Below are 115,343 nucleotides of genomic sequence, written 5' to 3' on the forward strand. Positions count from 1 at the left end.
GCTTATTATGAGAACCTCCTCAGCAAATACGGCAAGGGCCGCGAGCGCAAAACGGAAATAAAACTGTTCGAAGCCATCCAGGCCAAGCAGGTGGCCATCGCCAATATCAAGTTGTACGTGAACCGCGCGGATGGATTCGTAGGTTCAGGCTTGAAGAAAGACGAGTTTGTAGCCGACGTATCTAACCTCGACGATATCATCGTATTCACCAAGAGCGGAAAGATGAAGATCGTGAAGGTGGCCGACAAAACATTCATAGGAAAGGATATCATCCATGTCGATGTATTCCAGAAGAACGATGAGCGCACCACCTACAACATGATCTATGTGGATAGCAAGTCAAACATCGTATTCGCCAAACGCTTCAATGTAACTGGCATTACCCGCGATAAGGAATACGATCTTACCAAGGGCGGAGAAAAGAGCAAAGTGCTTTATTTCTCAGCCAACCTGAACGGAGAAGCAGAAATCGTACGGGTGGTCCTCAATCCCAACGCCACGGCACGCAACAAAGAGTTCGATTTCGCCTTTGAGGAACTCGAGATCAAGAACCGTAGCAGCATGGGCAACCAGGTCACCAAGTACGCTGTCAAGAACGTTAAGTTCAAGGAGGCGGGGCGTTCTACACTCGGAGGCCGCAAATTGTGGTTTGATGACCAGTTTGGTCGTCTCTCTACAGAAGCCAAGGGTGAATACCTCGGCAGCTTCCAAACCGAAGACAGGCTGCTTGTGATGTTCCAGGACGGCACCTACCAGATCGCCGATCAGGAATTAACCAGGAAATACGACCCCGAACAAGTGGTGGAGATCGAGAAGTTCAATCCGGATAAGATCGTAACGGCTATTTATCTCGACAACGATAAGCAGCAGTTCAACATCAAACGCTTCAAGATCGAAACGACCACGCTCAACAATAGGTTTACCTTCATCAAGGAAGGAGAAGGCAATTACCTCGAAGCAGTAACTACCCATCCTGAGCCTATTGTGATCATCAAATCGGGCCGCGGCACACAGGCACGCACCCAGAAGGTCAAGATCAATGGATTCGTAGAGGTCATGGGCTGGAAAGCGGTCGGTAACAAACTCGCCGATTTCACCAAGAGCACCGAATTCGAATGGACCATGAAGGAGATCAAGGAGTCGGAATCAGACCAGCCTGAACTCTTCTAACGGTACCTATTATACAATTGAACCATATTTAAGGGCTATCCATACAGGTTGGATAGCCCTTTCAGTTGGTAGGCGGCAATATTGAGTAAGGGTAAACGTTATTTCCTGTAATTTCGATGCCTACATACCTCAATCACTAAATCGCATGAAAAAAGTTTTACTTGGATTAATAGTCCTCACGGCGCTTGCCACCAGTTGTAAGAAGGAAAAAAGTACAGAACCCAACCTGCCGGGTAGTGGTGCCGACGGCGGCGGCAATTTCCAGCCAAAGAGCAAAAACAGTTATTGGAAGTATAAGACAACAGGGTCGCTGAATTATGAAGCTACCAATACATCAACGGGGCAGGCGCGTACTGTCAATGGTATTACAGGTATAGTCTATACGAGTACCAGTACCGCTCAGGCTGGAACAACCGAAGGGGTGTTTGGTATCAAAGACCACAACTATTACATGATCCAAAAGGGCGATTTGCCCAATAGTGGCGCAACGTTTGATCTTTCTTTCCTATATCTCAACGATACAGCTTCGATAGGTTATGCCTGGAGGCACGATGCTGGTCAGGCGAATGGTATCCAGGCTATCTTCGAAGGCCGCATCGTCGAAAAGGGTATTACCGTCACCGTGGAGGGGAAAACCTTTAAGGATGTCATTCATAGCGAAGTGGAACTGCTGTACAACATGCCCGGATTTGGGGAGGTCTCATTTACCATCTACGATTTCTATGTAGCAAAGAATGTGGGCATCGTTCAGATCATTACAACAGGCGATCCTCTATTGATGCAGGGACTAAAAACATCCACCAATCTTATCGACTATCACATAAAATAACGGGTAGTCCGGGCAATCTTAATAACGACAAAGGCCGCTTCCCCGAAGCGGCCTTTGCTATAATGGATAGGCATTGTCATTTCTTCTTCTTCCGTAACCGCACCGTAGCGTTTTGCGAAAGGCTGCTGGAGAGATACATCTCGTACCGGTGCAGGCCATCGGTCACCACCATCAGCGCCGTATTGGGCGGATATTTGCCCAGGTTGTCGGCAAACATGCCGATCTCGCTCACGGGGTGCCTATCGCTCAGCGCAACATACACCGTGATGGCGCGTGAGCTAAGTTCCTGTTTCATCAGGATGGGGGTCTTGTTCAGCAGCACACTGATCGTATCGTGGTCGATATCGCCGTTATCGTAAAAGCTGATGCGGATCGAATCACCTTCGATTTCCAGCTCCTGCAGCATGATGTTCTGCCGGCTGTCGAACTTCTTCACCAGCTTCGCACTATCCGTTTGTTTGAAGTCGATCGGCTTCAACGCAATAGAGTCGGCCACCAGCACGGCGGTAGAAGCTACCGGCACCGGTTTTGAATCGCCCCCGGCAGCCGCCACTGGTGCGTTGGAAACGATGACGTCTTCCTGCTGTGGCTGCCAGAACTTACGGCCCGGGCTTATACTGGCCAGCTGGCCCAGGTCGGCATCTATGTCGAGCGTAAAGCTGGTACGCAGTTCAGGACAGGTGTATTTGTATTTCGGTTCGGTAATAAAAGAGCCGCTTAACGTGCTTTTGGCCTGGCTCACCATCAATTTGCCGTGGAAGTTCATCGGGCATTCAATACCATTCCTCGTGGAGGCGCTATAATGGAACATCGAGAGGTTGGGGATATACACTTCGCGCGTATTCTTGTCATAAGTACCGCGCACAAAGAAGCTCTGGTAGCTATCTTTAAAATAATAACCGAAAATGCCCTCTACCTCATCTCCCTTTTGCTTCAGGATAAACTCTGTCAGGTAATTGTTCTGAGTACCCTGGTTAACAACATCCGCCCGGCCAAACCAGGCGCCGGTTAAAGTTTGCGCGCCCGCATATTGGGCAGCGAACAGCGGGAAGAGGAGGAGTGCTTTTTTCAACATACGTGAATTTAAGGAGAAAAAATCAAGCCAAAACCATAAGCGGACGATTAGCAATGTTATACGGCAGTCATCAATGAACAGTTGCACATGGGCAGATCAGTTGTTGGCAGGCGCCGCGGCCGCTCCTGGCATTGGTTTATCGGTTGCCTTTAAGGCGTTGGGGAGAGGATAGGGGAATGGTATAAAGGGAACAGCCTGCCAGCTTTATTTCATAAATCTTTTCAGCTCACGGGCATTGTCTCGTTGCTTGATGGTCTCGCGCTTGTCATACAATTTCTTGCCTTTGCCCAGCCCGATCTCCATTTTCGCCAAACCGCCCTCATTGAAAAAGATCCTTAAAGGAATGATCGTATAGCCTTTTTCCTTCATCTTAGCCTCGATCTTCCGTAATTCTTTTTTCTGCAACAGCAGCTTTCTTTCCCGTACAGGGTTGTGGTTGTTACCGATGCCGTGCGAATACTCGGCAATGTGCAGGCTCTTCACCCACAATTCACCTCTATGGAAAAAGCAATAGCTGTCGTTGAAGCTGGCTCGGCCGCCACGAAGCGATTTAACCTCCGTGCCCAGCAATACAAGGCCTGCATCGTATTTGTCTTCGATGAAATACTCGTGGTAGGCAGCCTTGTTGCGTATATCAGCCATGTAAATACAAACGTTCTAAAACTATATTGCAAAGCCAGCACCCGTATGCCCGAATGCTGGCTTTACAGAATATTACAGTTCTTAATTCTTAAATAAGGAAAGTACCGTAGCCAGCTTTTCTTTCAGCTCCTTCCGGGGTACGATGAAATCGAGGAAGCCGTGCTCCAGCAAAAATTCGCTGCGCTGGAATCCTTCTGGCAGGTCCTTCTTGATTGTTTCCTTGATAACCCGCGGACCCGCAAAGCCGATCAGCGCACCCGGCTCGGCAATGTTGAGGTCACCCAGCATACCGAAAGAAGCGGAGATACCACCAAAGGATGGGTCGGTCAACAAAGAAATATAAGGAATACCTGCGTCGGTCAATTGAGACAACTTACCCGATACCTTGGCCAGCTGCATCAGCGAGAAAGCACTTTCCATCATCCGCGCACCGCCCGATTTACAAATGATCATCAGCGGAATGCGTTTTTCCAGGCACAGCGTGGCGGCCCGCGCAATACGCTCACCCATCACACTTCCCAACGATCCACCGATGAACTCGAAGTCCATACAGGCAATCACCAGGTCATTCGACTTGACAGTACCCTTGGCAACCCGTACAGAATCGGTAATATCGGTTTTGGCCCAGGTTTCCTGCAGGCGTTTCTCGTATGATTTAAGATCGGTAAAATGCAGGAAGTCCTTACTGCGGATGTTCTCGTACAGGATCTCGTATTGATCGTCATCAAAGATGATATCGAAATACTCCGAACTGCCAATACGGTGATGATAGGCACATTTTGGACACACAAACATATTCTCCCGGAGCTCCGTTACGGTACATATATAACCGCATTCCGGACACTTGCTCCAGAGACCCTCAGGAGTTTCTTTTTTTTCGGCGGTACTGGTGAGAATCCCCTTCTTGATCCTTTTGAACCAACTGGTTTTCGTCTCTTCACTCTGTCCCTCTTCCCCTGCCAGATTGGCCTCAAAATCCTCTTCTTGCTTCATTAGGTCGATTTTAAGGGGGCTAAGATATGAATTTTACAATAAGTGGAAGAAGTACAATGAAAAGTGAAGGAAGAATTGCACAATTAGGGCGCACGCGAACAACCTGCCTCAGGTGTCATAATTACAGTGCAGAAATGCAGATTCATTGAATATGAAAACAGAACCTCCCGGTATAACGAAATGTTGCCACGAATTGTATATAAAGCAGGAAATTTTTTACCGAAATATGATATTTCACCTTGCTGCGTTATTTTTGCGTCGAAATCAGTAGAATAGATCAATGTGCCTCAAGATGGATCCTCTTTTAATCATCCTGAGACTTTCGCCCAGACAAATCAATATTTACGGATGGAACGGCTGTTCCTCCTGGCAAAAAAGGAAATACATAAACGATGAAATGGTCTGCCCTCTTTACGTCCTCCATTGGTAAGAAACTGGTAATGAGCTTAACGGGTCTTTTTCTCATCTCTTTTTTAGTTGTGCATGTTGGTATCAATGCCTGCATCTTTTACGACCTGTTTAACACCCAGGACGATGGTCAAATGTTTAACATTGCAGCCCACTTCATGGGTTCCAACTGGGTGCCCCGCTTTTTGGAAGTAGGTTTATTTGCCGGCTTCCTGCTGCACATCGTGCAGGGATTTATGGTGGAATTTCAAAACCGCAGCCGCCGTGGGGTAGGGTATGCAAAGCAAATGGGCAACAAGGGCAGCAAATGGTATAGTCGTTCGATGGGCCTGCTCGGCACATTGCTCCTCCTGTTTTTGATTATGCACATATCACAGTTCTGGGTGCCTTCCCGCATCACTGGTTTGCCCGAAGCTTCTTACAATCCCGAGCACCACGACATGTTCATCAAAATGGTGGAAACGTTCACCGATAACCCACTTATGGTGATCCTGTATCTCCTGGGCGTTATCTCCCTCTATTATCACCTGATACACGGGTTCCAAAGTGCTTTCAGAACACTTGGTGTTTACAATAAACGTTACCTGATCATGATCAGGAGCATCGGGATCGGATTTTCAGTCCTCGTATGCCTGTTATTTGCCCTGATGCCTGTCAGCATCTATTTCGGATGGATAGGTTACTCAAACTAATGGCATCAAACACCACAACAATAGCGACAGCGCCGATGTTGTAGTACACCCGGCGCAACACACATAACTACAAACAAAAAACCATAAACTGGTTATATGTTGAACTCAAGAATTCCAGCAGGTCCTTTAGAAAACAAGTGGACAGATTATAAAGGCCATTGCAAGCTGGTAAACCCGGCGAATAAGCGTCATATCGAGATCATTATTATCGGAACAGGGTTGGCTGGAGCTTCTGCAGCGGCGGCACTGGGCGAACTGGGGTATAAGGTAAAGACCTTCTGCTTCCAGGATTCTCCCCGCAGGGCGCACTCCATAGCCGCTCAGGGTGGTATTAATGCCGCCAAGAACTATCAGAACGATGGTGACTCCGTGTTCCGGTTGTTTTACGATACGGTAAAAGGTGGCGACTACCGTGCCCGCGAAGGCAACGTACACCGCCTCGCCGAAGTGAGTGCCAACATCATCGACCAGTGCGTGGCGCAGGGTGTACCCTTTGCCCGTGAATATGGTGGCCTGCTCAGCAACCGTTCATTCGGTGGCACACAGGTACAAAGAACATTTTATGCGGCCGGCCAAACCGGTCAGCAGTTATTGATAGGTGCCTACCAGGCCCTCGAGCGCCAGATAGCGCTGGGTAACGTAATACAATATTCCCGCCACGAAATGCTGGATATTGTAAAGATCGACGGAAAGGCCCGCGGCATCATTGCCCGTAACCTGGTTACCGGCGAGCTCGAGCGTCACTTCGGTCACGCCGTATTACTTTGCACCGGTGGTTATGGCAACGTATTCTACCTCTCTACCAATGCGATGGGTAGCAACGTAACCGCGGCCTGGAAAGCACACGTAAAAGGAGCCTACTTCGGCAACCCCTGCTACACGCAGATCCACCCCACCTGCATCCCCGTTAGCGGCGATCACCAGTCGAAGCTCACCCTCATGTCCGAGAGCTTACGGAACGACGGTCGCATCTGGGTGCCTAAAAAACAAGGCGATGCCCGCAAAGCCAGCGAGATCCCCGAAGAAGAAAGAGACTATTACCTCGAAAGAAGATATCCCGCCTTCGGTAACCTGGTACCCCGCGACGTGGCATCCCGGGCAGCCAAGGAACGTTGCGATGCCGGTTTTGGCGTAGGTACTTCCAAACAGGCGGTGTACCTCGACTATGCCGATGCCATCCAACGTTATGGAAAGATCGAATGCCGCAAACTCGGCATCAACAATCCCGATGCAGAAACCATCCGCAAACAGGGGGTGGCAGTAGTAAAGGCGAAATACGGTAACCTCTTCGATATGTACGAAAAGATCACCGGCGAAAACCCTTACGAAGTGCCGATGCGCATATACCCCGCGGTACACTATACCATGGGCGGTCTTTGGGTCGATTATGAGCTGATGACAACCGTGCCTGGTCTCTATTGCCTCGGTGAAGCCAACTTCAGCGATCACGGAGCCAACCGCCTCGGCGCCTCTGCACTGATGCAGGGCCTGGCAGATGGATACTTCGTAATTCCTTACACCATTGGTAACTACCTGGCCGATGATATCCGCACCAAGCCCATCCCAACCACCGATCCTGCCTTCGAAGCAGCGGAGAAAGAAGTAAGGGCCCGCATCGAAAGATTGATGGGAATCAAAGGAAAACAAACCGTTGAAAGCTTCCACAAGCGCCTCGGAAAGATCATGTGGGATAAATGCGGCATGGCCCGTAACGAAAAAGGCCTGCAGGAAGCGATCGTTGAGATACAACAACTAAAGAAAGAATTCTGGAGCGATGTACGTATACCTGGTGGCGTATTGGAAATGAACCCCGAGCTGGACAAAGCCAACCGCGTAGCCGACTTTATCGAACTGGGTGAACTCATGTGTAAGGATGCCCTCAACCGCAGGGAAAGCTGTGGTGGTCACTTCCGTGAAGAGTCACAAACCGAAGAAGGCGAAGCCATGCGCGACGACAACAACTTCCAGTATGTAGCCGCCTGGGAATTCAAAAGCGACAGCAGCTGGGAACTCCACAAGGAAACACTGGAATTTGAAGTGGTAAAACCTTCCCAACGTTCTTACAAATAACAGAAACAAAAGACAATCATACCCGGCATTTAATAATATACTATGGAGCATTACAATATGAATCTGACCCTCAAGGTCTGGAGACAAAAGAATAAAGATGACAGGGGACAATTTGAAACCTACCAGGTAAAGAATATCTCTTCGGAAATGTCTTTCCTCGAAATGTTCGACGTATTGAATGAAGAACTGATCCGCGACGGAAAAGACCCCATCACTTTTGACCATGATTGCCGGGAAGGTATCTGCGGAGCCTGCTCCATGTACATCGACGGCCGCCCCCACGGCCCCTGGCAAGCCAACACAACCTGCCAGCTCCACATGCGGGCATACAAAGACGGCGATACCATCGTCGTAGAACCTTGGAGAGCACAGGCTTTCCCGGTTATCAAAGACCTCATGGTAGACCGTACAGCGTTCGACCGTATCATCCAGGCCGGCGGTTATATCTCCATAAATACCGGTAACCCCGTTGATGCTAATGCTATACCTATCGAAAAGGATAAGGCTGATCTCGCGTTCGCCAATGCCGCCTGTATCGGTTGCGGAGCCTGCGTAGCTTCCTGCAAGAACAGCTCGGCCATGCTCTTCGTTTCAGCGAAAGTGAGCCACCTCGCGTTGCTGCCCCAGGGTGATCCCGAGCGCAAGGATCGTGCACTGAATATGATCGCTCAGATGGACAAAGAAGGCTTTGGCGGATGTACCAATACCGGTGCCTGCGAAGCAGTTTGCCCCAAAGAGATCTCCATCAGCAACATCGCCCGTCTCAACAGCGAATACCTGAGAGCCGGATTTACAGTCGACAAATAGATCGTCCAATACAGTTCGTTAAACCGGCCACCTGGCCGGTTTTTTTGTGCCATCAAAGTGTTTGCCCCATCATTGGCCTGTTGTCCCGACGCATGTCGCGATTGCCTTGCTTCCCCCCCCAACTTTCCAACCCCAATATTGTTATTTTAGCTAATGGAATACAAAGTACCTCAGCATACACGCATCGGCCACGTACACCTTAAGGTGGCCGACCTCGACCGTTCACTCGCCTTCTACCAGGGCATCCTGGGCTTTGAGATCATGCAACGATATGGCACTCAGGCAGTCTTTATTTCTGCCGGTGGCTACCACCACCACATCGGGCTCAATACCTGGTACAGCAAAAACGGCCCGCCCGCACCCCGTAATACGGCCGGTCTCTTCCATACCGCCATACTATACCCCACGCGTAAAGACCTCGCCAACATCCTCAAAAGATTGGTCGACGCAAAGTATCCGCTCACGGGTATGTCAGATCATGGCGTATCGGAAGCTATATACCTGGACGATCCGGATGGCAATGGCGTAGAACTGTATTGGGATAAACCGCACGACCAATGGCCGCTCGATGCCCAGGGCAATCTGCTAATGGTCACGGAGCACCTCGATGTACAGGGTCTGCTCGCCGAAGCTGACTAAAATCAAACCCGGCAGCTACCCATTTTCCCTGAATTTTGCCGCATTACACAAAAGGTAGTACAACCTGCCTTAGTAATGAGTACATTCAGTACAAATAACTGCTGCATGAAAAATCAATGGCTATATCTCATGGCTGTAATCTGCACAGCCTGTAATCAAAGTTCAACAACTATGCAATCGTACCAATGGCCCGAAGGCATCAAGCCTCCGGTAGCCGCGAAGAATTCCAAAGAATTTACAGCACATGGAGATGTTCGTAAAGACGAATACTACTGGCTCAATGAACGCGAAAACACCAAAGTACTCGACTACCTGAAAGCCGAGAACGCGTACCTCGATACCATGATGAGTGGCACCAAAGCGCTGCAGGAAAAACTGTTTGCCGAAATGAAGGGCCGCATCAAGGAGAAAGATGAATCGCTTCCTTTCAAGAACAACGGCTACTGGTATTATACCCGTTTCGAAGAGGGCAAACAGTACCCTATATTCTGCCGCAAAAAGGAAACACTCGAAGCGCCCGAAGAGATCATGCTCGACCAGAACAGGATGGCCGAAGGGTTCAAATATTATTCCGTAGGCGGCAGGGCAGTAAGTGACAACAACGAACTGCTGGCCTTCACCGTCGATTCTGTAAGCCGCCGCCTCTATGGCCTGCGCTTCAAGAACCTGGTAACAGGTGAAGTGTATCCCGAAAACATTCCCAACGTAGAGGGAGGTGATCTTGCCTGGGCCGCAGACAACAAGACCTTCTTTTACATCAAGAAAGACATAACCACCCTTCTGGGCTACCAGGTATGGCGCCACGTGCTCGGTACCGATCCTAAACAGGATGTATTGGTATATGAAGAAAAGGACAATCGGTTCTACATCGGCGTGTTCCGCAGCAAATCGAAGAAGTATGTCGGCATCGTGTCCGATATGAACCAGGTATCGTCCGAGTACCGTTTGCTCGAAGCAGCCAATCCCACAGGCAATTTTACAGTGTTCCAGCCCCGCCAGGAAAACCTGCAATATTCGGTGGAGCATTTTAACGATAAGTTCTATGTGCTCACCGATTGGGATGCGCCTAATTTCCGCCTGATGGAAACCCCCGAAGGCAAAACCACCAAGGAGAACTGGAAAGAAGTGATACCGCATCGCAAAGATGTATACATCTCATCCATCACGGTGTTCAAAGATCACCTGGTATTGGGCGAGGTAAAAGACGCACTGAACCAGATCAGGGTCATCAACCAAAAAGATAAAAAGGACTATTACATCCCTTACGATGAAGCCGTGTACACCTCCTTCGTAAACGTAAATCCTGAGTACAATACGAATGTCCTTCGCTTTGCCTATGCATCGATGACCACCCCCAGCTCCATATACGATTTCAATATGGACACGCAACAAAGGGAGCTTAAAAAGCAAACCGAAGTACTGGGTGGATTCAAGAAAGAGGAGTATGCATCGGAGAGAGTATGGGCCACAGCGCGCGACGGCGCAAAAGTGCCCGTATCGCTGGTGTATAAAAAGGGAATGAACAAAGATGGCAGCAATCCCTTGCTGCTCTATGCCTACGGTTCTTATGGATCCAGCACCAGTCCGGGCTTCAACAGCAACGTGGTCAGTCTGCTCGATCGTGGGTTCATTTATGCCATCGCACACGTACGCGGCGGACAGGAACTGGGCCGCCAGTGGTACGACGACGGACACCTCTTCAAAAAGAAGAATACCTTCTTCGATTTCATCGATTGTGCAGAGTTCCTGATCAAGGAAAAATACACAGTCAAGGAACACCTCTATGCCAATGGAGGCAGTGCGGGTGGCTTGCTAATGGGCGCCATCACCAACCTGCGGCCCGATCTCTGGCGCGGCGTAGTGGCCGACGTACCATTTGTCGATGTCATCACCACCATGAGCGACCCCACCATCCCCCTCACCACCGGCGAATACGAAGAGTGGGGCAATCCGGCCGATAGTGCGGAGTATTTCTACATCAAATCCTACTCGCCTTACGATAACGTAGAAAAGAGGGCATATCCCAACCTGCTGGTTACTACAGGCTTGCACGATTCGCAGGTGCAATACTTCGAGCCGGCCAAATGGGTAGCCCGGATACGCGAGTTGCGCACCGACAACAACGTGCTGCTTTTTAAGATCAACATGGAAGCAGGCCATGGCGGCGCCTCCGGCCGGTTCGATTACCTGAAGGATATAGCCCTGCGCTACGCATTCTACCTGGCGCTGGAAGGCAAAGTGGAATAGGCGGCTTGCCCCAAAAACGGCGACAACGGAAGTTTAAAACAGATCGATAAAGCGTGGCGGACCGCAAGGCCCGCCACCATTCTTTTTGATCCATTCGTACCGGGCTGATTCTCAGTATGCTGAAGCGCATTGTTCGGCCGCGTCCGCCGGACCCGAAAGAGACCTGAAATCGCTTATCGGGAACTTATTTTATCGTACCTTTGCGCCCTGAAATTCAGTCAAGAATATGATATCGGTAAATAACGTAACACTCTCTTTTGGCAAGCGCGTTTTGTTTGATGAGGTAAACCTGTCCTTCACAAAAGGCAATTGCTATGGAGTTATTGGCGCCAATGGAGCCGGTAAGTCCACATTTCTGAAGATACTCTCCGGCGAGATCGAACCCAACAAGGGAACGGTCGATATTACGCCCGGCGAGCGTATGGCTGTGCTCCAGCAAAACCATTTCGAGTTCGACGAGGTTACGGTGCTTAACACCGTGATGATGGGCCACACCAAGTTGTGGAAAGTAATGCATGAGAGAGATGCGATCTACGCCAAAGCCGATTTCACAGAAGAAGATGGCATCCGTGCCGGTGAGCTCGAAGGTGAGTTTGGTGAAATGGGAGGCTATACCGCCGAAAGTGATGCCGCCACCCTGCTCAGCGAACTCGGTGTAGCAGAAGAGACCCACCAAACGCTGATGAAAGACATCAGCGGTGCTATGAAAGTACGTGTACTGTTGGCGCAGGCACTTTTCGGTAACCCCGATATCCTCATCCTCGATGAGCCTACCAACAACCTCGACGTAGTAACCATCTCCTGGCTCGAAAACTTCCTGGCAGAATACGAGAACGTCGTGATCGTAGTATCGCACGACCGTCACTTCCTCGATACAGTTTGTACGCACGTAGCCGACGTAGACCGTCAAAAGATCAAGATCTACACCGGTAACTATACCTTCTGGTACGAAAGTAGCCAGCTGGCAGCCCGTCAGCAAGGCGACAAGAACAAGAAGATGGAAGAGAAGCGTAAGGACCTCATGGACTTTATCGCCCGTTTCAGTGCCAACGCATCCAAGTCTAAACAAGCAACCTCGCGTAAGAAGGCCCTCGAAAAACTGGTTATCGAAGATATCACAGCTTCTAACCGTAAATACCCCGGCATTATCTTCAAGCAACTGCGTGAAGTGGGTAACCAGATATTGAACGTAGAGCAGTTAGGTGCTAAGACCATCGATGGCCGTGTATTGTTTGGCAATGCCAGCTTCACCGTGAATAAAGGCGACAAGATCGCGATCGTGGCCGATGACCAGATGGCGGTAACTGCCTTCTTTGAGATCATCAATGGCAACCAGAAAGCCGATAAAGGAAAGTTTGAGTGGGGAACAACCGTATCGAAGGCATACCTGCCCAACGACAACTCCGAATTCTTTACCGGAAGCTTCAACCTCATGGATTGGTTGCGTCAATACGTGCCCGGGCACGTAACCGACGTAGATGAGCCATTCCTGCGTGGGTTCCTGGGTAAGATGCTGTTCAGCGGCGATGAGATCATGAAGAAGACTTCGGTGCTGAGTGGTGGTGAAAAAGTGCGTTGTATGATCAGCCGGATGATGCTCCAGGACCCCAATGTGGTGATCCTCGATGAGCCTACCAACCACCTCGATCTGGAATCGATCCAGGCATTCAACGAAAGCATGGAGAACTTCAAGGGAATCGTATTGATCACCTCTCATGACCATACCTTCCTGCAAACGGTGGCCAACCGCATTATCGAGTTGACACCGAACGGCGTGCTCGATAAGCTCATGACCTTCGACGAATACCTCGAAGAAAAGCAGGCCCGCAAGCTGAAAGTAGCGTAAGCAATAAACGATAAATCATTACAGGCCGGCAGCTTTGCCGGCCTTTTTTGTGCTGCCCAGCCGCAAGAGCACACCCCCTTGCAGGGAGGAAGCATAAGAGCCAAAGTTCGCTTGTCCATACATCGTCATCTTGTGTAAGGTTACTTGTGCGGTGGCCGATAAAAAACGGGGCGTAAATTCATGGTAGGGTCTGCCAGATCCATCCCTTTCGAGTGTAGTAACCTTTGTGGCAGCGTTGGTCCAGGCCAGTTTGAAGCCCATGGTATTTCCATCTCCTACGGTATTCACCAGCTCGGTAAAAAATCCGTAGGTAAAGTATTGGTTGTGCGGATCGACGCTGTTTGCGTAGTAGACAGGAAGTTTTCGCCGGAAATTAAGGTAATTGCCAAACTCATTGGTGTACGATAATTCAGTACCCAATATCCGCCATTCTCCGATATCGGTTTTCATCACTGCATTGAAGCTGCCGTTAATACCCCAGGCGCCAAAGAACTTATTACCGGTGTGGTCATTGATAAAAGCAGGGTCGAAACCAAGACCATCATAGCGGCTTGTCGATGAGTCGGGTGAGAAGCGCCTCACCCGGTAATTACCCAGCATAAAGTTGGCACCATAGGTGGCCTGAAAACCTTCAAAATTGTGGCTCCGGTGATAGGTGCCGCTAAGATTCAGCGTGTAATCGTGACCGCGGTGGTTGGCGTTGCCTGCCGATATATGCAACCCTGCATAACTCGCACTGGCAATCCCCTCGTTTTGCAGCGGAATGGTCTTATAAGTGCTGGAATTAGTATGGACCGGACTTTGATAGATGGCCATTTGGGAACAGCTGGCCAATACGGTTAGCAGCAGGCAATAGAGAACGCATTGTTTCATTTGATAGCGGTATAGGGTGATAGGAGCATGACAACCTGGATCTTCCGATCGCTGCCCCGCCATCTCAGTTTCCCACGCTTTCCTTCCCGAATACCCTTAGCGAAGCCATAAAAGCCCCTCCGGAAGGCAATAAAATCCTAATTTTAAACGCTATAATCCAACGCCCTGCTGATCGATGCAAAAGGATGTAAATCAGTTGGCTAAGAAACCATAGCCTTCGGGAAGCCTTAGGGAGCCTCCACTTCTGCGAAGGAATTCAGAAAAACGAAATCGCACATTGTTGATCGGGAGGATCCTGATACTTGCTTTGTTGAGCCTACCAATACTGCTGCAGCCGGCATTCGCGCAGGCCCCGCGGACAGGTCAGCCATTGTCCAACCTGCGCAAAAAGACGGTCTATGCCCATCAAACCTTCGTACAGCTCGACAGCCTCTCCATCATTCCAAAAACATTGTCCATACCCGGCGTACCCGATAGCCTGTATACCATCGACTATGTAAAAGCAGCACTCACCTGGAAAGCCAAACCTGCACTCGATACCCTCGTTGTCTATTACCGGGTCTTTCCGCGCCGGCTCGATGCCGTGCTGAACAGGATGCCCTACGACAGCATCATGAACAATTTTATCGGGCAGCCCTTTGTGCCCAATTATGCCGGCGTATCTCAATCGGAAGGCTTCTTCAATTTCGGCAACATCAACTACAATGGTAGCTTCGGCAGGGCCATCTCCTTTGGTAATAGCCAGGACGCAGTGGTTACCTCCAACCTCAACCTGCAGTTGAATGGCTTCCTGGCCGATAGCATCGAGATCGTAGCCGCCATCACCGACAACAACATACCTATACAGCCGGATGGCACTACCCAGGAGCTCAACGAATTTGACCGGATCTTCCTCCAGTTCAAAAAGAAGAACTGGGCACTCAGCCTGGGCGATATCGATATCCGCCAATCGCAAAGCTATTTCCTCAACTTCTATAAGCGCCTCCAGGGTATCTCCTTCGAGACCACATCAGCCATCAGTCCCACCATCAGCAACAACCTGCTGGTGAGCGGCTCTATTGCAAAGGGTAAGTTTACCCGCAACGTATTCAATGGCCAGGAGGGCAACCAGGGACCCTACCGCCTGCAGGGCGCCAATAGCGAGTTCTTCTTTGTAGTATTGGCCAATACCGAGCGTGTATTCATCGATGGCGAGTTATTGCAGCGCGGCGAAGACCAGGATTATGTCATCAACTACAATACCGCCGAGATCACCTTCACCCCCAAAAGGATGATCACCAAAGACCGGCGTATCCAGGTCGAGTTCGAATACGCCGACCGTAACTACCTCAACTCGAATATCTACCTCACCGATGAAGTGAAGTTTGGCCAAAAGGCCACGTTACGTGTAGGCTTTTTCAACAATGCCGATGCCAAGAGCTCACCCATTAACCAGTCGCTCGATCCCCGGCAAAAGCTCTTCCTCAATGGAATCGGCGATAGCATCAACCGGGCATTTTACCCTACCGCCGCCATCGACACATTCGCAGCTGGTAAGATCCTGTATAAAAAGATCGATACCACCTGGACAGGCGCCCCCGCCCGCGACTCGATCTACGTATACAGTACCCATCCCGATAGCGCCCGTTATAGCCTGTCATTTATCGATGTGGGCCCCGGCAACGGTAATTACCTGCCCGATCTCAATGGCGCCAACGGAAAAGTGTACCGTTGGGTGGAACCTGTCGACGGCAAAGCGCAGGGCCAGTATGAACCCGCCGTATTGCTGGTAACGCCCAAAAAGCAGCAGCTCGTAAGCCTGGGTATCGACTACAACATCACGAAGAATACCGTGGTGAACACCGAAGTGGCCATGAGCAATTACGATGTCAATACTTTTTCTTCGATCGATAAAGGCAACGACAAAGGTTATGCAGGTAAAATTCAATTGAAGAATACGCTCCCTTTCAAATCATCGCGGGCTGGCTTGCAGTTGATCACCGAAGGCGGACTGGAATATGTGGAAGCAAAGTTCAAGCCCCTGGAGCGCTTGCGCAATGTGGAGTTTACCCGCGATTGGGGATTGCCTTTACAGGTAACGCCCGAAGACGAAGCCATCGTCACCGGTGGCACTCAGTTGCAGGATGCACGTGGCACCTCGCTGAAATACCAGTTTACCCGCTATACCCGCGGCAGCAGCTTTACCGGCATCCGCAATACCATCTCGCATTTTCAAAACATCAAAGGCTGGAAATTGAACAATGTGTTCATGTACTCCAACATGAACGCTACGAACGATAAAGGTTTCTTCTTTCGACCAACGATCGATATCTCGCGTCAATTCCCGGCGCTGAAGAACTATACGCTCGGATTCAATTACTCTATCGAACACAACGAGGTGCGAAATAAATTGACCGATACCGTCGCGGTTCAAAGCTTTTCGTTCGAGAACTTCCAGGCCTCCATCAAGTCCGATGTCGCCAAACCCAATCGTTGGGGGGTGATCTATTTCACCCGTACGAACGCCTACCCGCTGGGCAGGGAACTCGCCACCTCCGACCGCAGCCATAATATCAACGTATTTACCGAACTCCTGAAGAACGAACGACACCAGTTCCGCTTTAATGGAACCTATAGAACCCTCACCATACTCAATGAAAAGGTAACCACCCAAAAAGCCGACAATAGCCTGCTGGGAAGGGCCGAGTACCTGGTGAACGAATGGGGCGGATTGGTAACCGGTAACGTGCTGTACGAAGTAGGAGCAGGGCAGGAGCAGAAGCGCGATTTCGCCTATCTCGAAGTACCGGCGGGGCAGGGCGAGTTCACCTGGATCGACTATAATAACGATGGCGTACAGCAGCTCAACGAGTTTGAAGTAGCCCTGTTTCAGGACCAGGCCAAGTATATCCGCATCTTCACACCGACCAACCAGTTTGTAAAGGCCAATTACAACACCTTCAATTATACGGTAGGGCTCAATCCAAGGTCGGTGATCAATATGTCTGCCGCAAAGAAATTTATGAAGCTGCTGGCCAATGTAAATCTGCAGTCATCATTACAACTTAACAAGAAGGAGCTGGCCAAAGGCCTCGTTCAATTCAATCCCTTCAAATCGCCGCTGAACGATACCTCGCTCATTACCCTCAATTCCATATTCATCAATACCTTTTCCTACAACCGCTTCAGCCCTAAGTGGGGTCTGGATATCAACAATTCGCGCAACAGCAATAAGTCATTACTGACCTATGGGTATGAAAGCCGCAATGTGGATGAATGGAACCTGCGCGGGCGTTGGAATATCACCCGTTTGTTTATGCTCGAGCTAAGTGGTAAATCAGGCATCAATGAACTGGCCAGTTCGAACCCCAAATTCGATAACCGCAATTATAAGATCGACCTCTATGCCATCGAGCCCCGGCTTACCTTCACCAAGGGAGCCAATTTCCGGGCAATGGTAGGATATAAGTTTACCAATAAGGAAAACCAGATTGGAGGCCTGGAGCACTCCGAATCCAATGCCATCAGTTCGGAAGTGAAATACAATATCCTTCAAAGCACGTCGATACTCGGCCGCTTTACCTATAACAACATTACTTACAGTACACAGGATCCATCGGCCAATACAAGCTCACCAGCGGCCTATATCATACTCGATGGGTTGTTACCGGGCAAAAACTATCTCTGGAACCTCGACCTCACCAAGCGCCTCTCCAATAGCCTTGAGATCAATATTCAGTACGAAGGCCGCAAACCCGGTACCTCGAGAGTGGTACACATCGGCCGCGCAGCCATCAGGGCATTACTGTAGAACTATTGGTCTTATCTGGCGCGTTGTTTTTTGCTCGCTAGTTTTTTGTATTCGTCAGATTGAACGATCATTTCAAATGCAGGATCGGCTTCAATAGGTGGTAAGTTATCAATAGCCTCCATTTTCAACAGTTTGCCTAATACTTTTAAGCAACCGTCTGTATCTTGTATGAGCGCATATATTTTAGCAAGTTTCAGGAAGGTGGAATCGCTTGTATTATGGCATTTATTGATGGCATTCCTGTAGTGGCCAATTGCTTTTTCATACTGCTTCTTTGCTGCATAGATGTCCCCTAACCCTTCATAATTAGGGGCATAGGCATCATAAGACGCAATACCAGCCTCAAAGCAACGGATTGCAGCGTCGTCATCGCCTGTGGCGGTAAAAAGACTGCCTTTTATGTGCAGCGTATAAAACGTTGGTGGCGCTTTATCTATATAAAGCCTGGCTTCATCAAACCTCGCCAGTTTTAAAAGCGTATTGGCGATATTGGCGAAATGGAAGGTGTTGCCACTGAGACCAATACTTTTCTCGAATAGCTCAATGGCCCGGTGATCGCCTAAGTTCATGTACCCCAGTCCTGTTAACTCCATCAATTGTACGAGTTGATGAGGCGACAGTTTGATCTTCTCATCCTGGTGAAGCTCCAATGCCCGCTCGCCTATGAAAGCCTGCATCTCGTGCAAATGATTGGTAAACGCTCCATCCATCAATGACATATATCGCTGTTCAGTAATAAGCCGATGGATAACCAGTTCTTTTACCTGGCTGATGATAATTGCCTTTTTCTTTTTGTCATACAAATAAATGGACGCAAATTCACCGACAAGTTTTTCTATAGCCGGATCCTCGTTTTGGGCTGCATTGACACCGATACGCTGTGGTTGGTTGACGTCTAAATCACCATCTTCACCCGACTCTTTCTCATCATCAAAAAATGTAGTAGGGTTTCCCAGTTGCTCATCCAATTCTCCTTCCAGCCATTTCAAAAAAGAGTTGGCCAATAAAATATCTTCCTCGTTGCCCTGCGTATAAACACTGTAAACCTGGTTGGCGTATTCACCACTGATTTTCAAAACTGTATCATAGGGCCATTCAGTGTCCAGTAATAAGAAATCTGTTTCATCAAATTCATCTTTATAGAAATCACCTGGCACCAACTCGTCCCAAAACAGTCCGCCGCCATTTCCAAGATGAAGCAGGGATAAACGGAATTCGGACGGTAGAAGGATCCCGCAGTTTTGCTCGAAAGAGTTAATTTCTTCCTCTGTCATGCAAGGGTTTAATTCATAGGGATGATAGGGGACACTTACTTTCAGACCGTCGCTGTCAATTACTCTCGAATACCTGTTCTTCTTGCCGCTACTGTCGTAGGCAGCCTTCAGCTGGCTGAGTTTGTTTCTGCACCTGTTTATTTTCGACATGATTAGATCAGACATGAATAGGCGGTTTAACACCCAAACTACATATTGAAACTGGTAAGGAGAAAGCAACGTGAATGAAATGCCTATCCGATGGAGTGATGCAGAAAGTTGTGCAGTTGAAACGGTTTCCCTGGGGACAATAAAAAAAGCGCCCCGGCAATTTGCCGGGGCGCTTTTACTAAATATCCTATAGAGAAATATTATCCGAAGATGCCACCTTTTTTCAGTTCACGAACGCTTTCGCCGATCTTGAAACCATTGTGATAAACTTCGATCTTGTAATTACCTTTCTTGAAACCGCTGTTTTGTTTCCAGGGATATTCTACATGGCTCTTCTTGCCGGCTTCGTAGTTAACAGGCATTTTGAAGGTGTAGAACTTGTCGCCTTCTTCACGGGTAGTGAAGGTACCGGAACCCAGGGCCTCAACAGTTACAGGCTTTCCTTCGGGATCAGTTACAGAAACATAAACTTCAGTGTTAGCTGATTGAGCAATGCGGTTGTCAACATCGAAAGAGATAACCAGCTTGTCAACGCGTTTTGCGGTAGTGGTTACTTTTTCTTTACCACCACTTCTTTCATCGATAGGAGTGATGTTGATGTTAGTTGCATTGAAGGTAGAAGCAACGTCTACTTTCTTTTCCAGCTCTTGCTTGGCAGTATTCGTAGTTGCCAGGTCGGTAGTGAGCTTTTCCTTGTCAGCAGTCAAAGCTGTTTTCTCAGTGGTCAGCACTTGATTTTCCTGAGTCAAACGGGCAACTTCCTGTTCGAGGTTGGCGATCTTTGAGTTCAGTTCAGTGATCTGTCCTGCCAGCTCTTTCTTCTCTCTTTCAGTGAGTCTTTCTTTTTTCAGCTTGGCTGCAATGTTATTCTTGAGCTTGGAGATTTCGCTGTTGCGCTCGCTCAACTTGCCTTCCAGTTCATTGTTGTAACCGGTCAGAGAATCGAGGCGGATAACAGCTGCATCAAAACTCTTCTGTAATTCATTCTTGGAAGAGTCTACTGCAACATATTGCGTTTGCAGAGATGTGATCTGTTGGTCAGATTTGTTCTTGTCCCACAGGAAATAACCCCAGGTACCCAGGATACCAACGGCTAATAAACCGATGATAAGATTTTTAGAATCTTTCTTAGGCGGTTGATTTTGGGGACTGGCTGATGGATAATTGGTTGTGCTCATAATTAATATGTGTTTTCAAAAGTTTAAAATTTGGGTGCTAAACCCTATCATTTAGCTTTCGTTAGAGGGTTAGTCCAAAACCATGCCAGAATTTCCCGGAGGGGGGTGCATGGCACCGCCCAAAACGTTGAAACCCCTTATTCTATTGTGTTTTAGCGGTGTATATTTGAGCCTTTAGCAAGCCTTTTTTTGGTGTAATATTGCACCAATTTTAACTATAGAACGTCCCATGTCTGCGGAAAAAATATTATCTGATTGGAAAAAGAAGCAATTCAAACCCATTTACTGGCTCGAAGGAGAAGAAGATTACTTTATAGACAAGGTCGTTAATTACGCCGAACATCATATCCTCACGGAAGCCGAAGCCGGCTTCAACCTCACTATATTTTACGGAAAAGATGCCAACTGGCCCGATGTCATCAACGCATGCCGCCGTTATCCCATGTTTTCCGATAAGCAGGTAGTACTATTGAAAGAAGCACAGCAGATGCGCGATATCGATAAGCTGGAGCCCTATATAGACAACCCCCTGAAGTCGACCATCTTTGTAGTCTCCTACAAGGAAAAGAAAGTGGATGGCCGCAGCAAGCTGGCCAAAACCCTGAAAGAAAAGGGCGAGATGCTCACCACCAAGAAAATGTACGAAAATCAGTTGCCCGACTGGACCAACGAACTCGTACAATCCAAGGGATATACCATTTCTCAGAAAGCATTGCTGTTACTGGTAGATCATATCGGCAACGATCTTAGCCGCATCAATAACGAGATCGACAAGATACTCGTAAATCTTGCACAGCGCAAGAACATCACCGAAGATGATATCGAGCGATATGTAGGTGTCAGTAAGGAGTACAACCCATTCGAACTCCAGAGCGCCGTGGCAGCCCGCGACCTCGCCAAGGCCATGAAGATCATTCAATACTTCGAGGCAAATCCCAAGGCGGCACCCATCCAACTGGTATTGCCTTCGCTGTATAACCTGTTCAGCAAAACGTATATGATATTCGGCCAGTCGGCCAAAGACGATAAAACGATAGCCCTCAACATTGGCGTCAACGCCTGGTTCGTGAAAGATTATGTGCTCACGGCTAAGAACTACGGGTACCAGGGTACGGAAAGCGCCCTCCTGCTATTGCATCAATACAACCTCAAAAGCATAGGTATAGGCGACGCCGGCACGGCCGATGGGTCGTTGCTCAAAGAAATGGTGGCTAAAATGATGAGTTAAAGACCAAAGAAGCGCAGGGAATCCAGCTTGTCCTGTGCAAGCTGGGCCATCAATGGCTCCAGTCCTTCAAACTTTACTTCCGGCCGCAGGTAATGCTTTACATATACCCGCAAAGTACGCCCGTAAATGTCTTTATTGAAGTCGAACAGGTTCACCTCGATGGTGCGGCGGTTATCGGCAATAGTGGGTCTGATGCCAATACTCATCATGCCTTTCAGCAAGGGCGTATCAGTAGCGATCGAAGAAGGGCTGCCAGCCGGAGAAGCAGTCGGCGCATCGAAGAGGGCCGCCTCCACAACATAGATACCATTGCCAGGCACCAGCTTTTCAGCGTTCTCCACTCGTATATTGGCCGTTGGGTAGCCCAGTTCGCGACCCAGTTGGTTACCGGTCACAACAGTGCCTTCAAAGAAATAATCATACCCCAGTAAGCTATTGGCCTGGTCAACCTGGCTCTCGAGCAAAGCATGTCGTATGCGTGTAGAGCTTACCGTGTTTTCGTCGATCACATGGGGAGATATCTCCATCAGCTTAAAGCCCAGGCGCTCGCAGCAGTCTTCCAGGAGCTTGTAATTGCCGGTACGGCCCTGGCCAAAGCGGTGATCGTAACCAATGATGATGGTATGCGGGTGAAATTTCTCAATTAAGAAATGTTCTATATAAGCTTCAGGCGTTTGTTGGGAGAATTCGGGGGTAAAGGGAACGATCACCAGGTGGTCGATCCCATTGCGGTCAAACAGTTCGATCCGCTCCTCGATGGTATTGAGCAGGTGGAAGGCCGGCTGATCGGCCGAAACAACCTTTCGGGGATGCGGATGGAAAGTGATAATAACCGTTTCCCCGTCGATCCGGGCCGCTTCTTGCTTTAGTTGCTCCAGGATCTGGCGGTGACCCAGGTGCACCCCGTCAAATGTCCCAATCGTGAGTACCGCCCGCTTGAAGGCAGGGATCCCCGCTGTAGAATAGTAAACTTTCATAAATGCGGTGCGAAAATACATTATGGCGGGCGAAGTCAGAAGTTTGAGATTCAGGCATTTGGGAATGCCCCTGCAACCAGCAACGAAGTCCCCGGCAGTCAATGCCCGCCTGATCCCGGTATAACTCCCTGATTGTGAAAAAATAGTCAATAGGTTAAGGCTTAATGGATAATGTATTTCGAAGGCTAAATAGTAGTTTTGCGCCATGAGTTTATATTCCCAGCGGGGCGTTTCCGCTCAGAAAGAAGAAGTTCACAAGGCTACCGAGAAACTGGACAAGGGCTTATACCCCTTTGCGTTTTGTAAGATCTATCCCGATTACCTGACCGGCGACGCCAATTTCGTCAACCTCATGCACGCCGATGGCGCGGGCACCAAAAGCATCCTGGCCTACCTGTATTGGAAAGAGACCGGCGACATCAGCGTTTGGAAAGGCATCGCCCAGGACGCCATTGTGATGAACCTCGATGACCTGCTCTGCGTAGGCATCCACGATAACCTGCTGTTTTCTTCCACCATCGACCGCAACAAGAAACTGGTGCCGGGCGAAGTGCTGGAAGTGATCATCAACGGCACCCAACAGATATTTGATGAGCTGAAACAATACGGCGTAAATATCCATTTCCTCGGCGGCGAAACGGCCGATGTAGGTGATGTGGTACGCACCATCGCTGTCAATGGAACCATGACCGCCCGCTGGCCCAAGGATAAACTTGTTACCAACGAGAAGATACAGCCCGGTGATGTGATTGTGGGGTTCGCCAGCGCCGGACAGGCCAAATACGAAACCGAATACAATAGTGGCCTCGGTAGCAACGGACTCACCAGTGCCCGGCACGATGTTTTGAGTAAGTTCTATGCACAGCAATACAAAGAGTCATACGAGAACTCACTGAGCGATGAAGTGGTGTATATCGGGCCACACCGCATGACCGATAAGATCGCAGGCACCACACTCGATGTGGGACACCTGCTGTTAAGCCCCACCCGCACCTATGCGCCCTTGCTCAAGCAATTGTTCGAAAAGCAATTTGATGATATCCATGGCCTCATCCATTGCAGTGGCGGTGGCCAAACCAAATGCCTGAAGTACCTGCCCGGTGACTTTCGCATCATAAAGGACAACCTGTTCGAGCCTCCGGTGATCTTCCAGATCATTCAAAAGGCCTCGGGCAGCGACCTGCGTGAAATGTACCAGGTATTCAACATGGGTCATCGACTCGAAGTGTTCACTACCGAAAAGGCTGCTGCAGCCATGATCAAAGAATCAGAAGCGCTGGGCATCGAAGCGAAGATCGTAGGTAGGGTAGAAGCTGGCACTAAGAAAGAACTGATTATAAAAACAGCCGGACAGGAGATCGTGTTCTAACACCCGCCGGCCGCATTATATTTACTGGCAGCCTTGCTGCACGGACCGCAACGGTTAGTGTAGCAGCGCTGCCAGTTCTTTTTAAAGTTTGTACTACTCAGGTTACTGGCAACAATAATACAATGAGGGGCAAGTGAAAACCTGCCCCGTAGTTAACTACGTTAACTTGCGTATAGAAAAGCTATAAAAAATCTACTGCGAAAAGTATCTTCCAATAGTCAACACCTGTGCCAGTATGTTAGTGGTTGAAAATCACTACTTATTAAAATAATAAACATGACTATCCTGATCGGAAACGATACAGTTCGATCGAATTAGCGAACAATAACGATAGGATTACAACTTTGAAGGAGATCCCTTTTTTTCCTGGAGTTTAGGAAGACTGAAATTTGCTCCGGACATATTTTTCAGAACTGGAAGGCCACCAGGTTTTTGAGGTATTTCGTACAGCTTCACAGCAAAGCGGTCTGTTTCTTGTTTTGCTGGCGCACTGGTGGTGGTAGGCACTGGTGGGTTTGGCCTGTCAAGCCTGAAAGTGGCCTTAAAATAGTAACGTCCAGGTGCCACATTTCCACTGATACCATTACCTTTTTCTGCAATACGCCGCACCTCTGTCTTCATCAGGCCCGACTTATCCTCGGTCGTCAACGTTTTGGACGTAGCTTTGGAAGCATAACCTACGATCACAATTTCCTGAACCTGGCCGGCAGCCTGAGCTGGCGCTGATTCATATAGTTCAAAATCCGACAGCTTGCCGGATGCATCCAGTACAAACGAAAACCAGATAGAACCTTCCCCATCGTTATCGATCATGTCCTGTGGGTACCGGAAACTCCGGTTGAAATACCTGATCAGTTTAATGCTCGTGCTATCCTGTTTGGCAGCTTGTTGCAGTTTCAGGGCAAGGAGCGACTGCTGATAGGCGCCGGCAGACTGCTGGTTTTGATAGATCTTTTCAAGGATCACCTTTTCTTGTTGGTTCAGTTCGGAAGCCTTCTTTTGAACGAGGTCCAGCAGCTGTTTTTTGTAGGCCTGTTGTTCATCGTTCTGTGCTTTGAGCGTATTCTTCAGCAACTGCAACTGGTCAGCCTCTTTTTCCGCACTCCACTTGTAGTTATCATAGAACTTGTTGTAGTTGTCATAGTACTTGCTCAGCAGCGCAGTGTCCATGATCAACTGCTCCTGCTGTTTCAGTTTGATCAGTTCCTGTCTCGTAGCCGCTGCCACCGGATCATTGGGTTTGAGCTCCTGGCGCTTCAACGACTCTATCAGTATTTCTTGCTTCTTTTTCACGACCTCCAGCTCACTGCCTTTTAGCTGTGATTGATTGTAAAAGAAACTAAGCTGTTGTTGTTTCGTGGCTAATTCCTGATACTCCTGTATTTTTTTGATCAATTGTTCTTTGACCACCTTTTCTTTAAGGGGCGACAATTTTTGAAAACCCGATTGTGATTCCTGATAGAAGAGCTTTTGCTCCAGCTGGGCCTTTTCCAGTTGTGTTTTGATGGTCTTGAGCAATTGCTCTTTTTCGTTGGCTTCCAGCTGCTGCTGAGCAGCCCGGTCCATGACTGTCTTTTGCTTCAACTGAAACAATTGTTCTTTCAAAATCTTTAGGGGCACCGTGTCTGCTACCGGTACAGATAGTTCTGCAGCCTGTGCATGCTGAACAGCCTTATCGGCCGCCTTCTCCTGGGCATGCAGTGTTACGGAGAAGAACAGGATAATGGAAACAGGCAATATCATAACGCGGCTCCAATAGCCGTACGACGATTGATTGAGTTGTGTGATCATGGCAATGCGACGCTTTAATTGGTTTTGGAAAAAAGGAGAAGTGAGATCCGCAGCCCGTGACGACATCACCTGCTGCACCAACAACTCTGCATACTGGTACCGGTTGCTGTTGGAGATGGCATATTGATCCGCCAAAAACTCATGGATCGCTTTCAGTTCTTTCCGGATAAGGTGAAAGAACGGGTTAAACCAACCCAGGATAGTGACAGCTTCAGCCAATAGGGTATCCACCGTATGCCGCTGCTGTACATGGAATAATTCGTGGCGGAATATTTGCTGACCTTCCTCGCTGTTGAAGTTGAGCGCCTCGTTCCAGTAAATGGAACGGAAGAAAGAAAACGGAGTTCCGGGCTCATGGGTTTGGTAAAATCGCATGCGCTGCATCGGTTCATAGGGGTACTGCCTCGAAATATGGCGGATGTACAAAAGCCCCCGTATCACTCCCCACAACAGAAAACAAACACCGGCGGCATACAGCAGCCATAGCAAGTTCGCAACGGTGAAGTAATCAGCAGCCGTCGTTTCCACGACAGCAGCTTCCCCAGCAGGCGCCTGGAAGGTAACGGCCTTCATGGTCTGGTAAGCTACCTGGTTCATCATCCCCGCATCTTCAAATACCGGGATCCTGAACAACGGCACCACAATAGATAATACCAGGCAGGCCAGCAGATAAAACCGGTTATAATGGTGAAACCGCTTGTTGCGCAGGAACAGGTGGTAATATCCGAAAAGGATACCCGAACAAAGCGTCACTTTCAAACAGTACAACACGATACTCATAACTCAGATTTGCAAGGTGATGGTGGCTTGATTATTTGAACTCCGGACTATTCTCTGCGTACCTGAATTTGCTCACCAGGTCTTTCTGCTCGCCGGAAATATGGAAGTCAACTGCGAAATGTTTATGGGGCGCCTCGTATTCCCAGGTTTCCCGGTCACTGGTAACGTACATATTAGTTGGTTTACCGAATTGCGTCACAATCTCCTCGCGGGAGGTAACATTATCCCGGATCTCTTTCACACGCTCGTAAGTAAATGCCTGTTTGGACGGCTTACCCTGCTGAGCATAGTAAAAAGCTTCTATGACATCGGTTTCCTTGTTGAACTGGATGCGGAGTTGCTTGCCGCCCCCTACATAAACCCATACGCTCTCATCGGAAGAAAGCACCTTCTGGCCGGGGGCACCCATTTTTTCCTTTACCTGTTGCATGTTAACGATAGAGAGTTTTAGTTGTCTTACCAGCTCAAGATTAGGCTCCATACCATTGCGCGCCGGATCAACCGGCTTTTTACCCAGCGAATTCCTGGCAGCATTACCCGGCGGCTCAGGCGTATGAGGCCAGGTGTAATTATCAGGAACCGGGTAAATACCGCTAGGGGTAGTTTGTTTGGATGCCTTCGAGCTGTTCCGGGCAATTTGTCGGGTGCTTTTTTGAGCTTGCACAGCAATGGTACCGGCAAGCACCAGGAAAACCGGAAGGGCCATGATACGGCTCACATAGCCGTATTTGGTTGGGTTGGATGATAAGATCATGGTAATACGACGTTTTATAGGTGTGGTGGAAAAATAACGGGGCAGGGAATGATGGCTGGCTGCAGCAGCCTGCAGCACCAGTAGCTCGGCATAACTTTTCGCATCGCCGTCACTGGTCGCGTGGCGATCGGCCAGGAACTCGTGGATGGTGGTCAATTCCTTCTTCAGGATCCAAAAGAAAGGGTTGAACCAGCAAGCAATAAGCACCAGCTCTATCGCAATGGCATCGAGCGCGTGATATTGCCTTACATGGTAAAGCTCATGGCGGAAGATCCTTTTACCCGCAGCTGAGTCGAGGTCAATATTGCTGTTCCAGAAAACCGACTTGAAAAAAGAGAAAGGAGTACCGGGAGCGTCTGTCTGGTATAGGCGGATGTCTCCCGATCGTACCACCGGATACCTGCGCTTTAGCCGCGATAGCTGGATCAGGGCCCGGATAAAAGCCAGTGCAAGCCAAAGTACGCCTGCAGCATAGAAAACTCCGGCAACACGGGGCCAGGTAAACACAGGGGCTGTTTTCGTTACCACTGCGGGCGTTACCACTGCGGGAAGTATTTCTCCGGCCGAACCCGCAGGTGCCAGGGTCATAGCCTCCACAACCCGGTAGGCCGTGAATTGGGCTTGATCGGCCGTATCGAAAAGGATGGGAAGCGTGCACAAAGGCACCAGGAGCGACAGCAACAGGATGCCCAGCAGGTAAAACCGGTTGTACTGGTGAAAACGCTGGTTGCGGAGGAAAAGCCAGTAATAACCAAGCAAAACCCCCGAGCACAACACCATTTTGCCGAAATAGGATAGGAGGGTCATGATTATTTGTTTTGGGCGTCCTTGATGAGTTTAAGGAGATTTTCCAGTTCTTCCTGGCTCAGTTGGTTATCACTTACGAACTGCGAAACCAGCTTGGCCGGCGACCCCTCAAAATACCCCTTCACCAGCTGCTTGACGCTTTTGTTGCCGTAATCTGATTTGGAAATCAATGGTTTGTATAGATTGTTCCTGCCCTGCACTTCGTAGGTCACAAACTCTTTCTCTACCAATATCTTTAAGATCGTGGCCACCGTATTCGAATGGGGCCTGGGCTCCGGAATCTGCTCCATGATATCCTTCAAAAAGCCCTGTTCCAGTTCCCACACCACCAGCATCACTTGTTCTTCGGCCTTGGTAAGTACTTTCATAACTAGTTTTTTAGTTGTATCTCAAATCTATAACTATTTTCTTAGTTACAAAATATTTTTGCCCTAATTCACAATTTTTTTTAGAAAGGGTAAACCACCACAGGTATTTGATGGTTACATCGTCAATAGTAGTAGGAGTGCAGCTTACAGCCAATTGGACGGCTTTTCATTGACAGGTTTGGAGGAACATTCGGCCCGCAATATGCCCGCAGCAGCTTCGATTTTATCCACAGGAGCTATGAGATGTCGGGATTGCGTGTTATTTTTGCAGACGGTTCTGGACGGATCGGACACATTAACAGCTCATTTGCAGTTGATTTGCAACCTGCCCTGAACTTTCTCAGTCTATTCATTGTTGATACTGTACCCTGCCCTGAAACAGTCATTTTATTACCTAGAAATTTGATATGAGACAGCTCAAAATTGCTACCCAGATAACTAATCGCGACTCGCAGGCAGTAGAGAAATATCTGCAGGAAATCTCAAAAATTCCGATGATCACTCCCGAAGAGGAGACTGTACTGGCCCAGCGGATCAAGATGGGAGATCAGAAAGCATTGGATAAGTTAGTGCAGGCGAACCTTCGTTTCGTAGTATCAGTAGCCAAGCAATACCAACACCAGGGCTTGTCCCTCAGCGATTTGATCAACGAGGGTAACCTCGGTCTGATCAAGGCCGCCCAGCGTTTCGACGAAACCAAAGGTTTTAAATTCATCTCTTACGCAGTATGGTGGATTCGTCAGTCGATCCTGCAGGCTTTGGCCGAACAAGGTCGTCTCGTACGTCTGCCCCAAAATAAGATCGGTACTTATAATAAAGCCAACAAGGCTTATATGGCCTTCGAACAGGAGCATGAGCGTGAGCCCAGCACCGAAGAGCTGGCCGAGCTGTTGGAAATGAGCGAAACAGAGATCAACAATATATTCCAGAGCAATACCCGTCACACTTCCCTCGATGCACCTGTGCACGAAGCAGAAGATGTGGCCATGGGCGACCTCCTCGAAGGTGGTGATGACACCGATGATGATGTAATGAAAGATTCGCTCCGTAACGAGATCCGCCGCGTGCTGAAATCGCTCAGCCCCCGCGAAGCAGAGATCGTGAACGCTTACTTCGGCCTCGACGGCGAAAACGGCGTTACTATCGAGCAGATCGGTCAGAAATACGATCTTACCAAAGAGCGTATCCGCCAGATCAAGGAAAGAGCCATCAAACGCTTACAAAAAGCACGCTACAGCAACGCGTTGAAAGCATATTTAGGTTAGTAATAGTACGTTAATCAAATAAAAGCCCGGTACGGTCAAAGCCTGCCGGGTTTTTTATTAACGCTCATGTACCTTTATATCGTATGTATCCGCGCATCATACTTGTAATATTCCTCGGAGCTCTACTGGCCTCCTGCGAAAAAGCCATCTCCTTCAAGCCCGACTCGGCCGAACCGGCCGTCGTGATAGAAGCGACTATCGAAAACGGTCAGGCGCCGGTAGTGATTCTATCCCGCAGTCTGAACTACTTTAGCCAGCTCTCTGCCGATACCCTGGCCAAATCATTTATCCGCAATGCCGAGATATATGTTAGCAACGGCAGCCACACCCATCGCCTCAAAGAATACGCCTATCCCGCCAATAACGGCTATACGGTCTATTATTACTCTACCGACTCTTCAAATCTCGCCACTGCTTTCGTTGGCGAGTTCAACAAGGCATACACGCTCGAAGTAAAGGTGGATGGCAAAACCTATTCAGCGAATACCACCATCCCCGCACTCACCAAAACCATCGACTCGTTGTGGTGGTTACCGGCTCCCCAAAACACCGATCCCGCCCGCGTTATCATCATGGCCCGCACCACCGACCCGCCCGGCTTTGGCAACTATATCCGGTACTTCACCATGTCCAATACAGAACCATTTTATCCCGGACTCAATTCAGTCTTTGACGATCAGATCGTTGATGGCAAAACCTACGACATACAGGTAGAGCATGGAGTAGACCGCAACCAGCCGGTCGACCTCGAGGATTATGCATTTTTCTACCACGGCGACATAGTAACCGTCAAGCTCTGCAATATCGATAAGGCCACCTTCGATTTCTGGCGCACCATGGAATACAACTATTCCAGCATCGGCAATCCATTTGCAACACCCGTCAAAGTATTGAGCAATATCAAAGGTGGCGGCCTCGGTTATTTCGGCGGTTATGCTGTACAATACCTTACACTGGCCATTCCCCGCTGATCGCAGGAACACCACACAACGTGTCCCCATCACACTACCTTCCGCAGTATTCCCGCTGTCAACCACGCATTGAACCTATAGCCCTGTACGCTGTTATACATAGGTTATGCACAGTGCAGAACGGAATGTCAAGCGGTGCGCTTTGTAACTGTTTTGCCTTTATTTTTGTCAGATTTTATTCAAGAATCATAAGTTATGGAAAGCGAAAAAGTACACTGTTTAATCATTGGATCAGGACCGGCAGGATATACAGCAGCTATCTATGCGGCACGGGCTAATATGAAACCGGTATTGTACCAGGGCATTCAACCCGGCGGACAGCTCACCATTACTACCGAGGTAGAGAACTATCCCGGCTATGCCGATGGCGTACAGGGCCCCGAAATGATGATCCATTTCGAAAAGCAGGCAACACGCATGGGAGCCGATATCCGCTTCGGCCTCGCTACCAAAGTCGATTTCACGCAACAACCTTATAAAGTTTGGATCGATGAAGAAAAGCTCATCGAAGCCGATGCGGTGATCATCGCTACAGGCGCCTCCGCCAAATGGCTGGGCCTCGAAAGCGAACAACGCCTCAACGGCTTTGGCGTCAGCGCCTGCGCCGTCTGCGACGGGTTCTTCTTCCGTACCAAGGAAGTAGCCATTGTAGGCGCTGGTGATACCGCTGCTGAAGAAGCGTTGTATCTTTCCAAGCTGGCTTCCTCCGTGCACATGTTCATCCGCCGCGATGCCATGCGCGCTTCCAAAGTAATGCAGGACCGCGTACTGGCTACCCCCAATATCAAAGTATACTGGAATTCAGAGACCGATGAAATATTGGGCGAGAACAAAGTTGATGGCGTTCGGATCAGGAACATCAAAACCGGCGAAACACAAAACATTCCTATTCAGGGATTCTTCGTAGCCATTGGTCACCAACCCAATTCAGATATCTTCAAGGGTATCATCGATATGGATGAGGCTGGCTACATCAAGACCATCCCCGGAACCTCCAAAACCAATGTAGAAGGCGTATTTGCTGCAGGCGACGTACAGGATAAGATCTACCGCCAGGCGGTAACAGCTGCCGGTAGCGGTTGTATGGCTGCCCTCGATGCAGAACGCTACCTCTCCGCCAAAGGGTTGGTGTAAGAAGCCCAGGTAAGCCTTGATACCGAAAAAATAACATATCAAGTCAATACTTCTTTCTAATTTGGCCCCGTTCCGAAAAGACGGGGCCAATTTCTTGTATGGTATCAATCGAGTTACACAACATCCGGATGCACGCCTACCATGGACTTTATGAGGGTGAGCAGAAAACCGGCAGCCCTTACGAAGTAAACCTGAAAGTAACCTACGATGAAGGTCAGGTAGCCTTCGACGACCTGAAGAATACCATCAATTATGTCGATGTGTTCGAGATCGTGAAGCAACGCATGAAGGTAGCCACGCCCTTGCTGGAGAAAGTGGCAGAAGGCATCATCCGCAAACTGAAACACCAGTATCCCTACGCCATAGAGATCAGCATCTCCATCTACAAACTGGAAGCACCCATCGAAAACATACAGGGTAAACTGGGCATCACCATGCACAAGAAGTTTGAAAAGTAAGGAAGTGGTGATCAGATCTCTTTCTTCTTCCATTTGCCGCTCCGCATGTACCAGAAGGAAAGGGAGAACAACGTGGTCCAGTACAACCATTCCGACATCCAGCCCCATACGATCGACCATTTGAAAACTTCCAGCACCAGGTAAACGTACGCACAGTAAAATAGAATGGCCGCCGCTTCAATGGCGAGGTTGACGGTCGAGTTGCCGGTACCCGTCACTGCATTGAGCCAAACCGTGGAGAAGGACATCAGCACCAGCGCACTGGAAACCACCCGAACCACAGGAATGGCATCTTCAGTAAACGAAGCATCCTGACCATAAATGCCCAGCAATACTTCGGGAAAAAGGTTGAGCAGCAAGGCAACCACTACAGCAATGCAGAAGCTGATGCGGACGATCTTACGCACCATGGGTAAAACTTCTTCCTTCTTGCCCTGACCAATAACATTGCTCACCATCGTATTGGCGGTGGCGGCAAAAGCCCAGGTAAAGACCCCAAAGAAACCGAAGAGATTGCGCATCGTATTGGAAATGGCCAGGTCGCGGTTGCTGTGGCCGGCCGAATAACCATGGCGCTCTACGAGGATATAAAAGAAGATCCAGCTGATCACACTGATGGCATGCTGAAAGATCAGCGGAGACGACTGCACCAGTATCAGTTTGGAAATGTCTTTATGATAACCGAAGTGTTTATACAAGGAAAAACGCTGACTGATGCCTTTGCGATGGATCACCGCAAACACCACGAGCATACCGGTAGCTTCTGCAATGATCGAAGCGATGGCAGCGCCGTTGAAGCCCAGGGCAGGGAAGCCCAGCCGGCCATAGATGAGCGTATAATCAAAAAAGATATTGGCCACCGTTTCGGCCAGCGTACCGATCACCAGGTACTGGCTCTGGTTCGTACCCACCAGCAAGGCATTGCGCATCTGGTAGATGTACAGGAAAGGCAGGCCCCAAATGCGGATGTATAAGAAGTGAATGGATTGCTCCAGCACCTTTTCATCGTGCAGGGAGAAGCGCAGGATCACGGGCGCCACCAGAAAAGTGAGGACAATGCCGATGGCAGCAATGATAAGCGCAATCCGTACGCCTTGCGAGAACAGTTTACCGATCTCTTCTACGCGGTTTTCACCAGCCCGGCGCGCAATGAGCGCCTGTAGGCCATTGTTGAGCCCGAAGCCGATGGCGGCAAAGATGAGATAGTACACGCCGGTAAGGCCGGCCGTGCCTAACTCCTGTTCACCCAGGCCGCCCAGGAAAATATTGTTGGTGATGAAATTGATCTGCGGCACCAGCAGCGCGAAGCTGATGGGCATCGCAATCTTCAAGATCTGCCGGTACGACGATTCTACCCGTAGGTCATTCGGTACAACTGTGGCCATAACAAATTAAATCCCCTTTAAAAAACTACCCCTTGCGTGGTTGTGGTACATTGGGAGAGCCTGCAAAAGTAGCGCATTGCCCGCACATGGGGGTTCCCCAAAAGCGTGGATCGTTGAAATATTGGCATAATCCCTGCGTTAAAGGACACCGGCGGCAAAGGCCGGACCCAACAGGCTGCCAATGAGCCAATTCGCTTAATTCGTTCAATTCGTGTATTATTGCACCTCGAATTTAATATGCTGAAAGCAACATTTGATATCATTCCGGAAAATGCCCGGCAGGAAGAGATGCAGAACAGCCTGTTACTCATGGAAGTGGGTGAAAAGGTATTTAGCTATGTGTTGTACAACAAGCAACAGCAGCGTTTTATGGCGTTGCGCCAGTACAACCTCGATTTTCTGCCCGGCAAACCCGTAATGGAGGCCCTGCAGGAGGTACTGGCAGGTGACGAATTGTTGCAGTTGGCCTACCGCGAGGCGTTTGTGATCTATCATTATACCGATAGCAACCTGCTGCCCGAAAAGTTCTTTCATATCGAGCTCAACAAGCCCGTTACCGAACTCGTTTTTGGCAATGCCCACAAAGGCTTGTTGCTGAGCGAAAAGATACCCGGCTGGAACGTATACAATATCTACCGCATACCGCGCGAAGCACATTCCCTCATGCAGCAGAAGTTTGCGGCAGGGAAATACTGGCATTATTATACCATTATGCTGTCGGGCATCGAAAAAGAGCACAGTGGGGAAGCAGTATTGAAAGTGATCGTGTCGTCCGACAGGATCGTGGTGGCTGTCTTTAAGAACAACGCCCTGCACCTGATACAGACCTATGGCTACGATACGCCCGATGATGTATCGTACCAGTTGCTGGCGCTTTGCAGCAGGTTTGGATTCGATAACCAGCAGGTGCTGCTAAAGATATCCGGACTGCTCGATGAGCAATCCATCCTGTACCAGGAATTGTTCAAATACTTCCTGAAGATAGAGTGGGAGGGGATGCACGGCAATGCGCGCGTGCATGCAGGATTTGATGAGTTCCCTGCCCATTATTTTTCACCCTTGCTGAACATGGCCTTATGCGTATAATCAGTGGCGAACTGGGAGGAAGGCGTATCAATCCGCCGGCGAATATGCCGCATACACGGCCTACCACCGATATTGCCAAAGAAGGACTCTTCAATATATTACAGAACAACCTTGAGATAGAAGAACTGAAGACCCTCGATATCTTCGGCGGTACGGGCAGCATCAGTTACGAGCTGGCCTCCCGTGGCGCACACGATCTTACCATCGTGGAAAAGGATACGGCCATGTACGAGTTCATTAAAAAGACGGCGCAGGAGCTCAAGCTGACTAATTTCAAGGTGATCAAGATGGAGGTGTTCAAATACCTCGAGCAGTGTACCGAACAGTTTGATTTCATCTTCGCCGGACCGCCTTATGCGCTCACTACCATCGATGAGCTGCCCAAAAAGATCGTGGAGAAGCAATTGCTGAAGCCCAATGGGTGGTTCGTATTGGAACATACGCCCCGCAACAACTACGAGAACTATCCGCTCTTTGTCACTGCGCGCAATTATGGAACAACCATTTTCAGCATATTTGTAAATAAGCCGGCTGATCAATAAGGCCTTGGTTCTCAGGCCACTTTTGAGGGTAAAGACTTTTTTGATACATTTGGACAAATGATTTCAGATGAAATCCGGCAAAAACTTCAAAATATCATTAGAGGAGATGTCCTTGAAGGTGAAGAAGATTCTTGCTCAACAGCCAGAAATCTCCTTATCGCAAGCTTTGGCGCAGATCCAACTGCTAAAAGAGAATTCGAAAGTCGGTCAATCCTCAAAGAAGAGCAGGCACGCTTCTTAACCTCATTTGCAAAAGAAAGTACACCGCAGATTTATCGGCTATACACACCGTGTTTTACATAATGGAAAGAAAATAAGAGACTCCCGGAAATAGCCATCACCATGAACAAGATATTCGTCACCGGCATAGGCACCGGCATCGGCAAAACCTTTATATCGGCCTTGCTCGCCCGCGCGCTCGAAGCCGACTACTGGAAGCCCATACAGGCAGGCATCGACGAAGGAACCGATAGCGAGTACGTACAACGAACGCTAACGGGTACGCCCGGCCTCGTTCACCCCGAAGCATACAAGCTGCGCATGCCCGCATCGCCGCATATTGCTGCCAGAGAAGAAGGCATCAGCATCTCCATCCCAAAAATTTGTGGTCAGGTTCCGTCAATAAGTCGTAATTTGATCATCGAAGGTGCCGGCGGACTGATGGTTCCCCTCAATGAAACCGAATTCGTAGCCGACCTTATCAAAGCCCTGGAGGCGAAAGTCATATTGATCAGTCGCAACTACCTGGGCAGTATCAACCATTCACTATTAACCGCGCGCGTGTGCAGGGAGATGAATATACCGGTTATAGGGTGGATCTTCAATGATCAATACCTTCACTACGAAGAAGAGATTGTGCGCTGGACCCAATACCCTCTAATAGCATCTGTACCATATATGAAAGCAGAAGACGGACAATTTATCGAGGCTCAGACGGCTGCCCTTCAAAAGCGACTGAAAGGATTTCTATGATAAAAAAAAGTGTTCGTAAGGACTACCTGCAACGCAGGATGGATATTCCCGAAGAAGATCTCCAGCAGCAAACAGCCCTCATGGCGTTCCAGTTCAGGAAACTGACTATTCCTCCCGTTAAGTTCCTCATGTCCTATTCACCGCTCACCATTCGCCGTGAATTCGATGTATCGGTTTGCGAGGACATGCTCAAAGGACAAAACCCTTCCCTCCAGATAGCCTGGCCCCGGATCGACGAACAAACCTGCGATATGGATGCCGTACTCATGCAGCGCGGAGGCCTCTTTACCAAAAACCGCTATAACGTACTCGAACCCATCAGCAGTAATATCATAGATCCCGAACTGCTGGAGGTGATCTTCGTACCCCTGGTAGCGTTCGACGAAAAAGGATACCGCGTAGGCTATGGCAAAGGATACTACGACCGGTTCCTGGCCCGTTGTAAACACGATATCATCCGCGTAGGATTCTGCTACTTCGAAGCCGTACGCCCTATAGAAGACCTCAACCAGTTCGATATACCTTTAAATTATTGTATCACCCCGTATCGTACATATGAATTTTAACGCTCCGTTGCTGAGGCCCATACGGGTATTGTTATTTCCCGTTTCACTGGTCTATGGCGCTGTGATCTGGTTGCGCAACAGACTATACGACAAGAATATCCTCAAGTCATCCGCATTCAACCTGCCTGTTATCTGCGTAGGCAATCTCTCCGCCGGCGGAACCGGTAAATCGCCCATGGTAGAGTTTTTGCTGAAACTGCTCCATAGCCATATGGAAGTAGCCGTATTAAGCAGGGGGTATAAACGCAAAACAAGAGGGTACGCACTGGCGGGGCCCGGTACCTCCGCATTGGAAATAGGCGACGAACCCATGCAGTTCCACCTTAAATTCCCGGATGTTAGCATCGCCGTGGGCGAAGAACGCGTGGTGGCGATTCCACAACTGCTGCACGATAAACCCGATACAAAGGTCATCGTGCTGGACGATGCCTTCCAGCACCGCACCGTACGGGCAGGCCTCAATATCGTGTTGTCGGATTACAGCAACCTGTACACCCGCGACTGGTTCCTGCCCACCGGCGACCTGCGCGATGAAAAGAACAGCTACAAACGGGCGCAGGTACTGGTAGTGACCAAATGCCGCCCCGATCTGCCGGAAGCCGAAAAAGCAGCCATCCTGGAAGAGATCAACCCCCTGCCGCACCAGCAGGTATTCTTTTCCACCATCCGCTACGGTATGCCCTATCATATCCTCACCCGGCAGGAAATGAACATTAACGAAACCATGGAAGTTCTATTGGTGAGTGGCATCGCCAACCCCACACCACTCAAGAAATACCTCCAGGAAAAAAGTAAAACCTACTATGAGATCCCGTACAGCGATCATCACATCTTCTCCATTGATGATCTGAAAGACATGGTGAAGCGGTACGATGCCATCCCAACCACCAACAAGATCATTCTCACCACCGAAAAGGATGCTGTACGGTTGGTAAAATTTGAACAACAATTAAAAGAATTGCCTGTCTATGTAATTCCCATCGAAGTCCAGTTCCTTTTTAACGAACAACAGGTATTTAGTGATTTAATTACTAAATTCATCAGGGAATTTACTTACAGGCCTTAAACACTTGCGATGAGTAAGAAGCAATCAAAGAAGAGCAAGCAAAAGAACAAAAAGAAAAAAGGCTTTTCAGACATGGATACGCTGAAAGGCACCCTGGATATAACCCGCTCCGGCGTCGGCTACGTGATCGTACCCGATAACCCCAGCGATATCCTTGTGCGCCCCGGCGATTTCAATACCGCCCTCCACGGTGATACCGTGCGGGTGCGCGTCATCAATACCGGCGGTGGACGCAGCAGCGGCCGCCAGCAGGGCAAAGTAGTTGACGTAGTGCAACGCAAACAAACAGAGTTCATGGGTAAAATAGAGATCGGCAAAACCTTTGCCTTCTTTATCCCCGATGTCGACAAACCCATGCCCGACATCTTTGTGCCCCTCACAGCGCTCAAAGAAGCCCAGAACAACGACCGCGTCATCGTGCGCATCACCGAGTGGCAGCCCAATAAAAAACCCGTTGGCGAAGTGATGCAGATCATGACGCCCGGCGATGCCAACGATATGGCGATGAAAGAGATCCTCATGCAGAACGGATTCCCGCTTACTTTCCCGGAAGAAGTGCTGGAAGAAACCGAACGCATACCGGATCTGATACCGCAATCGGAGATCAAAGTGCGTAAAGATGTGCGTGATACGCTCACCTTTACCATCGACCCCGTCGATGCCAAGGATTTTGACGATGCCATCTCCTTCCGCGTATTGAAGAATGGCAATTACGAGATCGGTGTGCACATCGCCGACGTAGGCCACTATGTAGAGCCCGGCACGGCACTCGACCAGGAAGCCTACAACCGCGCCACCTCGGTATACCTGCCCGATCGGGTATTGCCCATGTTGCCCGAAAGGATCTCCAACGAGCTCTGCTCGCTGCGTCCCAAAGAAGATAAGCTCACCTTCTCGGCCATTTTCCAGATCACCCCCAAAGGAGAGATCAAACAACACTGGCTGGGTAAAACCGTTATCCACTCCGATCACCGCTTCACGTACGAAGAAGTGCAGGAGATCATCGAACAGGGCGAAGGACTCTATAGAGACGAGATCGTGATCCTGAACGAACTGGCCCAGAAGTTTCGCAAGGCCAGGTTCCGCAAAGGCGCCATCAATTTTTCATCGGTAGAGGTTCGCTTCAAACTCGATGAAAAAGGAAAGCCAGTAGGTATCATGATCAAGGAAAGCAAGGAAGCGCACCAGCTCATTGAAGAGTTCATGCTCCTCGCCAACCGTACCGTGGCCGAAAGTGTATCGAAAATAAAGTTCAACAAAAAGGATATACCATTCCCTTACCGTGTGCACGATACGCCCGATGAAATGAAGTTGGAACCCTTTGCGGCCTTTGCCCGTAAATACGGACATGAGTTCGATACCAAATCGCCCGAAGGCATAGCGCGTTCCTTCAACCAGATGCTGAAAGATGTACAGGGAAAACCCGAGCAGCATGTGCTGGAACAATTGGGTATCCGCACCATGGCCAAAGCGATCTATACCGCGGAGAATATCGGTCACTACGGACTGGGCTTTAAGTTCTACTGTCACTTCACCTCACCCATCCGCCGTTATCCCGATGTACTCGTGCACCGGGTGCTCTTCGATATCCTCAACGAAAAGGTGGAGCCCGATAAGAAGATGGAGCAGAAGTGCAAGCACTGCAGCGAAAAGGAACGTAGTGCGATGGAGTCGGAACGTGCTGGTAATAAGTACAAGCAGGTCGAGTACATGCAGAACTTCCTCGGTGATGAATTTGAAGGTGTCATCAGCGGAGTAGCCGCCTTTGGATTCTGGGTAGAGACCATCGAACACAAATGCGAAGGGCTGGTAAGCATCAACAGCCTGCTCGAATACGACGATTTCCGCCACGTGGAGAGCGATTATCAATTGGTAGGCATGCGCAGCGGTCGTAAGTTCAAAATGGGCGATAAAGTGCGCATCAAGGTCGTAGCGGCCAATCTCACCAAACGCCAGCTCGATTACGAGTGGGTCATCACTGCCACTGCAGCCGATGATAAGGTAGAGGTCGGCTTACAACAGCCCAGCGTGATTCCCAAGAAATACAGGGCGGGTAAACCCGGCAAACCAGGCAAGCCCGGAAAACCCGGTAAGTCAAAAGGCGGAAAGCAGAAATAGGTCCGGCAAATAGCCAGTATCTGACAGAGCCGCAAGGGTCACTGCACCGGACTTATACTCCTTCAAAAAAGTAGACTACTCAAAATAGAAGCCCCTCAGGAATTCCTGGGGGCTTTTTATGTGACGGCCATCACAATTTCAACGGTTCGATGAATTGGCCCCAATGAATATTGTTTCACCATTTGGATTACTGTGCAAACTAAAGTTGCTCAATGAATGCTGCAACGAAATATTATAGTAAATTAGAGAACTCCTTTCTTGTGAAACCTCTCTGTGATTTCCTCCTGGCTGGCTACTCAATCAATTTCAAGGTCTGCACCTTATGATACATCGTTCACGCAACCAAAAACGTGCATATGGTGAATCGTTTTGTGCTGTTGATAACGTTAATGTCCGCTGTTGAAGGAGCATTTGGACAGGAAGTGCCAATCCATACCGTCACGGAAATAAGCTCTCTGCTACCAAAGGCGAAAGGCCGTCCCGAAAGGGTGAGCCTGCTGCTCGAAGGAGCATTGCTATACATATTAAGGCCAGGCATGGAGCGTAGCGATTATGATAGTGCGCTGTTGTTTTTAAACCAGGCCATGGAACAGACAACAGCGCCGGAGGCACCCTTGTTGAAAGCTCGTTGTTGCAACGTGTATTCCCAACTCTACCGCGAAGATCACCAGAAAGAAAAAGGGAAGAAGTATATCGACACCGCCATAGCTATATTCACCATCCACAATGAGAAAGAAGCGCTGGGCGATGCCTATTTGGAATTACAGAACTATTACGATGTATATTCCGAAAGTGAGTGGCCGCAGCGGGTAAATTATGCAGAAACCGCAGAGCGACTGTACCGGGAAGTCGGCAATAAGTTTAAGCAGGCCGAAGTATTAAAACACCTGGGTGATTTCTACCAGATAAAAGAAGCAGACAGCATTGCCCTGATACACCTGCATGCGTCGCTTGCTATTTATAAGGAACTGAAGTATCCGCAGGTGCAAAGTGTGTATGATCTCATCGGGTACATATTGTACCACCACAACGATCTGCAGCAGGCTTTGAAATATGGACTACTGGCGGTGGAAGTCGGCGAAAAATACAAGCCCGGAAGCAGTGAATTGAGTACCATTTACAATCGCGTAGGACTCACTTGTTATCGGCTCACGCAATACCGGGAGGCCGTTAATTATTTCACCAGGTCATTTGCCATAGCCATAGACCAAAAAGATACAGGAGCAGCTGCCGTGATCGCCCCCAATTTGATGGATGCCTATATGCGCATAAAAGACCAGCAAGGGCTGATCAGTTTTTTGCAACGGAATAAATTCCTGTACGACAAGGGAGCAGCAATCCATAAGATAAACTATCTCACCACTTTTGTATTGGCCTACCTGATAACCGGCGATCATGAAAGCGCCAGCCCCTATGTAGAAGCCTTGCAGAACTTGGTGGGCAATACCGATGATGAAGGCCGTCTCAGGAACCTGCAAAGGGCCTTGATACCCTACTTGCTGGCATCCCAACGCTATAAGGATATGTACAGGTACCTGCCTGCCAATGAGCGTTACTGCAGGAAGTACAGGAACTTCAACGGCCTGGCCGATAACTACCTCTGGTGGTATAAAGCAGATTCGGCCCTGGGTAATTATCCGGCATCCATCGCGCACTATAAATTGTATAAAGAGGCCAGCGATACATCGCTCACGATGAAAGCGAACCAGCAGATCAACCAACTGCTCATACAGCATGAGGCCTACAAAAAGGACCAGGAAATTTCAGCCAAAGAAAGCAACATCATATACCTGAAGGAAGAAGCAAAAATGCAGGAGGCGCAGCTTCAACAGGCGAAGTTGCTCCGGAACCTTACCTATGTACTGGTAGCACTATTGTTGCTGGTAATTTCCTTGCTGTTTAACAGGTACCGGTTAAAGCAGCGCACCAACAAAAAGCTTGAAAAGCAGCAACAGGAAATAGCGCGGAAAAATAATTCGTTGCAGCAATTGGTCACCGAAAAAGAATGGTTAGTGAAGGAGATCCATCACCGGGTAAAGAACAATCTTCAAACCGTAATGGCGCTCCTGGGCACACAGTCGGGTTACCTCAAAAATGAAGAGGCAATAACTGCCATCCAGGATAGCCAGCAAAGGATACAGACCATGTCGCTCATCCACCAGCGGCTCTACCAGTCCAACAACCTGTTGTCTGTTAAGATGGCTGATTATATACACGAGCTGGTGGGTAGCTTGCGTGATAGCCAGGGTAGTCACAACAGGATACACTTTATGATCGACGTGGATCCCATTGAATTGGACGTAGCCCATGTGATCCCGTTGGGGTTGATCGTCAACGAGGCCGTCACCAATTGTTTTAAATATGCCTTTCCTGGCCAGCGTTATGGCGTCATTACCATCGAATTGAAAGCACCTCAACAAGAGGAATGGTTACTGGTCATCAAAGACGATGGAGTAGGGTTGCCCAGGGGATTCGATATTCACCAGGCCGATTCAATGGGCATGCACCTGATCAGGGGGCTCTGTGACCAACTCGATGCACAGCTGTCCATCACCAGTGAAAACGGAACTTGTATTACAATTTACTTTACAGCTGATCTGCAAGCGGACCTTGCCAACACGCACACCCAATCAGCCACAGCGAATTAGTTCAGCCAAAAGCCAATACTCAGGCGGCCAGGAATGGTAAAGCGTCCACCGTTCTCTTCGGTATTGCCGTGCATGTCTGTAAAGGGTTTTTCCTTGAAGATGTAGCCGGCCCCGATATTGAGGTCAAGGCTGAAGTGACTCTTGTAATTGCGTTGCAGCCCCCATACGGCGCCCACAGAATGCACCGCTCGTCCATTGTGCTCCACATAGCCAGACTCGTTGACCCAGTATCTCCGGGCAATACCCGTCCTGAAAAAGGGTGAAAGGTAATTCGCGCTGTTTTTGGCGATGCGCTTGCCATTCTCCTGGCGCTTTTCAAAATTATAATAGTATCGGTATTCAACCGAAGCTGTCGGCTCGAGGTAGAAGTAAGAGCTGGAGCCCATGGCATCTGAATACGAATAGCCGCCATTGAAGCCCACGTATCCATGCAGGAAGACCGTTTGGAATTTCCCCACAGGGACTTCATAGCCGATGCCGGGCGAAAGGATCGTTAACTTGAAAACCTGCTCCACATCGGCTTCACTGGATGTTTCGGAGAGAGCGCGTTCCTGCGCAGTACCAGGCAGCATTGCCAACAGGCACAAGGTCAGAAAGGGTAAAAATTTTTGCATGTATTATACGGGTTTAGAGATTGATCGCCGGCCGTTAAGACGGTTGAGTGCCGGCAGGTGCAACAATAATAGGCTGCATTTTACATACTCCCTTGTTAAAGCCTACCCGAATGACGTAAAACCATGGTTCAACTGTTCAAATCGCGTAGTGAACGGTACAGGATAGCTTCAATCCTTTAAGGGCGATATTTCAATGATTCGGTAAATCTTTCAGGCAGTTCACGCCTGTTTAGGTTTTATTCAAAGACAGATTAGGGCATCTTGCACCCACAATTTTCCATAATGAAAGGAACACACAATAGGACAAGCGTTGTAGCGCTGGGAGTTGTTTGCCTGGCACTGCTGGCAACGGCCTGCGGAAAGAAAGATACACCTGCACAAGACGGGAAGATAGAGATTGTGCCCAAGGTAAGTGGCGTAGGAACACCTACAGGAGCAGCTACCACGAAAGTGATCGGCGCAGCAGGCGGATTTGTTACCAGTGCCGATCATTCCGTAACGATTACAATACCATCAGGCGCATTGAGCGCCAATACCACCATTGGCATACAACCCATCATTAACACCAATGTGGGAGGGAAAGGCACTGCCTACAGGCTTACGCCGCATGGGCAGCAGTTTGCCAAACCGGTAGAGATCGCCATGGCCTATCTGCCTTTTAAAGATTCAATGGCATTTCCTTTAACCGCTGTACTGTCTTTTCAGGGTGATGACGGCGTATGGCAGATGCCTTCGGGAAGTGTGGTAGATACAACGGCCAAAGTGGTAGAATACAGCACCACGCATTTCAGCGATTGGGCGATCATGGAGCGCGTAAGCCTGAAGCCGGTCACCGCAACACTTGGTGAAGGCGAGAAACTTAACATCGTAGCATTGATCTATAATGCGGTACCCAATCCATGCAATTGTATGGACGATCTGCTGCAGCCGCTGCCGCCACGTGGTAATCCTTACCCGGTAGGTGAGCCTGCCGCACTACCGGTAAGGTATATCAAGAACTGGAAGCTGGTTGGCCCGGGCTCTATCGATCGCACCACCGGCAATAGCGTGGAGTATAAAGCACCTGCTTCGATTCCCGGCTTTACTACAGCCACCGTAGTGATGCAGTTAAACGGCGATGACCAGGGTAAATACCTGTTGTTGTCAAATATCAAACTGACCAGCGAAAGCTGGATTGAAATGAGTGTTGCAGGCGGCGCCAAAGTAATGCATCCGGCTACACCGGCCGTAAAGAGCGGTGATACTTATATATTATCGGGTGGCGACGAAGGCATTGGCAATTACATCATGATGAAATGGGACGGCGGTGTAGGCACACACGCCTGGGAGCTCGGGAATGGAAATTCCTGGCACTATATAAAACCGGGCATGACCTACGGAAGCAGGTGGATAGATATTTCGATACCCGAAAGACCGGAGAAAGTGAGTGGCGGAGGAGTTACGGTAACAAGAATTAGCGGAGGCTGGATAGAAGGAACATTTACGGTATCCAGAGCCGGGTATGATGACTTTACCGTTACCACATCTGCCAGCGGATCGTTCAAAGCAAAACTAATCGGGAATTAAGTAAAGGCTGATTTTAACGGTTCAATAGTTAAGAAGGTTACATGGTTCGCTAATGGAGGAGATGGGTCGCTGAGGGGCGGCCCATCATTTTTTGCACAATGTGGAGCTTCATCTGCAATAAAATAATAGTGGATTGTTACGCAACCTTTAATTGCGAAATATTGTCTTTATAATGGCGTATGCGCGTATACGATAAATAGCCTTCAACAGCAGTAGAATACTTCCATCTTCAAATCATGTTTACAATATCTGCACATAAAAGCCTTTCACGGGCATCCTGTATCGCTGAACAGTCGAAAAGTGCCCATTTTACCTCAAAAATGGACTGCCTTATAACGAAGATACAGCGCACTTCCAGCGACACCATAGCGATCATTTAGCGACCTTACAGCGACATTATAGCGACCTTATAGCGATATTACAGCGATGCTGCTCCCAGTTACTTCCTGATCTGCTTCTGGTCTGCCCCTGATCACCGCCCGGTCAGGGCCTGGTCAGACATGGATTCAATAAAAAGCAGAAACCCCGCAGTGCAGCTGCAGGGTTTCTTATGACATGTCGTACTAAAGGTTCTTATGGACCTTAACCAGTGGCGTTATGGATTATTAAAAGCAGCTTCCAGCTCGTCGATCTCCAGTTTGGTCATTTCCATCATGGCGCGCATGGCGCTATCGGCTTTTTTGGTGTCCTTGTCCATCAGCATTTTGGGCAATTGAACTGGTGTCACCTGCCACCACAAGCCAAATTTATCTTTGAGCCACCCGCACATACTCTTCTCACCACCAGCAGAAAGTTTTTCCCAAAGCTCATCCACCTCCTCCTGCGTCTTGCAGTTCACAACAATCGAAACGGCCATGTTGAAAGTGACCTGCTTACCGCCATTGAGGCAAAGAAATTCCTGACCATAAAGCTGGAAAGTGGAGGTGAGCACCGAACCCTTGGGTCCATTACCGACATCGCCCCAGCGAAGAATATCTCCGCGCTTCAAATTGTCTTTGAAAATGGAAGCATAGAAATCGACGGCTTCTTCCGCATTGTCATCGAACCACAAACAAGTGGTAAGTTTTGGATCGTTCTGTTGCATGGCTTGAATGTTTATACCACAAACTTAGCAATGTTCCCCCGGCCGGAACGGGTGCCAGTGCGGCTTTCTAAAGGGGGGCTTGCGACGCCGGGCGGAGTGGGCAATCCCCGGCGGCAGGATAGTTGCAAAAGGGTAGTGGGATGGTAGCGTACCTGCCTCAGCATGGTACGGAACTGGTACAGAACTCCTACAGAACCCTTAGTGCTATAGAGCAGTCCCAGACAAGTCTTAGACCATTCCCAGGCAATACCCCGAAAAGTCCGTACCTGGTCGGCGCCCATTCCGGTAAGCCCTTCGGCCAGCGATCTGCGGGATGAGCATGTGTAGGCGCTTTAAAGCCGATTGGGAGCCCTTGCGTGGGTGATTTCAAGGAATGTGAATAATTGGCTGCCGAGAAGCTTGCGGCCTCTAATGAGGCGCTAATGCGTTTTGGCGGTGGTTGTCAATAGTCGACGAAGTGGGAAGTCGCAAAACGGTCCTCACGGGGCTATATCGGTCCGTTCAGTCATGCACGCATTTGTACCAGTTGCCCGGGCGCAGGTACTTGATGCCCCGGCGGGTAAAAAAGCGGGTGAGGATCTGCTTTCCCTTTGCGTCATTGATCTGGAAATGAAGATGTGGAAAAGCGGTATAGCCCGTGTTGCCCGAATAACCAATATGCTGCCCTTGGGTGACGGTATCGCCCACCTGCACCAGAACCCCGTCTTTTTGCAGGTGCCAGTATTTAGCTATGCTTCCATCGGTATGCCGGATGATGATATGGTTGCCATCGTTCAGGTACTCTTCTTTCAATCCCCCTTGATCGCTGTCGCCCTTGGCTTCGATCACGATGCCGTCGCGGGCAGCACATATTTTGCTGCCTGTACGCATTTTGAAGTCGAGCGACAGCTCATTGCGGTGGCTCATCTTACTATTAGCAGCCTGTATCAGCAAAAACTTCGTGTCTTCGGCATAAGGCAGCCAATAGACGTAGCTGGTATCATCCGGGCGGCGGCCCGATTTGAGATCCATCACAGCACGGTTGGAGAGTTGGGCCGAAGTTTCGAAGAAACCAACCGATGCAATGAAAACGAGTGGCAGCAACTTCATGGGCTTGTGGGTATTTGTTGATAACAAAATATTCAATTCCGTATACAACTGCAAATCGTACAGGTCGCCTGTTTAAAAGCCTGCAGTTACCGGCCATCACTTTCCGTTCTCGCCGTTTCCTCCTATCTTGCAGCCTATACCTCATCAACCATGCATTCATTCGAAGAGTTGTCCAAAGACTTTGCGCAGAAGTTCAGTACCAGGCATTTTCCCGAAAAGCCCGCATCACTGTACGATCCCAACGAGTATTTCCTGTCGCTGGGCGGCAAAAGGGTGAGGCCCATCCTGGTACTCATGGGCAATGAGCTCTTCGATGAGATCGTGCCCGATGCCTGGCATATAGCCAATGCCATCGAACTCTTCCACAACTTCACGCTCATCCACGACGATATCATGGACAAAGCGCCGCTGCGTAGAAATATGCCCACCGTGCATGCTAAATATGGTGAGTCTACCGCATTGCTGGCCGGCGACGTGATGCTGGTCTCGGCCTACGACCACCTCAATAAGGTGAAGTCGGAGCATTTCCATAAGATCGTTCACCTCTTCAATAAAACGGCCAAGGAAGTATGTGAAGGGCAACAGCTCGACATGGATTTTGAACAGCAGGAAACAGTGCATCTCGAGGAGTATATCCATATGATAGAGCTCAAGACCTCCGTACTGCTGGCTGCCAGCCTTCAACTGGGAGCCATACTCGGCGGAGCCTCCAAAGGCAACCTGGAAGATATCTATGCATTCGGGCGCGACCTTGGCATCGCCTTTCAGATACAGGATGACTACCTTGATGCCTTCGGCGACCCTGCCAAATTCGGCAAACAGGTAGGCGGTGATATCATGGCCAACAAAAAGACCTTCTTAATGATTAAGGCCCTCGAGTCCTGCGCTGGCGCCCAGGTACAGGAAATGAAGCGCCTGATGAAGGAGAACCCGGCCGATAAAGTAGAGCGGGTGTTGCAACTCTTCCGCGAATGCGGCGTCGATAAATGGGCATTCGACCTGAAAGACAAATACCTCAACAGCGCCTTCGGCCACCTGGAAAATATCACAGTGATTACCGGTCGCAAAGACCCGCTTTCCAATCTGGCGCATTTTTTAGTGCAAAGAGAATATTGATTGACGAGTATACATGTACTCCTTACACGACCAGCTGCCACAAAAGTTCGCCATGGTGCGATCCCGCAAAGACCGGCCTGGTGCCCACCAACGTCCAGGCATGCACCCACGCTGTGCATCCTCTGCCATCCTTCCCAAACCCTTCCTTCAAAAAACTTCGTTTCGGCTTTTTTCCCTAATTTCCGCCCCTTAAACCCAACACCAGCATGGCAAATTCGCTGTTTCGGAGAAAATCACTGGAAGCACTTCAGAAAGAATACAACGCGGGCCTGGGCGACGGGCATTCACACACCGGACTCAAAAGAGCCCTTCGTGTAAAGGACCTCACAGCCATGGGTATCGCTGCCGTAATTGGTGCGGGTATCTTCTCTACCATTGGTAAAGCTGCCTTCGATGGCGGTCCTGGCGTTATCATCCTTTTTGTGATCACCGCCATCACCTGTGGATTTTCCGCCCTCTGTTATGCAGAATTTGCTTCCCGCATACCCGTAGCGGGCAGCGCCTATACCTACGCTTATGTATCCTTCGGCGAAGTGGTGGCCTGGATCATCGGTTGGTCGCTCATCCTCGAATATGCCATCGGTAATATCGCCGTCGCCATCAGCTGGAGCGGTTACTTCAATAACCTGTTGCAGGGCATGCAGATTCACCTGCCCGACTGGCTTATCAACAACTACGACAGCGCCTCGCAACAGATACTCGATGCAGCGCCGCACATCGGCAGTCTGCCGCTTATCATGAACCTGCCCGCCTTCCTGATTGTGGTTATCATCACCTGGGTCGTGTACATGGGAATACAGGAAAGTAAAAGAACTACCAATTACATGGTGGCGCTCAAAATAGCAGTCATCATATTTGTGATCATAGCTGGATTCTTCTATGTAGAACCTGCCAACTGGAGCCCCTTCCTGCCCAATCAGTTTGATGGTGTGTTGAAAGGAGTATCAGCCGTATTCTTTGCCTACATAGGTTTCGATGCGGTATCTACCACCGCCGAAGAGTGTCGCAATCCCCAGCGCGACCTGCCACGCGGCATGATCTATTCGCTGATTATTTGTACGGTACTTTATATCCTCATCGCTTTGGTATTGACCGGCATGGTATCCTATACGGAACTCAATGTGAACGATCCCCTGGCAGAGGTCTTCAAGAAGATTGGTCTGCCTAAAGTAAGCTTTGTGATCTCCGTAAGTGCGGTGATCGCTACCGCCAGCGTACTGCTCGTATTCCAGATGGGCCAGCCCCGTATCTGGATGAGCATGAGCCGCGACGGACTGTTGCCCAAACGCTTCAGCAAAGTGCACCCGAAATTCAATACGCCTTCGTACGCTACGATCCTTACGGGCATCCTGGTAGGTGTACCGGCCCTGTTCCTCAACCTCACCGTGGTGACCGATCTTACCAGTATCGGCACACTCTTCGCGTTCATCCTGGTGTGTGGTGGGGTGTTGACATTGCCCAAGGACGAGCTGGCATCCAACAAACGCTTCAAATTGCCTTACATCAACGGACAGTGGATCATTCCTGTATTGGTGATCGTGGCGGCAATCGCCTTCTGGCAGCCGATCAGTACCCGCCTCGATTTTAGTCAGGGCTGGGAATACTGGAAACACTTCATTCCTTTCTACCTGTTCCTGGTTGTAGCAGCGATACTGTCTTTTGCCACCTTTACCCGCAAGCTCTCCCTGATCCCGGTAATGGGCATGTTGAGCTGCTTCTACCTCATGACAGAGATCGGACTCAAGAACTGGATCGTATTCACCATCTGGATGGGCATCGGATTGATCATTTACTTTGTGTACGGTTACCGCAAGAGCAAGCTGGCCGCTGCCGCTGTCGCTTAAAACATGTTGCAAGAGATCAGGGAAATATGGTTCGATTGCTGCTTGCGCTATAGCAGCGATTCCGGGGTGGCGGAAAAGTTGTGGGATGAAATACGCCGGCGCTATACCAGTAGCCAGCGTCATTACCACAACCTGGTCCATATAAACCATTTACTCCAGCTGGAAGCTCAATACAAGCAACATCTGGCCGATCGTGATGTCGTCCTCTTGTCAATCTTTTACCACGATATCGTGTACAGCGTGGTGCGCAAAGATAACGAAGCACGCAGCGCGGCGATCGCCGAAAAAAGACTTGCCCGGCTTAACCTGCCATCGGAAAAGATACAATCCATCAGCGAGTTCATCAAAGCCACGCAAACCCATATAATTCCTGAAGGTGCGCCGCATGCCGGCGACCTCGCCTGGTTCCTCGATTTCGATATGGCCATCCTGGCCGAACCCTGGAGTCGTTACGAGCGATATGCACAACAAGTTCGCAAAGAATACCGCATCTACCCCGACATGCTTTACAACCCCGGCAGAAAGAAATTCCTCCAAAACACGATCGCCAGCGGTCACGTCTACCATACGGATTGGTTTCGTGAGCACCATGAAGCCGCCGCCCTGGCCAATATGGAGCGGGAGTTGGAGTGGTACAAGTAAGCGCCGCGGCTCGCCACAACCCACGCCCCCACGCATCCCCGCACGCCTACCCGCACCGCCAACCACTCCCTGCTCGCCACTTCCGCCCGCACCTCCAAGCACTCCCCACTCGCCACGCATCCCCGCACGTCCACCCGCACAGCCAACCACTCCCTGCTCGCCACTTCCGCCCTCACCTCCAAGCACTCCCACTCCCCACTCGCCACGCATCCCCGCACGTCCACCCCCTTCCGCCAACCTCCTGTTTCCGCTTTTCGCCGAATTGCATAATTTTGTGCCATGAAATTTCAGATAGGCGATAAAGTGGTGGTGCTGCATTCCAACGACGACGGCGAAGTAGTGGATATCATCAACGAGAAAATGGTGATGGTCGATGTAAGGGGCGTGAAATTCCCGGCCTATACCGATCAGTTGGATTTCCCGTATTTCAAACAGTTCATGAAGAATAAGATCGTACCCGAGAAGAAAGAGAAAAAAGATAAAAAGTACATCGACGATCTCCCCCGCGAAAAGAAACAGATCAAGGATAAAGTGGTAGACGGGGTTTGGATCACCTTCATCCCCGTGCTGGTGCCCGACGAGTTTGGCGACGATGTGGTGGAAGACCTGAAGGTGCACCTCGTCAACCGCACCCATGGCGATTATAAATTCACGTATAAGCTGAACTATTTTGGCGAGACCTCCTTCGATCTCGTCAACCAGATACGTCCCTTCGAGGACTTCTACCTGCACGACGTGGAGTTCGAAACACTCAATGACAGTCCGACCTTCTCCTTCGAGTTCTCCCTCACCAAGCCCGATAAGAACAAGGCCGAGTATTTCGAGTCATCCATAAAACTCAAGCCCAAACAGGTATTCACGCGCATCGAGGAGTTGAAGAAGAAAGGCGAAGCTACCTTCTCCTATAAACTGTTCGACGATTATCCTCCCCGCGTGGAAGAACCCTCTATCGACGTGAGCATACTCGGCGCCAAAGGGTTCAAGGTATACGACGTGTCGCAAACCCGTCAAAACCTGGAACCGGCAAAGAACGAGATCGACCTGCACATCGAAAAGCTGACGCCCGACGCAGACACCCTCGACAATTTTGAAAAGCTCGACCTGCAGATCAGGACCTTCGAGAAATACCTCGACCTGGCCATCCTGCACCACAAACCGGCATTTATCGCCATCCATGGAGTGGGCAGCGGCAAACTGCGTGACGAGATCCACGAGATACTCAAATACAAAAAGGGCGTCAAAAGCTTCTTCAACAAGTACCACCCTGCTTATGGATATGGTGCCACGGAGATCTATTTCCAGTATTAGGATCGATAGCCTGCACCGCAGCGTAGGGGCCGGCCTGCGCAGCTGGATAGCTACCGCTGTCCTGAGAAGCCACTGCCGGCCCGTAGCACCGCGGCCCTCAATCTTTCTCGCCCGGCCCGCACGGCCCACTGCTAGCCGCCGCCCCGAAAGGCCGGCGCGGCAGTTCATCACCCTAAATTGTCATTCCGGCGATCTGCCGTTCGTTTCCTGTAGCGTAGGGGATACATTTATCCCTTAAACGTTTGCTCATGTACAAGTTACTTTCTGCATTAATCTTCGCGCTGCCCCTCGCAGCAGCAGCGCAATCTCCGCAACCCGAACAGCCATCTCCGCGAACCAAGTTCGGTCTCAAGGCCGGACTCAATTTCTCGAACATCACAAAGGTGAGCTCAGTCAACGGACAAAGCCGCAACGGCTTTATGGTAGGGGCATTTCTGGCACCGCCCTCGAAAGGCATCCTGGGCTACCGGTCCGAGATCGTCTTTTCCCGGCAGGGCTACGATTATAAAACTTCCAGCACCACCGGCAGTGTTCACCTCGACTACATCCTGTTGCCGCAGCTGATGTGTATCAACATCACCAAATTTGTTCAGCTACAGGCCGGCGGTCAGGTGGCCTTCCTCGTCAGCGGCAAGGTGGATAGCAGCGCCAGTAGTTACTCGCGACCCAATACCCCCGGTAAAATGATCGATTATTACAACCGCTTCGATTATGGCATTGCCGGCGGACTGGAGGTATATCCCTTCAAGGGCCTCTTGATCGGTGCCCGCTTCAATATGAGCCTGGCCACCCTCAACAAAGAAGCGATCATGACCAATCCCAATTATGTGCCCCGCGTGGATGCGAAGAACAATGTGTTCAGTCTATTTGCAGGCTATAAATTCTAATAGAAAGGAAAATAATTCCCAATAAAAAAGGGTCCGGCCTCACCAGGCCGGACCCTTGACATATATGGACGGAATAACAAAGGGCGTTATTGATCGTTCGTTCAGCTCCTCAGCGTTTGCAGTAGCAACTTCCAGCCTAGCGAAGTGTGTACCCACACACGCAGGTAAAATTCCTGTTTCCCTTCGTTGGTAACCGTGCCATACACATAGGCAAAATCGCGGCTCTCGGACATGCCGCCAGCTATTGGTTTAAAGCGGAGCGTACCGGGTATGCGTGAAAGGTCTTTCTCTACATCCTCAACATGTGTAACAGGCTGCTGTCCTTCTATATTGAACCACGTTTCGGGCATGATCACCTGCCGGTAGACGCTGAGCCCTTCGCTTTGGAACTTTCTAATAAATACCATTTCGGGAGCCAACGCATTGGTATCCATCACCTGCCCCAGCACAGCATGGCTGGAAGGCACCAACCGTTCGTTGGAAGCCTGATACAATTCCTGCTGCTTGTACAGGGATGTTGGATAGTTGATGCCAATATCCAACAGGAATTTCCATTGCCCGGCCTTGTTCTTATACCAGATGGTGGAGTAGTGACCCGCCGTAATGGAAGTATCCGGAAGCGGCGCATGTGCCTGCGAGGTATAGGGACCAGTAGTAAAACCCAGTTCGCCCGACTTCGCCATTCCCGAAAAGGCGGGATGCCACAACAGGGAGATGGGCGATTCGGGCATCGCCGTGAACATCCGGAGAGCTTTGCGCACCTTGCCGCCCCCGAACACCACCCCCTGGCTATCCGCATACTGAATAAAAGCTTGTCTTACGCTATGATCGAGAGCATGCTGGGCAAAGGCCAGTTCGGCCGTTACAACTTCCTGCGTTCGCTGCGCGTAGGTGGGCAGGGTAAACAGGCCAATGGCCAATATCGTGAGGCATTTCTTCATGGTATCTTTTCATAAATGTACTGTCCGTGAACACCGTAACCATCAGCCGGCAGCTAAGAGGTTAGATATCCAGTCCTAATTGTAAGAATTAAGAACTGAATTGTGTTGGGTAGAGCTTATTTAATGTGCGTAAACCGGCTGCCCCACTGGCTCGTAGTCCATCACCACAGGCAAACGCTGCGCTTTCATTCCCTGTATGCAGGCATTCCCCTCTCAAAATCGTACCTTTGTCATAACTACAAACCGGGTTATCGCTCCTCCCGCTCGTGCTTGCACGGCATGTGGAGGGGAGGAAAGTCCGGACAGCGCAGAGCAATGTACCGGTGAAGAGCCGGGTTCGCCGCAAAGCATCTTGTATGCAGCGCAGTGAAACAGACAGTGCCACAGAGAATAACTGCCTTCAGCCACCGGGTTTCCGGTAGTTTAGTTCGTAGTTCTGGCGTGGGTCTACGCCTTCGCCAGGGCTACGGAGGGTAAGGGTGAAAACGTAGGGTAAGAGCCTACGGTGTTGTACAGTAATGTATGGCAGGGGTAAACCTTACATGCTGAAATGCCATGTATACCAACGGTCGAGGGCTGCTCGTCCGAACCTCGTAAGAGGTCCGTTGGGTGGGTAGGCAGCAAGAGCCTGTCAGTAATGCCAGGCCCAGATAAATGATAACCGTACCAGTACGCCCACCGATGCTTCGGTAAAGGCGGTGTACCGGTAAACAGAATCCGGCTTACAGGTTTGTAGTTACTTTTTTTACTTCGTCAGAAGGGCGTCCCGCGCCCCTTGCAGGGCGCTTACAGGATAAACGCCACCAGCTCCATCAACCACGCAATACCCAGGTGTACGATCAAACCACCCCAGATATTCCGGGTATTCAACACCACCACACCCAGAATCAAACCACCGAAATAAGAAGTAATGCATTCACCCAGCGGTTTGCCAAAATGTATACAGCAATAGAAAGCAGCCATGGGTAAGATGGCGTTTGCGCCGGCATAGCGGGCAAAGGCAAGAATGAGGAAGCCACGGAAGAAGGCCTCTATGGTGAGGAAGTCGATGCCGTACGACAGCTCGTACAAGAGCTTATAAGGCCAGGAATTGACTGTAAAATCGTCGATGAAGGCAATGCGCTGCACCTTGGGGTAAGTGTGCTGGAAATCGGCCTGTGTGCCCGCTAAAGCGATGAGGGGCACCATCATCAACAGTAGTCCGAAGTAAGGCTTCAGATCGAATCCTTTCAATTGCATACCCGCCACCGGACCTTCATACTTTCCCACGCGCCATACAATCGTCACCAGGATCAGCACAAGAGCGCATTTCAGGGGCCAGTTGAGGGTCATATAGACGTAGCGGTCCCACGGAAAGCCAAGACCCGCCGTGAGCATGCCAGACAGCTCGTCGGCCGATACTTTAATGGCAAAGATGAGGCAGGAGGCGATCAGCAGCACGTAAAAGAATAGGGGAGGGCGGCGTACGGTGTTCACGAAGAGCGACTGCAGCAGCCAGGCGCTGCCCAATACAAACAGGTACAGGCTGAAAGAACCACCGAGCCGTGCTAACGTAGGCTTGCTCATGATGGTGCGCTCTAAACCCGCTGTGTAGTTGAAATAAATGAGTATGGCCATCAACAGGCTCACACTCCCGAATGCTTTCAGGTTGAGCGTGGCGATGTAGGCCTTTAGATACCCAATTATGCGTTTCATTGGAAAAGGAAAACTAAGTGCAAGGAGCTTGCCAATGCTTCAAAACCACGTGTTGAAAGAGCCGGATTAGGATGTACCATGTTGCCGGCGCCCGCTCAACCAGGGTTAAGCGATAAAGCTGGCCTTCATCTTGCTCATCAGGTCGGTCTCGATCATCTTTTGCGCCACCTTGATCATGTTGGAGAAAGCCAGCGCGTGCGAGATACCATGACCGATGATCACCGGTTTGGCTACCCCAAGCACAGGCGTACCACCATACAGTTCGAAGTTGAAGCGGTCGAAGTACTCGTGTTTGATGCCCTGGCGATGCGTGATGTCGTAGATGGATTCAGCCATTTTCAGGATCACATTACCGGTAAAACCTTCGCAAACCATGACGTCGGCTTTATCTTCCAGCACATCCCGGCCTTCGATATTGCCGGTAAAGTTGATCTGTGTGTTGGCCTTAAGCAGGGGATACGTGGCTTGCGCCAGGAGGTTACCCTTACCTTCTTCTTCACCAATGTTGAGCAACGCTACCCGGGGATTGTCGATACCCAGGATATGCTGTGCATAGAGGGAACCGAGGATGGCGAACTGATTCAGGTTCTCCGGTTTACAGTCAGCATTGATGCCAACATCCAGGATCAAACCAGTTTTGCCGCTTTCCCGGGGCATAATGGTGGAAATGGTAGGGCGCAGCACGCCTTCAATGGCTTTGATGGAGTACATAGCGCCTACAAGCATGGCGCCGGTGTTGCCGGCGCTTATAAACGCATCTGTTTTGCCCGAAGCCAACAGGTGAAACCCGATGGCTATAGACGATTGCTGCTTTTCCTTTAATGCTTTTGTGGGATGTTCATGCATGTCAATAACCTGTGGTGCATGCACTACTTTTACGCGGTCTGCAGGAATATCATACTCCTGCAGCAGCGGGTTGAGTTGTGCTTCATCACCGGTTAGAAACAATATTGCCGGACTATCAGTTCCCGACAAATAAAGCTGGATACCTTTCACCGCTTCGAGCGGCGCAAAATCTCCACCCATCATATCTAAACCAATTCTCATCCGGCAGGTAAGGTTTGTATTAAAAGGCCTATTTAATTGGAGATTGCTCTACAACAACTTTTCCTTTGTAATACAACTTACCCTCGCTCACGTGAGCACGGTGGCGAACATGGATCTCACCGGTGGTGCTGTCTTTGCTTAATGTAACCTTCTCAGCCTTGTAGTGAGTTCTTCTCTTCGCACCCCTTTGTTGGGAATGTCTGCGTTTCGGATTAGGCATAACCTATAAATTTATAAACTACTAAAAAATCAATTGTCTTCTAAATCTTTGAACTTTTCCAATCCCTTCCATTGAGGGTTGGGGGCCGTTTCGCCCTGAACATCCATGTTTTTCAGCATCGCCAGCACTTCTTTATTACAGTGCGGACCTCCCATTTCATCTTCCGTGCACATACGCTGCATCGGAATGCTGAGGTTGATGAACTCGTAGATCCAGTCGGCTATATGCAGGTGACTTTCGCCACGTGATATATAATGTACATCCGGATCTTCTTCCTGCTCATTCATCACTTCGGGATCTTCTACCATTTTTACAACGACATTGAAGTCGTCCCAAAGCTGAAGGGGCAGGTTGTTACCACAACGATCGCAGATGACTTCTAACTGACCGCCTATTTCAAATTTCAGCAGCATAAAGCCCGTCTTCTTATCCAGCGTCAACTTCACCTGGGCTTTGCAGTTCTTGAAATCCTGCTCCTGGTACTCTACAAAGAACTTATCATCAATCGGGTACTCAAACTCATGGATTCCCGGCTTCAACCCTACGAATGCGATATCGAAATTCCTGCGGCTCATGAGCATCCCTTTTAAAGAGTTTGCAAAGGTAGGGATAATCAACTAAAGATTAGGCCCTAAGGATAAAAAAGGCGTAAAATATTCCCACATCCCTGAATTACGCTGTATCATCCTGTAAATCAGGCATGCAGGATTCAATTTTCGGCTTTCGTAACAGAGTCTGCCGCTATTTATGCACCTTTGTAATCTAAATTAAAGCAGTAATTACGATATGAAAAAGCTTTTCTTACTGGCGGTAACCGCCACGACCTTATCCCTGGCACAAGCACAACCTCCCAAAGGACCCGCTAACCCAGGCGATGTATATGGAGCAAAAACAAATGCTAAAGGCGCGGTAGACATTGCCCAGCTGCCTGCTGCACTGTCCAGGAAAGACAGCATCCCCCAAACCAAGGTGATTGCCAAGGTGTTGGACGTATGCCCCAAAAAAGGCTGCTGGATGAAAGTACAGGTAGACGACAACACCACCGCCTTCGTGAAAATGAAGGATTATGGCTTCTTTGTTCCCCTCGAACTTATCGGTAAAACCGTGGTACTCGACACCGAGGCCAAACTGAAAACAACTTCTGTGAGCGAACTCAAGCACTACGCCGAAGACGCCAAGAAGCCCCAGGCCGAGATCGACGCCATCACCGAGCCTAAAAAAGAGATCAGGCTGCTGGCCAACGGTATCCTGGTAATGAAATAAAAAACAAACGACCTCTCCCCTGGCTTACACAGGGAGCGTGGGTAACACGACAAGCCGGTTGCTCGCACCCTCACAGATGCTCAAAACAGCTGGCGAGCCGGGTCATATATAATTAAAAAGCGCAGAAGCTCCGGTGATACGATCCGGTGTTTCTGCGCTTTTGTTTTTCCCATCCCAATATATTTGTACCGTATGAAGAAGTTCATCGTAGTAGCGGTGCTCGTTGCGCTCGTAGCCGGAATCGCTTCTTTTACCCATAACCCCACGCCAGGCACCATCGATGTCAACGACAGCCTGCGTGCGTTGTACTCAAGGCCAGTAGCCGAATGGCCCAAACCTACCATCGAAGCAGGTGTACAATGGAAAGAAATGAGCGCCCTGCCGGTCGATTCCAACATCGTGGCCAACCTGAAAGATCCGAAGATCAACCTGGGTAAACTCCTGTTCTTCGATCCCCGCTTATCCGGTTCCAACCAGATTTCCTGCAGCAGCTGCCATGATCCCGACCTGGCCTGGACAGATGGCCGCACCGTTTCCCTGGGCAGTGATCGTAGGCAGGGCACCCGCAACACGTCAACCTTGCTCAATGTAGCGCAGGTGAAAGACCTGTTCTGGGATGGTCGCTCAACCAGTCTCGAAGACCAGGCCATCAACCCCATCGCCACCATCCACGAAATGAACCAGGAGCCACCCACCATACCCGAGGAGCTCGAGGCTATACCGGGGTATGTGGACCTGTTTGAAAAAGTATATGGCAGCAAAAGGATCAGCCTCGATCGCGTACTCGATGCGCTCGCCGCTTTCGAACGTTCCATCGCCAGCCGTAGCAGCCGCTTCGACGAATTCATCAATGGCAAATACACCAAACTCAATGATGAAGAGATCCAGGGCCTGCACCTCTTCCGCACCAAGGCCCGCTGCATGAACTGCCACAACGGAACCTATTTCACCGACAACCAGTTTCACAATATCGGGCTCACTTATTACGGCCGTAAATACGAAGACCTCGGTCGATACAAAGTGACCAAAGAAGCCGCCGACGTAGGCAAGTTCCGCACCCCCTCGCTGCGCGATGTGATGAAGACCCGCCCGTGGATGCACAATGGACTCTTCTATAACATCGAAGGCATCATGAACATGTACAGTGCAGGTATGCCGCAGCCCAAACGCAAGCCCGAACAGGCAAATGATCCGCTGTTTCCGGCAACCGACCTGCTGATCAAAAAGCTCGACCTCACACCCGAAGAAAAGAAGTCGCTGATAGCATTCCTGGATGCCATTACCGGAGTTCCCGATAAGATGGATAGACCAGAACTTCCGAAATAATTCCGCCGCTGGCTAAAATGCTTCCCCGCCAATGGGGGAAGGAGCTATTACCTGCGTGTCTGTGCGCGATTTATGCGTAATATTGACGTTCATAATCATCGAACGATTCATATGAAGTTAATTTTACCATTGATCGGAACAGTCTTGTGCGCAAGTGCATATGCCCAAACGTCCGACACCCTGGAGGCGATAACCGTTACTGCCCAAAAGAAAGAAGAGAAACTGCAAAAGATACCCGTGAGCGTGTCGGCCATCACGGCCCGTCAGGTACTTGATTATCGTTTGTGGAATACCAAAGAGATCACCGCCATCGTACCCAATCTCTATTCCGCCGATCCGGGCGATGGCCGCAATGTAACCTCCATCCGCGGCATCACTACCACCTCATACGATCCTGCAGTAGCAACGTATATCGACGGCGTAAACCAGTTTGGCCTCGATACCTATATTTCTCAGCTCAACGACATCGAACGCATAGAAGTGTTGCGCGGCCCGCAGGGCACGCTCTATGGCCGCAATGCCATGGGCGGCGTCATCAATATCATCACAAAACAGCCCGGCAATCAACTCAACGGATTTGCCGAAGCCAATATCGGCAACTATGGCCAGCAGCGTTATGCAGCCGGCTTCCGGGCCCCGCTGGTAAAGAATAAACTCAACCTCGGCGTAACCGGCATCTACGATCAACGCGATGGATATTATACCAACCTGTACAACAACAAAGACTTCGATCGCCAGCACGGCATATCCGGTAACTATTACCTCAAATACCTGGTGAGCCCACGCTGGTCCGTCACCTTCAACCTCAAGCATGTAGCCAACCGCAACAACGGCACCTTCCCGCTCACGAATGGGGTAGAGGATGCACTGGAACATCCCTTCGAGCTCAATCAGAATGCAGTGACAGAGATGGTCGACAATACCTTCAATACATCGTTGTCGATACAACATACCGGTGCTGCTTTCAACTTCAGTTCGCAAACAGCCTGGCAGTCGAACCACCGTTATTACCGCAGTCCCATCGATGGTGATTTTTCTCCCATAGACGGCGTAACCATCATCAATGATTATGGCAAGGACTGGAACAAGGTGAAAGTATTTACGCAGGAGTTCAGGTTCACCTCAGTTGCTACTGCACCTTTTAAATGGACGGCCGGTACTTACCTGTTTGCACTCGACAACCCGGTAAAACAAACCACTCATTTCGGAGAAGATGCCGCCATGGTAGGATCGCCCGATAAGAACTACGGACTCATCAATACTTCTACCGGTAAAGGATTCGGATTGGCATTCTATGGAGAAGCAGGTTATGTGTTGAACAAGCAGTGGGAAGTGATAGCAGGTCTCCGTTATGACTACGAGCGCAAGAAACAACAGGTGTTGGGCGAATACCAGCCCGACGGATCACCCACGCCCATCTTCGACTTTCAACCCGATACCAGTGCACGCGCCAGCTTCAATGCCTTCTCACCCAAAGTTGGTTTGCTGTACCATGCCGCACAGCACAACGACCTGTTTGTAACCTATAGCCGCGGTTATCGCGCCGGTGGCCTCACGCAACTGGCTGCCGATCCTTCCACGCCGCCTTTGTACGCTTACAAGCCCGAATACAGCAACAATATCGAGTTGGGCAGCAAGAATACCTTTTTCAACAATAAGCTGCGCGTCAATGTAGCGCTCTTCTATGCCACGATCACCGATGCACAGGTGCCTACGCTGGTACTGCCCGAAGCCATCACCGTAACCCGGAATGCCGGTAAGCTGAATAGCAAAGGAGCAGAGCTGGAATTGGCGGCATTGCCGTTGAAGGGATTGGAATTGAATTATCAGGCGGGCTTTACCGATGCGGAGTACAAAACACTCAAGGTATCGCAGAACGGGGGAACCGTAGACCTGGCTGGTAAAAAGCAGCTTTTTACACCCGATATGACCTCTATGCTGGCCCTCCAATACCAGTTGCCGGTGAGCCAAAAGCCATTTGTACAACTGATGGCACGTGGCGAATGGCAGTACCTGGGCGAGCAGTATTTCGACCTGGCCAATAACATCCGCCAGTCACCTTATAACCTCCTGAATGCACGGGCAGGAATCATCACCAAATATGCGGAAATTCTCTTTTGGGGTCGTAATTTAGGTAACAGGAAATATGTCAGCTATGCCTATGATTTTGGCGCTGTACACCTGGGCAATCCTGAAACCTGGGGTTTTACCCTTCGGGTAAAATGGTAGTGCTTCTGCGTGCATGATGTATTACCCTTGCCGCTGCCAAACCACCAACGATTGATGTGCCAGATTTGTTAACATAGAAAAAGACCAAGACATGGGTAACAAAAAACGGCCTGAGGACGAAAAGGAATACCTCGACAATTCGGATGCAGGTAGTGATGCAGGTAAGGAGCAGGAAATCGATGAAGCTGCAACTGGAGCAGTGCTGCCCGATCCGGAAGAGATCAAACTGGGCCCTCTGCACAAAACCGGCGATGAGCATCGTACTGTCATCGATGTAAGCAAACCTGCTGATAACAATATTAACCGCGATGAAGATGAACATGCATCGTGGGATTACAGGCGTAACAAATAAATTAATGCGGGCATCACAGCAGTGATTGTATATTTATGGCTTCAACCAAATACTCCATGAAACATACGCTGCCATTACTGTCTGTATCATCCGTTCTTGCGTTATTTGCGCTGTTTTCCTGTAAAACAACCCAGAAATCTGTGAGCTCCTTTCAGTTTCCTGCATTCTATAAAGAAGGTCACCGCGGTACTCGCGGACTGATGCCTGAGAATACCATCCCGGCCATGACCAAGGCGATCGAGGTAGGCGCCAATTTCATCGAGGTGGATATCTATATCACCAAAGACAAGCAGGTATTGATCGCCCACGATCCTTATGTGAACGTGAACCATTCGCTGTACGACGATGGTCGGGAGATCGAAAAAACGGATGCGAAGAAGTATGTGTGGCGCCAGATGAACTATGCCGACATCCGCAAGTTCGACGTAGGTTCCAAACCTTACAACGGATGGCCGCAGCAGCAGAAGATCAAAACGTACATGCCATTGTTGGGCGAGCTCATCGATTCGGTAGAAGCGTTTACTAAGGAGCGTAAGCTGACACCCGTGATCTATAACATAGAAGTTAAGACCAGTCCACAATACGATAGCCTCGGTTATAATGCCGGCCCCGAAGAGATGATCACGGCCGTTATGGATGTGGTGAAGAGCAAGAACATCGGCAATCGTTTTTACATACAATCATTCGATGTCCGTCCGCTGCAGGTAGTGCACAAGAACTATCCCGGTGTGATGATCGGTTTTCTCACGGGCGACGCGAAAGCCACGTTGGAAGGCAACCTGAAGCAACTGGGTTTTACGCCTGATATCTATAGTCCGCATTACAAACTCGTAACACCCGACATGGTGAAGGCCTGCAAGGAACAAAAGATGAAGCTGGTGCCCTGGACAGTGAATACGCAGGAAGAGATGAAAGCACTGATCAAGCTCGGTGTTGATGGTATCATCACCGATTATCCCAATTACTTCAGTCAGCTATAACTGTAAAATACTTATTTGGATCGGCAGGCCCCGCGTCAACAATGGCGTAAGGCCTGCCGGTTTCATTTGTGTGCGTTGGTAAAACACTACATGGCCTTCCAAACTTCCTTAGGCTGGTTAGCTTTCCAGCCACTCTTCTTGTAAGTCATCTTCCTGCTTGTCCTGTGCGCCGCGGGCTCGTTTACAAGCTGCCCGCCCGCGAGGCTACTTCCCCCTCCGCCGCAAATTCCCGCTTCCGTAAGCGCCTTTTACCGAAACCGTAACAGGAGTAGGCTAATCTTGTCGCAAATTTGTATTACAGTAAGCGAATATAACCCAAAGGGTTAGCAGCTAAAGAGATCAGGTGGTGCTGCTGCGGGCAATGGCCCGGACCCTTATCAAGATAGTTCTTTGTAAAGGCTGGTGGGGCCTCTCCGTTGTGCTTTCAAGCGCTGACATGAACGGATTATGTGGACCATCTGAATTGACATCATCAGTGTCCCACCTCTTTTTTTCGCTTCCGCCATTCACAGCGCTGCACAGGCAGCCTGTCATCATAATAAGTCCTTTGAGTGGTTCCATTTACCTATGAAGAAAGTTAAACCGGTTCCTTTGAAGGCACTAATGCTCCCCGGGAAGTCTGCCGCTTTGCGACAGACTTCCCGAATTTGCCGCCCGGTCATTACTCACTATTCATCCAACGATCATTTCCCGGTCAAGCCGCACAACCAGGCCAAGCCACGATGTTCGGCCACACAACACGGCCAACACAAACAACTTAGCCAACACTCATTACCCAGCCACCCCTCACTGCCGCCAGCTTTCGCCACCTATAGCATGACGACATACCCTATTCGTGGTAGCCAAGCCAGCATAACTGACCATCATGGTCAACCTTGAAGAAAAATTACCACAAAGAGGGAATTTTTTTATTTTGGAAAAGTCTCTATTTTTATACCTGTTAATTGAGCCCCGCGTACCTTGATGAAATGGTAAACTGTACAACCTGTGTATTCAGCACGAGCCTGAATGAGTAGATCAAAACTTCCTTCGCCTGTAGTATTACTGATACCTATTGTGATCTGTTGACCGGATTCGGGCAGCAGCAATGATCACCTCTGCATGTAGCGCATGTAGCCTTTATCTTTTTTCACACCCTACCTGTACAATCGTAGTGTTTCATGCCCGTGCATGAAGCAGATGACTATGCATTGTCATTATTTAACCTAAAAATAAGTCCGACTGCTTATGAACAAAATCTACCAGGCGTCGTTCATTTTGCTGTTGACGATCATGGCGTTTCCCTCCAGGGGGCAAACCATCAGGCCCTTTATCTTCAACTCGACCGGGGGCATCTACAATGAGCCCAATGGGTATTACCGGTTCGATTGGAGCGTGGGAGAAATGACCATGATCAGTACAATGGCACCGTCCGACAGTACCTTTCTCCTCACGCACGGCTTGTTACAGCCGTTAACGGAGATCATCGGTAATTCCTACCTGTCACTCTTATTCGCCCCGGGCGAATACCGCTTATTTCCCAATCCCACAGCGGGCAAGTTCGAGCTAGACTTCTTTATCCGGGAATCCGGCTTTATGCAGTTACAGCTAACGGATAACAATGGTAAAGTACTGGAGAAGCGGGAGTTCGATTACAACAACTGTTGCCGCATCCACTACTTCGACCTTACCCGCTATCCATCGGGCACCTATTTCGTAGTGGCGCGTTTATCGCCCGACAGGAAAAGGAGTGATAACAAATCGGTTATCAGGCATAGCGGATTCCGGGTGCTCAAGATCGACAACCGATGATCATTTTGTGCAAATACCTGAATCGTTGCGGTCAACAATCAACCGCCCTTAAAACAATCAACTCTGCATCTCTCTAACCACAAAACAAATCAACTATGAAGAGAATTTTATGCCTGATCACCGTATTGCAGCTGGTGGCGCTGTGCTCGATGGCCCAGGCACCGGCCCTGATGAACTACCAGGGGGTGGCCCGTAATGCTGTGGGCAACGCGTTGCCCAACAAGCCCATCAAGCTGCGTTTGAACATCCGTAACGGATCGGCTGCAGGCAGCATCGTATATTCAGAAACAAGATCGGTCACCACCAACCAGGTGGGACTGTTCAATGTACAAATAGGAAGCGGTGGCGCTACCAATGTAAGTGGTACTGTTGCCGGCATCGACTGGAGCAACGGTCCCAAGTTCATACAAGTAGAAATTGATCCCGAGAACGGTACCGCATTTACGTCTGTAGGAGCTTCCCAGCTACTCTCTGTACCCTATGCCTTGTTTGCAGGGTCGGGCAATGCAGGCGGACCGGCAGGTGGAGATCTTACAGGTACTTACCCTAATCCGGCCATAGCGCCGGGCGCAGTAGTGAGCAGTAAAATTGCCAGTGATGCGGTAACGACGGCCAAAATTGCTGACGCCAACGTCACTACAGCGAAACTGGCTGATGGATCGGTAACGATGGCCAAGTTGCAGGATGGATCGGTAGTGACAGTGAAGCTGGCAGATAATGCGGTGACCACGCCCAAGATCGCGAACAATGCAGTGACCACGGCGAAGGTGTTGGATGGCAATATTACAACAGGGAAACTGGCAGATGGATCAGTATCGACGCCGAAGCTGGGCGACGGCTCTGTTACTACTCCAAAGCTCGCCGACAATGCTGTAACTACAGCCAAAGTAACGGATGCGAATATCACCTCAGCAAAACTGGCGGATGGATCAGTAACGACGCCGAAACTGGGCGACGGCTCTGTTACTACTCCGAAGCTCGCCGACAATGCTGTAACTACAGCCAAAGTAACGGATGCGAATATCACCTCAGCAAAACTGGCGGATGGATCAGTAACGACGCCGAAGCTGGGCGACGGTTCTGTTACTACTATAAAGCTCGCCGACAACGCAGTGACAACTGCCAAAGTAATGGATGCGAATATCACTTCAGCAAAACTGGCAGATGGATCAGTAACGACCGTCAAAGTACTCGATGCCAACATCACCACACCAAAGCTGGCCGACGGTGCAGTGACGATGGCAAAGCTCGATCCCGGTATCACTTTCCCGCCAACAGGACCAGCAGGTGGCGACCTCGACGACACTTATCCCAACCCCACAGTGGCTGCGATCCGTGGCGTCAACGTATCGCCAACCCTGCCTTTGAACGGTCAGGTATTAAAGTTCAATGGCGTAGACTGGGCGCCTGCTGCCGGCGGTGGCGGCGGGTCACTCACGTTGCCTTATAATACGATAGAAAATGATGCAAACACATTGTTCTCCATTACCAACAATGGCGATGGTACATCGCTGGAAGGTATCAACAATACGACCACTTCCAGCATCGCGGCCATTCGCGGAGTCATCACCTCCACAGCCCCCGGCGGTTTCTCATCGGCTGTACGCGGTGCCAACAACGGTACCGGCGGACTGGGTATAGGTGTATGGGGATCACAGAATGGCTCGGGTTGGGGCGTTTATGGTAATACGCCCAATGGCCTTGGTGTATATGGCAATTCAAGCGCCAACGGCTATGGAGTATATGCCAACAGCAATACCGGTATCGGCTTGCAGGCTACTTCCAACAATGGTATCGCCGCCAATTTGTCGATCTTTAACAATGCCAATAACAACAATGTACTTAATGCCAGTACCGTAGGTAATGGTACAGTCATCAACGTAACGACAACTGGCAATGGTACCGGTGTATTTAGTTCTACCGGTTCAGGTTTTGGTGTGCATGGAATCGCCAGCTCGCAATCCTCGGCGGGTATTATTGGCGATAACACTGGCGCAGGTGAAGCGGTAGTAGGTCGCACAACTTCCGACATTGCAGGCGCTGTAGTAGGCCGCAATGATGGCGGTGGTTATGGCGTACGTGGTTTCATTGCCACCAACACCAGTAATACCGGAGTAGGTGTATTCGGACAGGTTGGATTGAACGGTAGTACCGGCCGCGCAGGTCTGTTTACCAATACCAACCAAACCAATACCGAAGCCAATATCCTGCAGGTAGAGTCCAACAGCAATGGTAATATACCCGACAATACCCTCGGCAATGCATCGTCCTTCTTCCTCGACAATACCAACAGTGTTGGTGCTGCAGTAAGAGCAGAGGTGAATACCATCTTCGGCAACTTCGGGGCTGCGGGCGTATTCGGTATTTCATCAGGAACCGGTGGTCGTGCAGGTCTCTTCTATGCATCCAACCCCGCCGGTAATGGCGCTTCACTCATATCGCTCACAGATGGTAATGGTAATGCTATCACGGCCAATGCCGGTAAAGATGGCAATGGAGTAGAAACCAATATCGATGGAGCTGGTACGGCCCTGTATGCCTGGGTGCCATCCTTCTCCGAGGGACGTGCAGGCAGGTTCGAGATCTTCAACGAAGACAATGACAATACCGCCGTCACCGTGAAAACAGTAGGTAATGGTACCGCAGGTGATTTCAAGGTAGATCGTACTACTGGTACATCTCCTGCTGTAAAAGGTGAAGTGAATTCCATCTTCGCCAACTTTGGTACCGCAGGTATATTTGGTGAGTCATCTGGTACAGGTGGCTATGCAGGTCTCTTCTATTCGTCCAACCCCGGTGGCAACGGTCCGGCCGTACTGGCCCTTACAGAAGGCAACGGCAACGGCATTACCGCCAATGCTGGTGGCACTGGCGATGGCGTAGAAGCCTCCTGCGATGGCAATGGAAATGCCATCTCTGGTTTCATCCCCAACTTCGGCACCGGTAAAGCTGGCCGTTTCGCCAACTTCAACAATGCCAACAGTCAGCCAGTTGTGCACGTTACCACAACCGGAACGGGATCTACGCTGCTCGTTAACCACCAGGGCGCATCAGGTAGCATTGCTGTATACCAAAGCGCTTCTGTCAACGTAGCCCGCATCAACAAAGCAGGCAGAGGGTTCTTCAACGGTGGTACGCAGAACAGTGGCGCCGATATAGCAGAAGCATTTGATGTTACTGGTTCTGCTGCCCAATACGAACCCGGCGATGTATTGGTGATAGCTACTGACAAAGACAGGGCAGTTGAAAAATCTGCCGGTGCTTACTCTACACTGGTGGCCGGAGTATACGCTACCAAACCCGGCGTTTTGCTCACAGAAGAAGACATCGACAGCGACCTCGCCGGTAAAGTGCCCATGGGTGTGGTAGGCGTCATTCCTACCAAAGTATGTATGGAAGGCGGCGCCATCAAAAGAGGCGACCTCATCGTTACCTCCTCCATCACCGGCGTAGCCATGAAAGCCGATCCCGATAAAGTAAAGATCGGTCAGGTAATAGGCAAAGCCCTCCAGGACTACAACGCCAACGGCGTAGGAAAGATCAATGTATTGGTAAGCATTAAATAACCGCTAAAAGCAACACATATGACATTCAAACATCGATATAAAGTAATGATAGGGGTGATGGTATTTCTGGCGCAAGCCTTCATCGCCAATGCGCAGGAGGATGAGAAAAAGAATACCGGCGAAAGTGTTGGCAAACAGTTCCTCAACAACCGCGTGCCCGGCATGCAATACGCACCTGCAAAACCAAAAACACAAAGAAGGGCTACCCTGGCCGAACAACAGGAAAACCACGACGAAAGCAGTGGCATGCAATTGAAAAAAGGAACCATTAAGGGAATGACGATGGCCCCGGGCGCACGCAATACCAACCTGGCTCCGCGTACAACAGCAAAACGCTCCGCGCCTTCCGGTACCTTGAGCAGCGATCAAAAGGCAGAAGCTGTAAAGCCGGCGGTGCTGCCTGCAACGCAACCGCCCACACAGGGCGGCGTACAAACGCCGAAGGACGATAGGTTGAACCTGACGCCGCGTACCGGCAATCCGCCGACCGGCGAAAAGGTGCAGCCAGCCATCAACCGCAACGCACTACCCACCATACAATCGGTAAAGCCTGCTGCGCAGGGGAGCAATGCACCTGCGGCCGACAAATTAAAGCCTGCAACCAATGGTGCTAATTCATCCACCATCGATAAGTCAAAAGCTACACCGGTAAAAGCCAATCCGGCACCGGCCCTACAATAATGATCGGGTGTTTTCAAACGCTGGCCCGCGAGGGCTGGCGTTTTTTTATGCGTGTACCGCAAAAATTCATCGACTTAAACCACTTCCATCCAGGTATGATCGGCCAGCAGCTTAACGGCGGCTATAAATCGCTTATAGGGTCCTGCGCCGCCACCCCATTCACGGGGGCTTACCAACGACAATAAATGGCTGCCGTCTGCTTTCTCGTAGAGGTAATAAGTTTGACCGATAACCGGCGCAAAGTTGAGCTTGGCATTATAGATCAGCATCGACAGTTCCTTCCTTTTCTGGATCTCCTGCGCCTGAAGCGCCAGCAATTCTATCTGCTTGCGTATCTGCCCCAGTTGCATATTGGTTTGCTCTTCCATCGCCGTGAGTGCCTTATGCCTGATAACGCCTTCTTCAGTGGGCTTGATAAGCGCCCCGGCCACAGAAGCAGAGTAGGGGAGCACGCTCATCTGCTTATGATAATACTCCACATTGGTATACTCCCGCTGTGCCGGCGTGTTGCCCTTCTGCGTTATTTTCAGATAACCATTCGGCATGATCTCGTTGGTAACATGCAATACAGGCTGCCTGTTTCTAAAGAACCTGGTTTCGAAAGTGATGCCATCGATAAAAGTGGCACTGATAGTATCGGCGATCTCGGGATTCTCAAAGCTGTGTTCCTGCCCATCGGGCACCAGGATATACTTCGATTCGAAGGCCTGGTTCTCGATGGTAACCCAATTCATACTCACCGATAATAACCGTTCATTTTCTACGGCCTCCAGTTTATAGATACCCGAGCGTGGACGATCCCCAAACTCATAAACTCCTTTTTCGGGAAACAATTGCCAGCTGGCCAGGAAATTGTATGCTTCAACCATAAACCAAAAATACAATTTTGCCTTATTGGATCAACTCACCGATCGTGGGTACCGGCATGGGTTACCAGTACCTTGTATTTCAAGATAAACCAGCCCCGCTCATCATACTTTCCATGGCCGGCAGCACTCACCATATCCCTATTGCAGGTACAGCGCTTCAAAAGAAGCCAACAGGTCCTTGTCTTTCAGCAACTCCAGCCTGGTGCCGGTAATACGGTAGTGCGTGGTGTTGTTAAGGGCATCGAAGAGCTTATCCTCTACCACCATGGTCTCCTGGCAAAACATCTTGGTACTGGCTATGCCTTTAAAGCTGATGGCATCACCTTGCACGGTATAGCCCCCGAAATAATTATTGCATCCGCCAAAGCCTTTGATGCGGCCTGTATCCAGTTGAAGGAAAACATCTTTAGGGAGCTTGGGCAATCCGCTGGGCAAAGCAGGTAAAGCGGTGAGTTTCCAGCGTGTATTGGTGAGGGAGCTATGGGCAGTATTGTCTTTAGTGGGCACTGTCTTTTGCGCACAACCCGTCATGATCGCTACCAGGGCCACAAATAATAAAACCTTTTGCATAGTGTATGTTTTTGTTGGAAGATAGATGCCGCAGGGGGCGGGGTTACACACTACGGTAAGGGCTTTAACAATTACTTGGGGAAGCTATTAAGGAAGCATTAAAAAAAATGAGCTCCTGCTTATGGTGGGGCAGAAGCTCAATATGTTAATCCTGTGGATGGTGGCTACTAGATTGCGTCGAATACTACGAGCAAAGCATAGATAACACCGGGAATCCAGAAGATAAGGGTCAGGATAAGGCTGATCCAGAATTTGCTGTTGATCTCTCCTTCTTTCAGGTAAACAGCCAACGGGGGCAACAGGATAGCGAGGATAGCGAGCAGCACCTGGTCGGTCTCTGCATCTTTACCCGCTCTTTTGTCGGCCTTGTACTGTTTGAACACCTTCTTGGCATCTTTCAGGCGGGCTCTTCTTTCACTGCGGGAAAGGCTCTTAAACTCTTTCATAGCAGCGTTAACCGCATTGGGATCAGGCTCGGAAGAGGCAGGAGCGGTAGCTGCAGCGGGTACGGGTACCACGGTGGCAGCCATACTGCCGGGAACTACAGCGCTAATCAGGATCATGCACAAAAGCAAGTGAAGTGTAAGTCTTTTCATAGTGATTATTTTTGGTAATGAAGACGGCGTGAAATTAACATATATTTTTGATTTCCAATAGGGTTTTTGCAATTTTGAGCAGGTAACGGAGGGGCATGGTGACCACTCATGCAACCGTTAATTGGGCAGTAAGGACCTCCGGGGACTTGCATTACATCTCTTTTATAGCTATCTTTCGTCATATCTCTAAAACCGCCACCCCCTGATACGTTTTATTAAATTCAATCCTGCGAAATCTTCCGCCGTGAACCCCCTGGGGCAAACCCTCGGGCAGTACTGGAGCTTCATCAAGTCGATTGGTGTTGACAGTAGCATGGAAGAAAGCGAAAAGCGCAGGTTGAGTATATTCAACCAGTTGAACATTTTCAGTATGGTGGCCGGCCTGATACTTACCCTGGCCGGAATCTTCAGCAACGATCATCTTCCTCCGTTGGTTTGGTATGTAGTAGTGTCGCCACTGGCTATCGGCGTCATTATCCTCTGGCTTACCTACGAGCAGTATTATGAAGCCGCCCGCCTCGTGTATTTCAGCGTGTATCCCATCGTTACCTGCCTGGTATACCTGGGTAAGGTAGATGCCGGCGTATCGCTCTTCTTTATCCTGTATGGCGTGATGTCGGTCTTCTTTCTGCAGAAATTCACCAGCATCATCTTTGCCTTTTGCTGGTCGGCTGCTTGTTATATCGTTGCCACCGTAGTGCCCCACGACTATTATTTCCGGTTATCGGCCGTCAACTACTGGTTATACGTATTTCACCATGTAACAGCCCTGGGCTTTATATTTTATACCCTCTTCCTCATTAAAAAGGAGAATACCGATTACCAGTTCACCTTGTTGGGTAAGAGCCGTGAACTCCATCGTCGTAACCTCGAGATCGGCAAGCAAAAGCAGGAGATCGCTGAAAAGGCCACGCTGCTCGAACAGCAGACCAAAGAACTGATGGAGTTGAACCAGGTGAAGAACAAACTATTCTCTGTCATAGCGCACGACCTCAAAACGCCCATGTATGCCATGCGCAACCTGTTCGATAATATGCAGCGATACAAGCTCACGTCGCAGGAGATACTCGAAATGGTACCCGCCATTGCCACGGAGATGAACTATACCACCAGCCTGATGGAAAACTTGCTGCAATGGGCCAAGTCGCAAATGAAACATGCCACAGTGAACCCCGAAGTACTCGATGTACAGCGGATGGTGATGGATGTGCTGAAACTGTTGCAACTCCAGGCCGAGAACAAACGGGTATACCTCGAATGCCGCCTCGAAGAACCGGTATATTGTTTTGCTGACCGTGAAATGGTAAGCCTGGTATTGCGCAACCTCCTGTCTAATGCGATCAAGTTTACACCGGAACAGGGAACTGTATTTGTAGGCGCCAGCGAGAAGTCGAAACAAGTGGAAGTATTTGTACAGGATACCGGTATTGGCATGAGCCACGAAAACATGCAGCGCATCTTCAGCGAAGCCTATTACTCCACAAAAGGCACCAATAGCGAAACCGGTACCGGTCTTGGATTAAAGTTATGCCGGGAGTTCCTCCAAAAGAACGGGGGAGATATTTCGGTACAGAGCGAACCCGGTAAGGGAAGTACCTTCTGCTTTACATTACCGCGTTATGAAGACCAGGTAGCCTGATCCTCATAACGGGTAGATCTTCTGTTTACAAACTTATTTTTACGCCCAATCCAAAGTACTTACGGTTACCGGCCATCTTAAAACGTTGGTGTTGTGCGAGGTTCCTGGCATCAACAAAGAGTTCCAGGTTGCCCTTATTCTTCAGCGGCACATTGTATCCCACGTAGGCATTCTGCAAAGCCAGTCCATTCAATTTGCCATAGTCCTGGAGAAGGGTTTGCTTGCTGTCCGGATTACTGTAATACAACAGATCGGCCCCTGCAACGAATCGCCCAACGGTAATACGGTTGGTCCATCCACCGGTCCAGGCAGTTTTGTCGCTGTTGAAATCGCCATAAATACCGTAAACGCGCGAGTACATAGGTGCATCATCCGATTTACTCTTTATGCTGGTGGCGTTGATGCCGGTGCGCCAGCTGAAATTCCAGCTGTCGGTGACTACAGCGTTGATGCCGATATAATGGGAGCTGGAAGTGATGTCGGGAAAAAGCGTGCTTCCGCCAACCGGTGAACTGTTGTATACCGGTGCAGTGAAATTCCTTCTTTCAAAGATATAATTGGCAATAAGCCGGTTGTTGAAAAGGCTTAGCCGCGCACCCGTTTGCCAGTTCCAGAAAGAGTTTTCCGCCGCCGAGCCTGGCCATACGGGTACGGGGATAGCACCGAGGAGTGGAACACCATTGTAGTTGGTGGCCTCCAGGTCGAGCGATGCATCTCCGGTATTATCTGTTTCTGCATAGGAGCCGAAGAGCTTGAGGCTGGTTGGGTTGTCGGGCCGTGCGAGGCGGAACAGGTCAATGCTCGTGCTTACAAAAGGTAGGAGATCGTTTACATTTTGTCCATAGGTTTTTGAAATATTCTTAAGCACGCCGCCCTGCAGGTTAAAGCTGTTGCGATAGCGAAGGTTGACCGAAGGGGTTACCAGGTAAATCCTGCCTTCCTGCGAAATCGTGTTCCCGAGAATTTGTGTGGGCATGCCATTGGTTTCCCTGTGCAACACAGTTTCCCATTCCCGGTCGAGATAACGGAAGCTGAAGTTCAGCGCCGGTTCTATGGACCAGTCGCGGCTAAGTTGGGCGCGGTAGCTGATATGGTCCATGATCAATACCTGCTGGCTGCGGTTCTTGGTGTTATACATCTCGTTGGTGCTGCTGCTGACTGGGGTACTTATGCTCGTCGAGACCTGGTGGATCGATCCCTTTTGCCATCCGTATGAAACCGTGAGCTCATTGGTAAGCCGGTCGCTCAGTTTTGAACGCAAACCAATGGTTGGGTTGAGTATCGTTTGCTTGACACGCAAATCGGACCCATAGCGGTAGTTTCCCGAAGCGGTCCCGAGTTCATAGTCGCGTACCTGTGGGGTGGCATTGACACGGAGTGTAAGTTCGTGTTTGTTGCCCAGTTGAGCCGTTGCCCACCCATTGATGCGGAAACGATCGGTATTGTCGGGTATCCGGACAGCATCCTTACGCCACTTGGGGTCAGGAAATACATCGCGGTAATAGTTGGCCGACATTCCAAATTGGAGGTGCTTGCCGTTTTGGTAAGCTGATACCTGGTATAAATGCGAAAAATTATTGACGCTTTCTATCTTTTCGCCGATTTGGTCTTTCTCAAAACTGGTATTGACCAGGTAGCTCTGTCCGGCGATGGTCATTCCTTTGGGTTGGTTGCCCCCTTTACGGGTTTTGATGAGCACCAATACCTGCTGACTGGTTGCGCCGCTTACCTGTCCCAATGCGTTTTGTACGAGGGTCACTTCTTCAATGTCGTAGGGACTATAGGCATTGACATCATTCATGATCACGCCGTCTATTACATACCGGAGGCGTGCCTGTTGCGTATAGTACCCGTAGCTCCATACATTGATGGCCTCGGCGAGGCTGTTGAAAGGCATCTTTTCCAGATCGGTTCCTTTGATGGTGATCGATTGGGTGAAGTCTTTATCGATCCTTAGCCGGCCGAGATTGAGTTCATTTGAGATGGTATCTGTTTGTGCATGGCTGCTGAAGCCTATCCCCAGGGCGAGGGCCAGCGTTAGCAATGGTTTGTGGGTGCAGTTCATGGTGTATAAATGGTAATTGTAACCGAAAGATAGTGGAAAGCACCACCTGAGCCAATAAACCGGGTGTTAAATAAAACATAACGGCTATGGGTACAGTTTTAGTACTGCTCCCATAGCCGTTACCTATGCATGCATATAAACTATTTGAAGATCCTGCCGAAGAAGTCCTGCATCTCTTTCCAGGAAGCTGTATCGGCCGCTGCATTGTATTTGATATTGAGGCCAAACTTTTCTCCTATCGCTGTTGCGCCCGGATTCGTGAACGCATGCACTGCATCGGGGTAGGCCTTGAAGGTGTAGTCGGCGCCGATAGAGTCCATTTGTTTCTTGAAGGCATCTACCTGCTCCTGTGGTACAAAGCTATCTGCTGCACCATGCGCTACGAGGATCTTTGCTTTTAACAGTTTCTTATCGGCCGGTACACCGCGAAGATCACCATGAAAACTCACTACCCCGTTTACCGGGGCGCCCAGTTTGGCAGCATTGAGTACGATCGATCCGCCGAAGCAATAACCGATAGCGGCCAGTTTGCTGGAGTCAACCTGCGGATAGGTTTTCAGTTTGTTGAGTGCCGCCATAAACCGTGAGCCGGCAAGCGCGGGGTTGGTATAAAAGCGCGAAGCCTGTGCATTGGCGAGGCTGGGACTGTCTACCACCAGGCCATTGCCATACATATCGGCCACGAACGCGATATAACCCAGGTTGGCCAGTTGACGGGCGCGGTCCTTAGGGTATTCATTGAGGCCCCACCATTCGGGGATCACCAGTACGGCCGGCCGTTTTTGGTCGGTCGCTTCATTATAGGCTACAAAACCAATGAGTTTGGCCGTATCGGCGGAATATTCAACGCTACCTTCAAAGAGGCGCACCGAGTCGGTTTTGGCGGCAGTAGTATCGGTTTTGGCCGCCTGATCGCCGCAGCTGGTCAGGAACAGGTTGATTGTCAGTAAGACAGGTAAAAAAGCTACATATTTCATATTTAAACCATTTAGGTGGTGAATGCTGTTGGTTGACACATGGTTTGCGAAATAATGGCCGTTGGTCCGGCAACTGTTACCATCGGTTCGCCCCCGCAAAAATAAAATTGTCTGGCAGATTTTATCGCCTATTAATCAATGCTTAACCATAATTATTAGGCCAGGGCCGGCAACTGGCGGTCAAAGGAACTAATCCTTATCTTTGCGCCCTTATGACACAAGAATCAATCAAGGCTATGAGGGACCGTGTAGTGGTCCTGAGGAGGTTTCTTTGACGTCGATAACAGACGTGACAAGATAAACCAGGATAAACAACTATCCTTATCCCCCGGATTTTGGGACGACAACAAGCGTGCTACCGAAATTCTCAAGAACATCAAGCTGAACGAGTACTGGGTGAAACTGTATGAGCAGTCTGAAGCATCTGTGGAGGATTTTGCCGTATTGTTCGACTTCTGGAAAGCCGGAGAAGCATCTGAAGACGAAACCCGCGAATCTTACGACCGTTCCTTGCTCCAGCTCGAAGAAGCCGAATTCAAGAGCACCCTCAACCAACCCGAAGACGAACTGCCCGCCGTGTTGCAGATCAACAGCGGGGCAGGAGGTACCGAAAGTCAGGACTGGGCCGAAATGCTGGCACGTATGTACCGCATGTATGGCGAAAAGCAGGGCTGGTCGGTTACCGAACTCGATTGGCAGGATGGGGATGGAGCAGGCGTTAAAAGCGCTACCCTCCAGTTCGATGGTCCGTTTGCTTATGGCTTCCTGAAAGCCGAAAGCGGCGTACACAGGCTGGTTCGGATATCTCCCTTCGACAGCAACGCCCGGCGTCATACCTCTTTTGCCTCAGTATATGTGTATCCCCTGGTGGACGACAGCATTGAAGTAGCGGTAAATCCGGCCGATCTCGAATGGGAATTCTACCGAAGCGGTGGTAAGGGCGGACAGAACGTGAACAAGGTGGAAACCGCCGTTCGTTTGAAGCATATACCCAGCGGGATCATCGTGGAGTGCCAGAAAGCACGTACTCAGGGTGAGAACCGCGAGATGGCCCTGCAAATGTTGAAGAGCCGTTTGTACGAAGAGGAGATGCGCAAGCGTGAGGCCCTGAAGAATGCCGCCAACGCCAACAAGAAGAAGATCGAGTGGGGAAGCCAGATACGCAGTTACGTATTTCATCCCTATAAGATGATCAAGGATCACCGTACCGAATTTGAAGTAGGTAACGTGCAGCCGGTGATGGATGGTGAGTTGGATGGATTCATCAAGGCTTACCTGATGATGGAAAAAGAAGCCCAGGTGTAAAACCGGGCTGTACATACCGATTAACCTTGCCTGTGATAGCACACCCCCCCTGGTGCGCTAACCGTATACCTGTTCCTGAAATAAAAACGGAAAGCATGATGCGTTTGTTGTTGCTATGGATATTGGTTGGATTAGTAGCCTGTGGTGAGCAGGGAGCGAAAGATCCTGGTGCATTGTCAAATGATTCAACGCAGTCAGCGCCGGCCGTTGCCGGTGATAGCACTGCAGCTCCGGTTGCTGCACCAGTCGACGAGCTCGCCGATGACAGTGCATATACTGACGAAAACGACCCTAGCTGGGCAACTGCCGGTTTTTCCGATCCGAAAGGGTTTAAACTGTTCCTGGTGCAACTGCGCAAATGGGTTGATAACGGCGACAAGGATAGCGTTGCCAATGTATTACGGTATCCAATGAGCAATCCCAAACTGAAGGATAAACAGCAGTTGCTGGCCCGATACGATGTCATCTTCAATGAACAGGTAAAGAAGGCGCTGCGCGAGCAGAACCTGCAGCAAATATTTCGCCGCGACCAGGGAGCGATGATCGGTAATGGCGAGCTTTGGTTTATCCAATCGGGCGACCGCTTCCTGATATCGGCTATTAATTACAAGTAAACTACATAGAATATGAGCTTAGGTTATTTTTCGTATCCAATTCCAGTAAACGAGCCGGTGCTTAACTACGCACCAGGTTCGGCTGAAAAGAAAAGATTGAAAGAAGTGCTGGCCGAATTGAAGGGCCAGGAAGCCGATATACCCATGTATATTGGTGGTAAGGAAGTGCGCACCGGCAAAAAAGTAGCTATTCATCCTCCTCATGAAATAGCGCATACACTCGGCTATTTTCACCACGGAGAAGAACAACATATTAACGAAGCTATCGAAGCTGCTCTGGCGGCAAAAGATAGCTGGGCAGCCATGAGCTGGGAGAACCGTGCAAACATCTTCCTCAAAGCGGCCGACCTCATCGCCACCAGGTACCGTCCTTACATGAACGGCACTACTATGCTGGGGCAAAGTAAGAATGCATACCAGGCCGAGATCGACAGTGCCTGTGAGATCATCGACTTCCTCAAGTTCAATGTGCACTTCCTGAGCGAGATCTATAAGCAACAACCCATCAGCGGCCCCGGCATCCACAACAGGCTGGAGTTCCGTCCGCTCGAAGGCTTTGTGCTGGCCGTAACGCCTTTCAACTTCACCGCGATCGGTGGTAACCTGCCTACATCGGCCGCTATGTGCGGTAATGTAGTGGTGTGGAAACCCGCTAATACGCAGGTATACTCTGCACAGATGTTCATGCGCATCATGAAAGAAGCCGGTTTGCCCGATGGTGTCATCAACCTGATCTATGTGGATGGACCTTCCCTGGGTAAAGTTTGCTTCACGCACCGCGAGTTCGCCGGCGTACACTTTACTGGCTCTACCGGTGTATTCAACAACATGTGGGAGACCATTGGTAAGAACATGTCTAACTACCGCTCTTATCCCCGTATCGTGGGCGAAACAGGCGGTAAAGACTTTGTAGTGGCGCATAAGAGTGCCCTGCCCGATGCGGTGGTAACAGCCCTGCTGCGTGGTGCTTTCGAGTTCCAGGGACAGAAATGTTCTGCTGCTTCCCGCGCCTATATCCCTTCTAATATTGCTGAAGAGGTAAAGAAGAAACTGATCGACGGTGTGAAGAGCTTTAAGATGGGTACCGTGGAAGATTTCACCAATTTCGTCAATGCGGTGATCGATGAAAAGAGCTTTGATAAGATCAGTTCATACATCGCTAATGCAAAGAGTTCCAAGGATGCAGCAATTTGGGTGGGTGGTGAATGCGATAAGAGCAAAGGTTATTTCGTACAGCCAACTGTCATCGAAGCCAAAAACCCCAAATATGTGACCATGTGCGAAGAGATCTTCGGACCAGTGCTGACGGTTTATGTATACGATGCCGATAAGTTTGAAGAAACCCTGGAATTGGTGAATACCACGTCTCCTTATGCGCTTACAGGGTCTATCCTTGCGCAAGACAGGGCGGCTGTAGAACTGGCTACCAACAAGCTGCGTAATGCGGCCGGTAACTTCTACATCAACGATAAGCCCACAGGGGCGGTAGTGGGTCAGCAGCCATTTGGCGGTGCCCGTGCATCCGGCACCAACGATAAGGCTGGTTCTATCCTCAACCTGTACCGCTGGTTAAGTGCCCGCACGATCAAGGAAACATTCAATCCGCCCACTGATTATCGTTATCCGTTCATGTCGGAAGCGTAATTCGTCGGTTCAGATACGAATTCAGCTAGTTGAGAAAGCTGCACTGTAATGGTGCAGCTTTTTTCGTGGTGACAAATCGCGTCGGTTCGCTGAGTTCCCATAGAGTCTCGCTCGGGTAAGGAAGTCGTCGCTTCATGTCCCTGCATCCCGAAAAATCACCCGTTTGGGTGATGCCCAATTTTTTTGTGGTTATCGAAACTTGTATACTTTTAACAAATTATTGCCAACACCCTCCGGCAATAACCTAAACCCGGACTGATCACCTTACGGTGCATCTACAGGCTATTTCATCCCCCTCAGTAGCCGGTTAACAGTCATGGTTTTTTCCAGTATTGATTAAGGTCCTATGCGCTCACCCGTGAGCGCAGGTGCATTGTATTGTTGTTGGCTGCCGTTTAGCACCCTGTTTTTGTCAGTTCGTGGAGGCTAAGTGTCAATACGAACATGTTGCGAATTGGCAGCCATTTACAGGCTTTACTTTAGCCTGGATATACTGTATTGGAATGACGCCGAAATCCAAAAAAAGTCAGGCGGAGAATGCTGAAAATCCTAAAGAGTAAGCGATAACCTAATCATCATGTTCATGAAATTCTTTAAACCCTTTGCAATGCTGGCGATTGCGGCATGTTCCGTTGTGCTTTTCACTTCCGCTATTCCTGCCAGCGAGAAGCCTGCCGAAAAAGCTGCTGTAAACCCCAACGTGGAAAGAGCTGCGCTGGCCTGGAAAGAAGCTGCTGCCGATGGCAACGTTTCTACCAAAGAACTGAAAACAATTGCTACCGAATTGAAAGGTGGCAAGCTGACCTTTAAAGAGAAGGTTGGTCTTAAACTGTTTGGCAAGAAGATCGCATCTAAAATGAATGCGGCACCTGCCAGCGGTGAAAAATCTCAATTGATCGCCCTGCTGCTTTGCGGCTTCCTGGGTGGTCTGGGTATCCACAGGTTCTACCTGGGTTACACCTGGCAAGGTATTGTTCAGTTGCTGACCCTCGGTGGTTGCGGCATCTGGGCGCTGATCGATTTCATCCGCATCATCACCGGCGATCTGCAGCCTAAGGATGGTACGTATGCTACTACCTTATAATTTTTGAACAAGGGCTCCGGTAATGAACCGGGGCCTTTTATCCCCCAATCCCATGCAACGTTTCCGATACTATTTTACTATTGCCAAGCTGGCTTTTCTCGTCATTACACCGATCGTGTTGTTGATATTGCCGGCCGATTTCTTCGATCAGGGAGAATCCGTATGTCTTTCTAAAGTGATCTTTGATGTGGAATGCTTCGCCTGTGGGTTGACGAGGGCCTGCATGCACCTCATTCATCTTGAGTTTGAAGAGGCATTCGCCTATCACATGTTTTCCTTTATTGCCTTCCCGGCTTTGGCGGCTTATTGGGTGTATTGGTTCCTGAAAGAGCGCAAGGCTTTTTTGAAGATGCGGGCGGCCATGCGACTGGCGGTTCAGCAGGCATAGCAGATGGAGCAGGAACGAAAAGAAAAAGCAGGCTATCGTAACCGACAGCCTGCTTTTTTTCATGGCAGATATGTGATTCGATTATTTGGAACCGCCACCCAGGTGGATCTGGAAGCCAATGTTTACACCGAAAGTACCTCTGCGGTCATCACCGATGGCATCACCACCCAATGAGCGGTATTGCAGGGCAAATTCGAGTGCTGTGTTAGGAGTCAGGAACACGGCAGGGCCGGCAGAGATGGCAAATTGATTAACGCCATTGCTTTCGTCTTGTTTGATAGAACCAAAGCCATAGCTGGCATCAGCGAAGATGTTCAGTTTTTCTGCTGCTGGCAGGAAGTAGTAGCGCAGGAAGGGAGCTACCAATACCATGCTGCTGGCATCACCACCTTTGGGTTTAGAGCTTTCAATATCCACTCTCAGACCACCGGCAAATTTGCTGGCGAAGAAATATCCTGCCTTAGGGCTGAATGTGATATCGGTGCTTTTAGCCTCACCTTGTTTAGATGATTCAAAGCCGGCATTACCACCAACTAACCATTGTCCTTTGTTTACCTGCGCAAATACACCTTGAGCTGCTACTGTCAAAAAAGCTGCGAATAAAACCTTCTTCATTTTTGTGGTTTTTGATTAAATAAGAAATCGGATTAAGTACTTCGTACTCGTTATCGCATATAAAAAAGAAATTACTTGGTTTTTATTGTGTGAATAGTTGTAAAAATTTAATCAAGACATGATAAAACAATTGTGTAAGCAGAACATGTTACACATTCTATCCGGGTGGTGATGGCTGATTCATCCTTTAATATATACAATCCATACCCGCTTTTTTAATTGTTGAGCGGAAAAGGGGAGTTCCTGGCTGGCAGTAATCGATGTAAACCACATTGTCATGTTATTTTCTGCCGGCTTGTTTTAGCGCAGCTTTGCCGCATCATTAACCAATCAACAAAAGATTTTATGAAGAAGTATTGTATGATCCTGGCACTCTCCGCCCTTTCATTGGCAGGCACTGCACAGCAGATCAGGTATGGCGCGAAAGCAGGATTGAACCTGGCAAACTTTTCAGGTGATATTGAAGACAATAAGATGAAACTGGGTATTCACCTGGGCGGCTTTGCGAAGATAGCCGTAACGGATGCGATCAGTGTGCAGCCTGAGCTGGTATTGTCTTCACAGGGAGCAAAAGAGAAATCATCTTATGAGGGCATTACGTTCGAATCCAAGACCAAGCTCACTTACATCAATATTCCGCTTCTGGCACAATACAATACAACCAGCGGTTTTTATGGGGAAACCGGCCCGCAGTTCGGATTCCTGGTGAGCGCAAAAGCCAAATCAGACGAAGGCAAGCAGAACATCAAGGAGCACATGAAAACACTGGATGTCTCCTGGGCCTTTGGCGTTGGCTATTTGCTGCCCTCGAATATCGGCGTAAATGCAAGGTTCAACCTGGGCCTGAGCAATATCGCCAAGGGCGAACAGGTAGAAGGTGCTAAGGTTAAGAACAGCGTGATCCAGGTGGGTGTATTCTACGTATTGGGAGAAAAATAGTGTGTTGTTTTTTTGTAGAGCCGGTCATGCAGCATGACCGGCTTTTTTTGTGTCCTGTAAGTAATAATTCACCTGTTGTGTCGTTATTAGGGCCGCCGAAAGTGCCGCTGACAAACAAGGGAATGAATACCACTGATATGGAAAAACAGTTCCTGCATAAATACTTATTGTTGGTCGTTTGTGCCTTTTCGTTCCTTGCAGGCCAGGCCCAGGTGAAGGTGGGAATCAGGAGCGGGTTTACGGTGGCCGGATTGGTTGGTCCGGATGTACACGCCTATGATGCGAAGCTTAGTTTTTATGCTGCAGGGTTTGCCAATGTACCCTTGTTCGATGCATTCAGCCTGCAGCCGGAAATACAGTATTCCCGTCAGGGCGCCTGTAACGATCATGAAGGACCTGTTACCAGAGAACGGCTCAACTACCTCAATGTGCCGTTATTGGCCCGATATCAATCCAGGATGGGGCTGTACGCAGAAACAGGGCCGCAGTTCGGTTTCCTGATCAATGCCCAAAGGAAAGACAACGCTCATTTAACCAATGTAAACGGATCATACCGTCCGTTCGATTTTTCCTGGGTGTGGGGCGCTGGTTACCGGATTACGCAACGGGCTGGTGTGGACCTGCGGTGGAACCTCGGCATGACCGACGTTTCGGACTATCCGGGTACCGTGCGCAACAGCGTTTGGCAGATAGGCCTCGCCTATACGCTGGGAACCTTTCACTGAAAGCAGTTATTTACCACGAACATATTCTTTATATGAAAACCACTGTCATTGGCAGTGGTTTCTTACTTTTATGGAAATTTTTCTTTTTAAAGGGACCTCCGGTTTTTGAGTGGTGGCTTTGAAGAGACTAATACTTTTTACATGAAAACGGTTTTGAACGAGCAGCAACTGGCAATTACCATCAAGCGTCTGGGCCATCAAATACTGGAGAACCACGTAAACCTTGAAAATACGGTATTGATCGGCATTCAGCCCCGGGGCATCTTTGTATCGGACCAGATCGTGCGGGAGATACGCGAACTGGTGCCAGCCGATGTGGTAAAATATGGAAAACTGGACATTACCTTTTATCGCGACGATGTGCGCACTTCCCTGCACGCGCCCAATCATACAGATATTCCCTTTAGCATAGAGAACAAGAACGTGGTGATCATCGATGATGTATTGTGGACAGGCCGCACTATACGGGCTGCCCTCGATGCCCTGCTCGATTTTGGCAGGCCTGCCAAGGTGGAGCTTTGTGTGCTGATTGACCGCCGTTTCAGCCGCCAATTGCCCATCCAGGCCGATTATGTTGGTAAATCGATCGATTCCATCGTTTCGCAGAAAGTGAAGGTATTCTGGAAGGAAAAGGATGGGAAAGAAGAGGTAGTGCTGTTGTAATATGTTAGTATCCTGTGAGATACCTTATTTTGCACCATAATATTTTTTGCCCTAATTTTGCTGCCCGACATGCAACTTTCAGTTAAACATTTGCTCGGCATCAGGGATCTTACCCGGCAGGACATCCAGCTTATCTTAGATACTGCTACGGAATTCAAAGAAGTATTGCAGAGACCCATCAAAAAAGTACCCTCTCTGCGGGATGTAACCATCGTTAATTTATTCTACGAGAATTCTACCCGCACCCGCATATCATTTGAACTGGCGGAGAAGCGCCTTAGTGCAGACACCATCAACTTTACAGCCAGCGGTTCATCGGTTTCGAAGGGCGAAACCTTACTGGACACCGTCAACAACATCTTATCTATGAAGGTAGATATGGTGGTGATGCGGCACAGTGCCAGCGGTGCCCCTCACTTCCTGGCCAAGCACATCCCGGCAGCCATTATCAATGCAGGCGACGGCATCAACGAGCACCCCACACAGGGACTGCTGGATGCATTTTCCATGCGCGAAAGACTGGGCCGGCTGGAAGGACTTAAAGTGGCCATCATCGGCGATATCATGCACTCTCGCGTGGCCATGAGCAATATTTACCTGCTTAAGAAAATGGGCGCAGAGGTGATGGTAGCAGGTCCGCCCACGCTAATACCGAAGTATATACAGGAGGCATTCGATATCAGGGTTGAATACAACCTGCGCAAAGCGCTGGAATGGTGCGACGTGGCCAACGTGTTGCGTATCCAGCTCGAGCGGCAAAACCAGGTACTCTTCTCTTCCCTGCGCGAATACAGCCTTGCCTACGGTATCAATAAACGTTTACTGGATAGCCTGAATAAAGAAGTTGTTATCATGCACCCCGGACCCATCAACAGGGGCGTGGAACTGGATAGCGATGCGGCCGACAGTAAGCAATCACTGATACTGCAGCAAGTGGAGAACGGTGTGGCCGTACGGATGGCGGCGCTGTACCTGCTTTCCGGAGGGAGAGGTAGTATGAATTAGAGGCGGGTGCAATAGCTCCGATCTGTCAGACCTTGTTCCTTAAAACCAATTTATGCAACGTATTGCCTTATTTCCCGGAACATTTGATCCTATTACGATTGGCCACCTCGATATCATCGACCGGGCCTTGCCTTTGTTCGACAAACTGGTGATCGGTATCGGACGTAACATCAATAAAACCCCGATGTTCACCGATGAACAAAGGATCGGCTGGATACAGGAAATATATAAGGATAATTCCAAAGTAAGCGCCGTATTGTACGAAGGACTGACGGTGACTTGTTGCCAGAACGTAGGCGCCAACTTTATCGTACGGGGCATCCGCTATGTGAACGACTTCGAGTACGAAAAGGCCATTGCGGACATGAACCGCAGCCTCGATCATGATATAGAAACAGTTTTCCTCACCTGCCTGCCGCAATACACTTCAGTAGCGTCTACGCTCGTTCGTGACGTATTGAAGAATGGCGGAGATGTGATGAAGTTCCTGCCCGACGTAGTCGCCCGCTCCCTCCAATTAAAGAAGAAATAATCGGATGATCTGGTTTCAGCAAAACATACAGCCGCAGGATCTGCAACCACTGGGTAATAGTACCATTGCCGAGCAGATCGGCATCGAGTTTACCGAACTGGGACCCGACTTTCTCAAAGGGCGCATGCCGGTAGATCATCGTACGCATCAGCCCTATGGATTGCTGCATGGCGGAGCATCCTGTGTATTGGCCGAAACGCTCGGCAGTGTAGCATCTGCCCTGGTGATCGATCAGTCTAAATTCATTTGTGTAGGGCTGGAGATCAACGCCAATCATATCAGGAGCGTACGAGCGGGTTTTGTGACAGGAACGGCTTCTCCGATCCATATTGGAGCCACTACCCATGTGTGGGATATCCGCATCGTAGACGAAAGAGAGAAACTGGTTTGCATAAGCCGGCTCACTGTTGCTATACTTCCCAGGAAATAATCCCCATGCGAATACATATACTTGCCTGCCTGCTGTTGATTGCAGGTGCAGGATTTACGCAGCCCACCCAGCCGGCCGATTACGGGCTGAAGGCCTTTACCATTGAGAGCAAGCGGCTGGGTTCAATACACTTTTACGTGTCTGCGGCAGGTATAGATTCTACCAAACCATTGCTCATTGCATTGGATGGATCAGGGCATTTCCCGCTGGCCACGTTGGTAAAGATGAAGAAACATATGCAGATCGTCAATACGCTCGACTTTGATCTGCTCCGGTTGGCAAATAAGTTTCATATTGTACTGATCAGTAAGCCAGGCGTTCAGTTTTGTGATACCGTAGCTATTGAAAGCGACCAACTTGATATGGAACTGGTGGCAGCAACATTGAAACCATCTGCAGAATATAACGCAAAAGCAGGCCTGGAATGGCGCACTGAGGCAGCTTCAGCAGTGATAGACTATTTATACAAGAGAATACCGGTCAATAAACAAAAGATCATCGCATATGGCTATTCGGAAGGGGGACAGGTAGTACCGAGGCTGGCTGTTATCAATAAAAAGATCACACACTGTGCTAGTATAGTTGGCTCCGGATTAAACCAGTTCTATGACTGGATCACTGCGCAAAGGATCTTAGCTGCCAAAGGGGATATTACCCACCAGGAAGCCCAGCGAAGGGTTGATTCGCTTATGGCCGTTTTTGCAGATATATACCAGCATCCCCGGGCTGCGGACAAAGAATGGGATGGGCATACCTATTTGCGCTGGGGGAGCTACGGTTCCCGGCCCGCACTCGAGTCGCTAAGGAGTCTAACCATTCCGATCTTTATGGCTGTGGGCAGTGATGACAAGAACTCTCCCATTTATGGGCTCGATTATGTACCGCTTGAATTTATGCGCCTGGACAAGCACAACCTCACGTATAAAGTGTATCCCACAGATCATTTCTTCAATGAGCACCGCATTACCAATGGAAATGAAGAGGTCATCAGTCACAAGCAACAAATGATCGAAGACCTGTTGAAATGGATTGGGAATTAGCCTGTGCGTAAACACACAGCAATAATACAACCATAGCTTGACCGGATAGCAGCCTGCAAATATCCGCCGGCCTGCAGTTAAAGGTTGATGCTTTTGCAATCGATAGAATACGAAATGCAAATAAGCCATCAAATCCACTACAAATAGCCGCCGGCCTGCAATACGTCAATGATAGAGGGGAAAGTGTTTAAAGTGTATTGTTTGATCTCTTCAGGAGGTACCCATTTGATCTGGGTGATCTGTTCTTCTGTTTGTGGCACCAGCGCCTGCTCGCCGGGAGCTTTCATTAAATACCAGTGCGACTCTTTTAAAATGTGCTTGCCGCTTTCGTCGTAGGTATGATAAGTGACAACAAGAGGTTTCTCAAGACTTACTTTGTCGACGCCGGTTTCCTCCTGTACTTCACGTACGGCACAGGTTTCAAGCGATTCGCCGGGATCCAGTTTCCCTTTGGGTAGGTCCCATTTGCCGCGGCGTTGCATGATCAGAATAGCTCCTGCATCATTCAACACGAGCCCGCCGGCTGCTTGTACCAGGGTGAATTTTCTGCGGAATGTTTTTTCAAGCTCTGCTAAATTGGGGTGTACAAATATGCCTGCGTGGATCTTCTCCTGCCTCATTTCATGGATCATGGAATTGACGCCCGGGGTAGAGAATTCATCGATCAAAACGGCATCATCGTGATGTGCGTAGGGTTCAATATCGGGCGTGATCTGGTCCGTCAGGAAAAGAGGTTTGTCGTTGAAGTAGATTTTGATGTGCATAAATAATTTTCCATTTTCCCGGTTCAACCGCCAATTTCGCCGGACTGAATAAAATCACATTATGTCCCAGAACGAAAAAGCAGTAGCAGAAAAGCTTTTACAAATTAATGCTATTAAATTGAATCCCGGAGAACCATTTACCTGGGCTTCGGGATGGAAAAGTCCCATCTATTGTGATAATCGGAAGGTGTTGTCATTCCCGTATATCCGCGATTTCATCAAGTCGGAAATGTGCAATGTGATCTTTGAACAGTTTCCCGATGCTGAATTGCTGGCCGGGGTAGCCACTGCCGGTATAGCCTGGGGCGCCATGGCGGCCGATCAGCTCAAGCTTCCTTATATATACGTTCGTCCGAAGCCCAAAGAGCATGGGTTGGGCAATCAAATCGAAGGATCTTACACCCCAGGACAGAAGGTGGTGGTCATTGAGGACCTGATCTCAACCGGCAAAAGCAGCCTGCAGGTGGTTGATGTACTGAAGGCAGCAGGAGTAGAGGTGATCGGCATGGTATCCATCTTCACGTACGGATTCCCGGTGGCAGCAGCGGCCTTTGAAAAGGCAGGCATTACTTATCGCTCATTGACGAATTATCCTGTTCTCATTGAATTGGCGATTGAAAAGGGACTGATTTCTGCCGACCAGCAGGAGGTTTTGTTAAAGTGGAGCCAGGACCCTGGCAACTGGACGGGGAAATAGCTATATTTGGTAAAACTATGTCTGTATGAAGAAACTATTCCTTTTGATGATCGCTGTCGCAGGGCTCCTGACCACTGGTTTTGGACAAGCCAAGAAGGGTGTCCAGACAGTGACGATCAAGACCCCTACTGTGCAATGTGAAAGCTGCAAGAAACGGATCGAAGATTTCATGAAGAGAGAGGACGGTGTGCAAAAAGTGACCGTCGACTATAAGAAAAAGACGACCAAGGTTACGTTTATTGCCGATCGCACGAATATTGAGAATGTAAAGACGGCTATTGCCAATGCAGGATACGATGCCGATGACGTTACAGCCGATGGAGAGGCCTATAAAAAGCTTCCCAAATGCTGTAAGAAACCCGAAGACGGGGGCGGGGACCACTGATAGCCTTACAATAATCGCTTTAGGCGGCCATTTCTACCAGGAAATGGCCGCTTTTTTTGTGCCTGACTTCGTGTGCCTGACGAGGCAATGATCGGGTCAAATAAGGGGTAGCCTGCCAGTCTCCCGGAAGTCGAATTCCAGGCATTCTAAGGGGCATTTCCGGGCCGTGGGAGGAGGTGTTTTCGGGTCAAATAAGGGGTAGCCTGCCAGTCTCCCGGAAGTCGAATTCCAGGCATTCTAAGGGGCATTTCCGGGCCGTGGGAGGAGGTGTTTTCGGGTCAAATAAGGGTTGCCTGCCAGTCTCCCGGAAGTCGAATTCCAGGCATTCTAAGGGAAATTCCCGGGCCGTGGGAGGAGGTGTTTTCGGGTCAAATAAGGGGTAGCCTGCCAGTCTCCCCGAAGTCGAATTCCAGGCATTCTAAGGGGCATTCCCAGGCCTTGGGGAGCAGGGGTTTTTAGGTCAAATAAGGCCTAATTTCTTAGGGCTTTAAAGACCTGATTTTCCTTTCCCTTTGCGCCCCCTGATGGGCAATTTCTGCAGGCTACAAGCAGGTCAAAGAAGGCCTGCCCTTATCAAATAATCCTCCGTCATAGACTCTGATTATTCTATGTCATAAATGCCCTCGGGACGTCAGTAGTTTAAGGGCAAAATAGCCTTGTTTAAACCTCACATATCATCTGTTAATTCCGGTCAAATACGCCTTTTCAGAAAAATGCTTTGCATGGGGGAGGACGGCGATGCTCAATAGTGAAATAGCAGGGCCAAAATGACCGGTTAACTAATCGCAAAAGGAGGTCTTTATTGCCTCATTATTGAACGGGCGGCCCCTGAAAAAGAAAGGCAAGTTTGACTTCTATTTGATCAGGTAAAAGCAGGTCAGAAATGACTTAAACGAGGGAGCAGGTTCCGGGCCTCAGCGATAGGGTAAAGTTCAGGTTAAATGACCTTGCAAAGGCCTGCTTTAAAGGCGGCACCTTGGCCTTAATTTTCACACGCAGGCCGCGGCTTCACCCTAAAATCAAGCAAAGGCTTGCCATCAGATGGACAAATATGCCCGGTGTTCCACGGCCTATAGGCACTTTTCTATGCGTTGAAACCGGACAATTGTGACCTGAATGTTGCCTTAATGGATCGGTTAATTAAGCCATACAAGACAATAGGGCCAGGCGGGTAAAAAAGACCTCTGAGTAACAGTCATTTATCGCTTATTTAACCCTTTTCAGAAAGGTTATTTTAGACCGTCAGTGGATTGCTCAATTACACCAAATATGCCCTGCCGGGATGGTTTCATCATGCAGAAGCTAGATATGTTGCAGGTCGCATTAGACCGATTTTCGATGCCCATTAATTGGTCTAAAATGTCCCAATTGATTGTGTTGTTTTTGACCAAAAGGGTGGGGACGGCCAAAACTTCAAGCTGCCCCTTGCTTCAATAAGGCAGGTCTTTTGTGGTCAGGTTTGTGTACTTGAAATTCAGTGTAAGAGGTGTCAATATTGACCTTTTGGAGATCTGCTTGAACAGGTCTAAACTGACCGGCTTCGAGTGGCAGTAAATACCCGGATCAACCATTCTTTGAGGGCGATTGGAGCTTCAAAACTCCCATAGGGTGACTGGATACTACGTCTAACTTGACGGTTGCAAAGCCTAAATAAAAAGGACTTATTAGACCAATTTTAGAGCCCTCGAAATGGACTGTTTTCCAGCAGGGATTCCATATTTAGCTAATCTGTTAAGGCCTCTTTCCTGGCTCCAGAGGTGGCATAAATGACCAGGTTTTCAAGGCAGGCCTGGAGTATTGTACACAGTTTTGAGGTTGAACGAATTACCTTCAAATTGGTCAAAATAGACCTTGGTTTGGTATGCCTGCCTTACGTGAGTGGTAGTATTTTCTGTTCATTTAGAGACGGCAAAAATGACCCGATTAGTTGCCCTGTTTATGGATATGAAACGGCAATAGGTGGCTGGTTTCCAGCAAAAGATCAAGGGGTAAACAGCATTTTGGAATGGTCAAAAATGCCCCGATTGAAATCGGCGTTAACGCCGGTAGCCGGATTCGGGAAAGGTCAAAAAAGCCGTTGCGCGAAGCAGTATAGTCTCGGCCTGGCAGGCGATCGGGGAGGGCAAATAAGACCTCCTATCTGCTGTGGCTGAAATCAGCATTGAGAGGCCGGGGATGGCAAAATTGACCTTGCCGAAAAGGTCTTTATAGACATCTGTTTGCGGGACAGTTCCAGTTGACTACACCATCATAATTCGCTAGCGCTCCTCCAGACGGCGGTCTTTTTAGACCTTCCCACGTTGGGATTTTAGTACGCGCTTTGATCAGGCAGAAACAGAAATCCCAGGATTTCTTGTCGCCATTTATGCAATTCAGGAAGGCGAATTGGACGTTTTGATTCAGCTATTTACTATCGAATATTTCACGACAAACCCGAAAGCGTCTAAATTTTGGAACGTCATAAATGACGCCTTTTCATCCACTTGGGAGCTTCTTTTCGGGAAGTGTATTTTCGGAGGGCTGGAGATTTTTGTTGCCCATTATAAATATCGCCTGCGGCAATTATGACGTCTTTTAGTCGCGCGATTCGAATGCCGGTACAATCGATTTTCACTCAAAACACACTGTCGTAGCTGCACAAAATAAGTGTCAAAATTGACCTCCCAGCAGCTAACTGCCTGCCTAGGGTTATATATATAAATAGCCAGATTTCGGTCGGAATGTAACTTTCGCAGTATTCGTATATTGGTCAAATATGACTTTCCTTCTGCCAATTCTAAGAGCCTTCAAAATCATAATTTCGACGACGAGTTCTACTATTTCAACTGACCACGAACGCGGACAACCTGTCTAAATTGACCTCTCTGCGACGACCTGATCTGACTGGGAATTTTTCCGCAACTAGAATTTTTAAGCCTGGAAAGTTCGTGCGCCCAAAATCGGGGTAGGTCAAATGTGACCTTGGTGGGTAGAGCTTCACCAGGAGCTGGGGGCGGCTATTTTAACCAATTTGGGTATCGCTTCAATTTTCGGACACGTAATATTTGACCTGATATGAGAGTGTTGGGTGATATAAAAATCGGGGTCGTTTTGGAAAACGACCCCGATTTTAAAGCAGTACATAATATATATGGTGTCAAAAAGTTGGTGAATTCAACCAATGCCCCTCTAATTTATAATATCTGATCTGATAACATAAGAGCAATTCAATATCTTATAAAGGTCTTTTATGACCTATTATGTCGGGGGCTATTTTTACGTCTGACAGGTCATTTATGACCTTTGCTCTGCCCGGCTTTAAAACTTCAATTTTTGCATTCCCTCATATTTTATCGGGTAATTGATAAAAATCCCGCCTCTACCCAGTCTTGCTTTTCCGTCAAGTTTGACCTTTACGCTGTCTTGTCCACCGCCCAATGTCTGGATCAGATTAAAGGCTGTAGTGGACATATTGACAGTCAAAATGACGGGAAGATAAAACGTATCCTTCTTAGGGATCTGAATCGTGGAGTCCAAAACGCTGTGTCCCAAAAGGCTGTTATTGACATAAACATCGACCTCGGCGCGCTTCATGGTAACCGGAAATTTATTGGGATTATAATAGCCGACTTCCGAAAAAACAGTCGACTCTTTGAACCCGAATTTGAGCACTTTGATATTCCTCACACCCAGGTAATCGAACCCCGAGGGTTTGGCACAGCCCAAAAGCACGATAGGGAATAAGCCAATTAGAAGCCTTTTATTCATGTCTATTTTTTGTGGACACAAAGTAGGGGATAAATTTTTTCCGCCAAAAACGGGGATGTACATTTATAGGAATCTTTGCTAAAAAGTTTAGATTATGGATGAGATACAATGCGTTAATATGCTCGCTGTCATCGGCTAACAAATTTAGCTTTATAATTTGCATTTAGTTGTATAGTTTTAAACTTATTAAGGCATCTTAATTACAATTTTAGTGGCTGTGTTTTGGTACCAATTTAGGTTGTTTTTGTGCCTTTTAGGGCAAGTGCCTGAATGTTAAAGGATAATGTAGTTTATGGATAATTTAATAGTTGATATAGAGTATTTTGCGCCAGTTATGTTGTATAAAAAGGCAAGTAGCTTTTCACATGTTGAGTTTGATGTATATGAGAATTGGCAAAAAATGAGTTTTAGGAACAGATGTATCCTGGCGGGCTCCGGTGGGCCGGTTTCACTAAGTATTCCGTTGGAGGAAGGCAGGGGGCAAAGGAAGCTGACACGGGATGTTCGGATCTCCAACAGGTACCCCTGGCAGACCCAACATTGGAAGACGATCGTGTCGTGTTACAACCGGTCACCCTGGTTCGAATTTTACCGCGATGAACTGGAGCTGTTGTACCAGCAGTCTTTCGAGTTCCTGGTTGACTGGAACCTGGCGTGCTGGCGCTGGTCGGTTAAAAAACTCGGATGGTCTGTGAGCACCGGTGTGACGGCTGAAAGGATCGAAAACCTGGATGTGACAAAATGGCTAGATTTTAGGAATGAGTTATTGCCGAAATCTATCATGCATAAATTTCCCGACCCGGTCATGTACCAGCAGGTTTTTGAAGACCGAATAGGGTTCCTTCCGCACTGCTCCATTTTGGACCTCCTTTTTTGTGAAGGCAAAAATGCCCGGGCCGTTCTTTCAAAATAGAAAGGGTGATATCAGCATTGAGGTCCGAAGATTGGTCGACCTAAAATCGAGAGGTTGATGCGGGGTCAAAACTGTGTTTGGTGTATTTTTGATGTATGTGTATTTATATCATGTGTTGGGTCGACCGGTTGGAATGGTCGACTTTTCTATTTTGACCCTTTCGGAGGTTGCGCATCCTTTTTGGCGCACGTTCTCTTTTCGGTCAGGGTGGCCCAAGAACCCCCATGCGATTTTGCCGGTCGGGATTGATGACGCGGTATTTTCATATATGACCTATTCCTAATGGACGATCCCGACGATAGCGTTGAATTTTCCCGGAACGGGTTATCTAAAATTTGTGGGGTTTTTTCCGTCTGCCCGGTAATCCGCTGATTGGTGCCAACCCTGATTTTCTGCGACTGGTTTTCCGAACACCCTATGTTGACAATTGGAGCCGGAGAAAAAATGGAAGGCTGGCTGTCCATAGTCTGGATCCTTCGGCGGAGTTTTTGAAAATGGAGAAAGTGGTTTTCAAAAATGGACATCAGCATCGGAGGATGGCGGCCAGCACCTGGTGTGGTAATTCGTTTGATTTTTAGGACGGAGTATAAAACCACGGCGAGAGAAATCTGCCCCCAACAATTCCGGCTCCTCAAAATCTGAATAGGAAATGCCAACTAATTTGATAAGGAAGAATTGGTGCCTGGCGAACTCTTTGGTTTGCGATTACCGGCGCACCGCCGCAGTTAATTTCTGCTGACCAACTTTACGGATGAACCTGGTAAATTTTCGTCATACTCCAGCGTGACCAATTTGGGAAATTCGGATTGGGTTTTTTTAAGGGACGTATTTAGATCGACCATCGCTTGTGTTGAAATACTCCTCTTAAGGCCAACGGTAATTGATCATTCTGGCGGACAACTTTTATGTAAATGATCTCTGCGACAAGGATGCATGAGTGATTGTGTTTTTGAAAATCAGGATGCGTTGCCTGATGCCCAATTAGCCGCCACGATCCGCAAGATTTATTTTACAAGGCTGGCGTGCGACCTGCGATTTAACATGAGACGCCGGTATAGGAAAACGTCCGGTGACCTGGCCGGTGATTTCGGGTAGCTGCCGGTGAAAACTATCCCCTCAAACCGGGCCTTGTCGTGCTCGCCCCGATGTTCAATAAACCTACAGCTCTTCAGTCATCTTTTACGTGCCCGAAAACTTCAGGGCCCGGGCGTGCTGTGAGATCTTCTCTGTTGCCAAGAGGAAGTAGCGTTGGTCGCCTTCGAGCATCATTGTGAAGCGAATCGGATAGCAATTTCCCTAAGCCGTTTTTGCCAGCTTGGGCGACTGTAAACCCGTTCTTGTGGGGGCAAAGTATATGCATAACGTCGTTGGGCAAAGTGACCTTATTTCCCTCGGATTTTTGAAATGGGAGGTTGAAGGCAATCGGGCGTTGAACCAGCACACGACCGTCGCACAGGAAGGAATGTCCCCGGCAAAGAATTGCCCCAAAGTTCTGTCGATTCCGAACCATTCAGTCGACGACGATTTTGCGTTGATCTCCTTTTGGGCACGGCCTGGCCGTCATGAATTTTTGCTGGCTGAATGACCGGCATACATACTGCATCCCGCATCCCGAATTGGCCCCCGTCAATGTAAGGCGGGATGGGCTGGCTTCCGGCGTCCAGTCCTGGCCGACAAGCACGTCAGGGATCGTTTAAAAGCTCCGGCAGGGAAATCGTATTTGTTTAAGAGAACCTCAGCCGGTTCAGCGTGGGTTATGGGGCCATGCCAATCACCCCATTTTTCAGGCTTGGGCATTGATTCTCTACCGCAGTTTTTGCTGCTGTTTGTCGGGACGCATTCGTACAAGTTATATTTCCCAAATTCCGTGGAACATTCACCTGCCTTTTTCGGGACGAATTTTATCAATGTGGCGAGGGTAAATTTGGCAACCCTCCGGAAGCATGTAAAGAACTCAAAACAAACCCTGCACGTTGGAGGGCAGAAAAGGAGGCGTTGATCACTGCTTCTGCACCGTAGTCGATCACAAAATGGAAGCATGTTTTGAATCGGCATATCGCCGAAAAGAGCCGATGGTTCGTGAAGTTTTATGGCAAGCCCGATGACTGCAACATTTTCCGTGTCCGGCAATGGAATCCATTGGCGTTCCGGAAAGGTCAATCCTCCGCCAAAGTGTAGGGCGAAAAATTGACGCGAAGCCGGCTGAAATTTTCAAGGGAAATCGTACTTCGGGCCGGCTGCCCTACACCGCGTTTGAATCCATTTTGGGCCGGTCTTTTAGGACCTGCCCGGCTGGCAGGTAATGTCTCGTACTTTATCCGCACAAGACAGTCGGTTAAAGTTGCCGGTAGGCTAATAAAATACGCTCATCTCCACCAATGTATAATAAGAGTTCCTGATTTGTTAAATAATTCATTAATCGTTTGTGCCACACGTTGAGGAGTGCGGATCGCCGTTATTTTTGGAAACACAATACCAAAACCTACCAGCCTGTATGCCGCCGAGCCTTCGTCCTATCATTACCTGTATGGCAATATTGGTTATGGCCATTTCCGCGCTTCCTGTACTTGCCCAAAAGAACCTGCTCAAAGGAGCCGTGGTCGACACGGCCGAAAAACGCACCCTGGAATTTTCCATCGTCGCCCTGATCGATAGACGCGATAGCTCTCTGTACCGCTCTGTCCGGTCGGGCAAGGACGGTACTTTCGAACTTACCAAAATAACGCCCAGTCATTACACCCTGCTGATTGCCTATCCTAAAATGGCCGATTTCCTGCAGGATATCCATGTCACCGACACAACATCCCTCGACCTGGGTAAAGTGCCTATGATCACCGAAGTCAAGTTGCTGGAGGAGGTGGTGGTGCGCGCCGGCGTGCCGATCAGGATGAGGGGCGATACGCTGGAGTATAACGCGGATAGTTTTGCTGTAAAACCCGGCTCCAATGTGGAGGAGCTGCTCAAGCGTTTACCTGGCATCCTGATAGAGAAAGATGGCAAGATCATGGCCCAGGGCCAGGAAGTGAAAAAGGTGCTGGTGGATGGCGATGAGTTCTTCTCCGACGATCCGGGGCTGGCACTCAAATACCTCCAGGCCGGCGCGGTTGAAAAAGTGCAGGTCTATGATGAGAAAAGCGAGCAGGCGCAGTTTACCGGTATGGACGATGGCAAACGGGCCCGGACCATTAACCTCAAACTCAAAAAGAACAGGCGGAACGGCTATTTTGGGAAACTATCTGCCGGTAGTAACGGCAATCGATATTATCAGCACGAGGCTATGGGAGCTTTGTTTAATCAGGGGCTGAAAATCTCTGTGTTTGGGCTTGCTTTTCGGAACGGCGCACAGGGGATGAATTACGAGGACATGGAAAAGTATGTTGCGAAAGATTATGAACCGATCGACGACGGTACCGGTGGCATGTATTATACGGCTCGTGATGTCGATGAGGCCGAGAATTTGTACGGAGCAGGACTGCCGGAGACTTTAACCGGAGGAGCGCATTTCTCGAACAAATGGGGTAATGGGCAGCATAAGGCGTTTGGAAATTACCGGATCAAGAAAGCAGATGCTGACGGATGGTACAACTCAACGAGCAAGACTGTTTTGCCGGATGGCACCTCTTTTTCCAATTCCAGTGAAACGAAGGAATACAATTACCTGTTTCAGCAAAAGGCCAGTGGTTCCATAACGCTCGGGCTGGATTCCTTTACCACGCTGAAAATAGGCGCCAATGGAGGTTTGGTCAATCGTTCGGCCAACCGGCAATCGCTTTCCGGATCCTCCAACGAAAAGGGGTTCCGGGTCAATAGTAGTCAGCAAAACAACCAGTCGGAGGGGGATGAACGGCAATTCGAAACCAATGTGCAGTTGCAGAAAAGGTTCCGTAAGGATGGCAGAACGTTCACTTTGAAAGTTCAGCAGAATTATAGCCGGCGGCTGAATGACCTGACCGTATTCTCTGCCAACGATTTTTATGATCCGGCAACGGGTGCCTTCAAAAATACCGATACGGTTCACCAACTTCAGCAAACAAATGCTCCTGTGGAATCTTATGCCGTGCAGGGAATCTATACCGACAAATTTTCAAAAGACTGGGGGTATAAGGTAGATTATGGCTGGAGAACTGCGCGCTCGTCGAATGTGTTCAATATTTATAATAACCTGAATGGAAAGTTTGCGGACCGCGTCGACTCTTTGAGCAACGACTACGATTTCACCGTGAACACGCATATCACGGGGGTGAACCTCAACTGGTCCAGGCAAAAGGTGAGCCTGAATGTGGGCGGTAAGCTATTCCATACCAGCCTCGATCAGGTCAACAATGATCTTAAAGATCATAGCCGGCGGCGATTTGTCAATATAGCACCGGAAGTTCGATTGGGCATCAGGTTACCAGGCTTCAGTTCGCTCAATTTCTCCTACACAGGACACACCGTGCAGCCTTCTGTCGAGCAGCTGCAGCCCCTGCTCCGTACGAGCAATCGTCTCTACGTGCAGGAGGGTAACGCCAATCTGCGACCAGCTTTCATGCAATCGGCCAACTTCACTTACTTCAAATTTTCGGCCGCCAAACAAACCAATTTCTATATCAATTTCGGCGCCGACTATACCAGTAATGCCATTGTGAACCAGCAAATGAGAGATGCGCAAGATCGTACGGTGAATAAGTTCATCAACCTGGATGGTATCGTTGGGCTACGAGCCGATATGAGCTATGGCTGGTATTACGAAAAGCTTCACCTGCGACCCTCTGTAATGATCGGGGCCAGCCGTTACGGAAATTATTCTGCCCTGAATGGAGAGAAGCTGCGTAATGAGTCTATCAATGCAAACGGCAATTTCCGGCTGGTGCACGAATGGAAGAAGGTGATGACCACTACCTATTCATTTACCGCCAATTTTGGCTTTGGCAGGTCGAGCCTTGGGTCCAGCGCCTCCAGTCGGAATTTCTTTCACCGGCATTCGATTGATAGCCGGGTGTACTTGCCCTGGAAGTTGTCTTTGAATTCAGATTGCGAATTGGGCTTTATTCCCAAGAACAGTGCATTCAATTCCAGCATCAATACGGTGCGATGGAATATGGGGCTAGAAAAAAAGTTCCTGAAAGATGAATCGCTCAGCCTATTATTTAATGTCAACGATCTGTTGAACCAGAATACGGGCTACACAAGGCAGGTAAGCGGCAACTATACGAACGAATCGAACCGGTTTGTGATCAAACGCTACTTCCTGTTGACGGCTACCTGGAATTTTACAAAGAAGATCTAACCGTGCAGTTTGAGATACAACTGCACTGTATTCATCGAACCTGATAAAGTCAAAAGATATGTTTAAACTAATAGGATGTCTGTTCCTGCTATTATTCACCGGCACTGTTGTGGCGCAAGACTTTGTGACCCGTGGTAAAATTGAATACGAGATCAAAAGGAACCTGAAGCGTTTGAATGAGGAAGATGATCCGGAAGATATGTACAATAGCGCCGCGGAACCCGATTATGATATCACGTACCGCGACCTCACTTTTACTTCGAATCTCCTGTTGTACACACCCGGCAGGAAGGGCCCCAAGCCTACTTATTACCATAGAGAAAGCGTTGCCTATACCGACCTCGGGAAAAAGGAGTTGGTCATCAAAAGAAGCTTTGGCGACGATTACCAGTCGTTTTCGGATAGTTTTCAACATGTGAAATGGAAGCTTCAGCAGGAAACCCGGAAGATCGCGGGCTGGGAATGCAGAAAAGCCGTAGGGGTGATCCATGATAGCGTGTACGTGGTGGCATTTTATTGCCCGGAGATCATTCCGCAGGGTGGGCCGGAGCTATTCAGGGGGCTGCCGGGTATGATACTCGGACTGGCGGTACCTCGGCACTTCACCACCTGGTTTGCCACGAAGGTGGAGCTCGCCAATGTCGATGACTCGAAAATCGTGCCGCCTGCCGGGAAAAAAGGGAAGATCTACGGCAAGCGCGAACTCGCTGAGATTGAATACAAAAAGTACAAGTTAAGTGGGTGGGTCGAGGCTGATTATACATTGGAGAAAATGGAAGCCAGCATGGCCGATTACTTTCTGTATTAATTAACATCCAAGGCGCTATATTTGCGCCCAAACTTATTGCCGATGCGTCTGTTCTCAATCGTGTTTAGTGTGGCTTTGGCCCTGACCCTGATCTACGTAGGATGTACCAAAAATGAAGGTAGTGGTTGTAAGCCGACCACTAAAGAAGAGGATGAAGTAAAAATGCAGGCCTTTATGACTGCCAATGGTATTACTAATCCCACCAAAGATCCCAGTGGCATGTATTACCAGATCATCAACCCAGGTACGGGCAATCAACCTAATATCAACTCGCGGGTGAATGTAGCCTATGTAGGTAAACTCACCGATGGTACCGTTTTTGACCAAAGTGCCAATGCGCAATTCATGTTGTACCAGGTGGTACCAGGCTGGCAGATCGGTATTCCAAAGATCGCCAAGGGAGGTAGAGTAAAGCTCGTGATCCCTCCATACCTCGCGTATGGTTGTCCGGCCAAGACTGGCATTCCCAGTAATTCGGTCCTCTACTTTGAGGTGGACCTGATCGATGTGAAATAATTCATTACAGATATTATGCAAACGCAGGGCGTGGAGAATTCCATGTCCTGCGTTTTGCTTTTAGAACATATTATGATTCTTGTATTCTATGGCAACTTTCAAGGGCATGATAGTTAGCGCATTGAACTTTATGAAAAGAAACCATGTAATTTAGTTTTCATGCAACCGGGGTACTATGCTGCGCCGGTTCCCTCCCCCAAACAGGTCATTCCTATTCACCAGGTTGTCCGCTCCCGAACCGGCAGAAGCGCTATTCAATCTACCATCAAATTCCACTTTATGAAACCTGTTTTACCAACTTCCTTTTTCGTCGTTCTATGCCTGGCGTTGTTTTTGGTAAAGGCACAGGCCCAATGTGATCTTACCCAGGCCGATCTTATCGGGGCCTCCGGCAGTTTTACCATTCCGGCGGGCCAAACTTTATGCATCACAGCCGATTTCTGTATGGGTACATCCTCCAATTTCCCCGGTGCATGCGCCAATACGGGCCCTGCATCGCTCCATATCGAGGGTACTTTACGCATCAACGATAATGTCACCTTCAAATACCAGGGCAGTGTAGTGGGCTCGGGTAAGATCCAGATACTGCAGGCGGCACGGATGAGCCTTTTTGGTACTATCGATTGCAGTGGGGGGCTTACCATCCATGCGGTAGATCCTGCTGCGTTGGGCGGGCCACGTACCGTTACCCATACGGGGGTGCTCTCCTGCAATTCGTTTAGTTGCGAACCGCATTTCGCCAACAACTATGCGCCCTTTGGGGTGGTGGCCGAGGGGCTCGGCTTTAACGGTACGGCCTGTGCCGCCATTATCGGATTTCCCGATGATAAAACGTTGCTGCCTATTAACTTCTCCAGGCTGGCCGCGCGACGCGATGGGGAGGGCGTATTGCTCACCTGGACAACAGCCAGCGAACAAAACAATGCAGGGTTCGAGATACAGCGTTCGGTGAACGGCCGCCAATGGGATGTAATTGGCAAACATCCCACGGCTGTTCCGGGCGGAAACAGCCAATCGATCCTTCAGTATGCATTCCGCGATCGTGCTCCTTTATCGGCGGCAACCTTGTATTACCGGTTGCGGCAAACTGATATTGACGGGCGAAGCATGTTCTCATCGATCGTGCAGGTGAAGGAGCAAAACTTCCGGCAGGCGCGCATCTATGCAGCGCCGGGCGTCATTCAAATTGTTATCAATAGCGACAGCAGGCAATCCCTGCAACTGCAGGCGGCCGGCGCGGGTGGCCGTGTGGTGTATAAGAATGTGATCGCACCCGACCCGGGGTTGAACAGGTACTCTATCAACACTTCGCAGTGGGCGAAGGGGGTTTATATTGTTTCGTTACAGACACCGCAGGAAACCATCCGGGAAAAGATCCTGGTGCAGTAAGCTATAAAGAGAACGCCCCAAATGCTTTCGTCGCTGAAGGCATTTGGGGCGCTTGTCGTTCTGTATTGTTTTAGATCACAACGATCTTCTTTTTCCTGACAGGCTTTGGCTCAGCAGGGGCGGCGGGCTGCTGGCAGTTGGCCGGTTTTTCGTTCAGTTGCAGTCGTTCCATGACGATCTGCTGTTGCGCCTGTTTCAGCTTCTCCTGCCTTTCCTGCCTTTGGTGGTTGAATTTTTCGAGGCGCGCTTTCAGCATGACCTGTTCTTCAGACAGCTGGCGGCTGGATAGTTGTAAGGCTTTTTCAGTTTCCTGGTTGACCTTCATCCAGTCAACATTTTTGAAGGCTTTTACGATCTCTACCTGCAATGCCTGTACATCTACCTGTCCGGCAGTTGCATTCAATCCTTTCTCCAGTTTTTCCCAATCGATCGCTTCCAGTGCTTTCAAGGCTTTATCCATCGATTCCCTGGCTTGTTTTTCCGAGGTGGTCAGGGTGTATGGCTTGGGGAGCAGGGTGTCTTCCAACTCCTGGATCGAAAAGCTGTTCACGGGCACGTAAGGTTGCGTCATCGAGGCGGGAACAATGGCCATAGCCTCTTTGGTCACCTGCAGGGAAAAATCGCGCAGTTCTTTCGTGTTTACGAATGCGACCACCTCTTTGGTTACTTCATGCTGCTGGAGGGCCAGCAGTGAGAGTTCATGCTGGATGGCGGCTATTTCCTGTTCGGTGATGAATTCATTCTCGTTCGTTTCATTGTCATCTTCCTGTTCATCGCAGTCTTTGTCCCTGTTGGAGTGGGATTGTTGTGCGATGGCGGGTGATGCCTCTTCTGCCTCTTCCGGGTCTGCCGGGGTGCTGATATCGGAGGCGTATTCAATAAAAGGGCTTTGCGGTGCTTTTACGGCCACTTGCTCAATGCGGGTGATGATGGCCCGGCCCGGGTTGGATAAGCCAATAAAGCCTATCAGGAGGGCCGATAAGAGCCAGGCTGCCAGTTTCTGGCTAATTGCGTTGGAAGCCGGTTCGTTGGTGAGCATCCTTTTAACCCGGTTCAGCAGTAAGTAGTTGCTTTTACCAGTAGCGGCTACCGCGAGGGCAGGAGCTATGGTGGAGCGGCTTTGCTCGAGGGTCAGCAGCGCGCGGGCATACTGCGTGGCGTCGTATTTGAACTGCAGTACCATATCGTCGCAGCTGTTTTCGCGTTCGCGGCGCAGGATACCGGAGAATAATCTGGCAAAAGGATTGAAGAAGAAAATAATATCGGTGCTGGCGATGAGCAGGTTCACCAGGTAATCATTGCGCCTGATGTGGTTGAGCTCATGCAGGATGATCGCCTCTGTTTGTTCGATGGTGAGGTTGTTGACGGCTGCAACGGGCAGCAGGATGATGGGCTTCCAGAATCCGATAGTAAGCGGCGTATCGACCATGGTAGACAGCCAGAGGGTCACTTTACGCGGTATGGTCATGTGCTGTACCGCTTGTTGTACAAATACCCGCAGTTCGGGCTGGGCTTTTTGTAAACCCTGTGTAAATAATTTACGGGTAAAATGGTATTGACGGTAAAAGCGCACCAGTAACAGTGCGGTAATCACCAGGTAAGCAACGCTCACGAAGGGCAGTACCGGCTCCATCCACGATCCAACTGCCCGCCTGGTGGCCGGCGGCTGGAATGCATCACCTGCATTGACCACGAGGGTTATGACTTCTGGTGCTGCAGCCGCTTTATAGAAGTTGATCGCCAGCGTTATGAGGAACCAACAGGAGCCTCCTGCGAGCGACAACAGGGCCAGCGAATGACGCTGGCGTGCGGTGAATTTTTTTCCATTGGCAGTCAGTACTACATAGAGCAGCCACAACAAACCCATTTGCCACAAGCTGTCTAATAATGACCATCCCAATGCCTTCAGAAAAGCGGATTGGTAGACCAGGTTCATCTACTACTGTTTTTTTAGGTTGTCTATCATTTTCTGGATCGCTTCCAATTCATCGGCGGATGCTTTGTGATTGCCCAATGCCTGGATCACCAGTTCTGTGGGAGAGCCTCCGAATAATGTGTCGATCATTTTACCCAGCAAATGCTTTTGCGTTTTTTCCCTGCTTACGGCAGCCTGGTAGATATGGGTCTTGCTGGAATCGTCGCGCTTTACCAGTCCTTTTTCAAACATGATCTGCATCAGTTTAAGGGTGGTGGTATAACCTGCTTCCTTAATGCTTAGCAGCTCTTCATGTACTTCACGGACACTGGCGGTACCCTTGTTCCATAATACCTGCAGGATCTCCAGTTCGCTCTCAGTAGGTTTGATACTCTTAGTGGTTGACATTCGGAACAACATTTGCCTTAAAAATACGACATATTTCGTAATGAATTGTTAAAGGGAAGGTAAGAAGCTCCTGATTTTAATAACAGCTTAATTCAATGAATGGGGATAAACCGGGCCGGGCGGCGGGGGAAAAGGAATAGGCTATATCCGGCAAAAAGGCAGTTTTTTACATGGATCCAGGGGGTAGATGGGCACTCCGAAACCGTGGGCGAAGTGCCTTGCCGGCAGGTAAGCAAGCGGGTAAGCCGGGCCGGGAGTGGCCCGCTATGACGGTGGCTACCAATGAGTGCGGATTCTGCGGGGTGAAGCGCTTTTAATGGCTCAGGGTCAACAGGCCGGAGCGGGTAGCCGTGATGGGATCCGGCATTTCCTGGGTCGGGATGTGCAGCGGGGGCATCATTGTCCGAATCGGCATCCCGGCAGGTAAGCAACGAGGTGAGCCCGGCCGGATGTGAACCTGGCTATATCGGTGGCTTTCAATGCGGCTGGGCTGCCGGGCCACGTCAAACCCGCCGGGCTGACAATAGTGTTGGGTGAATTAGCTTAATCAGTCAGCAAAATGCCGGTTATGGATGGTGGAGAGTAGTTGGGGAAGGGGATAAAAAGTAAAGACCCCATGTGGAAACATGGGGACTTTGGTATTTGGTATGATATAGTGCCTTTAGTTATGAGTTGCAAATATAGAGCAAGCTGCTGAATATTTGAACGTTTAATTCTAAATATTTCGTTAGAATTTTCCTGTAGTAGCGTTAGTGCCGGCAGCTGCCTGCTTCACCACCACCTGCTCAGTTTTAGGCTGAGCGGGCTTGAACACCTCGGGCTCAGGATTGTGAATTTGTTTCAGCGTAGGGGCTATTACCAGCGAAACGATCGACATCAGTTTGATGAGGATGTTCATTGACGGACCAGAGGTATCTTTGAAAGGATCACCTACGGTGTCACCGGTAACGGACGCCTTATGTGGTTCAGATTTTTTGTAGTAAGTCTGGCCATTGATCTCCACACCTTTCTCAAACGATTTCTTGGCGTTGTCCCATGCACCACCTGCGTTGTTCTGGAACATACCCATCAGTACGCCACTAACGGTAGCGCCTGCCAGGAAACCACCGAGGGCTTCAGGACCAAATGCAAATCCGATGATCAGCGGAGAAACGATCGCTATAGCACCAGGCAGCATCATTTTCTTGATGGAAGCGTTGGTAGAGATCGCTACGCACTTGTCGTATTCGGGTTTGCCGGTACCTTCCATGATGCCGGGAATGGTGCGGAACTGGCGACGTACTTCTTCTACCATCGCCATCGCTGCCTGACCAACGGCCCGGATAGCGAGGGAGGAGAATATGAAGGGGATCATACCACCTACGAAGAGGCAGGCCAGTACATCCGCATGATAAATATCGATACCCGAGATACCCGCAACGCCTACGAAAGCGGCGAAGAGGGCCAGGGCTGTAAGGGCGGCAGAAGCGATGGCAAAACCTTTACCAGTAGCGGCAGTGGTGTTACCAACGGCGTCGAGTACGTCGGTTTTTTCGCGTACTTCTTTGGGCAGTTCGCTCATTTCGGCGATACCACCGGCGTTATCGGCAATAGGACCGAAGGCGTCGATAGCCAGCTGCATCGCAGTGGTGGCCATCATACCGGCAGCAGCGATCGCCACACCGTAAAGACCGGCGCAGGCAAAAGAGCCATAGATACCGGCAGCCAGCACAAGGATGGGCAGGAAGGTCGATTCCATACCTACTGCCAATCCACCAATTACGTTGGTAGCGTGGCCGGTTGAAGACTGGCGAATGATGCTCATTACCGGACCTTTACCCATTGCGGTATAGTATTCGGTGATGATGCTCATGAGGGTACCCACGGCGAGGCCTACCCCAATAGCGCCGAGAACGCCCCATTTGGTGAATTCAGCACCACGGAGTTCCATGGTTTCGGGCATCAGGTAGTATACCAGTCCTACAGACGCAGCAGCGGTGAGGATGATTGAACCCCAGTTACCCATATTGAGTGCTTTCTGTACAACGCCGGTACTGATGCCTGCATTGTCGCTGATGCGCACGAATAATGTTGCGATGATGGAGAAGATGATACCAACACCTGCAATGAGCATAGGCAGCAGGATGGGAGCAAATCCGCCAAACTGATCGACGGAGGTGGTCTCTTGTCCAAGTACCATGGTTGCAAGTACGGTAGCCACATAAGAACCGAACAGGTCGGCGCCCATACCGGCTACGTCACCCACGTTGTCGCCTACGTTATCGGCGATGGTAGCGGGATTGCGGGGATCGTCTTCGGGAATGCCGGCTTCTACTTTACCAACGAGGTCGGCGCCTACGTCGGCCGCTTTGGTATAGATACCGCCGCCTACGCGTGCGAAGAGGGCGATCGATTCGGCACCCAGCGAAAAGCCGGTGAGCACTTCTATCGTTTGAAGCATCTCCGGAGAAGATACTTCTGTGGCGTGAAACATTGTTTTGAGGAGGATGAATAATCCGCCGAGACCGAGTACTGCGAGGCCCGATACACCGAGGCCCATTACGGCGCCACCGGTGAAGGATACGTTGAGGGCTTTGGCTAAGCTGGTTCTGGCGGCCTGGGCTGTGCGCACATTGGCTTTGGTGGCAACACGCATACCGATGTAACCGGCGGTAGCGCTGAATACGGCTCCAATAGCAAAGGCAATCGCGATGGACCAATGTGAGTGAGGGTTGGCTTGTGCCATAACACCAAGCAGCAGACCTACAATAACCACAAAATAACCGAGGACCTTCCATTCCGCTTTGAGGAACGCCATCGCACCTTCTGCGATGTACGTGCTGATCTCCTTCATACGGTCGGTGCCGGCATCTTGCTTAGCAACCCATTTAAACTTGATCAGGGTGTAGAGCAGGCCTATGACTCCCATCACAGGTACGAGATAGAGCAATTTGTCCATAAGTAGTTGATTCTGATTCGAGTTGTGTTTTTAAGGATGGCAAATATATGGCAAAAGCCCTCTAAATCAATATGGGAGCGGATTTTTTTGGCCTGCATGGTTATGCGGATTTACCGGCGGCGGGAGCTGGTTTTGCGGGAGAGTGAGGGGTGGGGTAACTAGTGGCGTTTGGCCTGGCAAGTTGGGGTTCCCGGGCTGCTGGGGTCGGGTTTTCCGGGGGGATGAGGGGCGTATTAGCCGGTGGCCGGGGCGGGTTCTGGTAGGCCGCCCCCTGGGCAACCTTGCGCCACCCGGTCAGTATTCTGCGGGCGGCTGCTTCATCGTTAAGGCATGGCGGGTTGCGCTGATATCCACTAAAAATGGCCTGTTTTCATAGTGGAGCCAGGCAATACTTAGTCAATGCCAAAGCGGGTTGCTGGCTGAGTTCTGAGTGTGTAGTATGGGTGCAGGTAGGATGAGGAGCGGCGCTATGGGTAAGGGTGGCGGGTGAAGAGCGGACCACGGATGTAGGCTCAAGTGAACCGACGGTTTTAGGAGGCCTTCCCCAAAAAGCAAACCCCGGCCGATAGGCCGGGGTTTGAATGATATGTTAACTGCGGGATCCTAAACTGGCTTGAGGGATTGGGTGGCCCTGGGTGTACGGTTTAGCATGCCCTGCCGCTTAATGCTTCGTACTGTCCGTGGTCGCCGGCTTCTTCTTCTTCAGGAACCCATTGATAAGGCCCTTGCCGGTTTCTTCGAGGTTCTTCTTCGCGTCTTTCGTGCCGCCGGTATTGGTAGTATCCTTCTGTCCCGAGATCTGCTTCGCCAGCTCGTCCTTAAGACCCTTTACGACCTGGTTCTTGGCCGAAGCGATAGAATCCTTGGTGGCCTGCTTCGCTGCCGCTACGGCGCTGTCAGCGGCCGCTTTCTTAGCTTCCACGAAATCGGTGGCCTGGGCCTTCATATCCTGTGCCAGACTGCTGCCGGCATCCTTCAGATCGGTTTTGATAGAAGGGTTGGTGATGCTGCCGCCGATATTCACCTTGAGGTTGATCACATCGCTCAGCTTTACAGGAACGCCCTTGGCTGTTGCCTGCGAGGCCAGGTTGTTCACCAGGCTATTCGCCTTTTCGCCCAGCTTGGCGCGCGGCACTTTCAGGTTCATCACATAATCGAGCGACTGATCGAGCCCGTGCATGCCACCTACTTCCATATCCATATCCTTCACTTTGAATGTAAAGGGTTTCACCAGCACTTTGCCATTGGCAAACTCGAAATAGTTCTTGATATCTTTTACGGAGATCGATTTCAGGTCCGTGATGTTGAGCGTGGAAGCCAGTTTCTCCAGTGGCTGGAACTTCGCCAGGAATCCTTCCAGCAAAAACAGGGTACCATCTCCCGTCAGCGTGCTCAGGTCGGGCATCATGTCTTCTCCCAATTTACCTTTCATCGTCATTTTTGAAGTGAGCTTGCCCGCAATGAACTGTCCGATCGGCATCAACTTCTGCACTGTATTGAAGGCCGTGAAGGTCTTTTGCACGTCGAGGTTTTGTACATCGTAAGCCAGTGAAATATCAGGGTGGGTCTTGCTGGCTTTGGTGGAATAAGAGCCGTTCAGTCCGATGCTGCCGTCGAGGGCATTCATCTTCACATCTTTCAGCGCTACCGTTTCATCTTTTAATGCGAGGGTGCCGCTGATGTTCTTATAATCTACCTTGTCGTACTTCACTTCATCCACCTTGGTATTGAGTGTAAGCTGAATATTCTTAGGAACGGCGAAGGGCGCTTCGCTGGTCGTAACGGTTGCCGTATCGGTGGCATCGGTCGTAGCGCCCATCAGTTTATTAAGGTCCAGTTTGTCGGCCGATACATTGAGTGTTCCCGTAAGGGGCTCATCCTTCATGGCATAGCCGATCAGGTTGTCGAAGCTGCCATTGGCGTTGAAATTGGTACCCATGAACTTACCCGCCAGGTTGTTCAGCGTTACATTCTTCGGGTTGAAGGTGAGTCCGGTATTGCTGATGCTTACTCCATCGGGATAGTCTTTCGATTTGTACACGATGTTGCTGCCCTTGATGGCGCCGGAGGTCTGGAAAGCTTCGTACTGTCCTTTATCGATATACGATTTCTTTCCTTTAAAGGCGATATCAGCATTCAGCAAACCTGCCAATGAGGTACCCGCTTCGAAGGCATAGAACTGTGCGATATTGGCAAGGTTGAGTCCACCTTTCACTGTTCCTTCAAAATAAGGATCGGAGGCCGGCGTCTTCAGCAACAGCGTAAGATCGGCCGCATCTTTGCCCACTTCTACGTGTGCAGCGGGGATCTGAACGGTAGTATGATCGGGCACGCCATCGGGATTGTCGATATTGATGCGTGCGCTGGTATTCTGGATCGGTTGCGGGAAGTCTTTGGATGAGTAGAACAGGTTGGCGATGTCTACAAAACCTTTGGCGCTGAATTCGCCGGGCTTTTGCTGCGTCATCACGGCCAGGTTACCCTTGGCGGTCACGTCGGCGCTTACGGTGCCCGCGAGCTTGGTATCTGGCAGCTTCACGAATTGGGTAATGCTGGCGAGGTTCAGTTTTCCCTTGGCACCTGCATCGATGTATTGATCGGTAAGGGGCTTTCTCAGTTCAAGGTGGAAGTCGAACGGATCATTACCGAACTCAATATGCGCTTTGGGGATATTCACCACGGTATTGTCGGTTACACCATCGGGATTGTTGACCTTGAGGTCGATGTTGATGTTCTTAACCGGCTGTGGCAGGTCGGGGTATTGGAAGAACCCGTCCTGGATGCCGAGGTTGATATTGTAAGCGGGGATCTGCGTGGGACTGAATGTTCCTTTTACAAATCCGTCGAAGAGGGCCTTGCCGCTGGTCTTGATATTGGCAAAGTCCTGCTGGTAAACGGCAGGCACGAGCGAAAGGATGCTTTTGAAATCGGTAGACGGCGCCTTGAAAGCGATGTCCATGTTGTAGGTGCTGTCGTTGACCAACTGGAAGAATCCTTCGGTGCTCACCTTGAGATCGTTCACATTGATCTCATCGGTCTTGAAACTGTATTTGCTATTCTTCGAGTCGATCTGGAAATCTGCGTCGATGGCCGTTTTCGTTTTGGCCAGGTAGGGGATTCCGCCGTAGGTAAAGGTTACAGCGTCGGCGGTGGTGTTGGTTTGGAGCGTGAACAGGTCGGCGGTAAAATCGCCGCTGCCTTCGTGGTTGAGGTTCACGATCTCGCTGCTCATACCGGCACTGGCGTCGTCGTAGTACACATATCCATTCGTGATGGCATATTTTTGCAGGTTCAGCTTGAAGGGGCTGGCCGGCTCTTCGGGCGTAGCTACGGTGGCCGTATCGGGTTTGGCGATATCCCAGTTGGCTTTGCCTTCTTTGGTGACCAGGGCATGAATGCGGGGCTCATCGATGTTGATGGCATACACTTTCATGTCTTTGGCGCTGAATACGCTAAAGAGATTCACGGCTACGTCGATCTCTTTGGCGCTGATGAGGGTGTCTTTGGAGAATTCACCGATACCGATCACCTGCAGATCTTCGAGTGCCAGAGACACACGGGGAAAGCGACGGAAGAAGGAGATGCTCACATCTTTGAAGTCGGCTTTCGCATTGATATTTTTGTTGATCTGTTCCTTGGCGATCTTTACGATCTTCCCTTTGAAGATAAAGGGGGCAGTAAAGAGGATCACGATCAGTACAAGCAGGGTGATTCCGGTGATCTTAAGTATTTTCTTAAGCATGGTAATCAGGGTTTGCGATGGTTTACAGGTTGCAAAAATAGTTTATTGTACTTTAGCATTCAATACTTTACAAATATGACGCCAGAAAGACGTGAAAGATTGTTATCAGTCCTTAATAAACGGCAAAATGACCTTACGATTGTCCTGGAGAATGTATTTGACCCTCATAATATTTCGGCGGTAATGCGTACCTGCGATGCCTGTGGCATCCAGGAGATCTATGTTTTGAGTACCCGGATCGCCCCGCACAAGAAATGGGGCGCCAAAAGCAGCAGCAGTGCGGCCAAATGGCTTACTATACATCAGTTCACGAATACGGAAGAATGCGTAAAACAACTGCGTACCCGTTATGACCGTATTTTAACGACCCACCTGAGCAGTGATGCCGTAGATTTGTACAGTATCGATTTCACGGGGTCGATGGCGCTGGTTTTTGGCAACGAACACTCGGGCGTAAGTGAAGAGATCCGGACGATGGCGGATGGCAATTTCATCATCCCGCAGCAGGGCATCATTCAGTCGCTCAATATTTCGGTGGCCTGTGCGGTGACCTTATACGAGGCTTACAGGCAGAAGAAGAATGCCGGGCATTATGCGCAGCGTAAGCTGCAGGAGCCGATGCTCGGCAACCTGCTTACCGAGTGGGGTTTTTTGGGCGAAGACAGGGTGGTGGATTAGGAAAGGCAGCGAGGCAACGGAGGTGTTCCCGACATGCGTCGGGACATCCAGGCACCGAGGCAACGGAGGTGTCGAGGCAACCGGGGGGAGAAAGGCATCCAGGCACCAAGGCATCCCCGACAGGCGTCGGGGCAACGATGGGAGATCCAATCACTGAAATGAAATTATGAAAAGAATTATCCTTTTACTCTTGATCCTGTTACCGGCGCTGGGAGCCCTGGCGCAGGTGAAGAAGATCAAGATCACCGACCTGGAAGCGCATATGCAGAACAGCGATCATCCGCTGGTCATCAGTTTCTGGGCCACCTGGTGCGCGCCCTGCGTGGAGGAGATCCCTTACCTGCAGGAGGGCGTGGCGCAGTTTGCCGATCAAAAAGTGGAACTGGTGCTCGTGAGTCTGGATTTTCCCAAAGACTTCCCCAGGAAACTGGAAGCGTTCGTCAAAAATAAAAACTACAAGGCTACCATCTACTGGCTCGATGAATCGGACGCTGATTATTTCTGTCCGAAGATCAATGCGCGCTGGCAAGGCGGCATTCCCGCCACTTTGTTTGTCAACAATAAAACCGGTTACCGGCGTTTCTTCGACCGCGCCCTCACCGACCGGCAGGTAGTGCCGGAGATAAAGGCTGCATTGAAGTAATTCCTTCGCTTAATCCGGAACAGGTGGCGCAGTTTGTGTGGCAAGCAGTGGTGGCGTGGGGAACACCGGGCTTGCTGTGTACAGCGTGTGCCGCTCCGTGGTGGGAGGAGAGGCGAACACCGGGCTCGCTGCGTAAAGTGTATGTCGCATGTGGTAGCCGGTGGGATACTGAACACTGGGCTTGTTGAGCGAAACGTGGTCCTGAGCTTCCAGAGCTAGTCGTGGTCCGCGCGCAGTGGTGGCGAGTGAAGTGCGAAACGTGACTTGTGATTTGCTGACTGGTTGTGTTCCGAAACTCCGGTTGTTTCTATACGTTGGTACGACCTGCAGTATAGTTTGGCAAACTGAATTGCCATTTCATGCACAATAATTGCATACCCAGGATCGTGTATATTTTTTCCTCCTACTTTTGCAATCCACTCTCTGTTAGTCTTCCAGGTCGTTGTTAACAACACTCATTTATTATTCCATTTCCTCAAAAACCGCGCGGGCTGCCGGCCGGTCGCAGCCTGTGGTGTTTTATCGTTTCTAAAAACTCATTAAATCTTTTCAAGTATGAAGAAAGGGAATCGTATCTCTTTAATCGTGGGCGCTTTGGCCCTGGTTAGTATGTTGAGTAGTTGTAACAAGCTATTGGATTATGTAAACAAAGGTGGCGGTGAAGGGGAGTCTGTAACTGCCTATCGCATCAAATCCATCAAAGGATGGAGCCCGCTGGATAGCGTCATTGCTTCCTTCACCTATAACGAAAAGGGTGACCTGATGAATATCACTTTCGACAAACCCTCTACAGGTCGTTTCAATACCATCTTTCGTTATAATCATGAGGGACAGGTTACGGACCGCATCACTACTTACGATGGCAAGTTTTTCGATAGTTGGTACCACTACGTGTATAACAATGCCGGCCGCGTGATCCAGGATACCCTTTATCAATTGGGTACTATTACGGATGACCGTCCGACCGACAATTCGACCATGCTGGTTTCCAACTACAGTTATGATTCTTATGGCAGGGTGGTGAAGACCGAAACAACGGTATTGAAGCCCAACATCAATTACAAGTTCACCACCGACTATCCCTATGATATCAAAAACAATCTCGTGGGAAGAGCTGATACGGTTGATACCAGGGCGAGCCTGTACCGGATCGATCCCAACTGGATGCTGATGGCGAAAGACTACAGTCTCAATAATCCGTTCGTTGCCGATGAATACAATAAAGCAGGTTTACCTGTAAAGCTGCATTACAAAGACGGTTATTTCTTCCACTTCCTCCATGTCTGGTTTCCATCCCGGCAAGTGGAGATCACTTACGAATAGCTTAGTTGTTACCCTTGAAACTTAGATCGAAGGGCCCCGGATATTTCCGGGGCTTTTTTCCTCATATTATGTTTCCCCCCAATGATAATTTGGGCATAAAATGGTAGCGATACCCTGGCCTCAGTTTTGAAACTACCTGGCCAAACCGAATACATGAGGAAGATCTACCCAATCTATCTGCTTTGCAGCCTGCTTGCTATTGCCCTTTGCTTTGTTGCCTGTCACAAACAGGAGCCCGCCCTGCGAAAAGGGCCCAAGAAAAATGACCAATGCCGCGTTAGCTCGATGCGGTATTCTTTTCCCTTCGATTCTGTACTGGTTTCCTTTTCTTACAACAAATCGGGCGATCCGCTCAGGATCACCCAAACCAATACCGGTACCGGCCGGCCTGACGGATTTTTCCTCTATAACAATAAAAAGCAGCTTACCGATTACATCGGTTTGTACAATGACAACACGTTTGAGTTCTGGCACCGCTATGTCTATGATAAGAACGGCCGCATTGTGCGTGATACAGTATTCTATTTCGGCTTCATCGATAATGGTGAGCCCGATCTGTATTATGATGTGGCGGTCGTTGCCTTCGAGTACGATCAGCAGGAACGCATCAGCCATACCTCCCAGGCGTGGTACAATGCTCCCGGGTTTCCACTGCGTACAGATTATAGCTATGATGCACGCGGCAACCTGGTGATCCCCGGCGTGGTCTATGACGATCAACCAGCCATTCACCGCACGAGCCCCGTGTGGATGTTCATTGACCGCAACTACAGTGTTAATAACGGCTATGCTACCGGTTGGAATGGCAATGGTTTGCCCACGCATATGGGTTTGAGCAGCCAGGGTGGCCAGTTTGCCGGGTTTTACAATGGTAACTTGTCCAACATTGAATACCTGTGCAGCGGCGATCGCAAAGGGATTGTGGACTGAAGAGGGTGAGGGAGGAGGCGCCGTTGAGGTGAACTTAAACGGGCGGACCTACACGAAGGGAAGAATGAATTGCACTGCGATGGCGGAGTGCAATCCCCAAAAAAGGCCACCGCTATGGGTGGCCCTTTGTCTGACATGATTTTAAAAACGGGGTGCTCATGACTTTCTCTTGATAGAGCATCCGATAGAACGGGATTGTTTAACGCTCACATCCTTACCGGCGGTCACTTCATCAATTGCTTCCTTAAGGTGCTTGCGGTTTACAGCTTCGGCATTATTTGGATTGTCGTCGATGGCGCCGTGGTAAACCAGCTTTCCTGCTTTGTCGAACAGGAAACATTCCGGTGTACGGGTTGCGCCAAATGCGTCGGCGAGTTCATTGTTTTTGTCTTCGGCATAATACCAGTTGAAGCCCTGGCCATCTCCGTATTTCTTCATCGCTTCGAGCGATTCGGAACCGGCGCGGTTGCCTTCATTCGAGTTGAGCAATACTACGCCCACTTGTTTATCCTGTGCGTATTTGCAAACTTCGTTTGTGCGGGATTGGTTGTTGATCACCACCGGGCAGGTATTGCAACTGAACATGACCAGCAGGCCATTGTCGCGGGTAGCTCCTTTAAGGGTAAGTTCTTTGCCCGAAATGTCTTTGATCTTGTTCTCTGCTTTGGGAAGTGGTGCGCCGATCGGCAGTGGGTCCGTGTGGACGGTGAAGGCCAGCAATGCTATGACCGGTAGCACCAGGCATGTCACAAGCTTCTTCATGATACAATGGTTTTACTACAAGTTAACGAAAAAATCATTTCGCCAGCTGCCCACTTGTCTCATGTTTTACCCGTTCATCAGACAACGCCTTGATTGAGTGGATACTCACGTTCAATTCATAGCCGATTAATAATACCAGCGAATTGATGTATATCACGATCATAAGCACAATGATGGTGCCAATTGAGCCGTAAAGTGCATTGTATTTGCCAAAACTGCTCACGAACAGGGAAAAGCCCACCGTAGAGAGGATGCTGAGAAAAGTAGCCAGTATTGACCCTGGCGATACGATGCTCCATCGCTTCTTGATGGCCGGCGCATATTTGTAAATAAAGCCAAATGCGTAAAAGATTAACGCTATCAGGAATCCCCAGCGCACGAATTTGATGATCGACTTCACGAAGTTGCTGCTGATACCCATCCAACTCAATACGATACCCTGCAGCGAGAGCAATAACAGGCAGGAAAAGATGAGGCCCATCATCAGCAAAGTTAGCTTGATAGCTGCCCAGCGGGTTTGTAATCCTGTTCTGCGTTGAAAGCCAATATAGTTCTTATTGAAGGAGCGCATCAGCCCCATCATGCCGTTGGAGGCGAAGAAGATCAG

The 115,343-nt window shown here is 49.6% G+C and carries 94 protein-coding genes and 1 other RNA gene (2 of these 95 only partly in view); 62 read left to right on the forward strand and 33 right to left on the reverse strand.

The annotated features are described in order from the left end of the window. Positions 1 to 1,170 carry the end of a DNA gyrase/topoisomerase IV subunit A gene (locus P2H89_RS25800; RefSeq protein WP_275832489.1) on the forward strand. The gene continues 1,353 nt to the left of window position 1, outside the view, so the window shows 1,170 of its 2,523 coding nt (coding positions 1,354-2,523); its start codon lies off the left edge, out of view; its stop codon occupies positions 1,168 to 1,170. A 145-nt stretch (positions 1,171 to 1,315) separates the two neighbouring features. After that, positions 1,316 to 1,999, forward strand: coding sequence for a hypothetical protein (locus tag P2H89_RS25805; protein ID WP_275832492.1), 684 nt, complete (start codon positions 1,316 to 1,318; stop codon positions 1,997 to 1,999). Between the two features lie 76 nt (positions 2,000 to 2,075). On the opposite strand, the gene P2H89_RS25810 is transcribed toward P2H89_RS25805, so the two are convergent. The 3 genes from P2H89_RS25810 to accD form a co-directional block, all read right to left on the reverse strand. Further along, positions 2,076 to 3,074: a hypothetical protein gene (locus tag P2H89_RS25810; RefSeq protein WP_275832493.1), complete on the reverse strand. Its 999-nt coding sequence runs from the start codon at positions 3,072 to 3,074 to the stop codon at positions 2,076 to 2,078. A gap of 204 nt (positions 3,075 to 3,278) precedes the next feature. After that, positions 3,279 to 3,716, reverse strand: coding sequence for an SsrA-binding protein SmpB (gene smpB, locus P2H89_RS25815; RefSeq protein WP_275832495.1), 438 nt, complete (start codon positions 3,714 to 3,716; stop codon positions 3,279 to 3,281). An 81-nt stretch (positions 3,717 to 3,797) separates the two neighbouring features. Beyond that, positions 3,798 to 4,709: an acetyl-CoA carboxylase, carboxyltransferase subunit beta gene (accD, locus tag P2H89_RS25820; protein WP_275832498.1), complete on the reverse strand. Its 912-nt coding sequence runs from the start codon at positions 4,707 to 4,709 to the stop codon at positions 3,798 to 3,800. A 392-nt stretch (positions 4,710 to 5,101) separates the two neighbouring features. Between accD and P2H89_RS25825 the strand changes: the two genes are divergently transcribed. The 6 genes from P2H89_RS25825 (at position 5,102) to P2H89_RS25850 (ending at position 13,418) form a co-directional block, all read left to right on the forward strand. Next, positions 5,102 to 5,809, forward strand: coding sequence for a succinate dehydrogenase cytochrome b subunit (locus tag P2H89_RS25825; RefSeq protein ID WP_275832501.1), 708 nt, complete (start codon positions 5,102 to 5,104; stop codon positions 5,807 to 5,809). A gap of 96 nt (positions 5,810 to 5,905) precedes the next feature. Then, complete coding sequence (locus P2H89_RS25830; protein ID WP_275832503.1) at positions 5,906 to 7,879, forward strand: fumarate reductase/succinate dehydrogenase flavoprotein subunit; 1,974 nt, start codon at positions 5,906 to 5,908, stop codon at positions 7,877 to 7,879. A gap of 42 nt (positions 7,880 to 7,921) precedes the next feature. Further along, a complete protein-coding gene (locus tag P2H89_RS25835; protein ID WP_275832505.1) occupies positions 7,922 to 8,686 on the forward strand; it encodes a succinate dehydrogenase/fumarate reductase iron-sulfur subunit in 765 nt (254 codons plus the stop codon). A 153-nt stretch (positions 8,687 to 8,839) separates the two neighbouring features. Next, the gene (locus P2H89_RS25840) at positions 8,840 to 9,325 is read left to right on the forward strand and encodes a VOC family protein (protein ID WP_275832507.1); all 486 of its coding nucleotides are present in this window, start codon (positions 8,840 to 8,842) and stop codon (positions 9,323 to 9,325) included. Between the two features lie 171 nt (positions 9,326 to 9,496). Continuing rightward, on the forward strand, positions 9,497 to 11,572 hold the full coding sequence (locus P2H89_RS25845) for a S9 family peptidase (RefSeq protein ID WP_275832509.1): 2,076 nt from the start codon (positions 9,497 to 9,499) through the stop codon (positions 11,570 to 11,572). A gap of 226 nt (positions 11,573 to 11,798) precedes the next feature. Further along, the gene (locus P2H89_RS25850) at positions 11,799 to 13,418 is read left to right on the forward strand and encodes an ATP-binding cassette domain-containing protein (RefSeq protein ID WP_275832511.1); all 1,620 of its coding nucleotides are present in this window, start codon (positions 11,799 to 11,801) and stop codon (positions 13,416 to 13,418) included. An 18-nt stretch (positions 13,419 to 13,436) separates the two neighbouring features. Here P2H89_RS25850 and P2H89_RS25855 read toward each other — a convergent pair whose 3' ends face one another. Beyond that, the gene (locus P2H89_RS25855; RefSeq protein WP_275832513.1) at positions 13,437 to 14,291 is read right to left on the reverse strand and encodes a hypothetical protein; all 855 of its coding nucleotides are present in this window, start codon (positions 14,289 to 14,291) and stop codon (positions 13,437 to 13,439) included. Between the two features lie 310 nt (positions 14,292 to 14,601). Between P2H89_RS25855 and P2H89_RS25860 the strand changes: the two genes are divergently transcribed. Then, positions 14,602 to 18,081 carry a hypothetical protein gene (locus P2H89_RS25860; protein ID WP_275832515.1) on the forward strand — a complete coding sequence of 1,160 codons (3,480 nt, stop codon included), beginning with the start codon at positions 14,602 to 14,604 and terminating at the stop codon, positions 18,079 to 18,081. A gap of 11 nt (positions 18,082 to 18,092) precedes the next feature. On the opposite strand, the gene P2H89_RS25865 is transcribed toward P2H89_RS25860, so the two are convergent. After that, a complete protein-coding gene (locus P2H89_RS25865) occupies positions 18,093 to 19,520 on the reverse strand; it encodes a hypothetical protein (RefSeq protein ID WP_275832517.1) in 1,428 nt (475 codons plus the stop codon). Between the two features lie 185 nt (positions 19,521 to 19,705). Further along, a complete protein-coding gene (locus P2H89_RS25870) occupies positions 19,706 to 20,683 on the reverse strand; it encodes a hypothetical protein (protein ID WP_275832519.1) in 978 nt (325 codons plus the stop codon). A 229-nt stretch (positions 20,684 to 20,912) separates the two neighbouring features. On the opposite strand from P2H89_RS25870, the gene holA reads away from it, so the two are divergent. Next, on the forward strand, positions 20,913 to 21,911 hold the full coding sequence (gene holA / locus P2H89_RS25875; RefSeq protein ID WP_275832522.1) for a DNA polymerase III subunit delta: 999 nt from the start codon (positions 20,913 to 20,915) through the stop codon (positions 21,909 to 21,911). On the opposite strand, the gene P2H89_RS25880 is transcribed toward holA, so the two are convergent. Beyond that, a complete protein-coding gene (locus P2H89_RS25880; protein ID WP_275832524.1) occupies positions 21,908 to 22,888 on the reverse strand; it encodes a bifunctional riboflavin kinase/FAD synthetase in 981 nt (326 codons plus the stop codon). The genes holA and P2H89_RS25880 overlap by 4 nt on opposite strands. 205 nt (positions 22,889 to 23,093) lie before the next feature. On the opposite strand from P2H89_RS25880, the gene P2H89_RS25885 reads away from it, so the two are divergent. Next, positions 23,094 to 24,257, forward strand: coding sequence for an AIR synthase-related protein (locus tag P2H89_RS25885; RefSeq protein ID WP_275832526.1), 1,164 nt, complete (start codon positions 23,094 to 23,096; stop codon positions 24,255 to 24,257). A 336-nt stretch (positions 24,258 to 24,593) separates the two neighbouring features. Here P2H89_RS25885 and P2H89_RS25890 read toward each other — a convergent pair whose 3' ends face one another. The 3 genes from P2H89_RS25890 to P2H89_RS25900 are packed head-to-tail and all read right to left on the reverse strand — an operon-like array spanning position 24,594 to position 28,757. Beyond that, positions 24,594 to 26,828 (reverse strand): M56 family metallopeptidase, encoded by a 2,235-nt coding sequence (locus tag P2H89_RS25890; RefSeq protein WP_275832528.1) that lies wholly within the window; start codon positions 26,826 to 26,828, stop codon positions 24,594 to 24,596. A 31-nt stretch (positions 26,829 to 26,859) separates the two neighbouring features. Further along, on the reverse strand, positions 26,860 to 28,389 hold the full coding sequence (locus P2H89_RS25895; RefSeq protein WP_275832530.1) for a M56 family metallopeptidase: 1,530 nt from the start codon (positions 28,387 to 28,389) through the stop codon (positions 26,860 to 26,862). A gap of 2 nt (positions 28,390 to 28,391) precedes the next feature. After that, a complete protein-coding gene (locus P2H89_RS25900) occupies positions 28,392 to 28,757 on the reverse strand; it encodes a BlaI/MecI/CopY family transcriptional regulator (protein ID WP_275832532.1) in 366 nt (121 codons plus the stop codon). A 407-nt stretch (positions 28,758 to 29,164) separates the two neighbouring features. Between P2H89_RS25900 and P2H89_RS25905 the strand changes: the two genes are divergently transcribed. The 4 genes from P2H89_RS25905 to P2H89_RS25920 all read left to right on the forward strand — a co-directional run bounded on the left by P2H89_RS25905 (position 29,165) and on the right by P2H89_RS25920 (position 32,585). Beyond that, positions 29,165 to 30,022 carry an RNA polymerase sigma factor RpoD/SigA gene (locus P2H89_RS25905; protein WP_014217201.1) on the forward strand — a complete coding sequence of 286 codons (858 nt, stop codon included), beginning with the start codon at positions 29,165 to 29,167 and terminating at the stop codon, positions 30,020 to 30,022. A gap of 83 nt (positions 30,023 to 30,105) precedes the next feature. Beyond that, positions 30,106 to 30,993 carry a DUF4249 domain-containing protein gene (locus P2H89_RS25910; protein WP_275832558.1) on the forward strand — a complete coding sequence of 296 codons (888 nt, stop codon included), beginning with the start codon at positions 30,106 to 30,108 and terminating at the stop codon, positions 30,991 to 30,993. Positions 30,994 to 31,188: 195 nt separating this feature from the next. Continuing rightward, entirely contained in the window at positions 31,189 to 32,127 is a 939-nt protein-coding gene (gene trxB, locus P2H89_RS25915; protein ID WP_275832560.1) for a thioredoxin-disulfide reductase, read from the forward strand. A gap of 98 nt (positions 32,128 to 32,225) precedes the next feature. Beyond that, positions 32,226 to 32,585, forward strand: a complete 360-nt coding sequence (locus P2H89_RS25920; protein WP_275832562.1) for a dihydroneopterin aldolase — start codon at positions 32,226 to 32,228, stop codon at positions 32,583 to 32,585. Positions 32,586 to 32,596: 11 nt separating this feature from the next. Here P2H89_RS25920 and P2H89_RS25925 read toward each other — a convergent pair whose 3' ends face one another. Next, on the reverse strand, positions 32,597 to 33,970 hold the full coding sequence (locus tag P2H89_RS25925; RefSeq protein WP_275832564.1) for an MATE family efflux transporter: 1,374 nt from the start codon (positions 33,968 to 33,970) through the stop codon (positions 32,597 to 32,599). Between the two features lie 237 nt (positions 33,971 to 34,207). On the opposite strand from P2H89_RS25925, the gene P2H89_RS25930 reads away from it, so the two are divergent. The 8 genes from P2H89_RS25930 (at position 34,208) to P2H89_RS25965 (ending at position 42,968) form a co-directional block, all read left to right on the forward strand. Beyond that, complete coding sequence (locus tag P2H89_RS25930) at positions 34,208 to 35,056, forward strand: DUF3822 family protein (RefSeq protein WP_275832566.1); 849 nt, start codon at positions 34,208 to 34,210, stop codon at positions 35,054 to 35,056. Next, entirely contained in the window at positions 35,047 to 35,598 is a 552-nt protein-coding gene (locus tag P2H89_RS25935) for an RsmD family RNA methyltransferase (protein WP_275832568.1), read from the forward strand. The genes P2H89_RS25930 and P2H89_RS25935 overlap by 10 nt, the downstream gene beginning before the upstream one ends. A 57-nt stretch (positions 35,599 to 35,655) precedes the next feature. Continuing rightward, complete coding sequence (locus tag P2H89_RS25940; RefSeq protein WP_275832569.1) at positions 35,656 to 35,901, forward strand: hypothetical protein; 246 nt, start codon at positions 35,656 to 35,658, stop codon at positions 35,899 to 35,901. Positions 35,902 to 35,940: 39 nt separating this feature from the next. Then, complete coding sequence (bioD, locus tag P2H89_RS25945) at positions 35,941 to 36,570, forward strand: dethiobiotin synthase (RefSeq protein ID WP_275832571.1); 630 nt, start codon at positions 35,941 to 35,943, stop codon at positions 36,568 to 36,570. Next, entirely contained in the window at positions 36,567 to 37,136 is a 570-nt protein-coding gene (locus P2H89_RS25950) for a 5-formyltetrahydrofolate cyclo-ligase (RefSeq protein WP_275832573.1), read from the forward strand. The genes bioD and P2H89_RS25950 overlap by 4 nt, the downstream gene beginning before the upstream one ends. Further along, entirely contained in the window at positions 37,126 to 38,202 is a 1,077-nt protein-coding gene (gene lpxK / locus P2H89_RS25955) for a tetraacyldisaccharide 4'-kinase (protein WP_275832575.1), read from the forward strand. Before P2H89_RS25950 ends, lpxK begins: the two co-directional genes overlap by 11 nt. 9 nt (positions 38,203 to 38,211) lie before the next feature. Next, on the forward strand, positions 38,212 to 40,320 hold the full coding sequence (rnr, locus tag P2H89_RS25960; protein ID WP_275832577.1) for a ribonuclease R: 2,109 nt from the start codon (positions 38,212 to 38,214) through the stop codon (positions 40,318 to 40,320). Positions 40,321 to 40,676: 356 nt separating this feature from the next. Next, complete coding sequence (locus tag P2H89_RS25965; RefSeq protein WP_275832579.1) at positions 40,677 to 42,968, forward strand: histidine kinase dimerization/phosphoacceptor domain -containing protein; 2,292 nt, start codon at positions 40,677 to 40,679, stop codon at positions 42,966 to 42,968. Here P2H89_RS25965 and P2H89_RS25970 read toward each other — a convergent pair. Continuing rightward, complete coding sequence (locus P2H89_RS25970; protein WP_275832581.1) at positions 42,965 to 43,582, reverse strand: hypothetical protein; 618 nt, start codon at positions 43,580 to 43,582, stop codon at positions 42,965 to 42,967. The genes P2H89_RS25965 and P2H89_RS25970 overlap by 4 nt on opposite strands. A 282-nt stretch (positions 43,583 to 43,864) precedes the next feature. On the opposite strand from P2H89_RS25970, the gene P2H89_RS25975 reads away from it, so the two are divergent. Then, a complete protein-coding gene (locus P2H89_RS25975; protein ID WP_275832583.1) occupies positions 43,865 to 45,148 on the forward strand; it encodes a hypothetical protein in 1,284 nt (427 codons plus the stop codon). Between the two features lie 595 nt (positions 45,149 to 45,743). Here P2H89_RS25975 and P2H89_RS25980 read toward each other — a convergent pair. Further along, positions 45,744 to 46,232 (reverse strand): VOC family protein, encoded by a 489-nt coding sequence (locus P2H89_RS25980; RefSeq protein WP_275832584.1) that lies wholly within the window; start codon positions 46,230 to 46,232, stop codon positions 45,744 to 45,746. A 501-nt stretch (positions 46,233 to 46,733) separates the two neighbouring features. Next, positions 46,734 to 47,321 (reverse strand): M23 family metallopeptidase, encoded by a 588-nt coding sequence (locus tag P2H89_RS25985; protein WP_275832585.1) that lies wholly within the window; start codon positions 47,319 to 47,321, stop codon positions 46,734 to 46,736. Positions 47,322 to 47,471: 150 nt separating this feature from the next. On the opposite strand from P2H89_RS25985, the gene P2H89_RS25990 reads away from it, so the two are divergent. The 5 genes from P2H89_RS25990 (at position 47,472) to P2H89_RS26010 (ending at position 53,118) form a co-directional block, all read left to right on the forward strand. Further along, a complete protein-coding gene (locus P2H89_RS25990; RefSeq protein WP_275832586.1) occupies positions 47,472 to 48,437 on the forward strand; it encodes a polyprenyl synthetase family protein in 966 nt (321 codons plus the stop codon). Between the two features lie 206 nt (positions 48,438 to 48,643). Continuing rightward, positions 48,644 to 50,281 carry an amino acid permease gene (locus tag P2H89_RS25995; RefSeq protein ID WP_275832587.1) on the forward strand — a complete coding sequence of 546 codons (1,638 nt, stop codon included), beginning with the start codon at positions 48,644 to 48,646 and terminating at the stop codon, positions 50,279 to 50,281. A 3-nt stretch (positions 50,282 to 50,284) separates the two neighbouring features. Then, positions 50,285 to 50,923, forward strand: coding sequence for a hypothetical protein (locus tag P2H89_RS26000; protein ID WP_275832588.1), 639 nt, complete (start codon positions 50,285 to 50,287; stop codon positions 50,921 to 50,923). Positions 50,924 to 51,202: 279 nt separating this feature from the next. Continuing rightward, complete coding sequence (locus P2H89_RS26005) at positions 51,203 to 52,231, forward strand: Smr/MutS family protein (RefSeq protein ID WP_275832589.1); 1,029 nt, start codon at positions 51,203 to 51,205, stop codon at positions 52,229 to 52,231. 248 nt (positions 52,232 to 52,479) lie between these two features. After that, positions 52,480 to 53,118: a porin family protein gene (locus tag P2H89_RS26010; RefSeq protein ID WP_275832590.1), complete on the forward strand. Its 639-nt coding sequence runs from the start codon at positions 52,480 to 52,482 to the stop codon at positions 53,116 to 53,118. 101 nt (positions 53,119 to 53,219) lie between these two features. Here P2H89_RS26010 and P2H89_RS26015 read toward each other — a convergent pair whose 3' ends face one another. Next, positions 53,220 to 54,059 (reverse strand): hypothetical protein, encoded by an 840-nt coding sequence (locus P2H89_RS26015; RefSeq protein ID WP_275832591.1) that lies wholly within the window; start codon positions 54,057 to 54,059, stop codon positions 53,220 to 53,222. Positions 54,060 to 54,294: 235 nt separating this feature from the next. Here P2H89_RS26015 and rnpB point away from each other — a divergent pair. Beyond that, an RNA gene (gene rnpB / locus P2H89_RS26020) (RNase P RNA component class A) lies at positions 54,295 to 54,800 on the forward strand. A 45-nt stretch (positions 54,801 to 54,845) separates the two neighbouring features. On the opposite strand, the gene P2H89_RS26025 is transcribed toward rnpB, so the two are convergent. The 4 genes from P2H89_RS26025 to P2H89_RS26040 form a co-directional block, all read right to left on the reverse strand. Next, positions 54,846 to 55,754 carry a CPBP family intramembrane glutamic endopeptidase gene (locus P2H89_RS26025; protein ID WP_275832592.1) on the reverse strand — a complete coding sequence of 303 codons (909 nt, stop codon included), beginning with the start codon at positions 55,752 to 55,754 and terminating at the stop codon, positions 54,846 to 54,848. Between the two features lie 105 nt (positions 55,755 to 55,859). Continuing rightward, a complete protein-coding gene (gene plsX / locus P2H89_RS26030; protein ID WP_275832593.1) occupies positions 55,860 to 56,801 on the reverse strand; it encodes a phosphate acyltransferase PlsX in 942 nt (313 codons plus the stop codon). A 28-nt stretch (positions 56,802 to 56,829) separates the two neighbouring features. Then, positions 56,830 to 57,021: a 50S ribosomal protein L32 gene (gene rpmF / locus P2H89_RS26035; protein ID WP_275832594.1), complete on the reverse strand. Its 192-nt coding sequence runs from the start codon at positions 57,019 to 57,021 to the stop codon at positions 56,830 to 56,832. Positions 57,022 to 57,050: 29 nt separating this feature from the next. Next, positions 57,051 to 57,596 carry a DUF177 domain-containing protein gene (locus tag P2H89_RS26040; RefSeq protein ID WP_275832595.1) on the reverse strand — a complete coding sequence of 182 codons (546 nt, stop codon included), beginning with the start codon at positions 57,594 to 57,596 and terminating at the stop codon, positions 57,051 to 57,053. A 211-nt stretch (positions 57,597 to 57,807) separates the two neighbouring features. Here P2H89_RS26040 and P2H89_RS26045 point away from each other — a divergent pair, with 211 nt between their 5' ends. From P2H89_RS26045 to P2H89_RS26080, 8 genes are all read left to right on the forward strand, one after another. Further along, on the forward strand, positions 57,808 to 58,284 hold the full coding sequence (locus P2H89_RS26045) for a DUF4920 domain-containing protein (protein ID WP_275832596.1): 477 nt from the start codon (positions 57,808 to 57,810) through the stop codon (positions 58,282 to 58,284). Between the two features lie 192 nt (positions 58,285 to 58,476). After that, positions 58,477 to 59,610: a cytochrome c peroxidase gene (locus P2H89_RS26050; RefSeq protein ID WP_275832597.1), complete on the forward strand. Its 1,134-nt coding sequence runs from the start codon at positions 58,477 to 58,479 to the stop codon at positions 59,608 to 59,610. A 111-nt stretch (positions 59,611 to 59,721) separates the two neighbouring features. Continuing rightward, positions 59,722 to 61,839: a TonB-dependent receptor gene (locus tag P2H89_RS26055; RefSeq protein ID WP_275832599.1), complete on the forward strand. Its 2,118-nt coding sequence runs from the start codon at positions 59,722 to 59,724 to the stop codon at positions 61,837 to 61,839. 91 nt (positions 61,840 to 61,930) lie between these two features. Beyond that, the gene (locus tag P2H89_RS26060) at positions 61,931 to 62,191 is read left to right on the forward strand and encodes a hypothetical protein (protein ID WP_275832601.1); all 261 of its coding nucleotides are present in this window, start codon (positions 61,931 to 61,933) and stop codon (positions 62,189 to 62,191) included. Between the two features lie 56 nt (positions 62,192 to 62,247). Next, positions 62,248 to 63,171, forward strand: a complete 924-nt coding sequence (locus P2H89_RS26065) for a glycerophosphodiester phosphodiesterase family protein (RefSeq protein WP_275832602.1) — start codon at positions 62,248 to 62,250, stop codon at positions 63,169 to 63,171. Positions 63,172 to 64,398: 1,227 nt separating this feature from the next. Further along, a complete protein-coding gene (locus P2H89_RS26070; protein WP_275832604.1) occupies positions 64,399 to 64,962 on the forward strand; it encodes a T9SS type A sorting domain-containing protein in 564 nt (187 codons plus the stop codon). Positions 64,963 to 65,057: 95 nt separating this feature from the next. Next, positions 65,058 to 68,528, forward strand: a complete 3,471-nt coding sequence (locus P2H89_RS26075) for a hypothetical protein (RefSeq protein WP_275832606.1) — start codon at positions 65,058 to 65,060, stop codon at positions 68,526 to 68,528. 18 nt (positions 68,529 to 68,546) lie between these two features. Continuing rightward, entirely contained in the window at positions 68,547 to 69,209 is a 663-nt protein-coding gene (locus tag P2H89_RS26080; RefSeq protein ID WP_275832608.1) for a hypothetical protein, read from the forward strand. A gap of 74 nt (positions 69,210 to 69,283) precedes the next feature. On the opposite strand, the gene P2H89_RS26085 is transcribed toward P2H89_RS26080, so the two are convergent. The 3 genes from P2H89_RS26085 to P2H89_RS26095 all read right to left on the reverse strand — a co-directional run bounded on the left by P2H89_RS26085 (position 69,284) and on the right by P2H89_RS26095 (position 71,244). Further along, the gene (locus tag P2H89_RS26085) at positions 69,284 to 70,078 is read right to left on the reverse strand and encodes a DUF2452 domain-containing protein (RefSeq protein WP_275832610.1); all 795 of its coding nucleotides are present in this window, start codon (positions 70,076 to 70,078) and stop codon (positions 69,284 to 69,286) included. Between the two features lie 138 nt (positions 70,079 to 70,216). Then, on the reverse strand, positions 70,217 to 70,648 hold the full coding sequence (locus P2H89_RS26090; protein WP_275832611.1) for an META domain-containing protein: 432 nt from the start codon (positions 70,646 to 70,648) through the stop codon (positions 70,217 to 70,219). Positions 70,649 to 70,815: 167 nt separating this feature from the next. Next, positions 70,816 to 71,244: a YqaE/Pmp3 family membrane protein gene (locus P2H89_RS26095; RefSeq protein ID WP_275832613.1), complete on the reverse strand. Its 429-nt coding sequence runs from the start codon at positions 71,242 to 71,244 to the stop codon at positions 70,816 to 70,818. A gap of 244 nt (positions 71,245 to 71,488) precedes the next feature. On the opposite strand from P2H89_RS26095, the gene P2H89_RS26100 reads away from it, so the two are divergent. Then, positions 71,489 to 72,883 carry a HAMP domain-containing sensor histidine kinase gene (locus P2H89_RS26100; protein ID WP_275832615.1) on the forward strand — a complete coding sequence of 465 codons (1,395 nt, stop codon included), beginning with the start codon at positions 71,489 to 71,491 and terminating at the stop codon, positions 72,881 to 72,883. Positions 72,884 to 72,908: 25 nt separating this feature from the next. Here P2H89_RS26100 and P2H89_RS26105 read toward each other — a convergent pair whose 3' ends face one another. After that, positions 72,909 to 74,948: a hypothetical protein gene (locus tag P2H89_RS26105; RefSeq protein WP_275832617.1), complete on the reverse strand. Its 2,040-nt coding sequence runs from the start codon at positions 74,946 to 74,948 to the stop codon at positions 72,909 to 72,911. 140 nt (positions 74,949 to 75,088) lie between these two features. Continuing rightward, positions 75,089 to 75,925, reverse strand: a complete 837-nt coding sequence (locus P2H89_RS26110) for a dienelactone hydrolase family protein (protein ID WP_275832619.1) — start codon at positions 75,923 to 75,925, stop codon at positions 75,089 to 75,091. Positions 75,926 to 76,137: 212 nt separating this feature from the next. Here P2H89_RS26110 and prfB point away from each other — a divergent pair. The 5 genes from prfB (at position 76,138) to P2H89_RS26135 (ending at position 80,960) form a co-directional block, all read left to right on the forward strand. After that, positions 76,138 to 77,230, forward strand: a protein-coding gene (prfB, locus tag P2H89_RS26115) for a peptide chain release factor 2 (RefSeq protein WP_275832621.1) whose coding sequence is annotated in 2 segments (ribosomal slippage) — positions 76,138 to 76,185 and positions 76,187 to 77,230 — 1,092 coding nt in all. Because the reading frame shifts where the segments join, the coding sequence is not laid out codon by codon here. 95 nt (positions 77,231 to 77,325) lie between these two features. After that, entirely contained in the window at positions 77,326 to 77,844 is a 519-nt protein-coding gene (locus P2H89_RS26120) for a hypothetical protein (RefSeq protein WP_275832623.1), read from the forward strand. Between the two features lie 12 nt (positions 77,845 to 77,856). Next, positions 77,857 to 79,488, forward strand: a complete 1,632-nt coding sequence (pruA, locus tag P2H89_RS26125) for an L-glutamate gamma-semialdehyde dehydrogenase (RefSeq protein WP_275832626.1) — start codon at positions 77,857 to 77,859, stop codon at positions 79,486 to 79,488. 583 nt (positions 79,489 to 80,071) lie between these two features. Further along, the gene (locus P2H89_RS26130) at positions 80,072 to 80,572 is read left to right on the forward strand and encodes a TM2 domain-containing protein (protein WP_275832628.1); all 501 of its coding nucleotides are present in this window, start codon (positions 80,072 to 80,074) and stop codon (positions 80,570 to 80,572) included. A gap of 52 nt (positions 80,573 to 80,624) precedes the next feature. After that, positions 80,625 to 80,960, forward strand: a complete 336-nt coding sequence (locus P2H89_RS26135) for a DUF2752 domain-containing protein (RefSeq protein WP_275832629.1) — start codon at positions 80,625 to 80,627, stop codon at positions 80,958 to 80,960. Positions 80,961 to 81,041: 81 nt separating this feature from the next. On the opposite strand, the gene P2H89_RS26140 is transcribed toward P2H89_RS26135, so the two are convergent. Further along, on the reverse strand, positions 81,042 to 81,575 hold the full coding sequence (locus tag P2H89_RS26140; protein WP_275832632.1) for an outer membrane beta-barrel protein: 534 nt from the start codon (positions 81,573 to 81,575) through the stop codon (positions 81,042 to 81,044). Positions 81,576 to 81,920: 345 nt separating this feature from the next. Here P2H89_RS26140 and P2H89_RS26145 point away from each other — a divergent pair, with 345 nt between their 5' ends. From P2H89_RS26145 to P2H89_RS26175, 7 genes are all read left to right on the forward strand, one after another. Next, positions 81,921 to 82,514, forward strand: a complete 594-nt coding sequence (locus P2H89_RS26145) for a porin family protein (RefSeq protein ID WP_275832634.1) — start codon at positions 81,921 to 81,923, stop codon at positions 82,512 to 82,514. Between the two features lie 137 nt (positions 82,515 to 82,651). Beyond that, entirely contained in the window at positions 82,652 to 83,239 is a 588-nt protein-coding gene (locus P2H89_RS26150; protein ID WP_275832636.1) for a porin family protein, read from the forward strand. 141 nt (positions 83,240 to 83,380) lie between these two features. Beyond that, positions 83,381 to 83,902 (forward strand): bifunctional pyr operon transcriptional regulator/uracil phosphoribosyltransferase PyrR, encoded by a 522-nt coding sequence (gene pyrR, locus P2H89_RS26155; RefSeq protein ID WP_275832638.1) that lies wholly within the window; start codon positions 83,381 to 83,383, stop codon positions 83,900 to 83,902. Positions 83,903 to 83,971: 69 nt separating this feature from the next. Continuing rightward, positions 83,972 to 84,907, forward strand: a complete 936-nt coding sequence (locus P2H89_RS26160; protein WP_275832640.1) for an aspartate carbamoyltransferase catalytic subunit — start codon at positions 83,972 to 83,974, stop codon at positions 84,905 to 84,907. A 52-nt stretch (positions 84,908 to 84,959) separates the two neighbouring features. Then, on the forward strand, positions 84,960 to 85,439 hold the full coding sequence (gene coaD / locus P2H89_RS26165) for a pantetheine-phosphate adenylyltransferase (protein WP_275832642.1): 480 nt from the start codon (positions 84,960 to 84,962) through the stop codon (positions 85,437 to 85,439). Between the two features lie 4 nt (positions 85,440 to 85,443). Further along, positions 85,444 to 85,869, forward strand: a complete 426-nt coding sequence (locus P2H89_RS26170; protein WP_275832643.1) for a hotdog fold thioesterase — start codon at positions 85,444 to 85,446, stop codon at positions 85,867 to 85,869. A 5-nt stretch (positions 85,870 to 85,874) separates the two neighbouring features. Next, positions 85,875 to 86,909 carry an acyl-CoA thioester hydrolase/BAAT C-terminal domain-containing protein gene (locus tag P2H89_RS26175; RefSeq protein WP_275832645.1) on the forward strand — a complete coding sequence of 345 codons (1,035 nt, stop codon included), beginning with the start codon at positions 85,875 to 85,877 and terminating at the stop codon, positions 86,907 to 86,909. A 137-nt stretch (positions 86,910 to 87,046) separates the two neighbouring features. Here the strand turns inward: P2H89_RS26175 and P2H89_RS26180 are convergent, their stop codons facing one another. Continuing rightward, positions 87,047 to 87,673: an NUDIX hydrolase gene (locus P2H89_RS26180; protein ID WP_275832647.1), complete on the reverse strand. Its 627-nt coding sequence runs from the start codon at positions 87,671 to 87,673 to the stop codon at positions 87,047 to 87,049. A gap of 61 nt (positions 87,674 to 87,734) precedes the next feature. Between P2H89_RS26180 and pyrE the strand changes: the two genes are divergently transcribed. Together pyrE and P2H89_RS26190 are read left to right on the forward strand one after the other, a co-directional pair. Further along, complete coding sequence (pyrE, locus tag P2H89_RS26185) at positions 87,735 to 88,370, forward strand: orotate phosphoribosyltransferase (RefSeq protein ID WP_275832649.1); 636 nt, start codon at positions 87,735 to 87,737, stop codon at positions 88,368 to 88,370. A gap of 25 nt (positions 88,371 to 88,395) precedes the next feature. After that, positions 88,396 to 88,755: a cation transporter gene (locus tag P2H89_RS26190; protein WP_275832650.1), complete on the forward strand. Its 360-nt coding sequence runs from the start codon at positions 88,396 to 88,398 to the stop codon at positions 88,753 to 88,755. A gap of 3,297 nt (positions 88,756 to 92,052) precedes the next feature. Here the strand turns inward: P2H89_RS26190 and P2H89_RS26195 are convergent. After that, entirely contained in the window at positions 92,053 to 92,502 is a 450-nt protein-coding gene (locus tag P2H89_RS26195) for an LEA type 2 family protein (protein WP_275832653.1), read from the reverse strand. Between the two features lie 334 nt (positions 92,503 to 92,836). Between P2H89_RS26195 and P2H89_RS26200 the strand changes: the two genes are divergently transcribed. The 5 genes from P2H89_RS26200 (at position 92,837) to P2H89_RS26220 (ending at position 101,397) form a co-directional block, all read left to right on the forward strand. After that, positions 92,837 to 93,415 carry a WbqC family protein gene (locus tag P2H89_RS26200; protein WP_275833053.1) on the forward strand — a complete coding sequence of 193 codons (579 nt, stop codon included), beginning with the start codon at positions 92,837 to 92,839 and terminating at the stop codon, positions 93,413 to 93,415. 2,527 nt (positions 93,416 to 95,942) lie between these two features. After that, positions 95,943 to 98,684: an outer membrane beta-barrel protein gene (locus tag P2H89_RS26205; RefSeq protein ID WP_275832655.1), complete on the forward strand. Its 2,742-nt coding sequence runs from the start codon at positions 95,943 to 95,945 to the stop codon at positions 98,682 to 98,684. 58 nt (positions 98,685 to 98,742) lie between these two features. Next, positions 98,743 to 99,492, forward strand: a complete 750-nt coding sequence (locus tag P2H89_RS26210; RefSeq protein WP_275832657.1) for a GLPGLI family protein — start codon at positions 98,743 to 98,745, stop codon at positions 99,490 to 99,492. A gap of 42 nt (positions 99,493 to 99,534) precedes the next feature. After that, on the forward strand, positions 99,535 to 100,008 hold the full coding sequence (locus P2H89_RS26215; protein WP_275832659.1) for an FKBP-type peptidyl-prolyl cis-trans isomerase: 474 nt from the start codon (positions 99,535 to 99,537) through the stop codon (positions 100,006 to 100,008). Between the two features lie 279 nt (positions 100,009 to 100,287). Beyond that, positions 100,288 to 101,397, forward strand: a complete 1,110-nt coding sequence (locus P2H89_RS26220) for a hypothetical protein (RefSeq protein WP_275832661.1) — start codon at positions 100,288 to 100,290, stop codon at positions 101,395 to 101,397. Positions 101,398 to 101,467: 70 nt separating this feature from the next. Here the strand turns inward: P2H89_RS26220 and P2H89_RS26225 are convergent, their stop codons facing one another. The 4 genes from P2H89_RS26225 to P2H89_RS26240 all read right to left on the reverse strand — a co-directional run bounded on the left by P2H89_RS26225 (position 101,468) and on the right by P2H89_RS26240 (position 110,400). After that, positions 101,468 to 103,333 (reverse strand): M56 family metallopeptidase, encoded by a 1,866-nt coding sequence (locus P2H89_RS26225; RefSeq protein ID WP_275832663.1) that lies wholly within the window; start codon positions 103,331 to 103,333, stop codon positions 101,468 to 101,470. A gap of 3 nt (positions 103,334 to 103,336) precedes the next feature. Then, positions 103,337 to 103,720, reverse strand: a complete 384-nt coding sequence (locus P2H89_RS26230) for a BlaI/MecI/CopY family transcriptional regulator (protein WP_275832664.1) — start codon at positions 103,718 to 103,720, stop codon at positions 103,337 to 103,339. A 727-nt stretch (positions 103,721 to 104,447) separates the two neighbouring features. Next, positions 104,448 to 106,658: a sodium-translocating pyrophosphatase gene (locus P2H89_RS26235; RefSeq protein ID WP_275832667.1), complete on the reverse strand. Its 2,211-nt coding sequence runs from the start codon at positions 106,656 to 106,658 to the stop codon at positions 104,448 to 104,450. 661 nt (positions 106,659 to 107,319) lie between these two features. Further along, positions 107,320 to 110,400, reverse strand: coding sequence for an AsmA-like C-terminal region-containing protein (locus P2H89_RS26240; RefSeq protein ID WP_275832669.1), 3,081 nt, complete (start codon positions 110,398 to 110,400; stop codon positions 107,320 to 107,322). Positions 110,401 to 110,475: 75 nt separating this feature from the next. Between P2H89_RS26240 and P2H89_RS26245 the strand changes: the two genes are divergently transcribed. From P2H89_RS26245 to P2H89_RS26260, 4 genes are all read left to right on the forward strand, one after another. Continuing rightward, complete coding sequence (locus tag P2H89_RS26245) at positions 110,476 to 111,078, forward strand: RNA methyltransferase (RefSeq protein ID WP_275832671.1); 603 nt, start codon at positions 110,476 to 110,478, stop codon at positions 111,076 to 111,078. A 166-nt stretch (positions 111,079 to 111,244) separates the two neighbouring features. Continuing rightward, a complete protein-coding gene (locus P2H89_RS26250; protein ID WP_275832673.1) occupies positions 111,245 to 111,721 on the forward strand; it encodes a TlpA disulfide reductase family protein in 477 nt (158 codons plus the stop codon). A gap of 555 nt (positions 111,722 to 112,276) precedes the next feature. Continuing rightward, positions 112,277 to 113,044, forward strand: a complete 768-nt coding sequence (locus tag P2H89_RS26255; RefSeq protein ID WP_275832675.1) for a hypothetical protein — start codon at positions 112,277 to 112,279, stop codon at positions 113,042 to 113,044. A gap of 153 nt (positions 113,045 to 113,197) precedes the next feature. Continuing rightward, positions 113,198 to 113,974, forward strand: coding sequence for a hypothetical protein (locus tag P2H89_RS26260; protein WP_275832678.1), 777 nt, complete (start codon positions 113,198 to 113,200; stop codon positions 113,972 to 113,974). Positions 113,975 to 114,130: 156 nt separating this feature from the next. Here P2H89_RS26260 and P2H89_RS26265 read toward each other — a convergent pair whose 3' ends face one another. Together P2H89_RS26265 and P2H89_RS26270 are read right to left on the reverse strand one after the other, a co-directional pair. Next, positions 114,131 to 114,736, reverse strand: a complete 606-nt coding sequence (locus tag P2H89_RS26265) for a thioredoxin family protein (RefSeq protein WP_275832680.1) — start codon at positions 114,734 to 114,736, stop codon at positions 114,131 to 114,133. Between the two features lie 34 nt (positions 114,737 to 114,770). After that, positions 114,771 to 115,343, reverse strand: partial view of a YihY/virulence factor BrkB family protein gene (locus P2H89_RS26270; protein ID WP_275832682.1) — the 3' portion only. Its footprint extends 390 nt past the window's final position; only the last 573 of its 963 coding nucleotides appear in the window; its start codon lies off the right edge, out of view — the gene reads right to left on this strand; it ends in the stop codon at positions 114,771 to 114,773.

This window comes from Paraflavitalea sp. CAU 1676 (assembly GCF_029223285.1).
GTDB lineage: Bacteria > Bacteroidota > Bacteroidia > Chitinophagales > Chitinophagaceae > Paraflavitalea.

Bases quoted from the DNA above. Each gene is read 5' to 3' on its own strand.
- P2H89_RS26240 (WP_275832669.1), bottom strand. From the start codon at position 110,400: ATGCTTAAGAAAATACTTAAGATCACCGGAATCACCCTGCTTGTACTG.
- P2H89_RS25880 (WP_275832524.1), bottom strand. From the start codon at position 22,888: ATGAAAGTTTACTATTCTACAGCGGGGATCCCTGCCTTCAAGCGGGCG.
- P2H89_RS25940 (WP_275832569.1), top strand. From the start codon at position 35,656: ATGATTTCAGATGAAATCCGGCAAAAACTTCAAAATATCATTAGAGGA.
- P2H89_RS26015 (WP_275832591.1), bottom strand. From the start codon at position 54,059: ATGAAGAAATGCCTCACGATATTGGCCATTGGCCTGTTTACCCTGCCC.
- P2H89_RS26120 (WP_275832623.1), top strand. From the start codon at position 77,326: ATGATGCGTTTGTTGTTGCTATGGATATTGGTTGGATTAGTAGCCTGT.
- P2H89_RS26095 (WP_275832613.1), bottom strand. From the start codon at position 71,244: ATGAAAAGACTTACACTTCACTTGCTTTTGTGCATGATCCTGATTAGC.
- P2H89_RS26175 (WP_275832645.1), top strand. From the start codon at position 85,875: ATGCGAATACATATACTTGCCTGCCTGCTGTTGATTGCAGGTGCAGGA.
- P2H89_RS26160 (WP_275832640.1), top strand. From the start codon at position 83,972: ATGCAACTTTCAGTTAAACATTTGCTCGGCATCAGGGATCTTACCCGG.
- P2H89_RS26255 (WP_275832675.1), top strand. From the start codon at position 112,277: ATGAAGAAAGGGAATCGTATCTCTTTAATCGTGGGCGCTTTGGCCCTG.
- P2H89_RS25910 (WP_275832558.1), top strand. From the start codon at position 30,106: ATGTATCCGCGCATCATACTTGTAATATTCCTCGGAGCTCTACTGGCC.
- P2H89_RS25980 (WP_275832584.1), bottom strand. From the start codon at position 46,232: ATGCAACAGAACGATCCAAAACTTACCACTTGTTTGTGGTTCGATGAC.
- P2H89_RS26235 (WP_275832667.1), bottom strand. From the start codon at position 106,658: ATGGACAAATTGCTCTATCTCGTACCTGTGATGGGAGTCATAGGCCTG.
- P2H89_RS26195 (WP_275832653.1), bottom strand. From the start codon at position 92,502: ATGAATAAAAGGCTTCTAATTGGCTTATTCCCTATCGTGCTTTTGGGC.
- P2H89_RS26220 (WP_275832661.1), top strand. From the start codon at position 100,288: ATGAAACCTGTTTTACCAACTTCCTTTTTCGTCGTTCTATGCCTGGCG.
- P2H89_RS26230 (WP_275832664.1), bottom strand. From the start codon at position 103,720: ATGTCAACCACTAAGAGTATCAAACCTACTGAGAGCGAACTGGAGATC.
- P2H89_RS26110 (WP_275832619.1), bottom strand. From the start codon at position 75,925: ATGAAATATGTAGCTTTTTTACCTGTCTTACTGACAATCAACCTGTTC.
- P2H89_RS26040 (WP_275832595.1), bottom strand. From the start codon at position 57,596: ATGAGCCGCAGGAATTTCGATATCGCATTCGTAGGGTTGAAGCCGGGA.
- P2H89_RS26070 (WP_275832604.1), top strand. From the start codon at position 64,399: ATGAACAAAATCTACCAGGCGTCGTTCATTTTGCTGTTGACGATCATG.
- P2H89_RS25895 (WP_275832530.1), bottom strand. From the start codon at position 28,389: ATGACCCTCCTATCCTATTTCGGCAAAATGGTGTTGTGCTCGGGGGTT.
- P2H89_RS26145 (WP_275832634.1), top strand. From the start codon at position 81,921: ATGAAGAAGTATTGTATGATCCTGGCACTCTCCGCCCTTTCATTGGCA.
- P2H89_RS25975 (WP_275832583.1), top strand. From the start codon at position 43,865: ATGAAAGGAACACACAATAGGACAAGCGTTGTAGCGCTGGGAGTTGTT.
- P2H89_RS25970 (WP_275832581.1), bottom strand. From the start codon at position 43,582: ATGCAAAAATTTTTACCCTTTCTGACCTTGTGCCTGTTGGCAATGCTG.
- P2H89_RS26075 (WP_275832606.1), top strand. From the start codon at position 65,058: ATGAAGAGAATTTTATGCCTGATCACCGTATTGCAGCTGGTGGCGCTG.
- P2H89_RS26105 (WP_275832617.1), bottom strand. From the start codon at position 74,948: ATGAACTGCACCCACAAACCATTGCTAACGCTGGCCCTCGCCCTGGGG.
- P2H89_RS25905 (WP_014217201.1), top strand. From the start codon at position 29,165: ATGAGACAGCTCAAAATTGCTACCCAGATAACTAATCGCGACTCGCAG.
- P2H89_RS25930 (WP_275832566.1), top strand. From the start codon at position 34,208: ATGCTGAAAGCAACATTTGATATCATTCCGGAAAATGCCCGGCAGGAA.
- P2H89_RS26265 (WP_275832680.1), bottom strand. From the start codon at position 114,736: ATGAAGAAGCTTGTGACATGCCTGGTGCTACCGGTCATAGCATTGCTG.
- P2H89_RS26250 (WP_275832673.1), top strand. From the start codon at position 111,245: ATGAAAAGAATTATCCTTTTACTCTTGATCCTGTTACCGGCGCTGGGA.
- P2H89_RS25850 (WP_275832511.1), top strand. From the start codon at position 11,799: ATGATATCGGTAAATAACGTAACACTCTCTTTTGGCAAGCGCGTTTTG.
- P2H89_RS26135 (WP_275832629.1), top strand. From the start codon at position 80,625: ATGCAACGTTTCCGATACTATTTTACTATTGCCAAGCTGGCTTTTCTC.
- P2H89_RS26260 (WP_275832678.1), top strand. From the start codon at position 113,198: ATGAGGAAGATCTACCCAATCTATCTGCTTTGCAGCCTGCTTGCTATT.
- P2H89_RS25855 (WP_275832513.1), bottom strand. From the start codon at position 14,291: ATGAAACAATGCGTTCTCTATTGCCTGCTGCTAACCGTATTGGCCAGC.
- P2H89_RS26050 (WP_275832597.1), top strand. From the start codon at position 58,477: ATGAAGAAGTTCATCGTAGTAGCGGTGCTCGTTGCGCTCGTAGCCGGA.
- P2H89_RS25920 (WP_275832562.1), top strand. From the start codon at position 32,226: ATGGTATCAATCGAGTTACACAACATCCGGATGCACGCCTACCATGGA.
- P2H89_RS25810 (WP_275832493.1), bottom strand. From the start codon at position 3,074: ATGTTGAAAAAAGCACTCCTCCTCTTCCCGCTGTTCGCTGCCCAATAT.
- P2H89_RS26205 (WP_275832655.1), top strand. From the start codon at position 95,943: ATGGCAATATTGGTTATGGCCATTTCCGCGCTTCCTGTACTTGCCCAA.
- P2H89_RS26130 (WP_275832628.1), top strand. From the start codon at position 80,072: ATGAAATTCTTTAAACCCTTTGCAATGCTGGCGATTGCGGCATGTTCC.
- P2H89_RS25950 (WP_275832573.1), top strand. From the start codon at position 36,567: ATGATAAAAAAAAGTGTTCGTAAGGACTACCTGCAACGCAGGATGGAT.
- P2H89_RS25985 (WP_275832585.1), bottom strand. From the start codon at position 47,321: ATGAAGTTGCTGCCACTCGTTTTCATTGCATCGGTTGGTTTCTTCGAA.
- coaD (WP_275832642.1), top strand. From the start codon at position 84,960: ATGCAACGTATTGCCTTATTTCCCGGAACATTTGATCCTATTACGATT.
- P2H89_RS26210 (WP_275832657.1), top strand. From the start codon at position 98,743: ATGTTTAAACTAATAGGATGTCTGTTCCTGCTATTATTCACCGGCACT.
- accD (WP_275832498.1), bottom strand. From the start codon at position 4,709: ATGAAGCAAGAAGAGGATTTTGAGGCCAATCTGGCAGGGGAAGAGGGA.
- P2H89_RS26045 (WP_275832596.1), top strand. From the start codon at position 57,808: ATGAAAAAGCTTTTCTTACTGGCGGTAACCGCCACGACCTTATCCCTG.
- P2H89_RS26055 (WP_275832599.1), top strand. From the start codon at position 59,722: ATGAAGTTAATTTTACCATTGATCGGAACAGTCTTGTGCGCAAGTGCA.
- P2H89_RS25925 (WP_275832564.1), bottom strand. From the start codon at position 33,970: ATGGCCACAGTTGTACCGAATGACCTACGGGTAGAATCGTCGTACCGG.
- P2H89_RS25870 (WP_275832519.1), bottom strand. From the start codon at position 20,683: ATGAGCACAACCAATTATCCATCAGCCAGTCCCCAAAATCAACCGCCT.
- P2H89_RS25825 (WP_275832501.1), top strand. From the start codon at position 5,102: ATGAAATGGTCTGCCCTCTTTACGTCCTCCATTGGTAAGAAACTGGTA.
- P2H89_RS26065 (WP_275832602.1), top strand. From the start codon at position 62,248: ATGAAACATACGCTGCCATTACTGTCTGTATCATCCGTTCTTGCGTTA.
- rpmF (WP_275832594.1), bottom strand. From the start codon at position 57,021: ATGCCTAATCCGAAACGCAGACATTCCCAACAAAGGGGTGCGAAGAGA.
- P2H89_RS26215 (WP_275832659.1), top strand. From the start codon at position 99,535: ATGCGTCTGTTCTCAATCGTGTTTAGTGTGGCTTTGGCCCTGACCCTG.
- plsX (WP_275832593.1), bottom strand. From the start codon at position 56,801: ATGAGAATTGGTTTAGATATGATGGGTGGAGATTTTGCGCCGCTCGAA.
- P2H89_RS26025 (WP_275832592.1), bottom strand. From the start codon at position 55,754: ATGAAACGCATAATTGGGTATCTAAAGGCCTACATCGCCACGCTCAAC.
- P2H89_RS26140 (WP_275832632.1), bottom strand. From the start codon at position 81,575: ATGAAGAAGGTTTTATTCGCAGCTTTTTTGACAGTAGCAGCTCAAGGT.
- rnr (WP_275832577.1), top strand. From the start codon at position 38,212: ATGAGTAAGAAGCAATCAAAGAAGAGCAAGCAAAAGAACAAAAAGAAA.
- P2H89_RS26085 (WP_275832610.1), bottom strand. From the start codon at position 70,078: ATGGTTGAAGCATACAATTTCCTGGCCAGCTGGCAATTGTTTCCCGAA.
- holA (WP_275832522.1), top strand. From the start codon at position 20,913: ATGTCTGCGGAAAAAATATTATCTGATTGGAAAAAGAAGCAATTCAAA.
- pyrE (WP_275832649.1), top strand. From the start codon at position 87,735: ATGTCCCAGAACGAAAAAGCAGTAGCAGAAAAGCTTTTACAAATTAAT.
- P2H89_RS26180 (WP_275832647.1), bottom strand. From the start codon at position 87,673: ATGCACATCAAAATCTACTTCAACGACAAACCTCTTTTCCTGACGGAC.
- P2H89_RS25900 (WP_275832532.1), bottom strand. From the start codon at position 28,757: ATGAAAGTACTTACCAAGGCCGAAGAACAAGTGATGCTGGTGGTGTGG.
- P2H89_RS26005 (WP_275832589.1), top strand. From the start codon at position 51,203: ATGAAATTTCAGATAGGCGATAAAGTGGTGGTGCTGCATTCCAACGAC.
- P2H89_RS26170 (WP_275832643.1), top strand. From the start codon at position 85,444: ATGATCTGGTTTCAGCAAAACATACAGCCGCAGGATCTGCAACCACTG.
- P2H89_RS25840 (WP_275832507.1), top strand. From the start codon at position 8,840: ATGGAATACAAAGTACCTCAGCATACACGCATCGGCCACGTACACCTT.
- lpxK (WP_275832575.1), top strand. From the start codon at position 37,126: ATGAATTTTAACGCTCCGTTGCTGAGGCCCATACGGGTATTGTTATTT.
- trxB (WP_275832560.1), top strand. From the start codon at position 31,189: ATGGAAAGCGAAAAAGTACACTGTTTAATCATTGGATCAGGACCGGCA.
- P2H89_RS26200 (WP_275833053.1), top strand. From the start codon at position 92,837: ATGTTGTATAAAAAGGCAAGTAGCTTTTCACATGTTGAGTTTGATGTA.
- P2H89_RS25885 (WP_275832526.1), top strand. From the start codon at position 23,094: ATGAGTTTATATTCCCAGCGGGGCGTTTCCGCTCAGAAAGAAGAAGTT.
- P2H89_RS25865 (WP_275832517.1), bottom strand. From the start codon at position 19,520: ATGTCTGATCTAATCATGTCGAAAATAAACAGGTGCAGAAACAAACTC.
- pruA (WP_275832626.1), top strand. From the start codon at position 77,857: ATGAGCTTAGGTTATTTTTCGTATCCAATTCCAGTAAACGAGCCGGTG.
- smpB (WP_275832495.1), bottom strand. From the start codon at position 3,716: ATGGCTGATATACGCAACAAGGCTGCCTACCACGAGTATTTCATCGAA.
- P2H89_RS26150 (WP_275832636.1), top strand. From the start codon at position 82,652: ATGGAAAAACAGTTCCTGCATAAATACTTATTGTTGGTCGTTTGTGCC.
- P2H89_RS25830 (WP_275832503.1), top strand. From the start codon at position 5,906: ATGTTGAACTCAAGAATTCCAGCAGGTCCTTTAGAAAACAAGTGGACA.
- P2H89_RS26225 (WP_275832663.1), bottom strand. From the start codon at position 103,333: ATGAACCTGGTCTACCAATCCGCTTTTCTGAAGGCATTGGGATGGTCA.
- bioD (WP_275832571.1), top strand. From the start codon at position 35,941: ATGAACAAGATATTCGTCACCGGCATAGGCACCGGCATCGGCAAAACC.
- P2H89_RS26080 (WP_275832608.1), top strand. From the start codon at position 68,547: ATGACATTCAAACATCGATATAAAGTAATGATAGGGGTGATGGTATTT.
- P2H89_RS25835 (WP_275832505.1), top strand. From the start codon at position 7,922: ATGGAGCATTACAATATGAATCTGACCCTCAAGGTCTGGAGACAAAAG.
- P2H89_RS26245 (WP_275832671.1), top strand. From the start codon at position 110,476: ATGACGCCAGAAAGACGTGAAAGATTGTTATCAGTCCTTAATAAACGG.
- P2H89_RS25990 (WP_275832586.1), top strand. From the start codon at position 47,472: ATGCATTCATTCGAAGAGTTGTCCAAAGACTTTGCGCAGAAGTTCAGT.
- P2H89_RS26190 (WP_275832650.1), top strand. From the start codon at position 88,396: ATGAAGAAACTATTCCTTTTGATGATCGCTGTCGCAGGGCTCCTGACC.
- P2H89_RS26060 (WP_275832601.1), top strand. From the start codon at position 61,931: ATGGGTAACAAAAAACGGCCTGAGGACGAAAAGGAATACCTCGACAAT.
- pyrR (WP_275832638.1), top strand. From the start codon at position 83,381: ATGAAAACGGTTTTGAACGAGCAGCAACTGGCAATTACCATCAAGCGT.
- P2H89_RS25965 (WP_275832579.1), top strand. From the start codon at position 40,677: ATGGTGAATCGTTTTGTGCTGTTGATAACGTTAATGTCCGCTGTTGAA.
- P2H89_RS25935 (WP_275832568.1), top strand. From the start codon at position 35,047: ATGCGTATAATCAGTGGCGAACTGGGAGGAAGGCGTATCAATCCGCCG.
- P2H89_RS25995 (WP_275832587.1), top strand. From the start codon at position 48,644: ATGGCAAATTCGCTGTTTCGGAGAAAATCACTGGAAGCACTTCAGAAA.
- P2H89_RS26010 (WP_275832590.1), top strand. From the start codon at position 52,480: ATGTACAAGTTACTTTCTGCATTAATCTTCGCGCTGCCCCTCGCAGCA.
- P2H89_RS26000 (WP_275832588.1), top strand. From the start codon at position 50,285: ATGTTGCAAGAGATCAGGGAAATATGGTTCGATTGCTGCTTGCGCTAT.
- P2H89_RS26090 (WP_275832611.1), bottom strand. From the start codon at position 70,648: ATGCAAAAGGTTTTATTATTTGTGGCCCTGGTAGCGATCATGACGGGT.
- P2H89_RS25845 (WP_275832509.1), top strand. From the start codon at position 9,497: ATGCAATCGTACCAATGGCCCGAAGGCATCAAGCCTCCGGTAGCCGCG.
- P2H89_RS25805 (WP_275832492.1), top strand. From the start codon at position 1,316: ATGAAAAAAGTTTTACTTGGATTAATAGTCCTCACGGCGCTTGCCACC.
- P2H89_RS25890 (WP_275832528.1), bottom strand. From the start codon at position 26,828: ATGAGTATCGTGTTGTACTGTTTGAAAGTGACGCTTTGTTCGGGTATC.